Consider the following 115,343-nt stretch of genomic DNA (forward strand, 5'->3'; position numbering starts at 1 on the left):
GCGCCGCGAGGCTCTGGACTGCGAGGAGCACAACCTGCTCAACCCCGAGTCCGAGCAGCGCGTGCCGTACGTCACCGGCCTGCTGAAGGACGTGCCGGGGCCGTTCGTGGGCGTCAGCGACTACATGCGGGCCGTCCCGGACCAGATCGCCCGGTGGGTGCCCGGCGACTGGGCCTCCCTGGGCACCGACGGTTTCGGCCTGTCGGACACCCGCTCGGCGCTGCGCCGCCACTTCCACGTGGACGCCGCGTCGATCACCCTGACGGTCCTGACCGAGCTGGCCAAGCGCGGCGAGGTCAAGCAGGAGGTCCTGCGCGACGCCATCTCGCGCTACCACCTGAAGAACGGCGTCACCGAGGTCGTCGCGCAGGCGACGCCGGAGAGCAACGAGACGCAGTCCATGGGGGTCTGATCCCCGGACGTCGTCACGGGCCCCGCGTACGCGTGCGCGGGGCCGTCGCCGTTCCGAGGGCCCTGGACGCGTCCTGGATGGGCCGCCAAGTCAGTCACAAGCCATGAACAAGCCGACTGTCCCACGATGGCCGGCGTGAACGGATACATCAGGAAAAGTCTCACGCTGGTCGCCGCCGCCGCGTCGATCGCGCTGAGCACCGTCGCGGTCGCCGGGCCCGTCCTGGCCGACGGCGAGAACGACGTCCCCGCGGGCACCCGGCTCGCCGCCAGGGCGCACCCCGCGGTCCAGCTGACGAGCCTCACCTACAGCGGCCAGGTGGTCGTCCCCACGCCCGAGATCAAGCAGGCGGCGTTGCAGGCCCTCGCCCGTCAGGCCGCCTCCGCCGCGCTCTCCGGCAAGATCGCCCAGGACGAGCGCAGCATCGCCAAGTACATCTTCCAGAAGATGGCCGCCGACCCCAACGCCTACCTGCGGGCGGTCGGGCCGAACCGGTCGGTGGACGCCGAGGTCGGCGGGATGTGCACCGGCTGGTGGGTCACCCCCGACGGCTACATGGTGACCGGCGCGCACTGCGTCGAGACCGGCGACGAGGAACTCGGCGCCCTGTTCGCCCAGCAGGCGCTGCGCAAGTTCAACAAGGAGGACGCCGCGGTGGTCCTCCAGCAACTGGGCGACTACCAGACCGACGAGGAGATCGTGAAGCTGGCGACGCAGCTCTTCGTCACCTTCAACAGCACCCACCTGAAGATCCAGGGGCTGGAGAAAAGCCTCGCGGTGCTGCAGAGCCTGCCGGGCGGCGGCGTGGACAAGACGGCCAAGCCCGTCCCCGCCGAACTCGTGTCGGTCGGCGAGAGCTACCCGGGCAAGGACTTCGCCCTGCTCAAGGTCAACGGCCAGCAGAACCTGCCCACGGTGCCCCTCGGCGACGACGGCGACGTGCAGACCGGCGACACGCTCTACATCAGCGGTTTCCCCGGGCTGGTGACCAACACCGCGTTCTTCAGCCTGGAGTCCAAGCTCGACCCCGCGCTGACCGAGGGCCCGTACAACGCCAAGCGCACCGCGCAGACCGGCGTGCCGTACATCCAGACGCAGGCCCCGGCCTACCACGGCAACTCCGGCGGGCCGGTCTTCAGCCGCCAGGGCAAGGTGGTCGGCATGCTGATCGCCGGGTCGGTCACCGACGGCGGCGAGAACACCGAGAGCCAGACGTTCGTGCTGCCCGTCAGCGTCATCAAGGAGAAGCTGAACGAGAAGAACGTCAAGCCGGCCCGGGCGCTGACCTCCACGCGGTACGACGAGGCGCTGGACGACTACTTCAAGCACTACTACTCGCAGGCGCTGCCGAAGTTCCGCGAGGTGCAGGCGCTGTTCCCCAACCACCCGTACGTCGCCAAGTACATCAGCGACACCCAGCAGGCCATCTCGTCCGGCAAGGACGAGACCCCGTCCTCGACGCTGCCGTGGGTGCTGGCCGGGGGCGGCGCGGTCGTGGGGCTCGGCGTGGTCATGGTGCTGGTCATCGCGCTGGGCCGCAGGCGGCGCCGATCGGCGTCCGCGCCGGCGTTCCCGGGGCCGCAGGGGTACGGACCCGCGCCGCAGTGGCAGCCGGCCGCCCGTCCGTACGGCCTGCCGCCGGGGGCGCATCCGGGCGCGAGGCCGGTGGCCGGTCCGGGGCCCCGGCCCTACGCGCCGCAGGCGCCGGTCCCGGCCGGACGTCCCGACGGGTACGGCGGGGACGACCGGCACGTCGCCGACCTGGAACGCGAGATCGCCGAGCTGCGCCGGCGCCTGGGCAACCGGCCCGAGGGCCCGTGACGGCGGGCTCAGCCGAGCGCCTGGTCGCGGGCGATCAGGTCGGGGATGTCCGGGGCGTACTCGTCGAGCTGCCGCCGGGCCGTCGCCGGCTCGCCGGTCAGCGCGGCCGTGCGGACGCGGTCCAGGCGGAACACCCGCACGTCCTCCCGCAGGCGGCACCACGCGACGAGGTACCAGAACCCGCCGCGCCCGCCGAGGAAGACGCCCGGCTCGACGTCGCGTTCGGTGAGCGCGCCGGAGCGGTCCTCGTAGGTGATGTGGAGCACGCGGCGGTGCCGGAGCGCCTCGTCGATCACACGGGCGACACCCGGCCGCGCCTCGGCGTCGCGGGGGTCCGAAACGTGACCGGGAGGGTCCGGAGGGTGGCCCGGGGGGTCGGGTGCGTGGCTGTGCGGGGCGGAAGCGTGGCCGCGGGGGTCTGAAGTGTGCTCGTCGCCGGGGGACGGCGTGGCGGCGACGAGCTTGCGTAACGCGCTGCGGGCGGCGGCGGCGAACGGCCGGTCGCTCGCCCGGCTGAGCGCCACCGCGACGGCGATCGCCTCGTCGGCGGTGAGGTCGAGCGGAGGGGGCGACGCGGCCTTGCCGAGGGCGAAACCGCCGCGCCTGCCCGGCTGGGCATGGATGGGCACCCCCGCCCGCTGGAGGACCGCGACGTCGCGCTCGATGGTGCGGGAGCTCACCCGGAGGCGCTCGCCCAGCTCGCGTGCGGACCGGGACCGGGGGGAGATCGCGCGCAGCTCTTCGACGAGCGCGTAGAGCCGATCGGTTCGGTTCACATCCCGAACGTACGCCCGCCCACCGACATTCGAGCGGCCCGCGAACCCGCGCCCCGTCCAGCTCGCGAACCCGCGCCCCGTCCGGCCATCGGACGCACGCCCCGTCCGGCTCGCGAACCGGCGTCCATCCGGCCCGCGAAGCGCGGTCTACCCGGCGGTCCAGGCCAGGAGATCGGACAGGGGCCAGGTGTCGACCACGCGGTCCGCCTCGACGCCGCACCGCACGGCGCGCTCGCACCCGTAGTGCTGCCATTCGAGCTGGCCGGGGGCGTGCGCGTCGGAGTCGATGGAGAACAGGCACCCCATCTCGTACGCGGGCCGCAGCAGGCGCTTGGGCGGGTCGAGCCGGTCGGGGCGGGAGTTGATCTCGACGGCCACGCCGAACCGGCGGCACGCCTCGAAGACGATCTCGGGGTCGAAGTCGGACTCGGGTCTGAGGCCGCCGCGCCTGCCGCCGCCGCGCACGATGCGCCCGGTGCAGTGGCCGAGGACGTCGACGCGCGGGTCGGCGATGGCCGTGACCATGCGGCGGGTCATGTCGTCGCGGTTCATGCGGAGCTGGGAGTGGACGCTGGCGACGACCACGTCCAGCCGCTCCAGCAGCTCGGGCTCCTGGTCGAGCGAGCCGTCGGGCAGGATGTCCACCTCGATGCCGGTGAGGACGCGGAACGGCGCGAGCTCGTCGTTCAGCGCGGCGATGACGTCGAGCTGCTCGCGCAGCCGGTCGGGCGACAGGCCGCCCGCGACGGTGAGGCGCGGCGAGTGGTCGGTCATGGCGAGGTACTCGTGGCCGAGGTCGCGGGCGGCCAGGGCCATCTCCCTGATCGGCGACCCGCCGTCGGACCAGTCGGAGTGGCTGTGCAGATCACCCTTGAGCGCGGAGCGCAGGGCGGCTGTGGCCTCGTCCAGGTCGAGGCCCGCGGTGTCCTCGAGGCGGCGCAGGTAGGTGGGGGTCTTGCCGTCCAGCGCCTCGGTGACGACCAGGGAGGTGACCTTGCCGATGCCCTTGAGCTCGGAGAGGCCGCCCGAGCGGGCCAGCCGTTCGAGCTCGCCGTGGGGCAGGTCGGCGATGGTGGAGGCCGCGCCGCGGAAGGCGCGCACGCGGTAGGTGGGCTCTCCGGCGCGCTCCAGCAGGAAGGCGATGCGTTTCAGGGCTTCGACCGGTTCCACAGGGCGAATCTACTCCGGCCGCGCGGCCCCTCCTCGCCGTCCGTCTCGCGCGAGCGCCGGAACTTATGTTCTGCTTATACGAATTTCTCCGGATAGGAACCTCATTTACGGGAAGCCCGTTGAACGGTCCAAACGGTACGCTGATCTGACTTTTCGAGAGATGGACATCGATGGCGAACCCTGAGCCAGGCCCCCCGCGACCTTCGCACTACTTGGCACCAGCGGGACCCTCGGCGGGGAAGCCGGCGGGCGAGGCCAAGAAGAAGCTGTCGAGCAGCGCCATCGCCCTCGGCACGATGGGCGTACTGTCCACGCTGTTCGTCGGTTTCTGCGCGGCCCAGGACGCCTACGCCCCGCGCGTGGCCGCGGACTGCGTGGACCTCCACGGCAGGCAGCCGGACGGCTCCTATCTGAGCGTCAACGATCGCTACTGCGATGACGACGGCGGCGGCTCGGGCTCCGGCGGGTACCACGGATCCCACGGCGCCTACGGCTGGTACTACGGCGGAACCCGGCTGGCCGGCCGGGTTCGCGGCGGCACGACCATACGGCCGTCCAACGCCCACATCAGCACCCGCGGCGGGAACGTCATCCAGCGCGGCGGTTTCGGCGGCCGCATGTTCGGCGGGGGCTGAGCGGCGATCACGACCTCATCGGGAAGGCGATCCGAATCATGACCAATCCCGCACGGCGATTATCGTCGCACGTGGTGACAGTGGGGACTCTGACGATCCTCTCCAGCCTGGTGATGACCTCCTGCGCCCCCTCCCCCGGCCCATCCAACGCCTACTACGGCGTGAACGGCCAGAACTCCGGCGGGAACAACTGGCAGCCGGACATAGATGACGACTACGTGGAGGAGCCGGACGCGGTGACCGCCGACTGCGTGAGCCGCGCCAGTGAGGACGACGGCTCCTACAAGGTCGTCAGCGCGTCCCACTGCCCGCCCAGGGCCGGAGGCGGCGGGCACGGGCGCTCCGCCTACTTCTGGTACTACGGAGGCCGCCGTCGCAGCGGCCGGGTCTCGCGGGGGACGACCGTCATGCCCAAGGACACCGAGATCGTCACGAGAAGCGGGCGGTCCATCACGCGCGGCGGCCTGGGCGGCCGCGACCACGGAGGGAGCTGAGGTGCGGCGCGAGACGTCCGCGCGGCGGGACGGCTGGGAAGAGATCATCGAGTCGCAGGGGCTCGCCTACCATCGCACCGCGCACCCCGAGCACCTCACCCGCCCGTACTGGGACGAAGGCGTGCACTACAGCTTCACCATGGACGAGGTGCTCGACCTGGAGAGCCAGGTCGAGGAGCTGCACGGCATGTGCCTGGAGGCGGTCGAGCACGTCATCACGCGCGGGCGCTACCACGACTTCGCGATCCCCGGATGGGCCGCGCCCGAGGTGGAGGCCTCGTGGCGGCGCCGCGACCCGCACGTGTACGGACGCTTCGACCTGCGCTACGACGGCACCGGGCCGGCCAAGCTGCTCGAGTACAACGCCGACACCCCGACGAGCCTCGTCGAGACCGCGCTCATCCAGTGGTTCTGGCTCAAGGACACGCACCCGGGCGACGACCAGTGGAACTCCGTCCACGAGCGCCTGATCGAGCGGTGGAAGGGACTGCCGCTGCAGAGCGGCCCCGCGCACTTCGCCTGGACCAACATGGACGAGACCGGCGAAGAGGTGATGACGCTCGGCTACCTGCAGGAGACCGCCGAACAGGCGGGCCTCACGACGGTGGCCGTCGCCATGGAGGACATCGGCTGGGACGCCGCCGGCCTGCGCTTCGTCGACATGGAAGGGCGGGTCATCCGGACGCTGTGCAAGCTGTACCCGTGGGAGTGGGCGGTCGCCGACCCGTTCGGGCCGCAGGCGGTGCGCGGTCAGGTCTCGATGACCTGGATCGAGCCGCTGTGGAAGATGCTGCTGTCCAACAAGGCGCTGCTCGCCGTGCTGTGGGAGATGTACCCGGGCCACCCGAACCTGCTGCCCGCCTACCTCGACGGGCCGCGCGGCCTCACGTCCCACATCGAGAAGCCGCTCCTCGGCCGGGAGGGGGCGAGCATGCGCGTCGTCACGCCCGAAGGCGTCGAGAAGACGGACGGCGAGTACGGCGCCGAGGGCTACGTCTACCAGGAGTTCCAGGCGCTGCCCGACTTCGACGGCTGGCGGCCGGTGCTCGGCGCGTGGGTCGTCGGGGACGAGGCGGCCGGGCTCGGCATCCGGGAGACCTCCGGCCTGATCACCGATGACTCCTCCTCGTTCGTCCCCCACCGCATCGCCCTCTGACCTTCCGGCTCGACCCCCTCCCCCGGCCCGCCACGGCCGGCGCCCCCCGACCTCGTACAGGAGAGACCTATGACCATCGCGCTCGCCGGCCCCCTCGCGGAGGCGCTCGGGCACGGGGCCCTCGCCATCCTCGCCTACGCCGTCCTCGGCGTCCTGCTGCTCATCACGGGCTTCTACGTCATCGACATGGTGACCCCGGGCCGGCTCAGCAAGGTGATCAAGGATGACCGCAACCCGAACGCCGCGCTGCTCGCCGCGTCCGGGCTCGGGGCCCTCGGGCTCATCGTCGCGGCGTCGATCTGGTCCTCGGGCGGCGCACTTCGAGAAGGGCTGCTCGCGACCCTGGTGTTCGGCCTCGTCGGGATCGCCGTCCAGACGCTCGGCATGATCTTCTTCGACCGGGTCGTCGGCATCTCGGTGCGCGAACTTGTGCGCGAGCCGTCGCTGCAGCCCGGGGCGATCCTGCTCGCGGTGACGCACTTCGCCATCGGGCTCATCACGGCGGTCGCGGTGATATAGCGCACAGACGCACCCGCATGGGGCTACCGCACTCGCGCTCACCTGGCACTCTAGGGATGTGAACGACCGGGTACGCGAGGACACCGCACGACGGCTCGAACGCGCGATGGGCAGTCTCGGCACGGCGGCCATGGCCCGGATGGACGATCGTCTGCCCTGGTACCGCGCCCTGTCGGCCGAGGACCGCTCCTGGGTCGGGCTCGTGGCCCAGGCGGGCATCGCCGCCTTCGTCGAGTGGTTCCAGCACGCCGACGAGGGCAGGACCACCCCCAGCATCGAGATCTTCGGCACCGCGCCGCGCGAGCTGAAACGCTCGGTGTCGCTCCAGCAGACCGTCGACCTCGTGCGCGTCGTCGTGGAGGTCGTGGAGGCCGAGGTCACCGACCTCGCCGCGCCCGGCGGCGAGGAGCTGCTGCGCAACGCGATGCTGCGCTACACCCGCGACGTCGCGTTCGCCGCGGCGCAGGTCTACGCGCGCGAGGCCGAGGTGCGCGGCGCGTGGGACGCCCGGCTGGAGGCCCTCATCGTGGACGCGCTGGTCCGCGGCGAGGTGGACGACGGGCTGCACTCCTGGGCGGCCGCGCTCGGCTGGACGTCCTCGCCGGTCGTCGTGCTCGCCGGGTACGCGCCCGACGCCGACCCGCAGTCCGTCATCGACGGCATGCGCGACAAGGGGCGGCGCCTCGGGCAGGACCTGCTGGCGGGCGTGCAGGGCGACCGGCTGATCGTCATCGTCGGCGGCGCCGACAGCATCAAGGACGCCGCGCGGCACGTCGTCCCCCGGTTCGGGGCGGGCCCCATCGTGATCGGCCCGGAGGTCCCCGACCTGCACACGGCGGCGCGCTCGGCCCGCGCGGCCACGGCGGGCCTGCGCGCGGCGGCCGGCTGGCCCGACGCGCCGCGCCCGGTGCTCGCCGAGGACCTGCTGGCCGAGCGGGCGATCGACGGCGACGAGGACGCGCGGGCCCAGCTGATCGAGAACGTGTACAAGCCCCTGGAGGGCACCCCTCTGCTCGACACACTGGCGACCTACCTGGAGCAGGGGACATCTTTGGAAGCCACGGCCCGTCTGTTGTTCGTCCACCCGAACACCGTGCGTTACCGTTTGAAAAAGATCACGGAACTGACGGGCTACCAGCCGACCGAAGGACGGTCCGCCTTCACCCTCCAGGTCGGGTTGATCCTCGGCCGGTTGTCGCGAACCGTTGTGACTTGACCAGGTTGTGTAACCGGCCGGAAACCTCGGGTGGAGGTTTCCTACAAAGGCCCCCCGACAAAGTTCGTACGGATCATTAGCAGTGTGGTGAACTCCTACAGGGCATGGTGGATTTTGTGCTCGTCATCGTCGCTCCCGGCCAAGGTGCCCAGTCTCCCGGATTCCTCTCGGCGTGGCTCGAGATCCCCGGTGTGAAAGATCGTCTGTCGGCGTGGTCCGAGGTCGCGCAGCTCGATCTGGTCTCCTACGGCACCACGGCTGACGCCGACGAGATCCGCGACACCTCCGTCGCCCAGCCACTCTTGGTAGCCGCCGGCCTCGTCGCCGCGGAAGCCCTGCTGGGCCCCGACGTCCCGGCAGGCGTCGTCGCGGGGCACAGCGTGGGCGAGTTCACCGCCGCCGCCCTCGCCGGGGTCCTCACCCCGGAACAGGCCCTGGCCCTCGTCCGCGAGCGTGGCCAGGCCATGGCCAAGGCCGCGTCGGTCACCCGCACGGGCATGACGGCCCTGCTCGGCGGCGACGAGGCCGAGGTCCTCGCCGCGATCGAGCGCCACGGCCTGACACCCGCCAACATCAACGGCGCGGGCCAGATCGTCGCCGCGGGCACGATCGAGCAGCTCGACGCCCTGGCCGCCGACCCTCCGGCGCGCGCCCGGCCCCTGTCGGTCGCCGGCGCCTTCCACACCCATCACATGGCTCCGGCCGTCGAGCACCTCCGCGCCGAGGCCGCCGCGATCACCCCGGGCGACCCGCGCGTGACCCTGCTGTCCAACTCCGACGGCGCGGCCGTGACGAGCGGCGCCGAGTTCGTCGGCAGGCTCGTGGACCAGGTCGGCCGCCCGGTCCGCTGGGACCGCTGCATGGCCACCATGCAGGACCTCGGCGTGACGGCCATGATCGAGCTGCTCCCGGGCGGCACCCTCACCGGCCTTGCCAAGCGGGCGCTTCGCGGCATCGAGACCGTTGCCCTCAAGACCCCGGACGACCTTGAGGCCGCCCGCGCTCTGATCAGCAAGGAGACCGCTCAGTGAGGATCATGCGGGGCGCCCCGGGCGCCAAGGTGCTGGCGTTCGGCGGCTACCAGCCGCCCGGGGTCGTCACCAACGACGATCTCGCCAAGACGATCGATACCAGCGACGCCTGGATCCAGAGCCGCGTGGGCATCAAGGAGCGCCGCATCGCCGGTCCGGAGGAGTCCGAGATCGACATCGCCATCCAGGCGGGCGGGAAGGCGCTGGCGGCCAGCGGGCTGTCGGCCGGCGACATCGACCTGGTCGTCGTCGCCACCTGCACGCTGGAGGCGCAGATCCCCAACGCCGCCGCGCGCGTCGCGCACCGGCTCGGCATCCAGGCCCCCGGCGCGTTCGACGTGAACGCCGCCTGCGCCGGTTTCTGCTACGCCCTGTCGGCCGCGGCCGACGCCGTCCGCGCCGGGTCGGCGACGCACGTGCTGGTCATCGGCACCGAGAAGCTGTCGCAGTGGGTCGACTGGACCGACCGGGCCACCTGCGTGATCTTCGCCGACGGCGCGGGCGCCGCCGTGGTCGGCCCGTCGGAGACGCCGGGCATCGGCCCGGTGGTCTGGGGCAGCGCGGGCGACAAGTCCGACGTGATCGCCATCAGGAACCGCGAGTCCTTCCTGTCTCAGGAGGGCCAGACGGTCTTCCGCTGGGCGACCACCGCGCTGCACCCGGTCGCCAAGGAGGCCCTGGACCGCGCGGGCGTCGCCCCCTCCGAGCTGGCCGCCTTCGTCCCCCACCAGGCCAACCTGCGCATCATCGAGGCCATCGCCCGCAAGCTCGGCGCCGACCAGGCCCTGATCGCCAAGGACATCGTGCTGGCCGGCAACACCTCCGCGGCGTCCATCCCGCTCGCACTGAGCCGCATGACCGAGCGCGGCGAGCTCCGCTCCGGCGACCTCGCCCTGCTGCTCGGCTTCGGCGCCGGCCTGACCTACGCCGGCCAAGTGGTCGAGATCCCCTGAACCTGTACGGAGGCCCGCACGGCTCACCGTACACACCCAATGAAATCCCGAAAATTCAAGGAGAAATCGCGACATGGCAGCCACCGAGCAGGAGATCCTCGCGGGCCTCGGCAAGATCATCAACGAGATCACCGGCATCCCGGAGTCGGAGGTCACCCTGGAGAAGAGCTTCGTCGACGACCTCGACATCGACTCGCTGTCCATGGTCGAGATCGCCGTCGCCGCCCAGGACGAGTTCGGCGTCGAGATCCCCGACGACCAGCTCAAGCACCTGAAGAACGTCAAGGATGTCGTCAACTTCATCCAGAACTGACCGGCTCAGGCGTCCAGCCGCTGGACGTCTGACCACCCCCCACGCCTCGCGTGGGCCATGCTTCGCGACAATCACAGGGAGCGCATCGTGAGCACAGACCGGGTACGCGTCGTTGTCACCGGGCTCGGCGTGACAACGCCCCTCGGTGGAGACGTCGACTCGACCTGGTCGGCGCTCCTCGCCGGGAAGTCGGGTATCCGCCCCCTCACCGAGGAGTGGGTGGACTCCGTTCCGGTGAAGTTCGCCGCCAGGGTCGCCGTCGAGCCCACCGAGGTACTACCGAGGCCCGAATCCCGGCGCCTCGACCGCGCCGAGCAGTTCGCCCTGATCGCCGCGCGCCAGGCGTGGCAGGACGCCGGCACGCCGAAGGTCGCGCCCGACCGCCTCGGCGTGGTCGTCGGTAGCGGCATCGGCGGCATCACCACCATCCTGGACGCCTACGACCTGTTCAAGGAGAAGGGCTGGCAGCGGCTGTCGCCCTTCACCGTCCCCATGCTGATGCCGAACGGCTCGGCCGGCTGGATCGGCATCGAGATCGGCGCGACGGCCGGCGTCCACGCCACCGTCAGCGCCTGTGCCACCGGCGCCGAGTCCATCGGCTACGCCATGGAGATGATCAGGTCCGGGCGGGCGGACGTCGTGGTGGCCGGCGGCACCGAGGCCGCCATCCACCCGCTGAACGTCGCCTCGTTCGCGGCGATGCGGGCGATGTCCACGCGCAACGACGACCCGCAGCGGGCCTCCCGCCCCTGGGACCGGGACCGCGACGGGTTCGTGCTCGGGGAGGGCGCGGGCATCATCGTCCTGGAGTCCGAGGAGCACGCCCTGGCCCGCGGCGCCCGCATCTACGCGCGGGCCGCCGGCGTCGGCTACTCCGCCGACGCCCACCACATCGCCCAGCCGGAGCCGACCGGCGCGGGCATCAGAAGCGCGGCCCGGCGGGTCCTGGAGGACTCCGGGCTGACGGGCCAGGACATCCGGCACGTCAACGCGCACGCCACCTCGACACCCGCGGGGGACGTCGTGGAGACGGTGGCGATCCAGGAGATCATCGGCGACCACCCGATCGTCACGGCCACGAAGTCGATGACCGGCCACCTTCTCGGCGGCGCCGGCGGCATCGAGTCCGTCTTCACGATCAAGGCCCTGTACGACCGGATCGTCCCACCCACGGTGAACCTGGACAACCTCGACGACGGCGTTGAGGTGGACATCGTCCGCGGTGAGCCGCGCAAGCTCCCAGACGGCCAGATCGCCGCGATCAACAACTCGTTCGGCTTCGGCGGCCACAACGTCGCCGTCGCCTTCGCAAGCGTCTGATTTGGAGCGACAGTGACTGTGCTCGACAACGGGGTTGTGAGCGAAACCTCCGAGGAGGCCGCCCCAGACCCCCGAGATCCGCTGATACGTCTGTCGGCCCTGTTCGACGAGGGCTCGATCCACCTGATCACCCCCGAAGACCGCAGCGGCGCCCTCGCCGCCATGGGACGCATCGAGGGTGTGCCGGTGGTGGGCTTCGCCAGCGACGCCCGCTTCCAGGGCGGCGCGATGGGCAGCGAGGGCTGCGAGCACATCGTGCACGCCTACGACGTCGCGGTCCGCGAGCGCGTGCCGATCGTCGGCCTCTGGCACTCCGGAGGCGCCCGCCTCGCCGAGGGCGTCGAGTCCCTGCACGCCGTCGGGCGGGTCTTCGCGGCGATGACCCGGGCCTCGGGCGTCGTGCCGCAGATCTCGGTGGTCCTCGGCCCGGCCGCCGGCGGCGCCGCGTACGGGCCGGCGCTGACCGACCTCGTGATCCTCTCCGACCAGGGCCGCATCTTCGTCACCGGCCCCGACGTCGTCCGCAGCGTCACCGGCGAGAAGATCGACATGGCGGGGCTCGGCGGCCCCGAGCCGCACAGCAAGCGCAGCGGCGTCGTCCACATCGTCACCAAGACAGACACCGAGGCGGTCGCGCAGGCCCGCCGGCTGTCCGTGCTGCTCGGCCACCAGGGGCGCCTCCGTCTCGACTCGGTCGAGGACATCGACTTCTCCGGACTGCTGCCCGAGGAGGTCCGCCGGGCGTACTCCGTGCACCCGCTGGTCAACGGCCTGCTGGACGAGCCCGGGGTCGAGCTGCACCCCAAGTGGGCGCCCAACATCGTCACCACGCTCGGCCGTCTCGGCGGCCGCACGGTCGGCATCATCGCCAACAACCCCATGCGGCTCGCCGGCTGCCTCGACTCGACGTCCGCCGAGAAGGCCGCCCGGTTCGTCCGCATGTGCGACTCCTTCGGGGTGCCACTGGTCGTCCTGGTGGACGTCCCCGGCTACCTTCCCGGCGTCGGGCAGGAACACGACGGCGTGGTCCGCCGCGGCGCCAAACTGCTGCACGCCTTCGCCGAGGCGTCGGTGCCGCGCGTGACGCTGGTGACCCGCAAGTCGTACGGCGGCGCGTACATCGCGATGAACTCCCGCGCGCTCGGCGCCACCAGGGTCTTCGCCTGGCCGACCGCCGAGATCGCCGTCATGGGGTCCCTGGCCGCCGTCCGGGTGCTCAAGCGCCGCGAGATCGCCGCCGCGCCCGAGGAGGAGCGCTCCGCCCTGGAGGCGCGCCTCGCCGAGGAGCACGAGAAGGTCGCCGGGGGGCTCGACCGGGCGATCCAGCTCGGCGTGGTGGACGAGGTCATCAAGCCCGAGGAGACCCGCACCGCCATCGCCAAGGTACTCGCCCAGGCAACCCCGGCCCGCGGCGCCCACGGCAACATCCCGCTGTAACCAGCGCTCCCGACGCCCCGCTCCCAGCCCACTGGGACGCGGGGCGTTTTCGTCGTTTCACTCTCACAGTCCGCCGTCTCGCACCGGGAGCCAACGGCGTTTCTGCGCGTCTGCCTTCTGGATTGACAGCCGATCGCATTTGTCCGTACAGTGTCCGTACACCCATCGCAGATGGTAGCGCAATGCTCCCACGACCATGCGTAGCGCCGAGCAAGCGGCCGCTACGGACACCAGGTCATGGTCCGGCTTCGGCGCAAGGCCGGAGTCTGCGCAGGAGGGACACCACGGCAATGACAGGGCATCTCACCAGCAGCACTGCGGAAGAGAATCCGGACGCGAAGACTCACAAGATCTCGAGGAAGACGGCTAAGAAGGCCACACCGGCAGTTCAGCCCAAGCACATGAATCCAGCGAAATCTCGGCTGGAGGTACGGATCACCCCGCAGGACAAGGACCTGATCGAGCAGGCCGCATTCGTCTCACGGGAGACCACTACGACGTTCGTTCTTCAAGCCGCCCGATCTGCAGCTCAAGAGGTCCTACGCCGGGAGCAGGTAACCGTCGTCCCGCCGGATTTCTACGACGACATCCTCGCGTCGCTTGATGCTGAGCCGATGCGTAACACGGCGCTGACTGAGGCGGCACGGAAGAACAGCGACATCATGAATCGGTAGGTAATCGTGTACGTCGCGCAGCCGCTCAGCCAGGACCACAACCTGGGAGACTTCGATTGCGGAAAGGAAGATCTCAGCGACTGGCTGAAGAAGTACGCCTCACACGCCGAAGCGATGAGGACCGCTCGGACCTTTGTCTGGACGCGGCAAGACGAGGCACACGTACTGGCCTACTACTCCATCGCTGGGCATGCGATCGAAAAGGCACAGGTACCACCTAAGATCGGGCGGGGCGGTCCCGAACAGATACCCGCGGTGATCCTGGCGCGACTGGCGCTCGACCGGCAATTGCAGGGGCAAGGCTTGGGCAGCAGGCTGCTCATCGATGCTCTGAACCGCATGGTGCGAGCCTCAAAGGAGGTGGCGTTCCGGTTGGTCGTCGTGGATGCCATCGATGAAGAGGCTGCGCTGTTCTACGAGAAGTACGGATTCCGGCGAATACCGGGTGACATGAGGTTGGTCCGGAAGCTCAGCGACATCGAGCGCGACTTGTCCGATCTGTAGCCGGCCGGCTGTTCAACCTACTGACAAGGAGCCGTCCGCCCTTGGCCGACGGGAATGAGCGGCTCCGTTACGTCCTGGGCGCCCCTCCTCACCAGACACCCCTTCGTCATGTCGTCTGACGAGCGAAGTGCCGGCATCACGCGGCCGAGCGTGAGACCACCGGAAAACTCCTCGAGCACACAGTCCGAGCGACAGCGAGGCCCAATTCCTGGCGACTTCAGGGGCCTACGGCTTCGAAGTCGGCGTGGCCGTTGTGGGGCGCGCGGGCGTACTCGTGGATCAGTTGACATCCTCCCCCTCTTGAAAGAGGGGGATTTCAACCCTTGTGGGTTGAGGTTCACGGGCACTCGACCGCTTGCGCGGTGTCACCCCTCCGGCACGGGCGCGATGCCCGGGACTCGCGTCCTGTCCTGCCGCGACGTTGATTGCTGCGTTGATGTCGGCGTTGCAGGTGAACCCGCAGGATACGCAGCAGAACTCGGCTTGGCTCTTGCGCGAGTTCTTCTCGATCCATCCGCAGGCGCTGCACCGCAGACTCGTATACGGGGCGGGGACGTCTTCGACCCTGCCGGGCGCCTTGTGCCCGGTGCGCTGCCGCAGCAGCCCCCAACCCTGGGCGAGGATCACCCGGTTCAGCCCGGCTTTGGCGGCGACGTTGCGGCCGGGCCGCTCGGCCGTTCCCCTGGCCGAGCGGGTCATGTTCGTGATGTTCAGTCTCTCGAACCGGATCACCTCAAAGCCGCGGGCGAGCATGGTGCTGGTCTTCTCGCACCAGTCTTTGCGCCGGTCGGCCTCCGCCGCCTTCAGCCGGGCCACCTTGGCATACTCGGACCTCTTGCGGTCGCTGCCCTTAGGGGAGCGTGCCGCGCGCCGCTGATGCTTGCGGATCTTCGCGTGTTCCTTCACGGTGAGCTGCGGGCAGTTCAGGGTGCGGCCGTCCGACAGCGCGGCCGTGATGGTGACGCCCCGGTCCACACCCACGCTCCGGCCGTTGCCGGGCGCGTCGATGGGCTCGGGCCGGATGGCGAACGCCAGGTGCCACTGACCGTTGCGGAAGGTCACCCGGAACGTCTTGGCGTCCGGCAGGGCGGGGCGGGTGAGACGGAACCGTACCCACCCGCAGCCGGGTACCTTCACCCGTGCCCACCGCCGGTTGAGCTTGTGCACGACCACGTTGCGGGACATGACCTGCTTGCCTTTGGCGTTCAGCACGGGCGTGCCGTCAGGGTCGAACACGGGCACCCGGTCGGCGCCGATGACCCGGAACCCCTCATGCCGGTGCTTTTTCCGCCACGTCGGATGCCCGAACCCGGAGGCGTGGAACCGGGCTTTGGCCTCTGCGAAGTCCTTGAGCGCCTGCTGCTGGATGTTGGCGTTCCCGGCGCGCAGCCACTCACTGGCCGCGCGGGCCTGGGTGAGTTGGCGGCACTGCTCGGCGAACCCCGGCGCGGGTTTCCTGCCGGGTTTCCAGTGAGCGTGCTGCTCGACGGCGAGGTTCCACACGTACCGGGCGTGCGCGCAGTGCAGCAGCATCTGCTGCTCCTGCTGCGGCGTGGGGTACATCCGGAACCTCGACACGGGACCACTGTAGTCCGAGAATGGTCCTATGGGTCATGTGAATCTGAGACTTCCCGACGATTTGCACGAGCAGGCCAGGGCCGCAGCCGCAGCCGACGACCGCTCCCTGAACTCCTGGCTGGTCGCTGTCATACGACGCGCCGTCGCCCCGGGCCAGACGCCGGATCGCCGTGACGGCGATCCGGCTTCCACTGACCCACTTCGCGGGGGCGCGCATTCCTCCAGGCCTGAATGAAGGCCAGGGCGCCCTGCGGTTTCTTGGTGGAGCATCACCAGGCGTAGGGACACGTACTCACCCCAGCGGGCGTTGTAGGCCGTCACGTCCATTGACTCGGCCTCGCGCTCGACGCGGCGCGCGTGCCGACCTCGGCCTGCCAAGCGTCGAACGCCTTGCGGCCCGGAACGGTCCAAGCGGGACGTGCCTGACGCGCGTCAGCGACGTGGGGGCCCGTGACGCCGGGGCGAGGGTCAGACGGCGGCGTGGAGCCAGCGGACCGGGGCACCGTCGCCCGCGTAGCGGAAGGGTTCGAGTTCCTCGTCCCACTGCTTGCCCAGCAGTTTGTCGAGCTCGTCCTCCAGCGCGGCGCGGCCCTGGGCCGACATGAGCATGACGTTGCGCAGCCGATCCTCGGGGATCATGATGTCGCCCGAGACGCCGACGACGGCCGTGAAGGCGCCGAGCGTGGGCGTGTAGGCGTTCCGGGAGCCGTCCACCCCCGGCGAGGCGTCCTCGGTGATCTCGAAGCGGATGCGCTGCCAGCCCATGAGGGACGACGTGATCGCCGCGGCCGTGCCGGGACGGCCCTCCCACTCGGCCTGGGTGCGCACCGTGCCGGGCTGGGCCGGCTGAGGGGTCCACGATAGGTCGACGGGTATGCCAAGGACACCCGCGACCGCCCATTCGATATGCGGGCACAGCGCGGGCTGAGCCGAGTGGACGTACAGCACGCCACGAGCAGACACCGGACCTCCCGTTTCGTACGAGGTGCGCCTTCCCCAACGTCCTCATACTGGGATGATCACAAGTGACTGAGGGAGAGACTACCGTCCGTCGTGGCGGGGCACCAGAGCCGGGTCATACCTAATCACGCTTGCCAACTCTCCGCATAGGGAAAGATACACTCGGTGATTACCTGTCCCTTCGAGGAGTCACCGATGAACGTGCAGGCAGTGGAGCACACGCCGGGGCGAACTGCCCTGATTCGTCCGGGCATGCTCCTCAGCCGTTCCCCGGTCGCCGCCACCCGGTGGACGCAGGCCGTCGAGAACATCGAGGGCCTCTACCTGCTCCGGCTCGCGCCCGGGGCGGACCCGTGCGAGATCGCCGCCACGCTCGCCGCCCAGGGGCACGAGGTCTCCCCCAACCACGTGGTGACCGGCCAGCCCCTGTTCTTCGGCGGCCCCACCGGCGCGCCTCGCCCGGCGCCCGCCCCCGCGTACGACACGGCGGCGCCGTCCCGGGTGACGGTCGGCCTGCTCGACACCGGCCTGGTCCGGCACCCGTGGTTCGAGGGGCAGCCGTGGTTCACCGGCCGGCCGGAGGAAGTGCTCGACGCCGACGGCGACGGGCGTCTCGACCAGCAGGCGGGGCACGGCACGTTCATCGCGGGCCTGCTGCTGCGCCAGGCTCCCGGGGTGCGACTGCGGGTGGCCCGGGTGCTGGACAGCGAGGGCGTCGGCGACGAGGCGGGCGTGCTGCGCGCGCTCGGCCGCCTGCGCGACGTCCGCCTCGATGTCCTGCTGCTGTCGTTCGGATGCTTCACCTACGACGACCGGCCGTCGCCTCTGTTGGAGCGCGCGCTGGCCGGGTTTCCCGACACCGTGATCGTCGCCTGCGCGGGGAACACGGCGTCCTCGCGGCCGTTCTGGCCCGCCGCGCTGCCCCGCGTGATCGCCGTCGGAGCCCTCAATTCCACGGAAACCGGGCGCGCCCGGTTCTCGGCGTTCGGGCCGTGGGTGGACGCGTGCGCCCGTGGTGAGGACTTGACCAGCAGTTTTGTGGACTTTCACCCGTTCAGGAACTACGCGAGCTGGAACGGCACGTCCTTCGCGGCCGCCCTCGTCGCCGGGGCGATCGCCGCCGCCGCGCGGCGCATGTCCCCCGCGGAGGCCGCCGACCACGTGCTCGACGCGCGGCAGGGCACGCGTTTTCCCGATCTCGGGGTCTTCGTGCCCACGGTTCGCTAAGGTTCTCACCAAGAGTATTCAAGCAACTACACAGGGTCGCGATATGCCTTACGACCTCGATCTTCTCGACGAGACCGCGTGGCGCGGACTGGTCGACCGCTTCGGGTTCCGCATGTGGGCGGTCGCCCGCGCCTGCGGTCTCGACGCGACCGACGCTGCCGACGCCGTGCAAGCGGCCTGGCTGCGGCTCGTCGAAAAGCTGGACACGATCCGCGACCCCGAGGCCGTCGGCGCCTGGCTGGTGACCACGACCCGCCACGAAGCCGGGCGGATCCGCCGTAAGCGGGCGGGTCATCACCTGACCGGGCTGGTCCCCGACCTCCCGTCCACCGAGGGCGACCCCGTCGCGCGCATGCTCAGCGAGGAGGACGGGCGGCGGCTCTGGGCGGCGATCGACACGCTGCACGAGCCCTGCCGCACGCTGCTGCGCCTGATCGTCACCCTCCCCGAGGTCACCTACGCCCAGCTCGCGCGGCGCATGCAGATGCCCATCGGCAGCATCGGCCCGACGCGCATGCGCTGCCTCAGACGCGTCCGCTCCCTCATGGGCGAGGAGGCCCGATGACCCGACACGAACCCCATCCGGCGAGTGCCGATGATCCGTCACCCGCCGAGATCGACCTTTTCGCCACTCTGGCCGCCAGGGACCAGCCTCGGGTGACTCCGGCCATCGGCGGCCTCCGCATGGCCTCGGGTGGCGACGAGGGGCGGCTTTCGGCCGGTGCCGCCAGAGATGGGCACGTTCCGGCCGTGGGCGACGGTGAGCGCCTCCTGCCACGTCCGGCCGATGACGAATACCTGCTGGCCGCCCTCAGAATCGCGGCGGGGGTGGACCCGGTCCCCGAGCGGGTCGGCACCGACGCGCGCGCCGTGTTCGCGCTGCGCCTGCCCGGAGTCGTCCTGGCCGGCCCCCTGGAGCCCCAGCCGGGTCTCGTGGCGGACGCGCGGCCCCTGGCGGGCGTCCGCTCCGACGGCTGCCCGGCCGACGACGAGCCGCGCCTGCTGCGTTTCGGCGCCGACGGGCTGACGATCGACATGGAGGTCACGGTCCGCGATTCACACCTCGACCTCGCCGGCCAGGTGCACCCCGCCCCCGTCCGGGGCGCCCGCGTCGAGATCAGGACGCCGCACATCAGCAAGATCCGTTTCCCCACCGAGAACGGCCTGTTCGCCACGACGGGCCTCCCCCACGGCTGGCTGAGCGTCGTCTACCACCGGCCGGGCGACCGCCCCGTGGCGACCCGCTGGCACTGCGTCCGCCAGTGACCGGCGATCCGCACCCCGCCGCCTCCGGCAACCCCCCGGCGTCCCGCACCCCCGCCATGCCCGAGTCCTGGACGCCCACCACCCCGCGCCCTCCCGAAGACAGAGAGCCGCAAACCGGACGCCTTGTGGTGGCGGCCGAGGAGGCGGTGTCGCTGTCGGGCGCAGACCCCGGGCGGGCACGGGAGCGTGCGAGCGCCGTGCTGGTCGAGGCGGAGGCGCGGGGGCACGCCGAGGCTGCATCCGTCGCGCATCGCGCGCTGGCGCTCACCGCCCGGGAGTTCGGCGACCTCGAGCTCGCGGCCGAGCACCTGCGCCTGGCCGTCGCCGCGGCACGCGACCTGCCCGAGCGCGCCGCGCAGGCCCGCCTGTCCCTGGTGACCGTCCGCGCCGACCTCGGCGACCCCGAGGGCGGGCTCCGCGTGGCCGACCTGGCCGAACGCCACCTCACCGGCCTCGACCGCCACCGGCTGGGCGTCCAGCGCGCGGTCGCGCTCGTCCGTCTCGGACGGACGGCCGAGGCGGTGGCCCGCTGCGACCGCGCCATCGAAGGGCTCACCGGATCCGGGGACGCCCGCTTCCTGGCCGGGGCCCTGGTGAACCGGGGAATCGCCCACGCCTACCTGGAACACTACGACGAGGCCTCCCGCGACCTGTCGGCATGCCTCGTGATCGCCCGGGACGCGGGGCTGGACCACCTCGCCGTCCTCGCCCAGGCCAACATCCCGTTCGTCGCGGCCAGGCGAGGAGACATCCCGGCCGCCTACGCCGGGTACCAGGCCGCCGAGCGGGAGCTGACCGGCTACCCGGAGCGGCTCGCCGTGATGCGGGCCGACTTCGCCGAGGCCCTGCTGGCCGCCCACCTGCCCGGCGAGGCCCGCGCTCAGCTCGCCCGGGCTGTGCCCGAGCTGGCGATGGCCGGAGCCCGGGGCGCGCTCGCCGAATCCCGGCTGCTCCTCGCCGAACTGGAACTACTCGTGGGCGACCCTCATCAGGCGAAGGCGGGCGCGGAGCTCGCGGCCCGGGAGTTCACCTCGCAGGGACGCGACGCCTGGCTGCCCTTGGCGGAGGAGGTCGTCCTGCGTGCCCGTCTCGCGGAACGTTCCGCCGGGCGACGCCCGACGGGCGAGCGTCCCGGCCAGGTGACGGACGGCCGGCAGGTAACGGGCGAACCCATCGGAAACCCGCTGAACGACCGGGCCGGCGACCGGCGGCTGCTGGACGAGCTGCGCGAGCTGGGGGGACGCCTGGCCTGGGCGGGCTGGACGGGTCAGGCGGCCGCGCTACGGCTCACCGCCGCCGAGCTGGCCCTGACGCTGGGAGACCGCGCCCGTGCCGAGGCCGAGCTTCGGCACGTCATCGCCACCGATCCGGCAGGGCGGACGCACCGCCTCGTCCGCCATCACGCGACCGCCCTGGAACGCGACCTTCATGGCGACCGTCCCGCGGCCATCGCGGCGCTCCGGGCCGGGCTCGCGGAGGTGACGTCCGGCGGCGAGCGCCTCACCGACCCCGGGGTACGCGCGCACGCCGCCCGGGCCGGTGAGCGGCTCGCGGAGTTCGGCCTGTCGCTCGCCCTGGCCGACGGACGCCCCGAAGTGATCCTCGGCTGGGCCGAACACTGCCGCGCCCTCACCCGGAAACCCGCATCGGACGCGAGACCGGAAGACGCCGCGCTGACCGAGACGCTGCGCGAGGCGCTGGAGGGCGCGGCGCTGGTCGAGTTCGTGCGGCACGGTGACCGGCTGGCCGCGGTCGTCGTGACAGCCGATCGCCATGCGCTGCGCGAGCTGGGCTCGTACGCGGCGGCGGCCGAGGCCACCGTTCGCGTCCGGTACGGCCTGCGGCGGGCCGGGCTCCGGGACACTCACGCCCTCAACGAGGTCGCGGCCGAGGCGGAACGCCTGGGCGCGCACCTGCTCGGGCCTCTGGCCGGAGACATCGGGGACAGGCCGCTGGTCATCGTGCCGACCGGCGCGCTGCACACCCTGCCGTGGCCGGTGCTCCCGGCCTGCCATGGCCGGCCGCTGTGCGTGGCCTCCAGCGCCATCGCCTGGCTGACGACGGCCACCCGGCGACCGGGTTCCCGCGGAGCCGAGACCTCACCGCTTCCCGTCCCGGCCGCCGCCTTCGCAGATCCGTCTCAACCCGCGCCCCACGTGACCGCGCCTGAACACCACATGTCCGAGAGCCCGGGGGCGAGGGTCGTCGCCGTGGCGGGGCCGGAACTCCGGTACGCCGACGCGGAGGCGGCGATGGTCGTCCGCGCCCATGCGGCCGGAGCACGTCCGCCCTCAGGCGGCGGGAACGAGTCCGTGCGGGTCAGGGCTGTGCGCGGGGATGTGCTCGGCGCGCTCGAGTACGCGGACGTGCTGCATGTCGCGGCTCACGGCACGTTCCGCGTCCGCAGCCCCCTGCTGTCCAGCATCACCCTGGAGGACGGGCCGCTCATGGCGTACGACCTGCTCCGGCACGAACGGACGCCCCCGCTGGTGATCTTGTCCGCCTGTGACACCGGGATGGCGCACGCGCCGGTCGACGGTGCGCCGCTCGGCCTCGCCGGCGCGTTCCTGGACCAGGGGACCGCCTGCGTGGTCGCCGGTCTCGTGCCCGTCCGGGACGACGAGGCGCTGACGCTCATGACGGCGTTCCACGCGCTGCTGACCTCCGGCCACACCCCCGCCGAGGCACTCGCGACCGCGAGCCGCAAGACGGGCGTCGACGGGTTCGCCTGCTTCGGCTCACTGGGGCATCCGATCTGACACGCGGCTCACCAGGCGCTTCCGGCGAATCGGGCGTCCTACCCCTTGGCGACCGGGCGGGAGGAGTCGGTGATCCAGTTGGACCACGAGCCGACGTAGAGGGCGGCGTGGATGCCCGCGAGTTCCAGGGCCAGGACCTCGTGGGCGGCGGTCACGCCGGAGCCGCAGTACGCGCCCACCGGCACCTCGGGAACCGCCCCGAGCGAGATGAAACGCTCCCTGAGGAACTCGGCGGGGTGGAACCGGCCCGAGGACGGGTCGACGTTCTCGCCGGTGGGCGCGCTGACCGCGCCCGGAATGTGCCCAGCGACCGGGTCGACCGCCTCGACCTCGCCCCGGTAGCGCTCGCCCGCCCGCGCGTCGAGCAGCACGCCTTCCTCGGCGAGAGCCCCCGCACCGGTGGCGTCCAAGATCGGCATGCCGCCGGGCCGGGCCGTGAAGTCGCCGGGCGCGGGCGTGGGCACGTCGGTGGTCACCGGGAAGCCCTCCGCCACCCACCGGCGGTACCCGCCGTCGAGCACGCGGACGTCGGGGTGCCCGTAGTAGCGCAGCACCCACCAGGCGCGGGCCGCGGCGGTGGAGTCGGCGTCGTCGTACACGACCACCGGGACCGAATCCGACACGCCGAGCCGCCGCATCGCGGCCTGGAAGGCTTCGGCGCCGGGCAGCGGGTGCCGGCCGCCGGCCCCAGGCGGCGCGGCGAGATCCTGATCGAGATCGCAGAACACGGCGCCGGGAATGTGCCCCTCCCGGTACGACTCGATGCCGGGCGGGCCGGCGAGCCGCCACCTGACGTCGAGGATGATCCCCTCACCGAGGCCCTCAGGACCGATCAGCGGGCTCGTGGGTGCCTCCGCGTTCCCAGCCATGCGCAACCCCCTATGGTTTCGCGGGCCTCCCGCGGCCGTACCGGCCACGGCGCTCCGCGGACGACTCTCGATGGACGCCCATCAGTCTCGCACTCGGGCGAGAGGCCGGGAGGGCCGGAGCGGCCGTGGCGACCGGCCCGCCCCGGCACGCGGCTTCGCGGAGGAACGCTCCGGCACGCGGCTTCGCAGAAGAGCGCTGTGCCGGCGCGGTGCTCCGGGACCGCGCCGGCACGGACGGCTCAGCCCGCGGTGCGGGCGGTGGCCTCGGACAGGGCCTTGGCGAAGGCCAGAACGTTGCTCACGGCCTCGGGGCCGTCGGCGGCGTCGCTCACCCGCAGGGACAGGTCGTCGGCGGTGATGGCGCCGGTGTAACCGTGGTCGGCTTCGCAGTTCTCGTCTCCGCAGGTGGCGGGTTCCAGGTCGACGTGGGAGATGGCCCCCCAGCCGATCGTGAGCGTGACCTCGCTGGGAGGAACTCCCGGCACGTACGACGCGGGGTCCGGCACCACGCGGGTGACCGCCACGGACTGGACACGGCTGAGGCGCACGGCCTCGGTGGTGGTGGAGGCGTGCGAGGTGGGCATGCCGTCGGCGGGCGGGTGCTCGTCGGTGTGGCACACCAGGAGCCGGGTAGGTGAGAGGATCACCACGGTGACGTGACGGCGGACTTCCATCGCCGGGTCGAACGTGGCCTCGTGGTGGACGACGAACGCCGTCACCTGCTCTTTGCCCAGTGCGGACTCCGCCGCGTCGGCCACGAGATCGGGGTAGTAGCCGCTGCGTTCGATGGCCTCGCGCAGACCAGCGGCCGAGACTCGGGTTTCCCTCATGGGTCCATCCTGCCCTGTCTCGGCGTGGTGTTTCACCTCACAGGCGTCCGCCCTGAGGGCAACCGGGGAAGAGGGGCCATCGACGGCGCAACGCTTATTTCCGGAAATATCCCCCAGCCTCACGTGGCACTCACGCGCTCATACGCCCCGGACCGTCCCGTCGGCCTCTTGGTGCGGGGGCCGGGTCAGCGCAGGCGGCGCGGGCCCCTGTCCGGGCGGGGGCCGACCGCGTCGCGGATGACGGCGCGGGCGCCGAGGACGCTCACGCCGCCCTCGCCGACCAGGACCGGGTCGAGATCCAGCCGCGCCAGCTCGGGCAGCTCGTCCGCCAGGCGACCCACGCGGACCAGCAGGTCCTCCAGCGCCCCGACCGCGACCGGCGGGTACCCGTACCCCCCGAACAGCAGCGGCGCGGCCCGTAGCGACCGCACGAGCCCGGCGGCGTCCTCGGCGGTGAGGGGCGCCATCCGGAACGCATCGTCGCCGAGGAGCCGCGCGGTGATCTCTCCGAGCCCGAACGACACCACGGCCCCGAAGTGCGGGTCGTCCACCACCCGCACCATCGTCCGCACGGCGGGCTGGGGCGCCATCCGCTGGACCGACAGCGTCACCCGCGGCCCCAGCCGGGCCGTCAGGTCGTCGTACGCGCGCCGCACCCCGCCCGGATCCGACAGGCCGAGCCACACCGTCCCCGCGCGGTGGACCACCTCGGGGTCGGCCGAGCGGACGACGACCGGCCAGCCGAGCCGCTCGGCCGCCGCGACCGCCTCCTCGGCGGAGTGGACGGGCTCCGCGGGCCAGACCTCCAGCCCGTACTCGGCGAGCAGGCCCGTGGCGTCGATCTCCCCGGGCCCGCCGCCCGCGAGGACGTCCTCCACCAGCGCCCTGGCGCCCTCGGTGTCGACGTCGTCCAGGGACGGGGTGGCGCCCTGGGGCCGGTCGCGCCAGGCCGCGTACCGGACCACGTGGGCCAGCGCCCGTACGGCCTCCTCGGCGGCGGGATAGGAAGGGATGGACCCCTTGCCCGGATCGCCGCCCTCGCCCGGGACGCGCAGCTCGTCCGGCATGCCCATGCGGCCCTCGAAAGTGGCCAGCACCGGCTTCCCCGTCTCACCGGCCACCCGGACCAGCTCGGCGGCGACCTCGGCCGCGTTGCCCGGGACGGGCGGCATGTAGATCGCGACGACGGCGTCCACCCTGTCGTCCATGGCGGCCAGCGCCTCGCGGTACTCCCCCGCTCCGGCCCCCGCCCCGAGGTTGGCGGGCGGGCACGGCTCCAGGCCCGCCGCCACGCAGGCGTCCACCGCCAGCAGCGCCAGCGCGTCGGAGTTGCTCACCACGCCCACCCTCGGCCCCGCGGGCAGCGGCTGGTAGGCGAGGAGCTGGGCCACGTCGAACAACTGCGCCAGGTCGTCCACGCGGATCACCCCCGCCTGCTCGAACAGGGCGCTGATCGCGACGTCCGGCAGGCGCAGGACGGGCGCGGAGTGCCCCACGGGGACCCCGCGCGTGGTCCCGCCGCTCTTGACCACCACGACGGGCTTCTTCCGCGCCGTGCGCCGGGCGAGACGGGCGAACTTGCGCGGGTTGCCCAGCGACTCCAGGTAGAGCAGGACCACGTCGGTGGCCTCGTCCTCCTGCCAGTACTGCAGCAGGTCGTTGCCGGACACGTCCGCCCGGTTCCCCGCCGACACGAAGGTCGAGATGCCCATGCCGCGCTGGGCCACCCGCTGGAGCAGCGCGGTACCGAGCGCGCCCGACTGGCTGAAGAACCCCACCCGGCCCCTGCCCGGCAGACGGGCCGCCAGAGTGGCGTTGAGGCGCACCCGCGGGTCGGTGTTGGCGATGCCGAGGCAGTTGGGGCCCACCACGCGAAGCCCGTACGAGCGGGCGATGCGCACCAACCGGTCCTGGCGGGTGCGCCCTTCCGCGCCCGTCTCCCCGAAACCGGACGAGACGACGACCAGGCCCTTGACGCCCTTCCGCGCGCATTCCTCGACCACGTCCAGGACGGCGTCCGCGGGAACGGCGACCACGGCGAGATCCACGTCCCCGTCGATCGCCGAGACGCTCTTGTACGCGCGGACGCCCGCCACCGCCCGTACCTCGCGGTGGACGGGGTACACGGGACCGTTGAAGTCGGCGGCCAGCAGGTTGCGCAGAACGGTCTGCCCGACGCCGCCCGCCTCGCGGCCCGCGCCCACCACCACGACCGACGTGGGGCTCAGCAGCCGCTCGATCGACCGGGCCTCGGCGCGGTGCTCGCGGGCCATCGTGACCTCGCGCGAGGTCTCCGTCGCCGCCAGGTCCAAGGTCATGCGCACGACGCCGTCCTCGAACTGGCTCTGGGCGGTGTACCCGGCCTGGCGGAAGAACGCCGTCATGCGCGCGTTGTTCGGCAGCACGTCGGCCACGAAGTGCTTGATGCCGCGCTCCCTGGCCGCCGCGCGCAGGTGCTCCATCAGCACCGACGCCACTCCCCTGCCCTGGTGGGCGTCCTCGACCAGGAACGCCACCTCGGCGCTGTCGGTGTCGCCGGCGTCGTCGGTGTCGTCGGTGTCGTTCATGCGGTCGAACCGGACGACGGCCACCATCTCCGTGCCGAGCGTCGCGATCAGCGCGACCCGGTCGACGTAGTCGACGGTGGTGAACCAGGTCACCTCGCGGTCCGAGAGCCGCGGGTGGGGGCCGAAGAAACGGAAGTAGATCGACTGGTCGGAGAGCCGGGAGTAGAACGCGCGGAGGATGCCCGCGTCCTGCGGGCGGATCGGCCGCAGATGCGCCGTGCCCCCGTCCGCCAGGACGACGTCGGCCTCCCAGTGGGCGGGGTAAGGAGGTTCCACAGACCTGAGCGTAAGGGCGCTCGTGTCTGGTTTGTTGGGCAACGCTTGTGCATCGACTATGTCCGGGTGTCCGCTGTATGCCCCACGCCCCCGCTTGAAGCTGTTAGGTTTTCTGTCAGCAGCCTCCTGTAGTGCCAACAAGGTGGTGACATCATGACGCGGGTTGTCGTGGTGGGCGATCTGATGACCGATGCGGTCGCACGTGCCCGCTACCCTCTCGCCAGGGCGAGCGACACTCCTGCCGTCGTCACCATGCACGGTGGCGGCTCTGGGGCCAACGTCGCATCCTGGCTGGCCGTCGAGGGCGCGGAGGTGGCCTTCGTCGGCCGCAGAGGCGCCGACATCACCGGCCGCAACCGCGACATGGAGCTCATGGGCTACGGCGTGGACGCCCGGCTCGTCATGGATCCCGAGCGCCCCACCGGCACCTGCGTCGTGCTGGTCACGCACAAGGGCGAGCGCACGCTGCTGTCCGACCCCGGCGCCAACGCCGCCCTGTCTCCCGAGGACCTTCCGCGCGACCTGTTCCATCAGGGCGGCCACCTCCACATCTCCGGGTACACGCTGCTGAACGAGGGCTCGCGCGAGGCCGGCCTCGCCGCGCTCGACCACGCGCGCCGGGCGGGCATGTCGATCTCCGTGGACTGCGCATCCGCCGCGCCGCTGGAGCGCACCGGCGCCGAGCCGTTCCTGGAGTGGACCCACAGCGCCAAGCTGTTGTTCGCCAACGAGGCCCAGGCCAAGGTGCTCACCGGCCGTGACGACCCCGCCTCCGCCGCCAAGGTGCTCACGGCATGGTTCCCCCAGGTCGTGATCAAGCTCGGGGCCGAAGGCTCGCTGTGGTACACCAACAACCGCGCCGAGCCCGTCCGGGCGCCCGCCGAGCACATCGAGCGCGTGGTCGACGGCACCGGTGCCGGGGACGCGTTCGCCGCGGGCTTCCTCCAGCCGTGGCTCGAGGGCAAGCAGCCCGCCGACGCCCTCGCCGCCGGCAACGCCCTCGCCGCCCGCGCCATAGCCAACCTCGGCGCCCGCCCCCGCCTCTAACTCCCTCCCCCGCTGCCACCTCCGGTTCGGACGGCGCGGTTCAGCAGGGCCATGAGCTGCCGCAGTTCGCTGTCGGTCAGCACCGCCAGCGGGGTCTTCTCCAGCGCCGTCCGGACCAGCTCGTCGCGGACCCGGCGGCCCTTGGCGGTCAGGACCAGGACGCGGGAGCGGCGGTCGGCCGGGTCCACGGCGCGCTCCACCAGGCCCCGGTCGGCGAGCTGGTTGGTGATGAAGGTCAGGTTCGGGGCGTTGCAGTACAAGCGCTCGGTCATCACCTTCATCGAGGGTGGCGGCTCGGCCGGGTCGATGGCCCACAGCGCCTGGAACGTCGCCGATGTCAGTTGGTGCCCGGCCAGCGCCTGCACGATCAGGGCGTTGGTCCGCATCCAGATGTCGTGGGTCGCGGCGACCACCGCGATGAGCTCGGGCGTGGCCATGCCGCCATTCTATCGACGTTTCAAGTATCGAAGGATCATGCTACGTTGATGCTTCGAGATTCGAAACAATGGTGGACAGCTGGTCGGTGGACCTCAGCTTGTGACGGCCAGGGCGAGGGGGAGCACGGCAGGGGCGCCGGAGCGGCGGAGGAGGGCCGTGGCCATGGTCATGGTCCAGCCGGTGTCGATGCGGTCGTCGACCAGCAGGACCGGACCGGCGGACAGCCGGGCCCGCGCCGCCGGTAAGAGGCCCCGGGCGTCGGACGGGTCATCGTCCGCGACCGCCAGGGTGTGTTCGAGGGCGCGGACGCGCTGGGCGCTGTTGTGCTGGCGGCCGGGCGGGCCGGCGGTGTAGGTGAGAGAGCCCAGGTAGTCGAGCCTGCCGACGGCGGCCAGCCGTTCGCCCAGGCTGGTGATCAAGATCGGGCGGGCGACCGAGGGAAGGGTGACCACCGACACCGGGCGTCGCGCCCACGCCCAGGCGGACAGCACCTTGACCACGGCGTCGAAGACCTCGCCGGGCACGGGCCCGTCGGGGGCGCCCTCCGCCAGCAGCCGTCTCAGCATGGTGCCCCAGCCGATGTCGGTGAGCCGCCCGAGCGCACGCCCGGGCTCTGCGGCGATCTCGGGGCGGACGCGCCCGGACAGGCCGAGCTCCTTCAGCCCGACGGGCCACTGCCGCCGGGGCTCGACGTCCACCCCGGGACGTTGAAGCCGCTCGCGCGCCCGGCCCACGGCCTCGGCAGGGATGTCCGCCGAGGGGTGCGCCCCCGTGCAGTTGTCGCAGCGCCCGCAGGGCCGGGCCGTCTCGTCGTCGAGATGGCGCCGCAGGAACTCCTCGCGGCACCGGTCGGTGGCGATGTAGTCGAGCATGGCGCGCTGCTCGGCGGCGCGCTCGGCCGCGACCCGGGCGTACCTGCCCTCGTCGTACCGCCACGGGCGGCCGGTGGAGCGCCAGCCGCCCTTGACCCGCTCGACCGCGCCGTCGACGTCGAGGACCTTGAGCATCGTCTCCAGCCGGGCACGGCCGAGGTCGACGCGCGTCTCCAGCGCGGCCGTGGACATCGTGCCCTCTTCGGCCAGGACGCGGAGCGTCGTCCACACCACGGACTCGGGGGGAAACGCCAGCGACGCGAAGTACGCCCAGATGTCGCGGTCTTCGGGGCCGGGAAGCAGGATGACCTCGGCACGCTCGACGCCGCGGCCCGCCCGGCCGATCTGCTGGTAGTACGCCACCGGAGACGCGGGGGCGCCGAGGTGGATCACGAAGCCGAGATCGGGCTTGTCGAAGCCCATGCCCAGCGCGGAGGTCGCGACCAGCGCCTTCAGCCGGTTGTCGAGCAGGGCCTGCTCGGCGGCGAGGCGGTCGGCCTGCTCGGTCTGGCCCGAATAGGCGGCCACCTCGTGGCCCTGGTCGCGCAGGTACGCCGCGACCTCCTGCGCGGCGGCGACGGTGAGCGTGTAGACGATGCCGGAGCCGGGCAGGTCGCGCAGCGCCTCGGCGAGCCAGGCCAGCCTGCGCTCGGCGGTCGGATGGCGGACGACGGCGAGACGCAGGCTGTCGCGTTCGAGCGGCCCCCGCAACACGAGCGTGTCACCGAAACCGCTCCGCGGGACGTCGCCGCCGGACGCCGATGGCCGGTCGCCGCCCGACGTCCCCGGATCGCCGCCCGGTCTCCCCGCTCGGTCGGCGTCCGGCGACTGCCCGAGCCCCGCCGCGGGAGAGGGGACGTGGCCGAGTTGCTCGGCGATGTCGTGGGTGACGCGGGCGTTGGCCGTCGCCGTGGTGGCGAGGACGGGCACGCCGGGCGGCAGGCCGGCGAGCAGGCTGCGCAGCCTGCGGTAGTCAGGCCGGAAGTCGTGGCCCCAGTCGGAGATGCAGTGGGCCTCGTCGACGACCACCAGCCCGGCGCTCGCCGCCAGCTTGGGCAGGACCAGGTCGCGGAAGTCGGGGTTGTTGAGTCGCTCCGGGCTGACCAGCAGGACGTCGACCTCGCCGCGCTCGACCTCGGCGTGGATGAGATGCCACTCGTCCGCATTGGCGGAGTTGATCGTGGCGGCGTGCACCCCGGCACGGGCCGCGGCGGCGATCTGGTTGCGCATCAGCGCGAGCAGCGGCGAGACGATGACCGTGGGGCCCGCGCCCCGCGCCCGCAGGAGGGCGGTGGCGATGAAGTACACCGCCGACTTGCCCCAGCCGGTGCGCTGCACGACCAGGGCGCGCCGCCGCTCGACGACCAGCGCCCGGATGGCCGACCACTGGTCGTCGCGCAGCCGGGCCCCGTCACCGGCGAGGGACCGCAGCCGCTGTTCCGCCTCGGCCCGCAGGCCGCTCTCGTCACGCATGGCTCCTTGGTATCAGGTCCGGGCGACGGTTCGCGGACGCCGGCGCCCGGCTGTGGATAACTTCCGCCCGTCCACAGCCGGGCCGCCCCGCCAGGACAGGCGCCACAGCGGGCGCGCGTGACCGTAAGGGCGTAAAAGGTCTTCGAGTCGCGGAGCACCTTGAACCTTCGGCACAATGTTCGATATGGCCCGACGCACCACCACACCCCCGCTGGAAGACGACTTCGAGGAGCGCATCGTCGACATCGACGTGTCGACCGAGATGCGCACGAGCTTCCTTGAGTACGCCTATTCGGTGATCTACCAGCGCGCGCTCCCCGACGCGCGCGACGGTCTGAAGCCGGTCCAGCGCCGCATCCTGTACTCGATGAGCGAGATGGGCCTGCGGCCCGACCGCGGGCATGTGAAGTCCTCGCGCGTCGTCGGTGACGTGATGGGCAAGCTCCACCCGCACGGCGACACCGCGATCTACGACGCGCTGGTGCGCATGGCGCAGCCGTTCTCGATGCGGCTGCCGCTGGTGGACGGCCACGGGAACTTCGGCTCCCCCGACGACCTGCCCGCCGCGATGCGGTACACCGAGGCGCGGCTGGCGCCGACGGCCATGCTGATGGTGCAGTCCATCGACGAGGAGACCGTCGACTTCAAGCCGAACTACGACGGTCAGGAGACCGAGCCGACGGTCCTGCCGAGCGCCTTCCCCAACCTGCTGGTGAACGGCGCCGCGGGCATCGCGGTCGGCATGGCGACCAACATGGCGCCGCACAACCTCGTCGAGGTCATCGCGGCCGCGCGGCACCTGATCAAGAACCCGGACGCCTCGCTGGACGAGCTCATGCGGTTCGTGCCCGGCCCCGACCTCCCCACCGGCGGCTCGATCATCGGCCTCTCGGGCGTGCGGGACGCCTACGAGACCGGGCGCGGCACGTTCCGCATGCGCGCGAGGGCCACGATCGAGCAGGTCACCCCCCGCCGCAAGGGCATCGTGGTCACCGAGCTGCCCTTCAACGTGGGCCCCGAGCGCGTGATCACCAAGATCAAGGAGCTCGTGACCGCCAAGAGGCTGTCCGGCATCTCCGACCTGAAGGACCTCACCGACCGGCACAAGGGCCTGCGCCTGGTCATCGAGGTCAAGAACGGCTTCCACCCCGAGGCCGTGCTGGCCGAGCTGTACCGCCTGACCCCGATGGAGGAGACCTTCGGGATCAACAACGTGGCGCTGGTCGACGGCCAGCCCCGCACGCTCGGCCTGCGCGAGCTGCTCCAGGTCTACGTCGACCACCGCGTCGACGTCGTGCGCCGCCGCTCCGCCTACCGCCGCCGCAAGCGCGAGGAACGGCTCCACCTGGTCGACGGCCTGATCGTCGCGCTGCTCAACATCGACGAGGTCATCGAGGTCATCCGCTCCTCGGAGGACTCCGCCGAAGCGCGCACCCGCCTGATGCAGGTCTTCGAGCTGTCGGAGACCCAGGCCGTCTACATCCTCGACACGCCGCTGCGCCGTCTGACCAAGTACGACAAGCTGGAGCTCGAACGCGAGCGCCAGACGCTGAACGACGAGATCGCCGAGCTCACCGCCATCCTCTCGTCGGAGGACAAACTGCGCCGGGTCGTGTCCGGCGAGCTCGCCGACGTCGCCAAGACCTACGGCACGCCGCGCCGCACGGTCCTGCTGGAGGACGGCGCCGCGGTGACGGCCGGGGCCATCCCGCTGGAGGTCGCCGACGACCCGTGCCTGGTGCTGCTGTCCTCGACGGGCCTGCTCGCCCGCACGGGCGACGCCTCGCCGCTCGGCTCGGGCGACGAGCGCTCGGCGCACGACGTTCTGGTGGCGGTGGTGCGGTCGACGGTGCGGGGCGAGGTCGGCGTGGTGACCTCCGCCGGGCGGGTGATCCGGGTCTCGGTCCTCGATCTGCCCACGCTGCCGCCCACCGCGAACCCGCCGTCCCTGTCGGGCGGCCACCCGGTCAGCGAGTACGTGACGCTGAACGCCGGCGAGGTCGTCGTGGGCCTCGGCTCGCTCGATCCGGAGGGGCTCGGCCTCGCGCTCGGCACCGCCCAGGGCGCCGTCAAACGGGTCGTGCCCGAGTATCCGGTGAACCGCGACGACTTCGAGGTCATCGGCCTGAAACCCGGCGACAGCGTGGTCGGGGCCGTCGAGCTGACCTCCGAAGACCACGACCTGGTGTTCATCTCCTCGGACGCACAGGTCCTGCGCTACCCCGCCTCCTCGGTGCGGCCCCAGGGGCGTCCCGCCGGCGGCATGGCCGGCATCCGGCTGAACGACGGCGCCAAGGTCATCTGGTTCGGCGCGGTCGACCCGGCCGTCGAGTCCCGGGTCGTGACGATCGCCGGCTCGGCCACCGCCCTGCCGGGCACCGAGGTCGGCGGCGGCAAGGTGTCCGACTACGCCGACTTCCCGCCCAAGGGCCGGGCCACCGGAGGCGTCCGCGCGCAGCGCTTCCTCAAGGGCGAAGACCTGCTGGTGCTCGCGTGGGCCGGCCCCGCGCCGGTCAAGGCCGTGACCTCCACGGGCAAACCGATCACGCTGCCGGCCGAGCTCGGACGCCGTGACGGCTCGGGCGTTCACGTGACCTCCGACATCGCCGCGCTCGGCGGGGCGCTCGGCGGCGGCGCGATCGAGGCCGCCGCCCCGCCCGAGGTCCCGGACGAGGAGTAGCGAGGGGCCACGTCCGAGAGGGCCACGTCGCGAGGGGCCTTGCCGAGCGGCGTCACGCCCTCGCGGGCCCGCGCCGATCACGGGACCCCGCGACGCTCAGAGGTCCCCGTCGGCCTGGGATCGCCGAGCGTCAGGGATCCCGGACGATCAAGGGTCGCGGCCGGTCAGAGGCCGCGGCCGGTCCGACGCCACGACGGCGGCCGGGGTCAGCCCCTGGTGGGGACCGAGCCGCCGCGCGCCACGAGCGGGATCGCGGTGAGCAGCTCCCACGGCTCCCCCGAGTCCCAGAAGTCGATGAGCTTGGCGACCGCCTCGCCCGGCTCGAAGTCGCCGACCCCGTACTGGCCGAAGCAGCCGGCGTCCTTCAGCGCGGCGATCAGTGGATCGTCGTCCGGGAGGGACTCGGCATAGGAGGCGGCGTCGAGCAGCGCCAAGGCGCAGCGCGCGTTCCAGCCGCCGTCGGCGCTCTGGACCCGGTCGAGCCGCCACCTGGCCCGGCCGCGTAGATAGCCGGCGAGCGAATCCGTCGTCCCCACCCTGAACCCTCTCCACGATCGTCCACACACAGTAAGGCAATCATCACCAACGGTGACGCCGGATCGCGGGCTCTTTACGAAGCCCATTACGTCCACCCTCCGTGTACTGACGAAAGGGGCGTAAGGGAATATGAACAACATGACGGGAGCCTTCGACGATCTGCTGACCGCTAACGAGGACTTCTCACGGACCTTCGAGTACTCCGGCCTGAGCGGGCGCGCGGCGCGCGGCCTGGCCGTGGTCACGTGCATGGATTCTCGAATCGACCCGCTGAAGTTGCTCGGCCTCAAGCCCGGGGACGCCAAGATCCTGCGCAACGCCGGGGCGCGGGTCACCGACGACGTGCTGCGCACGCTGATCCTCGCGGTCTACCTGCTCAACGTGGACCGCGTCCTCGTGATGCCCCACACCGACTGCCGGATGGCGAAGGCCACCGACGAGGACGTCCACGAGCTGATCAGCCGGGAGTACGGGATCGACACGCGGAGCCTGGAGTTCCACACCGTGGCCAACCAGGACGCGGCCCTGCGCCGCGACCTCGTCCGCATCCGCACCTATCCGTACCTGCCGGACCGGCTGAACATCGGCGGCGCGGTGTACGACGTGCACACCGGCAAGCTCATGCCCGTCGAGCTGTGACGGCGGGCCGCTTACCACGGCCAGGTGAACGGGGGCCCGGACGCGACCGCGTCCGGGGCCCGTCAGGCGTCGATCGCGTCGCGGTCGACCTCCGCCGCGCTGCCGACGATGAACTCGCGGCGCGGGGCGACGTCGCTGCCCATCAGCAGCGCGAAGATCTGCTCGGCCGTCTCGGCGTCCTCGATGCGGACGCGCCGCAGCGTGCGGTGGCGCGGCTCCATCGTGGTCTCGGCGAGCTGGTCGGCGTCCATCTCACCGAGGCCCTTGTAGCGCTGGATCGGGTCCTTCCAGCGCTTGCCTCGGCGCTCGAGGTCGCGCAGGACCTTGAGCAGCTCGGCGTCGGAATAGGTGTAGATGTACTTGTCCTTGCCGCGGCCCGGGTTGGTGACCTCGATGCGGTGCAGCGGCGGGACTGCGGCGAACACGCGCCCCGCCTCGATCATGGGCCGCATGTAGCGGTGGAACAGCGTGAGCAGCAGGCAGCGGATGTGCGCGCCGTCGACGTCGGCGTCGGCCATCAGGATGACCTTGCCGTACCGCGCGGCGTCCAGGTCGAAGCCGCGGCCCGAGCCCGCGCCGATGACCTGGATGATCGCGGCGCACTCGGCGTTCTTCAGCATGTCGGCCACGGAGGCCTTCTGCACGTTGAGGATCTTGCCGCGGATCGGCAGCAGGGCCTGGAACTCCGAGTCGCGCGCCGCGCGGGCCGTGCCGAGCGCCGAGTCGCCCTCGACGATGAACAGCTCGCTGCGGTCGACGTCGTCGCTGCGGCAGTCGACCAGCTTGGCCGGCAGGGCGGAATTCTCCAGGGCGCTCTTGCGGCGCTGGTTGTCACGGTGCTCACGGGCCGCGATGCGGGCCTTGGCCGCCGCGACGATCTTCTCCAGGACGGCGCGGAGCTGCAGCTTGTGGGCCCGCTTGGTGCTCGCGAAGAGCTGCTTGAGCTCGCGCGACACGACGTGGGCGACGATGCGGGTGGCCGCGGAGGTGCCCAGGACCTCCTTGGTCTGGCCCTCGAACTGCGGCTCGGGCACCCGCACGGTGGCCACGGCGGTGAGGCCCTCGAGGATGTCCTCCTTGGTGACCGGGTCGTCGCCGTTCTTGAGCAGGCGCGTCTCGCGCAGCTGCTCGTTGATCGTGCGCACCAGGGCGCGCTCGAAGCCGCTGACGTGGGTGCCGCCCTTGGGGGTGGCGATCACGTTGACGAACGAGCGGACGGTGGTGTCGTAGCCCTTGCCCCAGCGGACCGCGACGTCGACCGTGAGCTCGCGCTCGACCTCGGTGGAGGTCATGTGGCCCTGCTCGTCCAGGACCGGGACGGTCTCGTGGAAGTGACCGAGGCCCTGCAGCCGCATGACGTCGCAGACGGCCTCGTCGCGGGCCAGGAAATCGGTGAACTCCGAGATGCCGCCCTCGAAGCGGAACTCGTCCTCGACGACCTGCTCCAGGCGGCTGTCGCGCACCGCGATCGTCAGGCCGGGGACCAGGAACGCGGTCTGCCGGGCGCGGACGTGCAGCTCGTCCAGCGAGACCTCGGCGTCGGGCAGGAAGATCTGCTTGTCGAGCCACCAGCGGACGCGGGTGCCGGTGACGCGGGCGCGCAGGGCGCCGCCGTCGCGCAGGCCGGACTTCTTCTTGAACTTGGCCGTCGGCCCGTCGCCGTCGAACACGCCGGGCACGCCCCGGCGGAAGCTGATCTCGTGGACCCGCCCGTCGCGGTCGACCTCGACGTCCAGCCGGGCGGACAGGGCGTTGACCACCGAGGCGCCGACGCCGTGCAGGCCGCCGGAGGCGCCGTAGGACCCGCCGCCGAACTTGCCGCCCGCGTGGAGCTTGGTGTAGACGAGCTCGACGCCGGCCAGGCCGCTCTTGGGCTCGATGTCGACCGGGATGCCGCGCCCGTCGTCGCGGACCTCGATGGAGCCGTCGGCGAACAGCTCGACCTCGATGCGCGTGCAGAAGCCGGCCAGGGCCTCGTCGACGGCGTTGTCCACGATCTCCCAGAGGCAGTGCATGAGGCCGCGGCTGTCAGTGGACCCGATGTACATTCCGGGGCGCTTACGGACGGCCTCAAGGCCCTCCAGCACCGACAGGTGACGGGCGGTGTAGCCCGTCTCCGTGCTGACTGCGGTCACTCCCACTCCCACCGAGCATCGAACATGTGTGCGTAGCCTACCGTCTTCTTGATGTTCCTCCGTGCCTAGAGTGCCACCATCAGGCGGTTCCGCGGCAGCCGGAGGTTCATTGCCATCACCTAACGACACATTCTGCTCTCGGCGTATCCCGAAGGCGATTGGGAACGTCCGCATCGGGTTAGATGTTGAGCCAAGTGACTGACGCCAAATCCCCACGTCAGTGGGGTGACCCGAAAGGCGATACGTGACTGGAGCTCTCGCCCCCACCAAGCCGCTTACCGCCGTGGACCGTTGCGACCGGTGCGGCGCCCAGGCGTACATCCGCGCGTCCCTCCCCATGGGCGGGGAGCTGCTGTTCTGCGCCCACCACGGGCGTCGGCACATCTCGGCCCTCCGTGAGAAGGGCGCCGACATCCAGGACGAGTCGGCCCGCCTCAGTGAGACCCCGACCTCGAACACCAACGAGCGGTGAGCACCCGCCCACCACTCTGACCCCCATACGGACAACCTCATACAGCGAACGCGGCGGCCTCGGCGGCGCCTCTGATCGGCCCGCCCGAGCCGCTGCGCGTATCCCCCTGATGTGCGGCGTGAGGGCGCCTCTGAGCCTCACGCGGCCGTGATCCCGGTCACGCCGGGGGCTAGGCTGCCGCCCGTGAGTGCGGCGAGTCCCGATTTCGATCTTCTTGTTCATCAGGCCTGGCCCGCGCCGTATCAGCGCACGATCGGCGGCTGGGTTCTCCGTCACGCCGACGGGGTGACCAAACGGGCCAACTCCGTCCTCCCGCTCGGGGAGCCGGCGGACCTCGACCAGGCGATCCGCGCCGCTGAGCGCTTCTACGCCGAGCGCGGGCTGCCGTGTGTGTTCTCCATGGGGCCCGGCGCGCTTCCGGGCCTGGACGGGCGTCTGGAGGCGCGCGGATACCGCGTGGTCGACCGCACGACGTACATGACCGCCTCCCTGCAGGGCCCTCTGGACGGGCCCTCCGAGAAGGCCGCCCAGGTGGGTCTGTCCGGCGAACCGTCGCCGGAGTGGCTCACCGCCTGGTGGGCGGTGGACGGACGCTACGACGGCGAGGGGCCGGCCTCCGCCACGCGCATCCTGCGCGGCGTGCCCGCCACGTACGCGGAGGTCCGGCAGGACGGCAGGACGCTCGCCGTGGGTCGTTCCGTCCTCCAGGGCGACACGCTGGGGATCTACTGCATGGCCACGCTGCCGGAAGCCCGCCGGAGGGGGCTCGCCGGGGCCGTCCTGCGCGCCCTGACCGCCGACGGCCGCGCGCGCGGAGCCGTCCGCGCGTACCTGGTCGTGATCGCCTCCAACGCGCCGGCCATCGCCCTCTACACCCGGCACGGCTTCACCCCTACCGGCGCGTACCATTACCGCGTCCGCTGAGCCGCCCCGAGGGCCGCGACGCCCCCGTTCCCAGGGGTCCCCCCTGCGTTCCCTGGCCGCCCCCGACCGCGCCGTGATCCACCCCGGCCGCGCCCGGCGCGCCCACGCCGGAGGGCGCAATAAGCTCGGATCTCGTGCTGATCCTGTTGCCGCCGTCCGAGGGGAAGGCCGCCGAAGGGGACGGGCCGAAGCTCGCGCTGGGGCGTCTGAGCTTCCCGGCGCTGACGTCCGCGCGGGAGAAGGCCCTGGACGCGCTGACCGCCCTGGTCCACGGGCCGGAGGACGAGGCGCTGGCGGTGCTGGGGCTGACGCCGGGGCAGGCCGGTGAGCTGCGGCGGAATCAGGTCCTGCGCACCGCGCCCACGCTGACCGCGGGCGATCTCTACACCGGCGTGCTGTACGACAACCTGGCCCTGCCTGCGCTGAGCGCCGCCGCCCGGCGCAGGGCCCAGCGTTCGGTGATCGTGTTCTCGGGGCTGTGGGGGGTGCTGCGCCTCTCCGACCGCGTCCCGCCGTATCGCCTGTCCATGGGCGTGCGGCTGCCGCCCCTGGGCGGGCTGGCGGCCTACTGGCGGCAGCCCCTCACCGAGGCGCTCGCCGAGCAGGCCACGGGCGTGATCATCGACATGCGTTCCTCGACGTACGCGCAGGCGTGGCAGCCGGGCTCGCGGGCCGTGACCGTCCGCGTGCTGCGGGAGGCCGGCGGAGCCCGCACGGTGGTCAGCCACATGGCCAAGGCCACGCGCGGCGCCGTCGCGCGGTCGCTGCTGGAGTCCGGGGAGAACCCCCGCACGCCGAAGCGGCTGGCCGCGCTTCTGGCCGATCTCGGCCATGTCGCCGAGCTCGGCCCGGCCCCCCGTGACGGCAGGCCGTGGACGCTGGACATCGTCGTCCCCGCGTGACGGCGGTTACCCGTTCGTGATCACATTCAGCCGGGAACACGCCTTGTGGTACTCCCTGCCGGGATCGCCCAGATAGGACCACGGCGTGGTGCCGAACCGGCCGTAGGTGCGGGCCAGGTGCCCGCGGGCCGGGCGGCGCAGGTCGGCCAGGTAGAACGCCGCGCCGAACACGTTGTGCGCCTCGACGGCCCTCGGGTGGGGGCTCCCGCGCTCGCCATGCCAGCGCCCGGCCGCCGCGGTGATCTCCCGTTGAACCTCGTAGGACAACCACACGCGCGAGCGCGCCGACCCCTCCCCCGCGCTCGCGTTAAACGGCTTATTACACAGGTTTTACGACCGTGCGGGACGGGGACGCGCGTCGGCCCCCGCCGCGGGACGGCGGGGGCCTGGAACGCCCGTCAGTCGAGGTAGTCGCGCAGGACCTGCGAGCGCGATGGGTGGCGCAGCTTGGACATGGTCTTGGACTCGATCTGGCGGATGCGCTCGCGCGTCACGCCGTAGACCTTGCCGATCTCGTCCAGGGTCTTGGGCTGGCCGTCGGTGAGGCCGAACCGCATGGACACCACGCCCGCCTCGCGCTCCGACAGCGTGTCGAGAACGGAGTGGAGCTGCTCCTGCAGGAGCGTGAAGCTGACCGCGTCGGCGGGGACGATCGCCTCGGAGTCCTCGATGAGGTCGCCGAACTCGCTGTCGCCCTCCTCCCCGAGGGGGGTGTGCAGGGAGATCGGCTCCCGGCCGTACTTCTGGACCTCGACGACCTTCTCCGGGGTCATGTCGAGCTCGCGCGCGAGCTCCTCAGGGGTCGGCTCGCGGCCGAGGTCCTGGAGCATCTGGCGCTGCACGCGGGCCAGCTTGTTGATCACTTCGACCATGTGGACCGGGATGCGGATCGTCCGCGCCTGGTCGGCCATGGCGCGGGTGATCGCCTGGCGGATCCACCAGGTGGCGTAGGTCGAGAACTTGTAGCCCTTGGTGTAGTCGAACTTCTCGACCGCGCGGATCAGGCCCAGGTTGCCCTCCTGGATCAGGTCCAGGAAGAGCATGCCGCGGCCGGTGTAGCGCTTGGCCAGCGAGACCACGAGGCGGAGGTTGGCCTCCAGCAGGTGGTTCTTGGCGCGGCGGCCGTCCTCGGCGATCCACTCCAGCTCGGCGCGGACGTCGACGGGAAGACGCTCGCCATCGTTGGCGAGCTGCTCCTCGGCGAACAGGCCGGCCTCGATGCGCTTGGCCAGCTCGACCTCCTGCTCGGCGTTGAGCAGGGGGACCTTGCCGATCTGCTTCAGGTAGTCCTTCACCGGGTCGGCGGTGGCGCCGGCGGCGGCGACCTGCGCCACGGGGGCGTCGTCGTCGTCATCCGAGAGGATCAGGACCTCGTCGTCGCTCTGGACCTCGGCGCCCGGCTTCGGCTCCTCTTCGGCCTCGGCCTCGGTCTCGGCTTCCGCCTCGATCTCGGGCTCGACCTCGGCATCGGCGTCGGCATCGGCCTCCGCCTCGACATCGAGGTCGAAGTCCTCGAGCTCGATGTCGCCCTCGATGTCGAGGTCCTCGTCGTCTTCGGAAGAGGCCTTGGGCTTGGTTTCGATCTTGGGCGTGGGCGACGCGGGCACGGCGACCTCCGGCTTGGCCTTCTTGGCGAGGGCGGCAGGGGTGGCGACCTTGGCGGGAGCGTCAGGGGCGGGCGCGGCCTTCTTCACCGGCGCGGCCTTCCTGGCCACGGGCTTCTTGGCGGCCGGCTTCTCGACCGGCGCGGCTGCCTCGTCCCCGGCACCGCTCACCACGGCCGTGACGGTATCGGGCTGCTCCTTGGCCGCCGCGGTGGTGGCGGTCTTTGTCTTCTTGACGGGGGCGGCTGTGCGACGCTTGGCCGGGCCACGCGACCTCTTGGGCGCAGCCGAGTCCGCAGCGGTCACCACGACGGTCACACCCTCTTTGCTGAGGTTCCGGAGGAACACAGCGGCGTGCGACATCGGGATGTCCGCCTCCTCGAAGGCCTTGCGGACATCCTCAGACTCGAGGAAACCCTGCGAGCGCCCACGCTCGATGAGCCGCTGAATGACGGGCTCGTTCAGCTCAGACGGCTTCGAGCGAGTCGAACTTGCAGGCGACACGAACACCTCTCGAACGAACGCATGGTGAGAATGGACCCAGGTGCCCGCTAGGGGCGCTTGCTTCTTTCGTGGTGGGCCGTGCGAACCGCGACGTACCTGCCCAGCATTGTGGCATGACCCCGCAGTCCATACGGCCGCCTCACAGCGGTTGCCTTCCACCCTAGGCCGACCGGAACAGTAGTGCGTACGGAAGCGGGTCACCGATACCCGAAAGCAACCCTTATGACTGTTTCATTCAGTCACTCTTTGTGGCGGCCGGCACGTGGACGGCGAGCACCGTGACGTCATCGTCCTGCTCATACCCCGCCAGCATCCTGTCCACCAGGAAGTCAAGCAACATATGCGGATTTCCTAGGACTTCGGGGGGGTGCCTCGGCGACGACCGACGAGAGTTCCGCCAGCCCGGCGTCCAGGCCGCGCTTGCGGTTCTCGACCAGGCCGTCGGAGTAGAGCACGGCCGTGTGCCCCGGCGGGACGCAGAACCGGAACTGCTTGCGGACGGCGGGCCAGCCCAGCGGCGTGCCGGGCTCTCCGTCGGACAGGACCGCGGTACCCTGCGGCGACACCAGCAGGGGCGGCGGGTGACCGGCCAGCGCGAGGGTGCCCTCGCCGGTGCCGGGCTCGACGACCATGTAGGCCAGGGTGGTGACCTGCTCTTCTTCCTCGGTCGCGTCGAAAACCCTGTCAAGGCCGGTCAGGACGGCGGCGGGCGGCGGGTTGGTCAGCGCCAGGGCCCGCATGGCGTTGCGGATGCGGCCCATGCCCGCAGCGGCCTTGACGCCCTTGCCCATGACATCGCCGACGACGGCCGCCACCCGGGCGTCCTGCAGGACGAAGGCGTCATACCAGTCGCCGCCGACCTGGACGTGCCTGCTGCCCGAGCGGAACCGCTGGGCCAGCACCAGCCCGGGGATCACCGGCAGGCGGTCGGGCAGGAGGCTGCGCTGCAGCGTCTCGGCCGTGCGGTGCTCGCGCTCGAACAGGGTGGCCCGCTCCACGGCCAGCGCGCACTGGCCCGCCAGGGCCTCCAGGAACACCCCGTCCTCCTGGGAGATCTTGTACGGGCGGGTGAAGGCGAACCGCAGCGCCCCGAGCGCCCGCCCCGCCGCCAGCAGCGGCAGGCCGACCCAGGCGCGCTCGTCGCTGTGGGCGAGGAACCCGGCGATCACGGCCTCGTCGGCGCCGGCCTCGACGAGCTGGGCCTTCAGGCTCTCGGGGGACTCGGCGAACACCGGCCTGCGGCTGTTGACGGCCATGGTCATGATGCTGGTCTGCGAGAGCGGGATCTCCTCGCCGTCGGACGGCACGTCCGGGAGGCCACCGCTGTTGGTCAGTTTGAGGGCGGCGCGGTCGGTGTCGAGCAGGGCCACCGACGACCTGTCGGCGGCCAGCGCGGTGCGGGCGACGTCGATGATCACCTGGACGACCTGCTCGACCGTCAGGGCCTCGGCCAGCATGGCGGTGGCGCCCTGGAGCCGGGCGGTGCGCAGGGCTGCGGCGCCGAGCTGGTCGGTCAGGCGGCCGCGCATCTCTTCGGCCTCGCGCTGCGGGGTGACGTCGCTGTTGGCGCCGACCCACTCGATCACGCGGCCGAGCCGGATGATCGGGACGGCGCGCACCTCGAAGTGGCGGTAACCGCTTGCCCGCGTGCGGACGCGGTAGCTCCACTCGAACATCGTGCGCCCGCGCAGGGCCTCGCGCCACGCCTCGTCGGCGGCCGGGCGGTCATCGGGGTGGACGGCGTCGAGCCAGCCGTAGGCGAGGTATTCCTCCAGGCTCTGGCCGGTGATCGCGCGCCACTCCGGGGCGTCCTCGACGACGGCGCCGTTGGGCAAGGTGATCCACACGAGCTGCTGCTGGGACTGGACCAGCGAGCGGTAGCGCTCCTCGCTGCGGCGCAGTTCCTCCTCGGTGAGCTGGCGCTCGGTGACGTCCACGCCGAACACGGCGACCCCGACGACGGCGCCCTTGTCGCCGTGGACGGGGTAGAACGAGAGGTTCCAGTGGCGCAGCTCGCCGGCGGGAGACATGCCGCGATAGCGCTGGTCGCCGCCCGAGACGGCCCGGTGCTCGTCGACGACTCTGCGCAGGGCGCCGTCGACCAGTGCGGAGAGATCGGCGGAGAGCAGCTCGGAGGCCGTTCGCCCGGCGTGCTCCTCGGCTGCGACGCCGCTCAGGTCGGCGAAGCTCTGGTTGACCCTCAGGAACCTGGTGGACGTGTCGAAGAACGCGAAGGCGAACGGGGCCTCCGCGAGCAGGCCCTCCAGTAGGGCGGGGTCTGAGATGTCCACACCCGACTCCCGGGGACGGGGCACGGAGGTTTCGGCGCTCATGGTCGGCACCTCCGTCGCGTGCCAGGGTCTCCCACGAGGCACATCTCCATAACTGTGATTGGTAGCGCAGAACTGCACTACATCATCGGTGATGGGCACGCGCGGACGGAAGCCCCGGCCGCGATGCGGTCAACGCATCCTGTCAAAAACGCGCCACGGTGCGCAGCGAGATCGGCCCACTTTCTCGGTCCCCGGCACATCGCGCGCCGGGCGATCACCAGCTCGATCAAGCCGCCACCTTCCCGCCGTCCCCGCCGTCGTCGAGCGAACGGTACCGTTTCCGTGCCGGGCGGCACGAGGCTCGCCCGAAGTCCGGACGCGCTGGGCACCAGCTTCCCACGATGAGGGGGTCCATGGTGCCGGATGTGCCGGGTAGCCCTTACGGCGCAAGGGGTTGACACCTGCGTGATACAGGATGGAATGAGTACGCACGCTCCCTCAGAGGCCTGGTCCGGGGGATGGATGCCCCCCGGCTCACCGGAGGATGCGAAACCGCCCATGCCTGCTCTTGCGACGCGCCAGACCGGACCCGCCACCGAGTCGCGACCCGCCGGACCGCGCGAGATCCGGTCCCGGGCGTCCGGGCCGCCGGGGCATGTGAGCGAACGCCTTTCCCACGAGTTCGTGACCATCCCCGCCGAGACGGTGGACCGGTGCGTGGAGGACGTCTGGGCGTGCGCGGCGCACCTCGGCGTGGACGCCACCCCGACCGTCGTGGAGCGCATCGCCCGCGAGCGCCTGCTCGCCGTCGCCGGCTCGGCGCCGCTCATCGCCTCGCGCGGGTAACGCGGGGCAAAGGGCCGCGGGTGACGGGCATCAGTCCCCGAGGTGACACTCCTGGGCCCTGGAGAGCCGTAACCGGGGCCTTCGGGTAACAGCGGGGTCACCACACGGCGTTCCGTGCATCGTTCGGGCCCGGAATGCGAGAAGGTAAGGGGCGTGAGCCGCCGACGACGCCGAGACCCCAGGGGGACCCCGCCGCCGGACGACGTGTTCGCCGAGATGCTCGTGGCGGCGCGCGAACTGCTGGCCGTCCGCAGCCCGCTGGACGCCGAGCTGATGGTGTCCGACATGCTGGGCGCCTGGTGGGGCCGGCGGCTGCGCCGGGGCGACGTCGAGGAGTTCCTCGGCGAGGGCCTCGTCGACTACGCCGCCAAGGCCGGCACGCCCGCCGCGCTCACGCTGCTGGTCGCGGTGGCCTATCTGGGCACCGCCCGGCAGGCCGCCAAGGCCGAGGGCGCCGCGCTGGCGCTGATGGAGTCGGACGTCGCCCGGCCGCGGTGGGCCGAGCGCGTCGGGGCGGTCAAGCCGCAGGGCTGCTACGTCTCCAGGGACGCCTACGGCGACCAGGACACGGTGGTGTGCACGTTCGCCTACCGCGGCGTCCCACGGACGGCTCCGGGCGCCGTGGAGGCCGCGGGCGAGGGCGAGCGGGACGCCGAGGGCTGCGCGGCGCCGCAGTGCCCGGCCGAGGATCCGCACGCCCTGGTGGTGATCGTCGACTACAACATGCGGGGCATGGCCCGGGACGCCTGGGTCTCCTCCCAGGTGGACACGCTGCTGGAGAAGGCCGGCATCGAGGCGGCGGGCAACCCGATGCTGCGCTTCGAGGAGCTGGAGCCCCAGCAGGCGCGGGCGCTCCTGGAGTTCGCGATGAAGGCCACGGCCGAGACCCTGGGCCGCCGCAGGTCGACCAACGTCGTCAGCGACAGCTACAGCGCCTACCACGCCTTCGCCAGGGCCCGCATCAAGGCCCTGCCCCCGGGCCGCAAGCGTCCCGCCCCTCTGCTCAGCGAGGCCCCGTACAGCCGCGACCGGCGGGCGATGCTGGCGGCCGAGTTCCTGGCCTCCGACGCCGCCGAGCACCTGTCGGACCCCTCGGCGGCCTCGCGGTGCGCCGACCACATCATCGACTACGGCTGCGACCAGGACTTCAACCGGCCGCTGCGGGTCAGCCCGACCAAGTGCGAGACGTTCCTGCTGGACTGGCTGCCCCGCAAGGTGCTCCTGGACCCGGCCGAGCAGGACGCCATGCCGCACGTCCTGCTGTCCTGGGTGCGATTCGCGGCCCCGAAGACCGGCCTGCCCGACGAAGGGCTCAGGGCGACGCTGGACGCCGTCTACGAGGCGATGGGGCGCTTCACCGAGGCCTACCGCGACCCGACGACGTTCGGCCTGGACCGCTCCCTCGTGCGCAGACTGCTGCCGGACGGCGATCTGTCCGCGCTGCCGCGGCGCGCGTTCGCCTTCCCGTTCCTGGACGGCACGCGCGGCGATATCGACCTGTCGTCCCTGCACCCGGCCGAGGACGCCGACCGGCGCGTCCTGCTGGAGATCGACCACGCCGCCGAGCGCGACCGGCCGGACTTCGCCGAGCACCTGGCCTGGCACGAGGAGATCGCGACCCGCCTGTGGAACGGCGATCCCGAGCAGCTGTGGGAGGCCGCGCAGCGGCTGCTCGACCTCGGCCACGACCGCCACGACGTGCTGCACGTGCTCATGGAGATCGCCGAGCGCATCGGCGACCACCCGGACGAGCTGGCCGCCGCGCTCGACGACATCGCCGACATCCCCGACGAGCCTCCGCCGACGCCCTGAGGACGAAGCGGATCATCACCGGGGCCGTCGAGGCGCCCGCGCCGGCCCGCCAGGCCTGGAGGGGTTCACCTACCTCCTCACTGTCAGCGCAGGAAGCCGATGTCGGCGTATTTCAGGGTGTAGAAGCCCGGGGCGCCGATGTTGGCCAGCGTGGACTTGACCCCCCAGTTCTGCGGCCGCTGGTAGAGCGGCAGGACGTTGACCTTCTGCCAGATCAGCCGGTCGGCCTCGTTGGCGTCGCCCCGGGCCCGCTCCGGGTTGATGTTGGAAGACGCTCGCCGCATCGCCAGGTCGATCTCAGGCGAGCCGGTCCTGCCGAAGTTGGCGTTCCACTGGACCTTTCCGCCCGGGCCCTTGGTGGCGTCGGCGTAGGTGCCGTAGCTGCTGGAGATCGGGAACGGCGTGCCGATGTAGGAGAACGGCGCGATGTCGAAGTTGCCGGGGATGATGTACTTGGCGAAGAAGTCGTCGCTCGGGACCGACTGGATCGTCACCTTGACGCCGATCTTGCCCAGCATCGCCTGGGTCAGCTCGGCCTCCCCCTTACTGAGCGGCAGCCCGGACGGGATCACGAACCGCACGCCGAGCTCCTTGCCGGACTTCACGCGGGTCGGGCTCGCCCGGTGCCAGCCGGCGGCGTCCAGCATCTTCTCGGCCTTGGCCGGGTCGTACTTGCCGAGCGCGCCGGCGTTGTCCTGGTAGCCCTCCTGGGTGTTCATGTAGAAGTGGTTGTTGAGCAGGGCGCCGTTCCAGCCCAGCCCCTGCAGGTCGGACCGTGTGATCGCCGCCCGGTCGAGGCCGAGGACGATCGCCTGCCGCACGCGCGGGTCGACCAGGGCCGGGCTCTCGCCGTTGAAGGTGAAGTGCCGGAAGTCCGGGCCGGCGGCCTGCCGGATGACCGCTCCCCTGGCGTTCCTGGCCCGGGCGTAGTCGGGGGCGGACGGGCCGACGTCGAACACGTCGAGCTCGCCGTTGGTGAAGGCCCCGACCAGCGCGTCCGTGGCCAGCGACCGGTAAATGATCTTGTCGAGCTTGGCCCTCGCCCCCCACCAGTGGTCGTCGCGGACGACGGTGATCGTCTTGGCGGTCGGGTCGAACCCGCCGAACTTGAACGGCCCGGCGGTCACCGGCACGCGGTTCAGCCAGCCGGTGTTGAACGCGTCGGGCGTGGCGTTGGTGGACCTGGGGTAAAGCGGCCAGAACAGCGACTGCCACTCGCTGAAGGGGTTGTCGAAGGTCACCAGCACCTCGTAATCGTCCCGGCCGCGCTCCACCCTGCCGATGTCCTGGTAGCCGGTGGTCGCCGCGACGTGGAAGTCCAGGCTGCGGCCGCTCAGCGCCTTCCACTGCGCCTGGTAGTCCTGCCAGGTGATCGGCCTGCCGTCCGACCAGCGGGCCTTGGGGTTGAGGCGGTAGGCCACCACCTGGCGCGGGTTGGTGGCGATCACCCGGGCGTCCAGGACGTAGTCGCTGTTCGGCACCGGGGTCGCCTTCTTGTCGGAGCGGAAGGCGGCGGGCATCAGGGCGTCGATGACCTTCTTGACCTCGGCGAGGTTGCCGTCCACGTGGTTGAGGTTCCACTGGGTGGGCGACTCGGTGATGCCCCAGCGCAGCGTGCCGCCGTCACGGACGCGCTCGCGCGGCGCGGGGTTGATGTCGAAGGCCTTGATGACCTTGGGCACGCGGGCGGGGACCGCTTTTCCCGCGTCGCCACCCCCGCACCCCGGAAGGGCGGCCACGAGCAGGGCGAGCGCGACGGGCGCGCCCGCCACCCTGACGCGCCCGCGACGGCCCGCCGGCGAGGGCCGGCCCGCGCGGGGCTTCGGCGGTACTTCCACGTTCTCCTCCAGAGATGGCCGGATCGGTAGGTCTCGCTCGCGCCGCCGGCTAGACGACGCGGAGCTTCTCCGCGTAGTGGCAGGAGGCTCCGTGGTCGCCCTCCATCGGGCGTACGGCGGGCTCCTCCTCGACGCAGCGGACCCGCTGCGCGTCCGTGAGGACCTTGAACTTCGGGCACCGGGTGCGGAACCGGCAGCCGGAAGGGGGGTCTGCGGGGCTCGGGAGGTCGCCGTCGAGCAGGATGCGGCGGCGCTCCCGCTCCTTGTCGGGGTCGGGGATCGGCACGGCCGACAGCAGGGCCTGCGTGTACGGGTGCATCGGCGACCGGTACACCTGGTCGGTCCCGCCGATCTCGGCGATCCTGCCGAGGTACATGACGGCCACGCGGTGGGCGATGTGGCGGACGACGGCGAGGTCGTGGGCCACGAAGAGGTAGGACAGCCCGAGCCGGTCGGCCAGGCCCGCGAGCAGGTTGATCACCCCGGCCTGGATCGACACGTCCAGCGCGGACACCGGCTCGTCCAGGACGATCAGCCGCGGCTCCAGGGCGAGGGCCCGCGCGACGGCGATGCGCTGCCGCTGGCCGCCCGAGAAGTCCTGCGGATAGCGGGCCGCGTGGGAGGGGTCGAGCCCGACGAGCCTGAGCAGGCGGCGCACCCGGGGCCCGGTGTCGGTGTGCCCGTGGGTGACGAGGGGCTCGCCGACGATGTCGTGGACGGTCATGCGGGGGTCGAGCGAGGCGAGCGGATCCTGGAAGACGACCTGCAGGTGACGGCGGACGGCGAAGCGGTCGGGCGGGGTGAGGGCGGCGGTGTCGCGCCCGAACACCACGACCCGGCCGTGCTGGGGCCGGGTGAGCTCCAGGATCTCCATGAGCGCGGTGGTCTTCCCGCAGCCGGACTCCCCCACCAGGCCGAGCGTCTCGCCCTCGCGGATGTCGAAGGAGACGCCGTCGACGGCGTGGACGGTGCCGATGCGGCGCCGGAACACCGCGCCCTTCGTCAGCGGATAGTGCTTGACCAGCCCGTCGACCTCCAGCACCACGTCACTCGCCCGGCGGGGTCGCGGCGCGGGGACGGCGGCCGGGGCGGCGGGGACGGGCCGCGGCTCGCCGATCTCGCCGGCGCGGACGCACGCGGCGCGGTGGCCCGGGGCGACCTCGGCGAGCGGGGGCTCGGCCTCGGCGCACCGGGGGATCGCCATGGGGCACCGCGGCTCGAAGGGACAGCCCGGCGGCAGCGCGGCGGCCGAGGGAGGGCTGCCGTCGATGGGCACCAGAGGGACGTCCCGGCCCGTGTCCAGGCGCGGCACCGAGCCGAGCAGGCCGATGGTGTAGGGCATGCGGGAGCGGTGGTAGACGTCGCGGACGGTTCCGGACTCGACCGCGCGCCCGGCGTACATGACCAGCACGCGGTCGGCGAGCCCGGCGACGACGCCGAGGTCGTGGGTGATCAGGACGATGGCCGCGCCGGTCTCGCGTTGCGCGCTCTTCAGGACCTCGAGGACCTGAGCCTGGATCGTGACGTCCAGGGCGGTGGTCGGCTCATCGCAGATGATCAGATCGGGATCGTTGGCGATGGCCATGGCGATCATCGCGCGCTGGCGCATGCCCCCGGAGAACTCGTGCGGGAAGGCGCGGGCCCGCTGCCGGGGGTTGGGGATGCCGACCAGGTCGAGCAGTTCGACCGCCCGCCCGGCCGCGCGTTCCCTGCTCACCCGCTGGTGGACGCGCACGGCCTCGGCGATCTGGTCGCCCACCCGGTAGACGGGGGTGAGCGCCGAGAGCGGGTCCTGGAAGATCATGGACATCGTGTCGCCCCGGACCGCGGCGAGTTCCCTCTCGGGCGCGCCGATCAGCTCTCTGCCGTGCAACAGGACCGAGCCGCTCACCTTGGCGTGCCGCGGCAGCAGGCCCATGACGGCGAGCGCGGTGACCGACTTGCCGGCCCCGGACTCGCCGACGACGCCGAGCACCTCGCCGGGCTCGACGGTGAAGCCCACCCCGCGCACCACCGGGACGTCGCCGAAGCGCACCTCCAGGTCGCCGACCTCCAGGACAGGGGGCGTCATGCCCGTCCCCCGGCGCCGGGGTCGAGCGCGTCCCGCAGGGAGTCGCCGACGAGGTTGACCGCGAGGATGGTGACGACCAGCCCGCCGGCCGCGAACCAGAACGTCCAGGGCGCGTAGAGCGCCGTCCGGGAGCCGTCGGCGATCAGGCCGCCGAGCGAGACGTCGGGCGGCTGGATGCCGAACCCGAAGTACGAGAGCGTCGTCTCGGTGAGGATGGCCGCGCTGACGTTCAGCGTGGCGTCCACGACCAGCAGCGAGGCGAGGTTGGGGATGACGTGCCGGTAGATGATCTTCGCGGGCGGCACGCCCATGAACCGCGCCGCCGTGACGTACTCGCGCTCCTTGATCGTCTTGGTCAGGCCCCGGACGATCTTCGAGGTGATCATCCACAGGAACAGCGCCAGCATGATGACGAACAGCAGCCACCGCCCGCCCGCCAGCAGCGGTGACATGATCGCGAGGATCAGGAACGCGGGAAGGACCAGCAGCAGGTCGGCCACCCACATGAGCGTGCGGTCGGTCCAGCCCAGGAAGTAGCCGGCGACCGAGCCGACGGCCGCCGCGACGCCGGTGGACACCACGGCCACCAGCAGGCCGACGACCAGCGACTTCTGCGCGCCACGCATGGTGACGGCGAAGACGTCCGAGCCGGTCTGCAGCGTGCCGAACCAGTGGGCGGGCGAGGGCGGCCGCATGAACGCCGAGAAGTCCATGTCGGTGTAGGACCAGGGGTAGGCCAGCGGCCCGGCGAACGCCAGCAGGAACATGAGCGCCAGCAGCGCGAAGCCGAGGCGTCCCTGGCCGGTGGCGAAGAACCGCGCGGCCACGACGCGCGTCCTCGACGGGACGCGGCCCTGCCCGGCGCCGGCCGCGACCTCGGCGAACTCCTCCTCCGGGAGCGTCATCATCTAGGCCACCCTGACCCTCGGGTCGAGGACGGCCTGCAGGACGTCCGAGGCCAGCGAGGCGGTCAGCACGGCGAGCGCGGCGAAGCAGCTGATCGCCGCGACCATGTTGACGTCGTTGGACCGGATGGAGGCGACCAGTTCCTCCCCCATGCCGTGCCAGCCGAAGACCGACTCGGTGATCGTGGTGCCCACCAGCAGCGAGCCGAACGTGAACGCGAAGTAGGTGACCGCGGGGATCAGCGCGGTGCGCAGGGCGTGCTTGACCAGGGCCGTGCGCCGGCGCAGCCCCTTGGCCATCGCGGTGCGGACGAAGTCGGCGTCCATCACGTCGAGCATCATGTTGCGCTGGTAGCGGCTGAAGACGGCGATCTGCCCGACCGCGAGCGAGAGCGTGGGCAGGGCGAGGTGCTTGACGCGGTCGAGCACGCCCGCGCCCAGCCCGCCCTCCAGGCCCGGGGTCTGCTCGCCGCTGACCAGGAAGACCTGGACGCCGAGGCGGTCGTTCAGCCACACGGCGGCGATGATCAGCATGTTGGCCAGCACGACGGTGGGGATGGCGAGCACGACGAACGCGGCGACGGTGGACAGCCGGTCGAACCAGCCGTACTGCCGCACGGCGGCGAGCGCGCCGATCAGCACGCCCGCCACCCCGCCGATCACCAGCCCGAGCAGGATCAGCCGCGCGGTGACCCCGAGGCGGCGCCGCAGCTCGGCGTTCACGCGCTCGCCGTTCCACGTCCTGCCGAGGTCGCCGCGCGCGATGTCCCCGGCCCACCTGAGGTAGCGCCGGATCAGCGGGGTGTGGTCGTTGAGGTTGTACAACGACAACTGGGCGTCGACCACCGCGGCCGGCGGGCGCGGGCTGCGCCCCTCGTAATTGGAGCGCGGGTCCAGGGCGAGGGCCGCCAGGACGTAGGCCAGGCTCGTGGCGACGGCGATCAGCACCCCGTAGTTGACCAACCGGCGGAGCAGGAAACCTGCCATCGCCCCCCTTCCGCCGATCTCCGTGTCTGTCCGGATCCGCAACCGTCAGGGCCGGTGTCACGACCCCGCGTGCCCATCCTGCTACATCGCGTAACCACATGGTGACAAGAATGTCGTCAGCCGGGCCGGGTGTCGGCCCGGGCCGCCTCAGAGGCGGCCTCGGGGACCTCGGGAAGGGGCTCCGGGAGGAGCGGCGGTTCTAGCGGTCGGCCAGCTCGTCCACGGCGGTGCGCACGTCGGCGCTGGTGATCGTGGTCAGTTCCTCCGCGCTGGCGGTCCCTCCGCGGCCGGCCAGGCGGACGTCGCGCCCGAGCGCCGCCCGCTCGAACAGCGACCGCGCGAAGCGGCCGTTGCCCAGCTCGTCGATCAGGCCCTCGGCGCAGACCCACGCGAACACGTCGGCGACGTCGCGCTCGGCGGAGGCGTCGAAGCGGTCTCCCGCGCCCTCGGCGAGCAGGCCCGCGATCTCGGTCAGCTCGGCGGGGCTGTAGGACGGGAACGTCACGCGCTGGTTGAACCGGCTCGCCAGGCCGGGGTTGGTGGCGAGGAAGCGCTCCATCTCGGAGGCGTACCCGGCGAGGATGATGACCAGCCGGTCGCGGTCGTCCTCGGCGCGCTTGAGCAGGGTCTGCACGGCCTCGGCGCCGAAGGCGTCCCCGCCCTGGTAGCCGCTGTTGACCAGGCTGTAGGCCTCGTCCACGAACAGCACGCCGCCGAGCGCGCGGTCGACCAGCTCGTTGGTCTTGATGGCGGTCGCGCCGAGATGCTGGCCGACCAGGTCGGCGCGGGACGCCTCCACCACGTCGGGCCGCGAGAGCAGGCCGAGCGCGGCGAAGACCCGGCCGATCACCCGGGCCACGGTGGTCTTCCCCGTGCCCGGAGGCCCGACGAAGACGAAGTGCCGCATCTGCGGCGGCGCGGGCAGGCCCTGCTCCTGGCGCATCCGCGCGACGCGGAGCTGGGCCGCGATGGCGCGGACCTGCCGTTTCACCGGCTCCAGCCCGGCCATGCGGTCGAGGTCGCCGAGGGCCTCCTCCAGGCTCGGGGTGGCCTGGTAGCCGCGGAACCGCGCGGTGATCTCGTTGAACGCCTTGGTCAGGTCGGCTGTGGTGGTGGTGACGAGGTCCTCACGACTCGGCGCGCCGCCCGCGCCGACCACGCGGACGTCCCTGGCCTGGGCCGCCGCCTCGATCAGGCTGCGCGCGAACCGGGCGTTGCCGAGCTCGTCGATGAGCCCGCGCCGGTGGACGTCCTCGAACAGGCCGAGCAGCACGCCCGGGGCGTCCGGCGACAGCCGCTCGCCGCGGCGGACGCTCAGGAGCTGGACGATGCGCAGCAGCTCGGGCGGTGAGTAGGTGGGGAACTTGATGCGGGTCGAGAAGCGGGACGACAGGCCGGGGTTGGAGGACAGGAAACCCGCCATCTCCTTCTCGTAGCCGGCCAGGATGATGACGAGCCGGTCGCGGTCGTCCTCGGCGCGCTTGAGCAGGGTCTGCACGGCCTCGGCGCCGAAGCGGTCCGGCTGGCCGTCCCCGGAGTTGATCAGGCTGTACGCCTCGTCCACGAACAGCACGCCGCCGAGGGCCTGGTCGATCAGCTGGTTGGTCTTGATGGCCGTCGCGCCGAGGAACTCGCCGACCAGGTCCGCGCGCTGGGCCTCCACGACGTACGGGGTCTCCAGCAGGCCGAAGGCGTAGAAGATCTTGGCGACGGTGCGGGCGACGGAGGTCTTGCCGGTGCCGGGCGGGCCCACGAAGACGAAATGGCGCATCGGCGGCTCGGTAGAGTACCCCGCCTCGGCGCGCAGCCGGGACGCCTCGATGGACGCGGCGATCGAGCGCACCTGCTCTTTGACCGGCTCCAGGCCGATCATGCTCTCCAGCTCGCCGAGGGCCTCCTCGACGGAGATGGGCGGAGGCGCGGCGGCCTCGGACGCGGAGGCCCGCTCGGGGGCGCCGTCGCGCGCGCGCTGCCTGACCTGCGCCGGGGCCTGCGTCTGCGCGGCTGCGGCACGGCGGCGCACCTGGCCGGCCTGCACCAGCCGGTACACCAGCACGGCCCCCGCCACGCCGTAGGCCGCCCACAGCGCGATCTGCGGCGAGAAGGTGGCGACGGCGAAGGTCACCATGGCGGCGGCGCCGAGGGCTGCGAGGGTGGTCACCCAGGGCGTGACCCACCGGATCAGGTGGGCGGCCACGCCCGCCAGCACGCCGAGCAGGATGAACAGCGTGGGCAGCGCGGAGTTCGGCTGCACGTAGCCGCCCATCACGACCATCACACACGACCACGCCACCACGACCAGGACGGTCGCGGCGGCGCGGGGAAAGCGCAGGGTCAGTTCCGCGTACCCCAGGAGTAAGAGAACGGTCACGAACGCCGGGAACGGCCAGCCGAGAAGGACCGTCAGGACGGCGGCGCCGATGAGAACGGCAGCGAAGATCGTCCGTCTCGTCCCACGGGAGAGCTGGAAATAACGTATTCGGACGCGCTCGAACGCGTCACGGGCCGCGGCGCGCCCCGCCGGCCGGGCCCTGTCGGAGTCCCGCATTTTGCCTCCCCGGTCGCCTCCCGGTTATACCGCACCGGGGCCCTCGGCGCGCGTCCCCGGCCTTGTGCCCTTCACCGCGCGCCGCGCGTCCATGCGCGCGGGCGGGGGCGGACCGGGTGGCGGGTGGGGCGGTCAGGAGCGACGGGGCGCGGCGCGGGCCTCGTGGCGGCCGGGGTACTCGCCGACCAGGACGTGTTTGGGGGTCACGCGCAGCACGTCCTCCGCGGGGTCGGCGAGAGCGATGCCGCGCACCTCGGCCCAGAACCTCCGTTCGACGGGGTCGGCGACGAAGACGGCCACCCGCGGGTCGCGCTCCGCGGCGGCCCAGGCGTCCTCGGCGGCGATCAGGCGCAGGTCGCCGGACGCGCTGACCGAGGTCACGGCGCCGACGGCGAGCGTGCGGGGGCCCGCGGCGTCGGCGTAGGACAGCACGACCGTGCGGGAGTAGGTGAACGCGCGCCGTACTTCGGGGCTGAGGCCGACCGACGGGCTGACCTCGCCCGGCAGGCGGGGGCCGCAGCCCTCGCAGGGGATCAGCGAGGCCCGCCACGGCCCTGCCGAGCCCCGCCACCAGGCCCGCGCGGAGCGCGCCGCGAAGGCGAGGATCACGACGAGCAGGGCGATCGCGACAGCCCACCACGCCCACTCGCCGGTCACCGGGCGCAGGCCGAGGGCCGCCGCGCCCCCCGCGACCGCCGGCGCGGCCGAGGCCGGCAGCAGGAACGCCAGGGCGGTCGCCAGTGACCAGTCCGCGCCGAGGATCGCGCGCAGCCGCGACCGCAGCCCGCCCCGCCTCCACACGTACAGCATCGCGGCGGGGACGAGCACCCCCGCCAGCGCGGCCCGCGGTTCGCCGAGCGCGGGCGGAACCACGGCGAGGGCGGCCACGAGGAACCACAGGCGGGCGGCGACGATCCACAGGGTGACGCCGGTGTCGCGCAGGCCGACCCGCTCGGGAGGGACGGCCGTGAACTCGGCGAGCGCCCGTACGGGTCTGCCCCGCCAGGCTTCGGCGAAACCGCGGAACAGCAGCACGGCGACGCCGTTGAACAGGACCAGGCCGAAGAGCCCGGCCCAGAACGCGCCGAGGACGTCGTTCCAGCGCGCCAGGGGCGAGGCCGCGGAGACGAGCGGGACGGCCGCGTCGGCGAGCGACCAGGCCGGCAGGGTGGCCAGCGCGGCGACGTGGGCGGCCGTCGCCAGTAGTGTGACCGACACGGCCACCGCCAGCCACAGGTCGCGGGCGAGCATGCCCGGCACGTACCGCCACACCGTGATCTTCCTGGCCTGCCGCACGGTGACGGCCGCGGCGAGGACGAGCGCCACGGCGCCGGCGAGGCGTGCCTCCGTCCGCAGGCCGTACCAGAAGGACAGGACCGCCACGGCGGCGAGGCCGAGCACGAGCAGGGCGCGGACCTGGCGCGCCCACAGTTCCAGGGCGCGGCGGGCGCGGGCGGTCTCGCGCGGGTCGACCTCCCAGGTCGGGTCGTGGTGGTCGCGGGGACGGTCCCAGCGCAGGAAGGTGAGGCCGAGGTTGATCCGCGCGCCGGGATGGTCGTCGTCGCGCCGCAGCGCGGCGCGGTAGGCGGCGGCGGCCTGCTCGTGGTCGCCGCGGACCAGGGCGAGGTCGCCGATGAGAACGTGCGGGTCGGGTTGCTCGGGCGCGAAGCGAACGGCCTTCTGGGCCTGGGCCCACGCGTCCCTCCACCGGCCGGGGAGCCGGCGCAGGGCCGAGCCGAGCCTTAGCCGCGCGGCCCAGGAGCCGGGTGCGAGCCGGACGGCGTCCTGAGCCGCGACGACCGCCTCGGAGTCGCGGCCGAGGCGTTCTAGGGCGAGACTCATCAGCCGATGTCCCCATTCGCCGTCGGGATCACGTTCGACCGCCTCGCCGGCGGCCTCCAGTGCTCCCTCCGGCTGGTCGCGTGCCAGCCTTGCCACGGCCACCACGCACCATGCCCGGGGATCGGAGCGGTCTCGCGGGGATGGCACCGGAGAGGGATCGGACTCACTGGTGTTCCCCACGTCAGTCATGGTCTGTTGCGGATCACCGCTTGCCTAGATGCCGGACATATACCTATAGCTCTCTAGAGAGGTCTGGATCGCCCCAGGTTGATCAGGGTTCCCACAAGCCCCTGGAGACCGGGCGTCCGGCCGCGCCCGCTCCCCCGTCCGGACCGGCGCACCAAGATCATCGGGCGGATCCGTTGCGGCAACCCGCTGAACGATCATCGGGGGTGCACCGCCGCGCACGTCGCCCGGGAGGTCGGCGGAACGGCGCGCGCGTCGCGTTCGTCTCCGCCCTGCACTCGACCGTGACGGTGAGCATCGGGCTCCTGGGCGTCACCGCGCTCACGGCCGCGACGCTGGTGTCCCGCCGGCCGTCTCCGCCGGCCCGCGAGCGCGTCTCCAAGTGACCCGCCGCCCCTCTTGCGCGCCTGTGTGCACCTCGGTGGGTGGGACGAAGGGCTCCTCCAGACATAACAGGCGGGATACGGGGCAAGTGGCTGTGCAACACGGACAGACCCCTACAGAATGGCTACCGTGAGACGAGCCCTCCAGGATCTCGCTTCGCTGGCCGCCCGGCTGGGCGTCGGCGGGATCTTCTTCGCCAACGGCTGGCACAAGCTCGAGTTCGGGCTGACCGCGACAGGCGATCAGTTCGCGAAGATGGGCGCTCCCGGACCCGGCGTCTGGGCCGCCGGCACCATGCTCATCGAACTCCTCGGCGGGGCGCTGCTGGTCGGGGGCCTCGCCGTCCCGGCCTGCGGGCTCGTCCTGTTCGCCGAGGCGCTGGCGGTGTTCGTGCTCGTCAGCGGGGACACCGGCCTCCCCCTGACCGGCGGGGACATCAGCCTGATCGTCGCGCTCGGAGCGGCCTCGGTGCTGCTGGCGGTCGTCGGCGCGGGGCGGCTGTCCATCGACCACCTCGTCGTCATCCGGCGGCGCGAGGCCAAGGCCACCGACGAGAAGGCCGCCGACGCGGAGGCGGACGACGTCATCTCCTCCTGGCGCGAGCCGGCCCGTCCCGCCCCGGCCGACGCCCGCCCGGCGGACGCTCCCTCTGCCGACACGGACACCAAGACCCCCGGGACACCGGCGGGCCCCGTGACGTTCCCCAAGGTCAAGAACCAGCCGGGCGACAGTCCCGGCCCGGCCGGCACGGGCCCAGGAAACGCGACCGGCCCAGGAAGCCCGACCGGACTAGGAAACCCGACCGGACCGGCAGCCACGGCGGACCCGGCGACCCGTGAAGGCTCGGCGACCCGTGCCGCCGCCTCCGCCGCCGCCACCTCCGCCGAGGCCGAGGTCACCGCGCCGCGGAAGCCCCCCAGGACCAGACGCCCGTCCAAGTCCGCCGACGCCCCGCGCGACGCGGCGGCCGAGCCCCCGGCGAACGCCCCGTCCACGCCCACGACCCGAGGCGACCGCCTCGTCGCCGGAGACCGCAAATCCGGCCCCTCCGACACCGAATAGCACCTTCGCCCGGCGAGCCGCCGTACAGAGGCGCCGATTTCGCCACACCACACCCCACCGCCGCGGCGCCTTTCGAGAAGCACCGTACCGAGCGCGAGAAAGCCGGAACCGCGGTGACGCGTCAGAGACGCTCACACCGCGTTATGGTGCTTCGCCACCTTGCGCAGGGGCGAGAGCAGGAGCGGGCGGGACCGGCGATCGTCAACGGGCGGACGCGTCGGAGACGGCCGCGCTGGTTACGGTGTTTCGGTGGTTCGGGGAGGGGTCAGGTCGGTTTCGAGGACGCCCGCCAGCGCCGCCACCGCGAGCGCGACGCTCGCCTGGTCGCCCAGGCCCCGCGCGGCGGCGAGCGCCCGCGCGTACCGCGCCTCCGCCTCCGTGGCGTCGCCCTCCGCCTCGGCGACCCGTCCCAGGCAGATGAGCACCCGCACGCGCGTGCCCTCGGCGCTGACCCACTCCGAGGTGCACTCGGTGAGCGCGAGCTCGCCGAACCGCCGCGCGGCGGCGAGGTCGCCTTCGAGCCGGGCCAGCTCGCCGAGCCCCAGGTGGGCGGAGGCCCGCGTCGGACGCGCGCCCGTGCCGGCGGCGATGCCCGCGACCCGCTCGTACGTCGCGCGCGCCTCGTCGCGGCGGCCCAGGAAGGCCAGGATTCCGGCGCGGCGGCACAGGAGGTCGGCGGTCTCCTCCGCCCCCTGGAGCCGGTGGGCCAGCTCCAGGGCCTCGTCGACCAGCGCCAGCGCGCGGGCGTGTTCCCCGAGGCGCTCCGCGGCGTCAGCCAGCGCGTCGATCGCCTGCAACGCCCCCCAGCGGTCCCCGACGGCCCGGTAGCCCTGCAGGCTCACGGTGAACAGCCGCGCGGCCTCGCGGGGACGGGCCGCGAAGAGCTCGATGTACCCCATGCCGAGCCTGCGCAGGGCCCACAGCCACGGCTCGGCGAGGGGGTCGGGTTCCCACTCGATGTGCTCGACGTCGCCCGGTCCGATCGCCACGCCCCACAGCACCATCGTGAACGCCTGCCGCGGCAGCCATTCCCCGCTCGCGATGACCGCGTCGACGCGGGCGCGGTGGGCGCGCAGCTCGGCGCCGTGGAACCCCTCCCAGCCGGCCATGAAGACGCACGCGATGTACTCGTCCTCCAGATCCTCGGGAGGGTCGACGCCGACGACCCGCAGGAGTTCCATGGCGGGCGGCGCGCTCTCGCTGCCGAGGCCGCGCAGCCACCAGTAGAACGACAGGTCTGCCATCAGCCGCAGGGCGACGTCCGGCGCGGCGTGGACGGCCCAGCCCAGCGCGGCGTGGAGGTTGCCGTGTTCGGCGTCCAGGCGGGCCAGCCATGCGAGCTGCTCGTGGCGGCGCAGGTGCGGCTCGGCGGTCCGCGCCAGCTCCTGGAAATACGCGGCGTGGGCGGCGCGCAGGCTTTCGCGCTCGCCCGCCTCGGCCAGCCGCTCGGCGCAGAACTCCCTGATCGTCTCCAGCAGGCGGTAGCGGCCCGCGGACACCTCGACGAAGGACTTGTCCACCAGGCCGGCCAGCAGCTCGTCGCAGTGGTCGCGGGGCAGCCCGCAGACCTCGGACGCGGCCGCCGGCGCGACCCCGCCGCGGAACACCGTGAGGCGCCGGGCCAGCACCTGTTCTTCCCGCTCCAGCAGGTCCCAGCTCCACTCGACCACGGCGCGCAGGGTCTGGTGGCGGGGGGCCGCCGTGCGGTCGCCGCGTGACAGGAGCCGGAAGCGGTCGTGCGGGACGTCGCCGCCGTCCTGCCCCGCCGCGGCGCCCAGGCGGGCGGCGATCTCCCGCACGGGGAGCGTGCGCAGTCGCGCGGCGGCCAGCTCGATCGCCAGCGGCAGCCCGTCCAGCGCCGCGCACACGCGCGCGACCGCGTCGACGTTCCCGGCGTCCACCTCGAAGCCCGGCGAGACGGCCTCGGCGCGGTCGGCGAACAGGCGGACGGCCGGGCAGGCGAGGGCCTCGGCCACGGACGGGTCCTTCGGCGGCAGGCCGAGCGGCGGGAGGGGAACAGCATCTCGCCGGTGATGCCGAGCGCCTCGCGGCTGGTCGCCAGCACCCGCAGCCGGGGGCACTCGGCCAGCAGGCCGCGGACCAGGACCGCCACGGCTCCGACGACGTGCTCGCAGTTGTCCAGGATCAGCAGGAGCGGCCGGTCGGCCAGCGCCTCAGCGAGGCGTCCGGCGGCGCCGGAGGATCCGTGGGCCAGGGCCGACCGCCCCGCGCCGCGCAGGCCCAGCGCGCCCAGCACGGCCTCCGGCACCTGCGCCGCCTCGGCCACCCCCGCGAGGTCGGCGAAGCACACCTCGCCCGCCTCCCGTGTGCCGGCCTCGGACGCGAGCCGGGTCTTGCCCGCGCCGCCCGGGCCGGTCAGCGTCACCAGGCGGGCGGAGGCCAGCAGCTTGGCGAGCCGTCGCAGCTCGTCCTCACGTCCCACGAAGCTGGTCAGCGGCGCGGGGACGGCCCGGCCGCCGCGTCTCGCGGGCGCGGGGCGGGGGGTGAGCGCGGGGTCGCCGCGGAGGATCGCCAGGTGGGCGGCCGCCAGCTCGGCGGAGGGGTCGGCGCCGAGTTCGTCGGCGAGCACGCGCCGGCCGTCCTCGTAGGCCGCGAGCGCCTCGGCCTGCCGCCCGGCGCCGTACAGGGCGCGCATCAGCTGGGCGCGTGAGCGCTCGCGCAGCGGATGGGCGGCGACCTGCTCGGTCAGCTCGGCGACGAGGCCGTCGTGGTGTCCGAGGGCGAGGTCGGCCTCGACGCGGTCTTCCAGGGCCGAGACGCGCAGTTCCTCCAGGCGGGCCGCCCGCGCCCGGCCGAACGGCACGTCGGCGAGCGCCCGCCCGCGCCACAGGGCCAGTCCCTCTCCCAGCAGGCCGGACGCGCGGGCGTGGTCGCCGGTGAGCAACGCCCGGCGCCCCTCGCCGGCCAGCCGCTGGAAGCGGTGGGCGTCCACCGCCTCGGGGTCGACCACGAGCCGGTATCCGGCCAGGTGCGGCTCGACCCGGGGGCCGCCGGGGCCGAGCCCGCGGCGCAGGCGCGAGACCTGCGACTGGAGGGCGTTGGCCGCGTCGCCCGGCGGGTTCTCGCCGTACAGGCCGTCGATCAGGTGCCGTGTGCCGACCACCTGGCCGGCCTCGGCGAGCAGCAGGGCAAGCAGCACCCGTACTCCGGGGCCGCCCACGGCGACCGGGCGGCCATCGGGAAGCCACGCCTGGGTGGAGCCGAGGATGCCGAACCGCACGCCCTGATTCTTCCTCACGCCATCATCTGCCGCGCGGACCACGGGATCGGGCCGGACGGGCCAGAGAGGCGGTGGACAGGGCTACGGGCACCGCGCGAAACCGGCCCGGCGGGTGACCTGACCTCACCCGCCGGACCGGCATCCCTAACAATGTCCGCAACACCACCCATAAGGCAAGCGGGATGACCATAATTTCGCCGGACTGGAACCTGGACGGCGGGGTGCAGACCATCACGGAACGGGCACAGCCCCGGCCCAGGGTCACCCCAGGGCCGGCACCGTGCCCGCGCGGGCCCGGCGTGCGGTCCGCGTGAGGTGGGCGCGCGGTGGGCGCGCGGTCAACCGGTCGCCGCGCCGACCCGGTCCACCAGCTCCGAGACACCCCGCTTCCGCGCGCAGTGGGCGCAGCAGTACCAGTGGCCGTTGGCCTCCACACCGTGGCCGACGACGCGGACGCCGCAGTTCTCACAGGTCGGAGCCATGCCCTGGATGGCGCACTCGAAGCAGTCGTAGGTGTGGACACCGCCCTTGACGTGGACCTCGAAGCTCATGTCATAGTCGTTGCCGCATACTTCACACTTTGCCATGATCCTCACCTCTTACTCGTCTCTAGCGAGTTACCCGCGAACACCCACAAAGGACTCCCCGGCGGTGAACTCCGTACGCATAATTGGTGATCTAGGGACCCGATTTTGAAGGAGATCCCGGCATGCCGGAGGCTCTGCCCCTGCAATCGGACGATCCATCTGACTTAGGTCAATATCACCTCGTCGGGCGTCTGCGGACAGGGCGGCACGGCGTCGTCTACCTGGCACGTGGACCACAGGACGAACATGTCGCGGTCACCCTGCTCCACAGCGGGCTCACCGATCCCGCGGCCTTCCTCGACAAGATCGAGCATCAGCGGCGGATGTCCGCGTTCTACACGGCCCAGGTGATCGAGAGCGGCCTGGCCGAAGACCGGCCGTACATCGTCAGCGAGTACATCGACGGTCCCAGCCTCCAAAAGGCCGTCGAGGACGGCGGGCCATTGCGAGGCGCCGCGCTGCACAGGCTCGCCATCAGCACCATGACCGCGCTGGTCGCCCTCCACCAGGCCGGCATCGCGCACCGCGAGTTCGACCCGGGCAACGTGCTGGTGGGCCCGGACGGGCCGCGCGTGATCGACGCCGGGCTCGCCGAGGCGCTGAGCGTGGACTTCGACGGCACCACCCGCTCGATCGGAGGCGCGGCCCATCTCACCCCCGAGCACCTGGACGGCGCGCCGATCGGCCCGCCCACCGACATGTTCGCCTGGGGCGCCACGATGCTCTTCGCCGCCTCCGGCCGGGCTCCGTTCGACGCGGGGTCCATGTCCGCGACGATCAACCTCGTCCTGCGTGGCGAGCCGGATCTCGCCGTACTCGACGACGACCTCCTCCCCCTGGTCGCCGAGTGCCTGTCCAAGGACCCCGCGCGCCGCCCCACCGCCGCGGACGCGCTGCTGCGACTGGTCGGCCACTCGCGGATTCTCGCGACGCTGGACCCTCGCGCGGCGCCCGTCCCCGCCGCTCAACCCGCGCCGCCGCCCGTCCCCGCGGATCTGCGCTCCGCGCCGCCGCCCGATCCCGCCTCGCGCGTCGCCCTCCCGCCTCCCCCGGGCGCCCGCCTCCGCCCCCTGCCCATGGTCGCGGCCGCGCTCGCCATCGCGCTCCTGTCCGGCGGCACGGTGTACGCCGTGACCGGGCGCGACTCCCCCGCACCGGCCGCCGGCCCAGCCCCGACCCCCGTCCCCTCGTTCTCCGCCTCCGTCATCGAGGCCACCCCCACGCATCCACCGCCCGCCACCAAGGAGGTGAAGGTCCCCGGCACCGATCTCGTGCTGCACGAGAACCCCGCCGACCCGCTCCGCGTCGGCGCCTTCATGATCTACGACCCCGAGTCCGGCACGCCGAGGCTGGAGACCCTCGTCCGCGACCGGGGCACCGGCACCTTCCGCGTGATCGGCAAGGACGCCCAGTTCGGCGATCCCAGCCTCTCCCCCGACGGCACGTGGGTCGCGATCAACCCGTGGATGAAGTACACCGGATCCACCCACGACTACGTCACCTTCATCAACCGCAAGACCGGCGAGAGGTTCTCGGTCGACACCCTCGACCAGCCCCTGCGCGGGCTCTCCGGCGTCTGGAGCGAGGACAGCACGCGCCTGCTGCTCACCGTCTACGAGTTCGACCTCACGAAGAAGGAGCAGTACCCGAGCGGATACGTCATCGTCGACGTCAACACGCGCAAGGCGACGGTCGTCAAGACCGACGAGCGCGACGGGTACGGCAACTTCCTGTGGACCATCGACGGCCGGTACGTCGCGAACGCCTACTCCAAGGACGGCAAGCCCAGGTTCGGCCTGCGCCTGCGCGACCTGCGGGGCAACGTCGTGCGCACGATGCCGTGGGTGGGGCTCGCACCCGGCCCGGGCGCCTTCTCCCCCTCCGGGGCGTCCTTCTACACCTACTGCCCGCAGGACACGGCCAAGGTGAGCGCCTACTGCGTGTGGAACCTCGCCACCGGCAACCGCACGGCCACCGTCCCGTCCGTCAAAGGCGACGACAGCGCGGTGATGGGCTGGTGGGACGAGCACCACCTGATCGTCTACAGCGACCGCAAGGACCGGCGCACGTACGAGGTGATCGACTTCCACGGCGAGGTCCGGCGCACGCTCGCCGAGTTGCCGAAGAAGGACACCGAGACGCTCGTCCTGCTCAAGACGGACACGACGGCCCCGTGACGCGGATCGACTCCCTGCGCGCCGGCGACCCGCCGCGCATCGGCGGATACGAGCTCGCCGGGCGCATCGGCGAGGGCGGCCAGGGATCGGTGTTCCTGGCGACGGCGCCCTCGGGAGACCAGGTGGCGATCAAGCTGCTCGGCAGCGCCCTGACGGGAGGGGACGACGACCCGGGGCCGGGTTTCGCGCGCGAGAGCGAGATCCTGCGGCGCGTGGCGCCGTTCTGCACGGCGCAGGTCATCGAGAGCGGCCTGCTGGAGGACCGACCGTACATCGTCAGCGAGTACATCGACGGACCGACGCTGCAGCAGGTCGTGGAGGGCGAGGGTCCGCTGGAAGGCGCGCGGCTGCGCCGCCTCGCGGTGGGCACGCTGACGGCGCTCACCGCGATCCACCGCGCGGGAGTCGTGCACCGGGACTTCAAGCCGAGCAACGTGCTGCTCGGCAGGGACGGCCCGCGCGTCATCGACTTCGGGATCGCGCGGGCGCTCGACGCGGTCGCGACCGGGTCCGGCGTGGTGGGCACGCCGCCGTACATGGCCCCCGAGCAGCTGGAGGGAGCCCAGGTCGAACCACCCGCCGACCTGTTCGCCTGGGGCTCGACGATGGTGTTCGCCGCGACCGGCAGGCCGCCCTTCGGGATGGACTCGCTGCCGGCGATCGTCAACCGGATCCTGCACCGTGACCCCGACCTCGGCCTGCTACGGGGCGACCTGCGCGATCTGGTCGCCGAGTGCCTGTCCAAGGACGCCGCGCGCCGTCCCACGGCGGGAGAGGCGCTGATGCGGCTGCTCGGCGCCCGGGACCGCCCGGTGGGGTTCCTGCTGTCCGCCGGCTCGGCCGCGGCCTCGGGCTCGCCGGCCCCGCCCCACATCCCGGACTCCGGCGACGCCCCGGCCCTCTCGCCCGGCGCGTCCAGGCCCCCGCCGGGCGCCGGCGCTCGGAGCCGGGCGCGTAGGCGGGCGGCGATCCTCGGGGCGGGCGTCACGGTGGCCCTGGCCTCCGGCGCGCTCGTCCACGCGCTCACCCGCGACGGCGCCCCCGCGCGGCCCGAGGCGACCGGGCCGGCCCGGCCCCTGCCCGAGGTCACGTCCGTCCCGCCTCCGGCGACCACCGAGCTGCGGCTCCCCGGGCTCGGCACGACGCTGCACGAGAACCCCGGCGACACGGCGCGGATGGTCTCGTTCATGTACGACAGCAAGGGTGGGTCGAACCACTACGCGCGCGTCCGCGGCACCAACCGCTTCGAGGCGGTCGCGCCCTGGCAGGAACCCCTGCCCTCCCCGGACGGCACATGGCTCGCGCTGCTGCCCTGGCTGAAGGAGTCGACGCCGCAGCCCTACGACTTCGTCCGGCTGGTCCACGTGCCGAGCGGCCGCGAGTACATCGTGCGGCTGACCGACAAACCGCTGCAGAACTTCAACCCGGCGTGGTCCCCCGACGGCACGCGGCTGCTGCTCACCACCTTCGACCTCTCGTCGGGGTCGCGGACTCCGGTCGGCTTCGCGATCGTGGACGCCGCCGCGGCGAAGGCCACTCTGGTGAGGGCCGACACGAGCGGCGCCCCCGCCGCAGCGCCCTTCGCCTGGAGTCCCGGGGAGCCGGCGGTCGCCCTGCCCTTCGGCGCGGGGCCGCGCGCGGGGCTACGGTTCTTCGACCTGAACGGCAGGACGCTGCGCACCGCCGACGGCGTAGGCGAGGCCGCCGCCTCGGAGAGCCCGTTCGCGCCGGCGGGCAAGCGGTTCGCCACCGGGTGCCCCGGCGCCTTCGCGTCGGTGTGCGTCTGGGACACCGCGACCGGACGCGCCCTCGCGCGATTCCGCGTGCCCGCCCAGAGCGCGTTCATCGGCTGGTACAACGACGCCCACGTCCTGCTCACCGACAAGAGCGCGGACCCCCACAAGGTCGTCGTCATGGACATGAAGGGCGAGGTGCTGCGCGTGCTCGCCGAGATCCCGCGCGAGGAGCCCGGGGAGAACCGGGGCACGTTCCTGTTCCACTACATGCGGTGGTCCTGAGGACGGCGCAGGACGCGCGGGCCGCCGGCCTTCAGGACCCGGACGAAGGCCCCCCACGCGTCGCGGCTGACAACCAGCGCCGGGCGGTGCGGGTTCTTGGAGTCGCGCACGGCGACCGTGCCGGGCAGGCCGACGGCCACCTCGACGCACTCGCCGCCGTCGCTGCCCGACCGGCTGGACTTGCGCCACCGCGCGCCGCTCAGGTCCACTTCTGCCTCACCACTTCTTCGATCATCGAGATGGACAGGTGCTGGGGGTAGGCGTCGGCGCGGATGGCGTCGAAGCCGTTGACCAGGTCGGCGATCAGGCTTCTGTCGGACACGGTGCGCCCGGAAGGCTGCGACTCGACCCGCACGACGTAGGGGTTGCCGCGCATCTCGGCGATGGCGTAGGCGCCGTTCAGCCCCGACAGGGCCTCGGCGCCGTAGGGGACGATCTGGATGGTGACCTTCGGGTGGCGCGTCATCGCCAGCAGATGTTCGAGCTGCCCGCGCATGACGGCGGGGCCGCCGACGGGGCGGTGGAGCACCCCCTCGTCGATCAACGCCGTGACCACCGGCGCGTCGTCGCGCGACAGGACGACCTGACGGCGCATGCGGGCGGCCAGGCGCTGCTCGACCTCGTCCTCCAGGACCCCGGGCAGGCGCGCCAGCACCCGCCGCGCGTACGCCTCGGTCTGCACCATGCCGGGGACGAGCATCGGCGCCCAGAACCGCAGCGCCGTAGCGCGCTGTTCTTCGACGGCCCAGTCGCGGAAGTGGGCGGGGACGGGGGGCGGGGGCGGCCAGACCTCGGCGTACAGGCGCGTGACCACTCCGTCCAGGCCGAAGACCTCGTCGCACAGCTCGGCGAAGCGCTCGGAGGGGCGGAACTTGGAGGTCTCGACCATCGCGACGGCGCTGGTGGAGAAGCCGATCTTCCTGGCGAGCTGTTTCTGCGTCAGCCTGGCCGCGAGCCGATGCCGGCGCAGTTCGTAGGCGAAACGAGCGCGCGGCGACTCCGCCGGGTCGATGTCGATCATTCTGGTCATGAGGCTCCCTAGACACCCGGCCAGACGACTCATCGATGCCAGAACGACGCCCAGGTCATTCTGCGGTCACCCTGTAGTCAACAGAACACCAAGAGTAATGGTACGGCTCGGGGCGCGGGGAGGGAAATCACGATGATCGGACGCACCACCGTGAGCCGTTAATAGGAAGACGTCAAGCTCTCCGATGAATAGTCTGCTCAAGGACCGGTCACGGAAGGAGGCGACGATGACGAGCAGCAAGATCACCTGGCCGCGCACGAGCCGACGCGCGAACACCCCTGCGCTCCTCGACCTGCGCTCTCCCTCGGGTCGCCCTCTGCCATACTGACGGCGTCCACGATCTTTACAATGGTCTTACGATCACATCTGTAGACAACTCGGTAACGAACGCATCACGGTGGGGGGTCCGATGAGAAGGCTGGCGGCGGTACCCGCGTACGTACCACGGCACAAGGTGCGCGACATCCGCTCCGCGCACCGCCGGAAGCCGTCCCCCGATCCCAAGGTCGTCGACCTTCAGGCGTACACCGGCCGCAACGTGATCCGCTTCCCGCGCACCGGCGGCTCGACGCCCGCCGCGTGACCGTCTAGGCGACGCCCGAGCCCCGGCCGGGGGTACGCCTGGTGCTTCGCGATGGCGGCCATCGTCGCCGGGCTCGCCGCGGTCTTCGGCTTCCTCAACCGGAGGCCGGGCCGCGCCTGACCGGCCCCCACCGGCGAGCGGACGGGGTCAGGCTCAGGCGAGCGCCGCCGCCCGGCCGAGCGCGTCGGAGGTGAACTCCGCCGGGTACGGCGAGCGGGCGAGCGCTTCCTCCGCCGGGATCTCGCCCTTGGTCACGGCCAGGCACAGGGCCGCGACCTCGGCGAGCTCGTCGCGCTGGCGTGCGACGAACGCCGCGTCCACCGGCTCGCCGTGCCCCGGGACGACCGTGCGCGCGCCCGTGGCGAGGATGCGGTCCACGGCGGCGGGCCACCTCCCGGGGAAGGAGTCGTCGAAGGACGGAGGGGCGCCCTGCTCCACCAGGTCCCCGGCGAACACCACGCCGCTGTCGGGAACGTGCGCGATCAGGTCGTGGCCCGTGTGCCCAGGCCCCGGGTGCGCGAGCCGGACGACGCGGCCGCCGAGGTCGATCTCGGCGGCGTCCTCGACGGTCCGGTCCGGCAGGACGAGCCGCGCCGCCTCGATGCGCGCGGCGGCGTCCTCCATGCCCCGCTCTCGGTAGTACCGCGCCCACTGCGACCGCTGGGCCTCGCCGTGCTCGACCAGGTCGGCCCGGCAGCCGGGGTGCGCCCACACCGGGCAGTCGCCGAACGCGGCCGTGCCGAAGGCGTGGTCGAAGTGCGCGTGCGTCAGCACGACGGACCACGGAAGGCCGGTCAGCTCGCGCACGGCCGCCGCGAACCCGGCGCCCTGCGCCTCGTCGGCGCCGGTGTCGACCACCAGGCACGCGCGCTCGCCCGCCACCAGGCCGAGCGACAGGTCCAGCGCGTCGTGGCGGCGCACCCACACACGGTCCGCGACCTCGGCCCAGCGGCCCACCCACCCACCTCCCCGCCCGGCGACCGCCTCAGTCTAGTGGCGGCCGGGTCCGTCATTCCGGGCTGGCGACGTCGGGGGGCCCCTGGCGGTCTCGTGGATCCCCGGCCGGCCGAGGCCCGCGGAACGGCGAAGGGCGGACGTCCCCGGTACGGGCCCGGGCGTCCGCCCTTGGAGGGCGCGCCAGCGGGCCGTCAGCCGCCGACGGTGGATGAACCGTGCTGCACCCTCGCATAGGCCGCATACGGTCACACCGGCCCCTGCCGTCCCCGCGACGTGCGGGTGGGGCACCGGCGAGCGCCGGTGCCCCACCGGGAATGGGTCTGTGCGGCGTCAGCTGCAGCCGCTGGTGCTGCCGCAGCCCTCGCAGACGTAGCAGCTGCCCGCGGGGCGCATCTTGATGCCGCAGGTCAGGCACAGGGGGGCGTCCGCCGTGTGGCCCTGGTGGCTCTCCAGGGCGTGGGCGGTGCCATTCTGGCGCGACGACGGGGCGTGCGTCTCAGGCGCGGGCAGGACGGCGGGCCGCGCTTCGAGCTTCTCCTCGATCGGGGCCGACTGGGCGAGGGCCGCCGTGTCGATGACCTCCTGCGGGGCGCCCGGATCCTCGCCGCGCTGCTGCGCCGCGCGCTCGGCCGCCGAGAAGACCCCGAGCGCCGCACGCTCGGCGTACGGGAGGTGGTCGAGGGCCAGACGGCGGAAGATGTAGTCCACCACCGAGGCGGCCATGCGGACGTCCGGGTCGTCGGTGATGCCGGCCGGCTCGAACCGCATGTTGACGAACTTGCTGACGAAGGTCTCCAGCGGGACGCCGTGCTGCAGGCCCACGGAGATGGCCACCGAGAAGGCGTCCATGACGCCGGCCAGCGTCGACCCCTGCTTGGACATCTTCAGGAAGACCTCGCCGAGGCCGTCGTCGGGGTACGACGACGCCGTCATGTAGCCCTTGGCACCGCCCACCGTGAAGCGGGTGGTCGTGCTCGGGCGCTGGTTCGGCAGCCGCCGGCGCTTCGGCCGGGGCACCTCGACGATCTGGAGGATCGGCTCGGCGGCCTTCGCCTCGGTCTTCTCGTCGGTCTTCTTGGCGATCGACAGCGGCTGGCCGACCTTGCAGTTGTCGCGGTAGACCGCCAGCGCCTTCAGGCCGAGCTTCCAGCCTTCGAGGTAGACCTGCTCGATGTCCTCGACGGTGGCCGACTCGGGCAGGTTGACCGTATTGTGGTTCATGATCCCGTTCGCCACGAATGCATGCGTCTCCGGGACAGAAAGGTCGTAAACCTCGACCTCCCCAGCATCCACCACCTGAGTCACCGGCGAGAAGTGCAGGTCAACGTCAAGAACCTGCCGCAACCAGCTCGGCAGTTCCACACCTGGCAGGGTGGAGATCCGCTCGAGAGTGTCCCTGGTGACCTGCTTGGTGCGCGGGTCCAGCAGGAAGCCGAACTCGCTGCGCCAGCTTCGCACGCCATTCCTGCCCGGCTTGCCTAGAGGGATCATCTCGTGGAGTTCCCGACCGGTGATACCAGGGATGACGTCAGCAGTTCCCTGCCTGAATTCCATCCGGAGGTAGTCCGCGGCCCGCTCCGCCTTGTCCGGCTCCAGGAAGTGCACGAGACTGACCAGCAGCTGTCCCTGCCGACCAGCGGCATAGACCTCGTCGTAGTCCTTCCCGTTGACGCTGTTGTGCTTCGTGACCCGCCCGTGCACGACACCCAGGTTGGTGAGGACGGCCTGAAGATCGTCCAAAAGTTCAGGGCTGTCGAGGCAGATCCCCCACTTGGCAGCTGTAGCAGTCGTGACATAGGCGTCCAGCCAGAGCCCCTGAAGGAAGGCGTGGACCATCGGCCACGGCGAGCGCAGAACCGGGTCAGGAATGCGCTTGTCGGAGGCATTGCTCCCGCAGCCGAGCGCCTGCATGAATTCGACGATCGTCTTTGAGGCGACCACGACTCCAGGGCACTTGCCAGGGGCACGCGTGATGCGTGCCTCGACTCCGAAGACGCTCATCCATGCGTCTTTGATCCGGTGCAGCACTTCGTCGACGGAGTTGGTGAGGACAATCGTCCAGTTGCTCCTGGAGATATGCCCCTCGGAGGCGTAGGCACCGAGAAGGAAGGCGAGATCTTCAGTCATCTCCTCGGGAAGTGTGACGGCCTTCTGGTTGCCGTATGCGGCGGAAACCCTGACGTGACGAAGACTGGCGGGCACAGCCGACCACATCATCGCGCCGTACTGTACGGCCACCTGGTCGCCCTCGGCGATCTCACCCAGAGTCTTCCAGACAAGCCCTCCCTTCTGTGCGGTCAGCAGACGGTGTGGGAACGTGCCCGTGATCGCGTGCCCTGACCGCAGACGGACACGACGCACCGGGCGAACGCCGCCGTAGTAGAAGGCGTCAGTCTTCCGGTAGCCGTCCAGCGAGGCGATCTCCAGCCGCTCTGCACGGAATGTGTCCTCGGCTTCCCCCTCGTAGAGGCTGCCGATCCTGACCAGACCCTCAGAAGAGGCGACAAGCGTCTCACCTGTGACGCACTTGGAAATGGCCCCCGACAGGAACGGCTGGGTGGCCGCCATCATGCGGACGTGGCCCATCGGGGCGATCGCCCGCTCGCCCATGGCGCAGTCGAAGACCTCGTAGTGCTCGTGCTTGAGACCAGGCGCGTCCATGACGTGGCCGTACTCGGCGATGTAGTGGACAATGGCCTCGACCTGCTCGGACTGGTAGCCGAGCTGCTTGAGCGCGCGCGGGATCGTCTGGTTGACGATCTGCATCGACCCGCCGCCGACCAGCTTCTTGAACTTCACCAGCGCCAAATCGGGCTCAATGCCCGTAGTGTCACAATCCATCATCAAACCGATGGTTCCAGTCGGCGCGAGCAATGAGGCTTGTGCGTTTCTATATCCGTTTTTGTCCCCGAGGCGGAGGCACTCCTGCCACTGCCGGGTCGCCTCGGCGAGGATCGGCTTGTCGAGCGCGTCCGTGCCACGCAGAGCGTCGTTGGCGGCGGCGTGCTTGCGCATGACCCGCTTGTGCGGCTCGGCGTTGCGCTTGTACCCGTCGTACGGGCCGACGATGGCGGCCAGTTCGGCGCTGCGGCGGTAGGACACGCCCGTCATCAGGCTGGTGATCGCGGCCGCCGCGGCGCGGCCGCCGTCGGAGTCGTAGGCGTGGCCGGTGGCCATCAGCAGCGCGCCGAGGTTGGCGTAGCCGATGCCGAGCTGGCGGTACGCGCGCGTGGTCTCGGCGATCTTCTGGGTCGGGAAGTCGGCGAAGGTGATCGAGATGTCCATCGCCGTGATGATCAGCTCGGTCAGCTTGACGAAGCCGTCGACGTCGAAGCTGTCGTCGTCGCGCAGGAACTTGAGCAGGTTGATGCTCGCGAGGTTGCAGGAGGAGTTGTCCAGGTGGACGTACTCCGAGCAGGGGTTGGAGGCGGTGATACGGCCGGTCTCCGGGCAGGTGTGCCAGTCGTTGATGGTGTCGTCGTACTGGATGCCCGGGTCCGCGCACTCCCAGGCCGCCTGGGCCATCTTGCGGAACAGCGTCTTGGCGTCGACCTGCTCAATGACCTCGCCGCTCAGCCGGGCGCGCAGGCCGAAGCCCTCTCCCACCTCGACGGCGCGCATGAACTCGTCCGACACCCGCACCGAGTTGTTGGCGTTCTGGTACTGGACGGAGACGATGTCCTTGCCGCCGAGGTCCATGTCGAAGCCGGCGTCGCGCAGCGCGCGGACCTTGTCCTCCTCGCGCGCCTTGGTCTCGATGAACTCCTCGATGTCGGGGTGGTCGACGTCGAGGACGACCATCTTGGCGGCCCGGCGGGTCGCCCCGCCCGACTTGATGGTGCCGGCGGAGGCGTCGGCGCCACGCATGAACGACACGGGCCCGCTGGCGGTGCCGCCACTCGACAGCAGTTCCTTGCTGGAGCGGATGCGCGATAGGTTGACCCCGGACCCGGACCCGCCCTTGAAGATCACACCCTCTTCCTTGTACCACTCGAGGATGGACTCCATCTGGTCGTCCACGGCGAGGATGAAACAGGCTGAAACCTGCTGGGGTGAGGCGGTGCCCACGTTGAACCAGACCGGGGAGTTGAAGCTGAAGATCTGGTGGATCAGCGCGTGCTTCAGCTCGTGGTCGAAGATCTCGGCGTCCTCCTCGGACGCGAAGTAGCCGTTCTCGCGCCCGGTGCGCGTGTAGACGCCCACCACGCGGTCGACGAGCTGCCTCAGGCTCGCCTCGCGCTGCGGGGTGCCGACCGCGCCGCGGAAGTACTTGGTGGTGACGATGTTGGCGGCGTTGACCGACCAGAAGTCGGGGAACTCGACGCCCCGCTGCTCGAAGTTGATCGAACCGTCCCGCCAGTTGGTCATGACGACGTCGCGGCGCTCCCAGCGCACCTGGTCGTACGGGTGCACGCCGGGCGTGGTGTGGATGCGCTTGATCTTCAGGCCCTTGGGGGCCCGCTTGCCCCCGCGCCCCACTGAGCCACTCACCGTCTCCGTCATGATCTACCCCTTCCGGGACCCCGTGGAGCCCTAATGTTCGGAACACATCCGCGCGCCGGTCGCATCCCCTGGCACCCGGGTCTCGGCGGATTTCCCGGCCTTCCCCGCGCCTTCGACCCGCCTGGTGTGTTGGTCGTCTCTGAAGTGTTCAGTCTTGTCCGGCGCCCCGGGAGGCGCGGAGCTGCTCGATCTCTTCCTCGAAATCGGCGAGGGTCTCGAAGCCCCGGTAGACGGAGGCGAACCGCAGGTAGGCCACTTCGTCCAGCTCACGCAGCGGGCCGAGGATCGCCAGCCCGACCTGGTGGGAGGCGATCTCGGCCGAGCCCGTGGCCCGGATGCTCTCTTCGACGCGCTGGCCGAGCTGGGCCAGCGAGTCCTCGCTGACGGGGCGCCCCTGGCAGGCGCGGCGGACGCCGGCGATCACCTTGTCCCGTGAGAACGCCTCGGTCACGCCGCTGCGTTTGCTCACCATCAGCAACACCGTCTCCTGGGTGGTGAACCTGCGCCCGCATTCGGGACACGTGCGGCGCCGCCGGATCGCCGCGCCGTCCTCGGTCGACCGGCTGTCGATCACCCGGGTATCCGGGTGGCGACAGAAAGGACAATGCACGTGTCGCCTCTCTTTTCTCGCGTTTCCCACTAGTTACCCGGTCGACGGCCCCGCGAATGGGGAGGTCCGAGGGTCGAGCTCGGGGAAAGTCCGCCCCAGGTTTCCGTATTCGCCCCACGCTCGCGAGCCCTTTCCGGATTAACCGGAATAGGCTCGCGCACGCACTGCGGATGCCCGCAGTACGCCGACGGAAACACAACCTATGGGTGACCGACAACGGTGTAAGTACTAGATGTTGTGGTCCAACCGTAGGAGTGACGCACCCATGAACGCAAGTTGGCGAGCCGCCCGACCGGAAACCGGCCGCCGATCAGGGCGAACGGCCGCGCCCCGGCGTGTCGCGCCCCAGCCCAGAGTCGGCGGCCGGACGCGGGCCTCCGGACGGATCTCGCGCGCGAGATCGCTCACCTGATCGACTTTCCGGCCTCGCGGGCATAAGATCACGAAAGTCGAACACGATATCGATCGAACTCCCGTACGATGTCGTGCGTCGGCCGGCCACAGAGTTCGTAATCTCTCGAACAGTTGTTTGATGACGATCTTCAACGGCGATATTGTCGCTGTGTGCGACGTCGGGAATACGGACGGGGAGCCGGCCGGGCGGGCATGGCGTGACGTGGCGGAGCGTCCCACGGGCGCCCGGCGATGAGGAGTTGAACATGAGCGAGCAGGAAGAGACGGGCACGGTCGTCACCGACCTTGCGGTGCGCAGGCGTGACTCCCTGGGCCTCACCCCGCGGCAACGCAAGATCCTTGAAGTGATCCGCGATTCCGTGCAGCAGCGCGGCTATCCCCCGTCGATGCGCGAGATCGGCGAGGCGGTCCAGCTCACCAGCACGTCGAGCGTTTCCCACCAGCTCACCGCGTTGCAGCGCAAGGGCTATCTTCGCCGCGACCCGCACCGGCCGCGGGCGCTGGAGGTCCGTCTGCCGGGCGAGCCCGCGCTGTGGGTCGACCCGGTCGGCCCGGGCGAGGAGGAGCCGCTGGTGAACCGCCCGACGGCCGCGTTCGTGCCGCTGGTGGGCCGCATCGCCGCCGGTGGCCCGATCCTGGCCGAGGAGCGCGTCGAGGACGTCTACGCGCTGCCCAGGCAGCTCGTGGGCGAGGGCACGCTGTTCCTGCTCCAGGTCGCCGGCGACTCGATGATCGACGCCGCCATCGCCGACGGCGACTGGGTGGTCGTGCGCCAGCAGCCGGTGGCCGACAACGGCGACATCGTCGCCGCCATGATCGACGGCGAGGCCACCGTCAAGACGTTCAAGCGCAAGGACGGCCACATCTGGCTGGTGCCCCACAACCCGAACTACGACCCGATCCCGGGCGACGAGGCCACCGTGCTCGGCAAGGTAACGGCGGTCCTCCGCAAGCTCTGACCCTGCCTTCCGGCACGCTCCGCACCAGGGCCTTCGAGGAGCCGGCCACCGCATGCCGCCGTGTCCCGCTCCCGGCGACCCGCGCGCTCCCCGGCCGCCGCGTCACGAACCCGCCTGAGCGTCACCCAGAGGTGACCGCTCAGGCGGGTTCAGCTCGTTTCGCGCCAGGAAGCCGTGGCGGCTCAGACCGTCCCGTCCCAGGACCGTCCGATAGCCCGGACGGTTCGCCGATGACGTCCGATCCGCTCAGGGGACGATGTTGACCAGCTTGGGCGCCCGCACGATGACCTTGCGGGGGTCACCGGACAGGTAGGCCCGCACCTTCTCCGACCCCAGGGCCAGCGCCTCCAGCTCGTCCGCCGAGATCGACGGCGAGACCTCCAGCCGGTCCCTCACCTTGCCCGCGACCTGCACGACGCACGTGACCGACTCCTGCACCAGCAGCGCCGGGTCGGCCGCCGGCCACCCGCCGTGCGCCACCGTGGGGCCGTGCCCGAGGCGCTCCCAGCCTCCCTCGGCGCAGTACGGCGCGACCAGCGACAGCATGACCGCCAGGGCCTCGGCGGCCTCGCGCACGGCCGGATCGGCGGCGCCGGGACCGGAGTCGATGGCCTTGCGCGCGGCGGAGGTCAGCTCCATCATGCGGGCCACGGCGACGTTGAAGCGGTGGGACTCGATCAGGCGGGTGACCTCGTCGATCGTCCTGTGCGTGACCTTGCGCAGCTCCAGGTCGCCGGTGACGGCGTCCACGCCGGGCGCGGAGGCGGCGCCCGCCTCGGCCATGACGCGGAAGGCCCGGGCCAGGAACTTCTGCGAGGCGGCCGCCGACAGGTCGGCCCAGTCGATGTCGTCCTCGGGCGGGCCGGCGAACACCATGGTCAGGCGGACGGCGTCCACGCCGAAGCTGTCGATCTGCTCGCCCAGGTCGACGCCGTTGCCCAGGGACTTGGACATCGCCTTGCCCTGGTTGATCACCTGGCCCTGGTTCAGCAGGCGCAGGAACGGCTCGGTGAAGTCGACCATGCCCATGTCGTGCAGGACCTTGGTGAAGAACCGCGAGTACAGCAGGTGCAGCACGGCGTGCTCGACGCCGCCGACGTACTGGTCGATCGGCCCCCAGCGCCGCACCCGCTCGACGTCGAACGGGCCGTCCTCGAAGCGGGGCGAGCAGTACCGCAGGAAGTACCACGAGGAGTCGACGAAGGTGTCCATCGTGTCGGTGTCGCGCTGGGCGGGGCCCGCGCACTTCGGGCACTCGACGTTGACCCAGTCGGTGGCGCCGGCCAGCGGGGAGACGCCCTTCGGGGCCAGCGCCTCGCCGCGCAGGTCGGGCAGCGTGACCGGCAGCTGGTCGTCCGGGACGGGGACCTCGCCGCAGTCGGGGCAGTGGATGATCGGGATCGGGGTGCCCCAGAACCGCTGGCGCGACAGCAGCCAGTCGCGCAGGCGGTAGTTGACGGCCGCGTCGCCGGTCTCGCGCTCGCGCAGGATCTCGGTGATGCGGGCGATGGCCTCGACCTTGGACAGGCCGTCCAGCGGGCCGGAGTTGACCAGCGTGCCCTCGCCGGGGGTCGCGACGCCGGTCTCGCCCGGGTCGGCCAGTCCGGTATGGACGACGACCTGCACGGGCAGCTCGAACTTCAGCGCGAAGTCCAGGTCGCGCTGGTCGTGAGCGGGGACGGCCATGATCGCGCCGTGGCCGTAGTCGGACAGGACATAGTCGGCCGCCCAGACCGGGATGCGCTCGCCGTTGACCGGGTTGACGGCGTACGTCCCCAGGAAGACGCCGGTCTTCTCCTTGTCGGTGGCCAGGCGCTCGATGTCGCTCAGCTTGGCGACCTCGGCGCGGTAGGCCTCCAGCGCCGGCAGCTGCTCGGGCGCGCAGACCTCTTCGGCCAGCGGCGCGTCGGCGGCGACGACGAAGAACGTCGCGCCGTACAGCGTGTCGGGGCGGGTGGTGTAGACGGTGACGGGCTCGTCGCGGCCCTCGACGCGGAACCGGACGTCGGCGCCCTCAGAGCGGCCGATCCAGTTGCGCTGCATGGTCAGCACGCGCTCCGGCCAGCCGCCCTCCAGCTGGGCCATGTCGTCCAGCAGGCGGTCGGCGTAGTCGGTGATGCGGAAGTACCACTGGGTCAGCTCGCGGCGCACGACCTCGGTGCCGCAGCGCTCGCAGCGCCCGGCGACGACCTGCTCGTTGGCCAGAACGGTCTGGTCCTTGGGGCACCAGTTGACCAGGCCGCCCTTGCGGTAGGCCAGGCCGCGCTCGTAGAAGCGGTTGAACAGCCACTGGTTCCAGCGGTAGTACTCGGGGTCGCTGGTGTGCAGGCGGCGGGACCAGTCGAAGGAGATGCCGTACCGCCGGAACGAGGTGGCCTGGGTCTCGATGTTGGCGTACGTCCACTCGGCGGGGTGGGCGTTGCGCTTGATCGCGGCGTTCTCGGCGGGCAGGCCGAAGGAGTCCCAGCCGATGGGGTGCAGGACGTTGTAGCCGCGCTGGATCCAGTAGCGGGCGACGACGTCGGCCAGGGCGAAGACCTCGCCGTGGCCCATGTGCAGGTCGCCCGAGGGGTAGGGGAACATGTCGAGCAGGTATTTGCGGGAACGCTCGTCGGCGGCGTCCTCACCTGCCCGGTAGGGGTCCAGTTCCTCCCACCGCGACTGCCACTTCGCCTGCAGCGCCTGCGGATCGTACTGCTCGTCACTCACGGCCCATGTCCCTCGGTTGACTCGGCGTGGATGGCTCGACCAATAAAAAACCCCCCGTGTCCACGAGGGGCAGCCGCGGCGACCGGTCTCAGCTCGGCCGACGCGGCCCGCCAAGAAGCAAGGTCCCGCCACGCATAGCTCAAGGGTAGCGCAGCCGACAATCTGTCTTCCTACCGTTTGTGCGGCACCCCCGCCGACTCAGGGGGAACCCCGCAGGAAACAGTCACACAGCGACCCAACGATGATAGATCCGTTGTGACCTCATATGTCCCTTTAGTTTACCCTTTTCGCCGTGGTGAACTCGTTCGAGCGGGAGCGCGGCCCGCAATTCCCCCAAGAGGGCCTGCCGATGCAGGATCCGCCGACCGATCCGACCGGGCTCCGGCTGCCGGAGGCTTTCTCGCATTCTCCTGCGAAGACCCCCGCTTCACATGAGATCATGCCCAGCACCCCCAATCCGGGCATGATGTCGGGAGGTTCGCCAGCAATGGCTCCTGAGCAGACCAGCCGGCCTACGCACCCCCCGGCGTGGCCTGAGAACCCTCCCGCGTGGCCCGACATGCCACCACCCCCGCCGCCGCCCTCCCCTTCGGTCTTCGACCCCCGGCCCACGGGGCCACAGGCGTACGAGTCCCGCCCGACCGGCCCTCAGACCTACGAGCCCCGGCCCACCGGCGCTCAGGGATACGAGGCCCGCCCGACCGGTCCCCAGACCTACGAGGCCCTGTCCACGGGGCCCCAGGGGTACGAGCCGCCCGGCGGATCCCGGCCGCAGGCCGCGTCCTACGTACCGGCCGGCACCGAGACCACCATGCGCGTCTCGGACCTGCAGGCGGCTCCGGGCCGGCCGAACGACGGCCCGCAGGGTCCCGCGCACCCGGCCCCCGCGCACCCGACCCTCTGGCAGCAGGCCCCCGGACACAAGCCCGCGCCCGCCTGGCCCCCTCAGGGACAGCAGCCTCAAGGGCACCAGCCTCAGGGGCAGCACCCGGAAGCACAGCAGCCTCAGGGGCACCAGCAGGGGCAGCACCAGCGTCCCCCGGCTCCCCCGCAGGCGCCCATCGACCCGTACAAGCCGTTCGTCACCGCCGGGCAGATCAGCGGCCCGAAGACCCCGCCGCCCGAGCGCCAGCAGGAGCTGTGGAACACGGTCTTCGGCGAGAACTACGACGCCATGGAAGAGGACTCCGACGACGGCGAGGGCGGCAGGCGCGTGTGGCTGCTCGCGCTGGTCGCCTCCGTGGTGGTCGCCCTGGTCCTGGCCCTGGTGTGGGCGTTCCTCGCCGGCCCGCTCAGCTCGGCCTCCGGCGACGCCGGCGCCGCGGCGAACCCCTCGGGGGACGCGGGCCGGAGCACGGCGAAGGCGTCGCCCTCGCGGACGCAGGCGAGCACCAAGCCGCAGTCCATCCGCAGGCTTCCGAAGTACCCGGGCGAGGCGTCCCCCCGAGCGGGCGTCCTCACCGATGCGGAGTCGGCCATCACCATGGCCAGGCTCGGCGGCCCGTGGCGGCTGGACTCGCGCACCGAGCACGTCCGCTCGACCTACGGCTTCGCGACGCGCCAGTACGTCGCCGCCGGGACCGACGAGTCGGGCGCCCCAGCGTTCGCGCAGGTCATGACCGGTCCGCTGGCGAAGGGGCTGGCGGCCAAGTACTCGGCGGACGACCCCTCCGACCTGACCCCGGTGATCAGCGCGGTCGCCTTCTCGGCGCGCAACAAGTTCTTCCCCGAGGGCAACAAGGTGGTGAAGACGGCCGAGCAGCGCGTGTCCGCCGGTGGCCGTCCGGCGCGCCTGGTGGCCTACGAGGTGCTCGCGGGCGGCGCCAAGACGACGCTGGTGGTGGCCGCGGTGAGCACCGGCGCCGACCTGCCGGTGATCGTCTACATGTCCGTGCCGGACAGCAAGAAGGAGCTGCTGCCCGACGTCAACACGATCTTCTCGTCGATCCGCCCGGTGGCCGCCTCCTGAGTGAGGCCCGCGCGGGCGGTCAGCTCAGGCGGTAGCTCATGTGCTTGATGCCGTTGATGAAGTTGGAGAGAAGGTAGTCCGGCTCGCCCGTGGCGCGGATGCCGGGCGCGCGGGTGAACAGCTCGCGGAACATGACCGTGACCTCGCGCCGCGCCAGGTGGGCGCCGAGGCAGTAGTGCGGGCCGGGGCCGCCGAACCCGACGTGGGGGTTCGGGCTGCGGGTGATGTCGAAGACTTCCGGGTCGTCGAACACCGCCTCGTCGCGGTTGGCCGAGTTGTAGAACAGCAGGACCTTGTCGCCCTTGACGTAGTGCTGCCCGTTCATCTCGTGGTCGCGGGTCACCGTGCGCCGGAACTGGATCACCGGGGTGGCGTAGCGGATGACCTCCTCGACGGCCCCGGGCAGGTGGGCGTCCAGGTCGCCGAGCAGCAGGTCGCGCTGGTCGGGGTTGTCGGTGAAGAGCTTGAGGCCGTGAGCGATGGCGTTGCGCGTGGTCTCGCTGCCCGCGACGACGAGCAGGATGAAGAACGAGCCGAGCTCCTGGGCGGTCAGGTGCTCCTCGCCGTTGACGAGCATGCTGGTGAGGTCGCCGGTCGGGCGGGCCCGCCGCTCGCGGCCGAGGCCCCGGGCCAGGCTGTTGAGCGCGTGCCCGGAGCGCAGCAGGCGGGCGATTCCCCGGGCGACGTTCAGGCGGCTCATGTCGGGCCGGATCCCGGTGTACTCGACGTCGGCGTTGCCGAGGATGACGTTGGTATGCTGTAACACCATGTCCTGATATTTCGGCGGAATGCCCATCATGTCGCAGATGACCTGGACGGGCAGCCGCGCGGCCACCTGCGGGACGAAGTCTCCCGCGCCCTCGGAGATCGCCTGGTCGACGATCTCGCGCGCCGCCCTGGCGACGTCCTCCTCCATCTTCTGGAGGATCCTCGGGGTGAACGCGCGCGAGACGATCCTGCGCAGGCGCGCGTGCCGCGGGTCGTCCATGTTGATCATCGAGCCGAAGTAGACCGCGAGCCACCTCGGCATGTCGGGGATGCTGTTGGACGTCGGCTCGCTGCTGAAGACGCCCGCGTTGCGGCTGGCCTCGGTCACGTCGGCGTGCCGCACGAGCGCGTAGTAGCCCTTGCCGCCACCGATGAACGGGATGCGCTGCTCGGACATGAAGGCCGGCCTGTCCAGCTCGCGCAGGCGGCGGAAGGCGTCCGCGCGCTCCCGTCGCGGCAGCCCCCAGAAGGGCATGTCGGACAGGTCGATCTCCACCGCGCCAAGCGTCATCTGCGCACCTCCGGGTCCATGCTTCGGCGATCGTCCCCGCGCGTCAAGAGGACCGGATCAGATCGGCCGCCTTTTCGGCGATCATGACGGTCGGGGCCTGCGTGTGCCCCCGGTTGAGCGACGGCATGACCGAGACGTCGGCCACGCGCAGCCCTGGCACCCCGATCACCCGGAGCGTGGGGTCGACCACCGCGTCGTCGTCGATGCCCATCTTGCAGGTTCCCGCCGGGTGGTACAGCGTCTCGGCCGCCTCGCGCGCGTACCGGGCCAGCTCCTCGTCGGTCGTCTCCCCTCCGTACGGCCTCATCGGCCTGCCCGCGTACGGCCGCAGGGCCGCGGTCTCGAGCAGCGCCCGCGCCCGCTTCAGCCCGGCGACCAGGCGCCGGACGTCGGCCTCCGCGGTGAGGTAGCACGGGTCCACGACCACGCCGCCGCCCTCGGCGAGGATGACCCGTCCGCGGCTCTCCGGCTGCAGCAGGATGGCGCCGATGGTCAGGCCGTGCCCGGACGGCGGGGTGAGCCCGTGATCCACGAACGGCACGGGCGCGAAGATCAGCTCGATGTCGGGGGCGGGCTCCTCCGGCGAGGTCCTGAGGAAGGCGACTGCCTCGCCCACGTTGGAGGACAGCGGCCCGCGCCGCCCGAACAGGTAGCGCGCGAGGTTGCCGGGCGTCTCGGCCGTGGCGAGGGTCACCGGCACCGGGCACTCCACGACCACGCCGGCGGCGAGGTGGTCCATCAGGTTGCGTCCCACCCCGGGCAGCTCGTGCCGAGGCTCCACACCGGCCGCCCGCAGCTCGTCGGGGTCGCCGATGCCCGAGCGCATCAGCAGCCTCGGCGATCCGACCGCGCCCGCCGTGACGATCACCTCCCGGCCGGCGGTCACGCGCCTGCCCTCGCCGTACTCGACCCCGGTCGCGCAGCCGGTGCCGTCCAGCAGGACCCGGCGGGCCTCGGCGGCGGTCAGCACGGTCAGGTTGGGGCGGGACATGGCGGGCCTGAGGTAGGCGTCGGCGGCGCTCCACCTCCGGCCGCGGTCCTGGAGGACGGGGGTCTGGGAGAAACCCTCGTTGGAGGGGCCGTTCAGCTCCTCCAGCCGGGCCATCCCGGCCTCCTCGCAGGCGCGCAGGAACGCCAGGGTCGTCTCGTTGGGGTCGCGCAGCTCGGAGACCAGCAGCGGCCCCCCGGTGCCGTACACCTCGCCGCGGTTGGAGCCGACGCGCCGCTCCGAGCGCCTGAAGTACGGCAGGACCTCATCGTAGGACCAGCCCGGCAGGTTCCAGCCGTCGTAGTCGGCCCGGTGTCCGCGCACCCACATCTGCGCGTTGATGGACGACGACCCGCCGAGCGTCCTGCCCTGCGGCCAGTACAGCTCGCGGCCGGACATCTCCGCCTGCTTGGCGGTGGTGTAGTTCCAGTCGTGGCGGGTCTTGAAGAGCTTGGAGAACGCGGCAGGCACCCGGATCTCCATCCGCCGATCGGCCCCGCCGGCCTCCAGCAGGGCCACCCGCACCGCGGGGTCGGCCGAGAGCCGGTTGGCGAGCACGCAGCCCGCCACGCCCGCGCCGACGATGACGTAGTCGTAGTCCATTGGTGTCTCCGGGGTGTACGGCGGCCTTTCCCGTACTTACGCCGTTCGCCGCCCCGCGTCCACGCCTGTTACCGATAAGTAGCGTTACTGACGCCGTGCCGCGCGGGGGACGGCGGGGACACCGGTGAGCGGCCGGTCTTCCGGTGACCGGCCGCCCGTGACCGTCAGGGCCAGGTGAGAGCCGGCCGCAGCGGGACGCCCGCCTCGCCGTGCTCGCCCAGCTTGACGCCGAGCACCTGGTGGAGCTGCACCTTGTTGCGCTCGAAGCCGACGATGCTCCCCGCCATGTACAGCCGCCAGACGCGGGCCGTGCCGGGGCCGACCTCGGCGACCGCCTCGTCCCAGTGGTCGTCGAGGTTCTCGCACCACTTCTCGAGGGTCTTGGCGTAGTGCTCGCGCAGGTTCTCCTCGTGCCGGATCTCGAACCCGAGGTCCTCCATCTGGCGGATGAGGTGGCCCACCGACTCCAGCTCGCCGTCGGGGAAGACGTAGCGGTTGATGAAACCGCCCTTGTTGATCGTCCGCTCCGTGCCGGTGGGCCGCGTGATGCAGTGGTTGAGCATCCGGCCGCCGGGCTTGAGCTTGCCGTAGAGGAAGCCGAAGTAGCCCGGGAGCTGGTCCTTGCCGATGTGCTCGGTGAGCCCGATCGAGCTGACCGCGTCGAAGCCGGTCTCGGGCACGTCGCGGTAGTCCAGGTGGCGGACCTCGGCGAGCTCCGACAGCCCGGCCTCGGCGATGGCCTTCTGCGCCCACTCGGCCTGCTGGCGCGAGAGCGTGACCCCGAGGCCCTTGACGCCGTAGTGCTTGGCCGCGTGCATCACCATGCCGCCCCAGCCGCAGCCGACGTCCAGCAGGCGCATGCCCGGCTTGAGGTCGAGCTTCTTGGCGACCAGGTCGAACTTCGCGTACTGCGCCTCTTCGAGCGAGGAGTCCTGCTCGGGGAACACCGCGCAGGTGTAGGCCATGGACGGGCCGAGCACCCACTCGTAGAACGTGTTCGAGACGTCGTAGTGGTGGTGGATCGCCTCGGCGTCGCGCTGCTTGGCGTGACGGCTGCCGAGCCTGGCGAGCGCGCTGCGGCGCACCTCCTGCGGCGGCGGGGGGACCCGCATCAGCAGCGGCTTCAGGCCGAGCGAGCGCGCGACGGAGAGCTTCTCCTTCGCCGACATGTCGTTCAGCGTGATGCGCGCCATGCCCGACAGCAGGGCGTACATGTCCCCCTGCACGTCGATGTGCCCGGCGATGTACGCCCGTGCGAGCCCCATCTCGCCGGGCGACTGGGCGAGGTAGGCCACCGCGATGGGCGACTTCACCTCGATGCGCACGATGGCGTCCGACCGCCCGGCCTTGCTGCCGTCGTACGCGGCGAACGCGACGTTCGCCTCAGGCCCGACGATCTTCTCGAAGATCTGGGCGAGTGTCATCGAACCAACCTCCTCAACGCCCCCGGACGCACTTGTCATAGAGGTCGAGCAGCCGTCCCTCCGGGTCGTAGGCCCGTTTGACCGGCCAGTAGGCGTCGCCGTTGTAGAGACGCCAGAACTCATCACGGGGGTAGAAAGATGTCGAATACAGGGACTTGTGGCCGCCGAGCTCGTGGACCGAGTTCTCGATGAGCCGGTTGTGGTAGCCGTCGAACTGCCCGCGCGGCAGGGCCACCATTCCCCAGAATCCGAAGTTCAGGTAGAGCCTTCCCGGCTCCAGGGGGTAGATCGGCCACTCGCGGGTGGCCTTGAGCGGGCACATCCACACAGGGGTCATGCCCACCTTGTCCTGGAAGAATTCCAGGAAATCGGCGCCGCGCTCGACCGGCACCTCGACGTCCTGGATGACCGACTCGTGCATGGGGTTGTCCCGCCACCGGTCGATGCGCGCGGTCACGCCGTACTTCTGGTTCAGGCCGACGAGCTTGCGGTAGACGTCCGAGCGCAGCCAGCGGCGCGGCATCAGCGAGCGGACGAGCGGCTGCTGCACGCCGAACGCGCGCGAGCACCAGAACCAGTCGGTGTCCCAGCGCCAGAGGTAGTCGCGGACGGTCAGCCAGTCGCGGGTGCGGGTGCGGATCGACTGGTAGTAGATGCGCATCCCGGTGTAGTCCGAGGCGTACGGCGCGCGGTCGGCGAACTGCCCGATCGTGATGTACATCTCGCCGGGCTCGAAGTACGTGCCGTCGATGAAGTCGACCGCCTCGCCGTCGTACTGCCCGCTGTCGCAGATCTCCTGCATGGCGAGCATGCACTTGTCGGCGTCGGAGAACGGGATGTGCGTGAGCCGCACGTACGGCTTGACGGGCAGCAGCTTGATGCGCAGGCGCAGGGCGTAGCCGAGCGTGCCGTAGCTGTTGGGGAACGACCGGAAGAGGTCCGCGTGCTCGTTGTCCTCCCGGGCGACCACGACGCGGCCGTCGCCGGTGAGGATCTCCATTTCCTCGACCGACTCGTGCGGCAGGCCGTGGCGGAAGCTGGAGGACTCGATGCCGAGTCCCGTCACCGCCCCGCCGAGGGTGATCGTCTTGAGCTGCGGGACGACGTAGGGCATCAGCCCGGACGGCAGCGTGGCGTCCACCAGGCGCTCGTAGGTCGTCATACCCTGGACCTCGGCGGTCCTGGTCTCGGGGTCGACCTGGATGACCTGGTCCAGGTCGCGCGCCGAGAGCTTCGCCGCCGTCCTGCCCGAATCCCGGAAACGGAACAGATTGGTGGTCGGCTTGGAGAGCCTCGGGGAGGCGCCCTCCGGGAGGGCGGTGAAAGACTCCCTGATCTGCTCCACGGCCCTGCGGTGGGCCGTCATCTGGGCGGTCGTCTTTACCGTGTCATCTGGCATGCCACCACCCCCTGGAAGTTAAGTGTCGGAGATCGTCGCTAGCACGCTATCTCCTGAGATGACCAGCGACCAGAGTAGACACGTTAAACACGCGCAAACTCAGGGGCCCCCTGTAAAGCCCGGCGGGACAAGGGTTAGCGTCGTCTTTCCAGGTGGACACCGTCCCGCTCCGGGCCGAGTCCACCAAGCGTTTGCTTGCCTTCGCGAGGGCGTCCGGGCGCCGTACCCCTAGGAGAAGATCATGAGCCGCGACGGAGCCCGCGAGGACCCGGGCACGGAGGCCTCGCAGGACGGCGGGGGCAGGCGCACCGGCCCGCTGGCCGGGATCCGCGTGCTGGAGCTCGCCGGGCTCGCCCCCGGGCCCTTCGCGGGCATGATGCTGGCCGACCACGGCGCCGAGGTCCTCAGGATCGACCGCGTCTCCGCCGTCACCGCCGCCGGCGAACGCCCCCGCCCCGACGCGATGGACCGCGGAAAACGGACGATCGGCCTGGACCTGAAGTCCGCCGAGGGCGTCGCCGCGTTCAAGCGCCTCGCCGCCGGCGCCGACGTCGTGATCGAGGTGTTCCGCCCCGGCGTCGCCGAACGGCTCGGCATCGGACCGGACGACCTGCGCGCCGTCAACGAGCGGCTCGTCTACGGCCGCATGACCGGCTGGGGCCAGGACGGCCCGCTGGCGCGCACCGCCGGGCACGACATCGACTACGTCGCCATCGCGGGCGTCCTGTCCATGCTCGGCAGGGCCGGGGACAAACCGACCCCGCCGATCAACATCATCGGCGACTTCGCGGGCGGCGGCCTGATGCTGGCCTACGGCGTCCTGCTCGCCCTGTTCGAGCGTGAGCGCACCGGCCGCGGGACGGTGATCGACGCGGCGATGGTGGACGGCGCGGCCCTGCTGTTCGCGATGTTCGCCCACAGCGCCCAGGCCGGGCTCTGGGGCCCGCGCGGCACCAACCTGCTCGACACCGGCGCCCCCATGTACGACACCTACGCGACCGCGGACGGCGGGTACGTCGCGGTCGGCGCGCTGGAACCGGCCTTCTACGAGGAACTGCTGGCCAGGACCGGCCTCACGGACCTGCCGAGCCGCGACGACCGCGCCAACTGGCCGGAGATCCGCCGGCGGCTCACGGCCGCGTTCGCCTCGAAGACCCGCGCCGAATGGGAGCGGATCTTCGAGGGCTCCGACGCGTGCGTCTCCCCCGTCCTGGACATCGGCGAGGCCGTCCGGCACCCGCACAACGCGGCCCGCGGCACGTACGTCGAGGTGGGCGGCGTCGTCCAGCCCGCGCCCGCGCCCCGCCTGCTCGACGGCGGGCGAGAAGGCGGGCACGGCGGCCTCGCTCCGGCCACCCGGTTGCACGACCTGTCCGCCTGGGGCATCGCCGAGGAGGACGCCAAGGCGCTGCGCGAGGCGGGCGTCCTGGCCTGACCGGCGCGGCCCCGCCCGGTTCCCGCTACGCCTGGACGTGGTCCCTGCCCTGCTGACCCGCCGGGGCGGGCAGGACGGCCAGGTACAGGTCGACCCCCGCCGCGTGGTGGACCTCCAGGTCGGTCGAGAACGCCCGCGCCGGGACGCCGCCGGACTCGGTGTGCCTCCAGACCTGCTGCCAGGCGTCGATCAGCGCCTGCGGCATCGGCCCGTGCGCCTCCACCGTCAACGACTGCACGCCGGGGACCCGGACCGCGACCATCCCCTCCGGCAGCCCCGCCGCCGTGCGGATCGCCACCCCCACGATCTGCGTGAAGGCGCCCTGGTGATCGCTCTCATAGTCGGTCAGCACCGCGTACAGCTTGTCGTCCACGCGCCCCGGCACGTGCGCGAAAGCCCCCGGCGCTCCCGCCCGCTGCCACAGGCCCGGCAGCAGCGCCCGCGATGGATCGGCCTCCGCCGCGTTGCTGGTGCGCACGGCGTAACCGACGACAAGTACCTCCGGTCGTTCAACGATGAACATCGAGCCTCCAATTTCCAGGGGCACCCCGCCCCCTGCCCTCGCCCGATCGCGCCGAGCCGATCGGGCGGTCAATGTATCCATAGCGGAACATCGTCGTCTCGATCATCGCGCACAGAGGCATCGGGCGCGGCCCACAGCACGTGTACAGAACGACATATCGCGCAAATGAGCTGGGAAATCCCATTGTTTACCATGTATCGCATAGGCTGATCCAACGTGCGATTCCTCAACGATCAGGCACCGATCTACGACCTGACCTACAGCGACGTTTTCATGGTCCCCTCGCGGTCGGCGGTCGGTAGCCGGCTCGCCGTGGACCTGTCCACCGGAGACGGCACCGGCACCACCATCCCGATCGTGGTCGCCAACATGACCGCTGTCGCCGGACGCCGCATGGCCGAGACCATCGCCCGGCGCGGCGGCATCACCGTCCTGCCCCAGGACATCCCCATCGACGTCGTCGCCGAGGTGATCGACTGGGTGAAGAAGCGCGACCTCGTGCACGACACCCCGATCACGCTCACCGCCCACGAGACCGTGGGCGAGGCCCTGAACCTGCTGCCCAAGCGCGCGCACGGCGCGGTCATCGTCGTCGACTGGGAGAACCGGCCCATCGGCGTCGTCACCGAGGCCGACTGCCACGGAGTCGACATGTTCACCCAGCTCTCGCAGGTGATGTCCGGCTCGCCGCTCACCATCCCCGCCGGCACCGACCCGCGCGCCGCGTTCGAGCTCCTGCATGAGGGACGCCACCGGCTCGCCCCCGTGGTCGACGGCGACGGCCGCCTCGTCGGCGTCCTCACCCGCACCGGCGCCCTGCGCGCCACCCTGTACGAGCCCGCCGTGGACGCCGAGGGACGCCTGCGCATCGCCGCCGCCGTCGGCATCAACGGCGAAGTCGCCGCCAAGGCCAAGGAACTGCTCGACGCGGGCGTCGACTGCCTCGTCGTCGACACCGCCCACGGCCACCAGGAGAAGATGCTCGCCGCCCTCGCCGCCGTACGCGCCCTCGCCCCGGACGTCCCCGTCGCCGCGGGCAACGTCGTCACCGCGGCCGGGGTGCGCGACCTCGCCGCGGCCGGCGCCGACATCGTCAAGGTCGGCGTCGGGCCGGGCGCCATGTGCACCACCCGCATGATGACCGGCGTCGGCAGGCCGCAGTTCTCCGCCGTCCTCGAATGCTCCGCCGAGGCCCGCAGGCTCGGCAGGCACGTGTGGGCCGACGGAGGCGTGCGCCACCCGCGCGACGTCGCCCTCGCCCTCGCCGCCGGGGCGTCCAACGTGATGATCGGCTCATGGTTCGCCGGTACCTACGAATCGCCCGGCGACGCCCGCACCGACGCCAACGGCCGCCGGTACAAGGAGAACTTCGGCATGGCCTCCGCACGTGCCGTCCGGCTGCGCACCGCCGACGACACCCCGTTCGAACGGGCGCGCAAGGCGCTGTTCGAGGAGGGCATCTCGACCTCGCGGATGTACCTGGACCCGCTGCGGCCGGGCGTCGAAGACCAGATCGACGCGATCGTCGCCGGGCTGCGCTCGTCCCTGACCTACGCGGGCGCCACCAACCTGGAGGAGTTCCACGAGCGGGCGGTGGTCGGCATCCAGAGCTCCTCGGGCTACTCCGAAGGCATGCCTCTCCACCAGAGCTGGTAACTCCTCCCCTCCAGCCAGAAACGTGCCGAATGTGGCTGAAATGGGGTCGCCCGCGGCCCGTGGCCGACGATCACATAATGAGCCCTCGCCGCCCGTCCGCCCCCGTGACCCCGTAGAGTCATCCGGTCGGCCGGAGAGCCGGCCGACACCCGGTCCGAGCGCGCCCAGTGAGACTTCAAGGGCAGCGCACACTAATCAAGGAGAACACGTGGCACTCGAGAAGCCCGAGATCGACTTTCCGGAGGGCGACGCGCCGGCGGACCTCGAGATCGTAGACATCACCGTGGGCGACGGCGAGGAGGCCAAGCCCGGACACATGGTGAACGTGCACTATGTCGGCGTGGCGTTCTCCACGGGCGAGGAGTTCGACGCGTCCTGGAACCGTGGCGACTCGTTCCAGTTCCCGCTCGGGGCCGGACGCGTCATCGCCGGGTGGGACCAGGGTGTCGCCGGGATGCGCGTGGGCGGTCGCCGCCGGCTGACGATCCCGCCGCACCTGGGCTACGGCAACCGTGGCGCGGGCAACGCCATCAAGCCGGGCGAGACGTTGATCTTCGTGGTCGACCTGCTCGGCGTGAGCTGACGGCCCGCTCGCCGCACAGGTGACCGTGGTGGCCCGGTGGCCGCCCGGCCTCCCGCCCGACATGGGCGTGACCTCGACGACCACCTCCCACCACAGGTCACCCCCGGCGAGAATCCCTGCCCTCGCGATCAGGCGCACGGCGAACCCGCACCGGCTTCCCCGACGAAGCCGCACATGGGCCTGCCAGGAGACGTTCGCCGAGCGCCGCCCCATTCGATCGACCGGCATTGAGGACCGACACGCCAGTCCCGAGGCGTGTGAGAGCGGCCGCGTGCTTGTTCTTGACGGTTTAGGGGCCCTGTATGAGCGATATGGGCACCTGCGACGCCATCCGTCGCCCTGAACTGGCACGATGAGGACTGTGCTGCTCATCGACCTCGCGCGCACCTCGTCCGCCGTCGCGGCGGATCCGGCACGCCTCGCCAAGATCCGACACCTCGCCGAATTGCTCGGCAGGGTCGAACCGGCCGAGGCCGAGATCGCCGTGGCCTACCTCTCCGGCGAGCTCCCCCAGCGCCAGATAGGCGTCGGTTGGCGCAGCCTGCAGGATCTTCCCGAGCCGCGCCAGATCGCCAGCGCGTCCCTGACCGACGTCGACGACCTGCTCAGCCAGATCAAGGCACAGACCGGGCCGGGGTCCCAGGCCGCCAGGAAGGACCTGCTGGATCGGCTGTTCCGCTCGGCCACCACCCAGGAACAGTCCTTCCTGCTGCGCCTGCTGGGCGGCGAGATGCGCCAGGGCGCGCTCAACGGCGTGATGATCGAAGCGGTGGCCAAGGCCGCGGGAACGCCGTCGGCCGAGGTCCGGCGCGCGCTCACGCTGCGCGGCTGGCTCCCCGCGGTCGGCGCCGCCGCGCTCACGGGCGGCGTCGAAGCCCTGAGGGCATTCCATCTGGAGGTCGGCCGCCCGGTCTCACCGATGCTGGCGCAGAGCGCGCCGAACGTGGCCGCCGCCCTGGCGAAGCTCGGAGGAGGCCCGGCCGCGCTGGAATGGAAGCTCGACGGCGTGCGCGTGCAGGCCCACCGCTCCGGCAGCGAGGTGAAGGTGTTCACCCGCACCCTGGACGACATCACCGCGCAGGTCCCCGAGCTGGTCGAGGCCGTGCTCACGCTCCCGGTCGGCGACATCGTCCTGGACGGCGAGGTGATCGCCCTGCGTCCCGACGGCCGCCCCGAGCCGTTCCAGGTGACGGCGAGCCGGGTGGCCAGCAAGTCCGACACCGAGCGGCTGCGCGACACCACCCCACTGAGCGTGTTCTTCTTCGACGCGCTGCGCGTGGGCGGAAAGGACCTTCTCGACCTTCCCGACAGCGACCGCCACGAGGCTCTGGCCGGCGCCGTCCCCGCCGAGTTGCTCACACCGCGCCTGGTGACCGCCGATCCCGAGGAGGGCATGAACTTCTTCGCCGAGGTCCTGCGGCAGGGGCACGAGGGCCTCGTGGTGAAGTCGCCCTCTACCCCCTACGCGGCCGGTCGCCGTGGCGCGGGGTGGATCAAGGTCAAGCCCCGCCACACCCTCGACCTCGTCGTGCTGGCCGCCGAATGGGGGCACGGCCGGCGGCAGGGCAAGTTGTCCAACCTGCACCTCGGCGCACGCGATCCCGAGACGGGCGGTTTCGTCATGCTCGGCAAGACGTTCAAGGGGCTGACCGACGAGCTCCTCGCCTGGCAGACCGAGCGGTTCCTGGATCTGGCCGAGGGGCCGAGCGACGAGTGGGTGGTTCGGCTGCGCCCCGAGATGGTGGTCGAGGTCGCCTTCGACGGCGTACAGCGCTCGCCGCGCTACCCCGGCGGCATGGCTCTGCGGTTCGCCCGCGTCCTGCGCTACCGCCCCGACAAACGCCCCACCGACGCCGACACCGTCGACTCAGTCCGCCAACTCCTCCTCTAACTCCCCACCCCGCCCACCTGGCTTGAAGCCCGCGCCCGCCGACCCGTGCGGGCCAGGGATCGCCCGTGGCCCTGGTCCGCGTGAGTGGGCGGGGGTAGGGGCGGGGGCACAGCTGGCCGAGGCGCGGTGGCACGGGCGGCCAGGAGGCGGGGGGTGGGTTACTTGATGAGGCGGAAGGTGAGCGGGTAGGCGAAGCGGCCGTCGCCCAGGGCGGCGGCGCCTCCGACCAGGCCCAGGACGAACGCCACGATCCACATGATCGGGACCAGCACGATGCCGATGACCGTGAGCGGCAGCAGGATCGTGGCACCGAGCACTGTCAGGTGGAAGTTGAGCGACTCGATCGCGTGCCGCCTGATGTACGGCGAGTGCCGCCCCCCGGTGAGCAGGAGGATCAGCGGGCCGACGAAGGAGAGCCCGCAGATCGGAAGAATATGGGCGGCGGCGGCGCCGAGCCGCTCGCGGCCCGTCGGCATGGCGGCGTACCCGTGCCCCGGCCACGACGACGGCTGTCCAGGCCAGGCCGACGGCATGGGCGGGGGCGGCGCGGGCCGTCCCGCGTTCAGGTCCCGGACGATCGGCGCGAGGTCGGCGTGGACGCGCGCCGTCATCGCCAGGTGCAGGCGCTCGTCGAGTTCGTCCTTGCTGAGGCGGCCTTCGGCGTAGGCCGTGGTCACCTGTTCGACCACCGTGTCGCGGTCGTGGTCGGTCACCCGGAGCTGCGGGTGACTCGCGTCGTGAGGCTGGGACATCGGCCGCCAACCTCCGGGAGCGGGTGTCGCTGGTGGTGTCACTGCCCCTGCCATGAGAGCCCCGTGTCTTCCGTCGGATCGGGTGGTCTTTCTCATCTTTGGGGCCGCGCGAACGCGCGTCCATCCGGAACATCCCCGACCCGACCCCGATGTGGCCCGGAGCCCCCCATTGGAGGCCCGCTCCAGGTATACAAGGGATATGAGATGGCGTGATCGCTATGGAATTCGTCGGCTCCGGGGCCGCAAGATCGCAAAGTTCGACCGTGAGGCCAATGACGCCGACATCGAGGCGCTCATCGCTTTCGCGAAGTCCCGGCGAGGGGTGGAGTTCTACGTCGAGCCGGAAACGTTCGCGACCGACACGACCGCGGTCGCCGTGGCGCATGACGGCGAATGGACCCGGCGCAGAGTGGGTTCTCCCGCGGTCATCATCAAGGTGGCGAGAAACCTCGCCCTTCCGGTCTACGACGTTAACCTCACGGGCTATCCCGGCAGAATGAGGGCTTACAACGAGCGTCGCAGGAATAGCACCGCGCAGGACTGACGGGCCCCTTTCCCGAGCACGCCCTCTGAGCGCAAGCCCTCCTTGAGCCCTCTGATACGTCTTCACGTGCCCTCTCGCGGTGCCCTCGCACCGGTTCCCCCGCGCGGCCTCCACCCGATCCCCTGTCAGCACGTGCACCCCCTGCCCTTCACCGCTCGTGGTGGTGCTCCGGCACCGCCCATGGCGCGCTCGTTGATCGCCGGCACAGGCGGCCGGTCCGGCGCCGCCCCGGACGGGGAGCCCTCGGAGCGGAGTTCTTCGTCGAGCAGGCACAGCATCGGACGCAGCCAGTCCATGTGGGGCGGCCCCATGCTCGCGTCGAGTTCCTCCGGGCTCGGCATGCGGTCACGCAGGACCTCGGGGCCGACGAGCTGCCGCAGGCCCTGCGCGAGCAGCCCGGCCATCGAGTAGGACGGATCGGCCGCGAGGGCGCGCTCGACCGCGATGCCCGCCAGCGCGCAGTCGCCGCGCCGCCAGGCGGCGGCTCCCAGCAGGGACGCGACCGGCGCCACGAAGCGCGTTCCCAGCCTGCGGGTGAGGTCGGCCCAGAGGGCGACGTGGACGTCCTGCGTCGCGTCGCCCATCAACGTCCACGCCTCGTCGCGCACCCGGATGATCGCGAGGTCGAAGCCGAGCCGCGCGGCCTCCAGGTCGTCCGGCGGCCCGTGGCCGGGAAACCCGTCGAGGCACCGGCGCACGCGTTCGAGCGCCTCGCCGACGAACGCGCGCGGCATCTGCGCGGGATCGCGGGTGCCGAGCAGCCGGGACCGTATGCCGGCGGCGGCCGACCGGGTCGCCTCGGACATCGCCGCGCGGGCGGCTCCCAGGACGGGCGCGACCGCGCGCTCCAGGCTCTCGCGGCCGGGCAGCGCGACCAGCCCGCCCATGGTGGCCTGCGCCGCGACCGGCCCGGCCACCGGGTCGTACGCCCTGCCCTCGGGCGGGCAGCACGCCACCTGCGTGCAGACGTACGACCAGTAGCGGCGCTCGTGCGCGCGGAGGGCCTCGATGACCTCGATGCCGGCGCCGGCGAGCAGCCGCAGCGCCTCGTCCATGGCGGGGGTGACAAGAGCGCCCTCGCCGAACCCGGCCAGGATCGTGTGGGTGACCTGTTCACGGCGGAGCAGCGGCACGAGCCGGTCGAGCGTGCCGGGCGCCGCCGGGAGGTCCCACCGGGTGGTGAGACGCAGCTTGCCCCGGACGCCCCGGCCGGCGAAGGCGATGACGACGAGGCTGTCGGCGGGATGGAAGCCGAGCAGGTAGGGAACGGCGCCCAGGATGTCGTCGGGAGTGGTGAGGAGGATCGGTGTCGGCGTCATGGCGGACACTTTCACGTGCGGGCGTCCGCGCCATCGAGCCGAGCCGCGTTCTGTGGACAACCGGCTGAACGACGTTCGGAACGGCGACCGACGGCGGGCCGCACGAACGGGGACGAATCACCAGGGGGGGAGATGGGCCCATGCTGATGCGGATCCACGCCACCGATCTGCCCGGCCGCGACTGCCCTGGTGGCGGCGGCTTTCCGGGCTACGGCAACGTGCACGTCGGCGTGCAGGGCCGCGTCCGCCGGGAGGAGATCCTGGGCCTTCATCCCGGCGACGCGCCGGAGGCCCTGTGGACACTCGAGTGCGAGGCGCGGCACATACCGGCCGGGGTCGACATACGGGGCCCGTATGTCCATGGCCGTCCCGGAGGCCGGTTCGTCTACCTCGCCTGGGGCACGGTGGACGGGAGCGGCGGCTTCGCGATGTTCAGGCGCGCCAAGCTGATGTTCGACGGCATCGCCCCCGAGATCGCCGAGGCCGCCCTGCGTTCCGGCGCCCTGCACGCGCGGCTCGGGCTCAGCGACGCCAAGGGCCACCCCCTGTGCGCCGCCGTGCGCCCTCCGTCCGTCACGTGGTCCGCGGGCTGAGCCGGAAAGGGCTCAGGCGTGCGCCCGCCCCTCCACCGGCAGTTGCGGGGCGAGGCGTTCCCTGACCATGATCGTGGCCCCGGCGACGGCGGCGGGCATGGCGACGACCGCGCCGAGCGGCACCAGGAAGACGAGGAACAGCAGCACGCCGAATCCGAGCGCCGGAGCCTTGTCGGCGCGCAGCACGGCGAAGCGCTGCCTGCGCGCGAGCCCCCGGCGCTCCATGGCGAGGGCGGTCAGCTCGACGGTGAGGAAGAATCCCGACACGGCGGCGCCCAGCACCGGCACCACCGTCTGCCCGATCACCGGCACGAAGCCCAGGAAGAACAGCGGGATCGTGAACATCAGCACGTACCCGAGGGTGACCACGCTGTCGCGCAGCGACCGCAGTACCGACCGCCACAGCGGCAGCTCCGCGACCACCTCGACCCCGCCGAGGTCCTCCTCCACCCGCTCGGACAGCTTCTCGTAGAACGGGTCGCCGATGGCCAGCGTGGCGGCCGTGAACGTGACGACCGACAGGACGAGCCCGAGCGCGAACACGACGAGGCCGAGCAGCACGCGCAGGGTCTCGCGCAGCCCGGTGTTCCACCCGTCGGCGAACGGCGTGGCCCAGGCGGCGAGGTCCCCCGCGTAGGTGCCGAGCAGAACGAGGGCGACGATATAGAGGACCAGCGCGAGGAGCGCCGGGATGAGCCCGAAGAGCCACTGGCCGGGGTTGCGGGCGACCCAGCCGAGACCTTGGAAGACGTATTTGACGCCGTCGGCGAAGCCGCCTACGCCGCTGCGGATGGGCCGGCCCATGCTGTTCATGCCCGGCAGGCTAACGCCTTCCGCCCGGTTCGTCGCATGATCAGGAGAGAGATCCCTGTTTCCACAGGGCCGTCACCGTGACCCCGAGCTCGGCGAGCAGGCGGCGGACCAGCGGCAACGAGATGCCGAGCACGTTCCCGTGGTCGCCGGCGATGCCCTCGACGAACCAGCCGCCGGGTCCGTCCAGCGTGAAGGCGCCCGCCACGCGCAGCGGCTCGCCGCTCGCGACGTAGGCGGCGATCTCCTCGTCGGTCGGCGTGCCGAAGCGCACCACCGTCGAGCCCACCTCGGACGCCTGGGCGCCGCGCGCGACGTCGATCACGCAGTGGCCGGTGAGGAGCGTGCCCGTGCGGCCGCGCATCGAGCGCCAGCGCGCGACGGCGTCCTCGGGAGAGGCCGGCTTGCCGTAGGCGCGACCGTCGAGCTCCAGGACCGAGTCGCAGCCGATGACCAGCCCGTCCGTGAGACGCTCCGCGACTGCGGACGCCTTGGCGCGGGCAAGGGCGAGGCACAGCGCGGCGGGAGAGTCGTACGAGGCGGACATCGCCTCCTCGTCGACGTTGCTGACGATCACTTTGGGATCGAGGCCGGCGCTGCGCAGCAGCGCGAGCCGCGCGGGGGACGCGGAGGCGAGGACGATCTCGGTCATGTCTTCCGAGCCTAGGGCACCCCGGCGGCGGTGCGCGCCGCCGGAGTGGCCGGTCAGAGGATGCGCAGGCTGGACACGACGGTGTTGATGTCCGCCCACCGCTTCTTCTGCGCGTCGGGGATCGAGACGAACACCAGCGCGGGCTTGGAACCGGGCACGTCGACCAGCGCGACGGCGGCGGTGGAGACGTGCTTCTTCCCGCCCACCTTGTACTCCACCCGGTAGCCGAGCAGCCAGCCGTCCCGCTTGCCCGCCTTGATCGGCTGGGACGCCGTCCACGAGACCGTGGACCCGGCGGGGTGGTAGTTGAGGGTCCACCGGGCGGCCAGGAACGCGGTGTCCTTGAGCGTGTCCTGGACCGCGATCGGCACCGGGCAGGAGGCCAGCAGTGCCCGGTGCCCGGCGCCCTTCACGTGTGCAAGCGTCCGGCGCGTGGCGAACGGGGCCGACTTGGCCAGCTTCCACCCCTTGGTGAAGCGGGCGAAGGTGATGCCGGAGCGCTTGTCCTTCACGCGTCCCTTCACGGGCGCGCCGCGTCCGGGGAAGTTGGCGAGCTTGCGGTTGGAGGGCAGCGCGGGCAGGCGGGGGTCGGCCTTGGCTGCGGCGAGGGGGCTCATGCCGGGGGTGGCCGTGGGCACGGGCGTGGCGCCGTCTCCGGTGACCGACGCCGCTCCCGAGGCCGACGCCGAAACGGACGGCGACACAGACGGCGCCGGGGACGGCCCGGCCGAGGACGAGGCGGAAACGGACGCGGAAGCGGATACCGGCACAGGTGCCGACACCGACGCCGACACGGACGTCGATACGGAGGGCTGGGCCGGGGCCACGGCGCCCGTGACCCCCGCCGAGGCGGAGAGGGACGGCGCCGCCGAGGGGATCGGCGTCCCCGGGGACGAGGACAGCACGGACGGCACGGACGACGCCCCGGTCGCGGTACCCGGGTCGGCCGGTGCGGCCGCGGTCGGCGTCCCCTTTCCGAAGGTCCCGGTCACGAACAGCACGACGGCCGCGACGGCGACCACGATCGCGGCGACTCCCGCCGCGATGGTGCGGTAGATGACGCGCATCGGCAGATCGCCGAGCCGCGAGAGCACGGACCGCTTGGCGGGCGGGGCCTTGGAGGCCGCCGGTGCCGGAGAGTCCTCGATCGTGATCTTCGGGATGGGCGCGGTTTCCGCGTCCGCCGTCACGTACGTTGGGACGGCCTTGCCGTAGCTCCCACCTAGCCCATTTGGCACGATCGGAGCGTACGGCATATACAGACCGCTCGTTCGACGTCCCGATCACACTTCGGGAACGAGTGCCCATTCGCGAGGGCTTTGCATGCCCTCTGACCTTCGCTTTCACCCTCCGGTCAATGACGGCGGGTGACCACCGCGACTACGCCGAGGGGCTGCGCAGCGGACCCCATCCGGCCGGGCGGTGCCCCCCGGCGCGCAGCCACGGCGCGTCGGCGACGACCGTACGCGAGCCCGGCTCGATCTCGGTGTAACCCGCGTCGCGGACGACGGGCAGCCCGCTGCCGGCCAGTGCCGACCAGCGCCGCGGCCCCGCCGTGCGCACGGCGACCGGCAGGCCGTCCGCGCGCCACGCCTCGCGGGCGGGCTCGTCGGTGCCCCACCAGGCGAGCTGGACCGCGTGCCCGGCCTGGGCCATGGCCTTGCCCGCCGACATCTCCAGGGAGGGGTTCATCCACAGCACCGCCGCGCCGGGCTCGGGAGGGTTCGGGGGCGCGGTGTCGGTCAGGTCTGTGCCCGAGACCTGGAGCCGCGACAGGTCCTTCGGCCAGCCGTCCAGCGGGACGGGCGGGTGCACGCGGACCTCGGCCGTGCGCACGGTGACGGTGATGCCGGGCAGGTCCAGCACCCGGCGCCACTCGCCGCCCCTGGCCCGGCGGACGACCTTCCTGATGCCGATGGTCTCCCAGGCGCTCACCGACTCCGCCCACTCGCCGCTCAGGGCCCGCTCGTCGTTGAGCAGGGTGAGCACGGCCAGCGCGGCGGCCTCCAGGGCGTCGGTGCGCTCCGGCGGGGCGGCGCGCTCGATTCTCACGACGAGGGGGAGGACTCTCTGGTCCGGCGCGTTCACGCCATCAAGGATCTCAGGTCCCGCGCGGCGCCGTCCGGCCCGTCCGCCCCTAGGACGCCGCTGGGACGCGGGCGCCCGTCACGCTCTCCCGGCGTCGACGGTGGCCGGACGAGCGGGCGTCCGTTCCCGCGGCGGCGAGGTGGCGGCGCCGCGCCCGACCAGCACCGACATGATCGCCGCGAAGGCGCAGAGGATCCCGGCGCCGTACCAGGCGGCGTCGTAGTGCCCGAGGTGGTCGCGGGTCACCCCGGCGGCGATGGCCGCGACGGCGGCGCCGACCTGGTGGGAGGCGAACACCCAGCCGAACGCCACCGCACCGTCCGGCCCGTAGATCTTGCGGCACAGCGCGACGGTCGGCGGCACGGTGGCCACCCAGTCCAGCCCGTAGAAGATGATGAAGATCAGCATGCTGGGCTGCGTCGTGGCCGCGAACAGGGAGGGCAGGATCAGCAGGGACGCGCCGCGCAGCGCGTAGTAGGCGCCGAGCAGGATCCGCGGGTCGACCCGGTCGCTCAGCCAGCCCGAGAACACCGTCCCGGCGATGTCGAAGATCCCGATGAGGGCGAGCAGGCCCGCGGCGGTGGTCTCCTGCATGCCGTGGTCGTGGGCGGCGGGGATGAAGTGGGTGCCGACCAGGCCGTTGGTGCTGGCGCCGCAGATGGCGAAGCCGCCCGCGAGGTACCAGAACGACCGGGTGCGCGCCGAGGACCTGAGCACCGTCAGCGCCCGCAGCGCCGCGCCCCCGCCCGGAGCGTCGACGCGCACGGCGCCCGGCTCGGCGCCGAGCGCGATCAGCCCGACGTCCTCGGGGCGGTCGCGCAGCAGGAACCACACCAGCGGGACGACGGCCAGCGCCGCCCCCGACACGATGAGCGCGGCCGTGCGCCAGCCCGGCCCCTCGGCGAGCCAGGCGAGCACCGGCAGGAAGACGAGCTGCCCGGTGGCCCCTGCGGCGGTGAGCACGCCGGTGACCACGCCCCGGTGCCGGACGAACCACCGGTCGGTGACCGTGGCGACGAAGACGAGTGCCATGGAACCGGTGCCGAGGCCGACGAGCACGCCCCAGCAGGCGACGAGCTGCCAGCTCGCGGTCATGAACACCGTCAGGCCGCTGCCGAGGGCGACGAGCGCGAGCGCCGACGCCACGACGCGGCGCATGCCGAGCCGGTCCATCAAGGCGGCCGCGAAGGGCGCGGTCAGCCCGTACAGGGTGAGGTTGACCGAGACGGCGAGCGAGATCGTCCCGCGTGTCCAGCCGAACTCGTCTTCAAGCGGGGTGATGAGCACCCCGGGCGTCGCGCGGAATCCGGCGGCGCCCACGATCGCGACGAAGGCGACTCCCGCCACGAGCCAGGCCCGGTGGAGGCGTCTCCGCTTCGCGTCCATCGTCAACGTCATGTGGACAATCCTGGTTTTCCGCCCGCGGCCAGACGAGTGGCTTGAAAGCCAATATGTGCAAGAATCCGGCCATGGCTCACCGCATCGTGGTCGTCGCGCTCGACGACTTCGCCACCCTGGACCTCGGCATCCCGGGCCAGGTCTTCCGCGTCGCCGAACAGGACGGCCGGAAACTGTACGAGGTGGTCACCTGCACCCCGGGTGGACGCCCCGTCCGCGGCCCGGCCGGCTTCAACGTGGTCCCCGACCACGATCTGTCGGTCCTCGACACGGCGGACACGGTCCTGGTGCCCGGCATCCACAGCGGTCCGCCGTTCAGCGACGGCACGATCGACCCCGAGCTGGGCGAGGCGCTGCGCCGGGCCGCCACGAAGTCACGGATGATGTCGATCTGCACGGGCGCGTTCGTGCTGGCCGCGGCAGGCCTGCTGGACGGCCGGCCCGCCACGACCCACTGGAGGAACACCGCCCAGTTCCGGACGCTGTTCCCGAAGGTCCGGCTCGACCAGGAGGTGCTGTTCGTCGACGACGGCGACGTGCTGACCTCGGCGGGCGTCGCGGCCGGCATCGACCTGTGCCTGCACGTCATCCGCCGCGACCACGGGAGCGAGGTCGCCAACCGGACGGCCAGGCGCTGCGTGACGCCACCCTGGCGCGAGGGAGGCCAGGCCCAGTTCATCGAGCGCCCGCTGCCCGACCCGGGCGGGACGACCACGGCGCCGACCCGGGGGTGGATGCTGGAACGCCTCGCCGAGCCGCTCGGCCTCGCGGCGCAGGCCGCGCACGCCCGCATGAGCGTGCGCACCTACACGCGCCGGTTCCGGGAGGAGACGGGCCTCAGCCCGGCGCGGTGGCTGACCTTGCAGCGCGTGGACCGCGCGCGCCGCCTGCTGGAGACCACGACCCTGCCGGTGGACCAGGTGGCCGCCCAGGCGGGCTTCGGCACCGCGGTCTCGCTGCGCCAGCACCTGCACGCCACTGTCGGCGTCTCCCCGCTGGCCTACCGCCACACCTTCAAGAGCTGACAACGTCCCAGGCCCGGGAAACGCGGAAGGCGGCGAGCACGCCCGCCGCCTTCCGAACCGCTTGTGGAGCTATGGGGATTCGAACCCCAGACCTCCTCCATGCCATGGAGGCGCGCTACCAGCTGCGCCATAGCCCCTTGATCGCGCTTCGGGCGATATGACCGCCCGGCGCCTCGCCAGTGTATCGGACAACGGCGGGCGGGCCGAACCCGTTAGGGGGCACGGAGGCCGAGCGACTCCGGCCGCGGCGGGCGATCGCGCACGCGGAGCCGTTCGACTACGACCAGTGGTCGTTTTTCCCGTTATGAACAACGCCACCAGCAGTACGCCCTGTGGGACGCGCTGGACACCGACGGCGACCAGAAGCTCGGCATGCGCGAGTACCTGCACCTGTGGTCGGCCTAGGACGTGGGGACGGCGGAGGCGCGGGAGGCGTTCATCCTGCTCGACACCGACGGCGACGGCCATCTCGGCAAGGACGAGTTCGCGCAGGCGATGTACGGCTACTACTTCAGCGAGGACCCCGCGAAGGCGGCGATCCCGGTCCTCGGGCGGTCGTCGTGACAGGGGGACGGCGCCCGCCGCAGGCGCCGTCCCGTCCCGGCCGCGTCTCGCTCACCGCAGTGAGCCCGCCGTGCGGATCAGCTCCGCCAGCTCGGTCACCATCGGGTCCTCCGTCACCGCCGCGAGCCGCGAGGCGTGCCCGGCGAGCGTGCCGAGGTCCTCGTCGAACAGGCCGCCGTCCACGCGCCTGAGCCGGTCGGCGAACGCCGCCACGACCGCGTCGACCTGAAGCCTCGGCGACGGCCCCTCCCACAACGACCCGGCCAGCTCCGCGACGTCCACCGCGCGGCTCACCTCGGCGGGCTGGCGGGTGTCGGGGTCCTGCCAGCGCACCGTCGCCACGGCGATCTGGCCCGAGGTCCCGGGGCGCAGCCGCACCTCGTACAGCGCGGTGACGGCGTGCCCGGGGCCGACCTCGCCGCCGTCCTTGGAGTCGTCGCGGAAGTCGTCCTGGGCCAGCGTCCGGTTCTCGTACCCCAGCAGCCGGTAGGACACGACGGTGGCAGGGTTGAACGCGACCTGCGCCTTGGCGTCGCGCGCCCGCAGCTCCAGCGCGGACGGCAGCCGGTCGACGAACACCTTGCGCGCGTCCTCGCGCGAGCTGACGTAGACCGCGGCGCCGTCCCCGTTGTCGGCGAGCTGCTCCATCAGGGCGTCGCCGTACTCGCGGCCGACGCCGACGCACAGCAGGGTGACCTGGCGCCCGGCGTACTCCTCGACCCGGGCCAGGATGCCCTTCCAGCTCGTGTCGCCCTGGTTGGCCAGCCCGTCGGAGAGCAGGATGACGCGGTTGGTGGCCACCGAGCGGAACGCGTGGGCCGCCTCCTGATAGCCGGTGACGAGCCCGGACTCCAGGTTGGTGGAGCCTTCGGGCTCGAGCGTGTCGATGGCCTCGTGCAGCCTGCCGCGCTCGGCGACGGAGGTCATCGGGATGCGCAGCCGCGCCTCGTCGCTGAAGGACACGATCGACACCGCGTCGCTCGGGCCAAGCTGGTCGACGAGCGTGTGCAGGGCGTCGCGGACCAGATCGAGGCGGCCGGGGTCGGCCATCGAGCCGGACACGTCCACGACGAAGGTGAGGTTGGCGGGCCGCCTGGACGCCGCCTCGGCGGTCCGGGTCTGCAGCCCGACCCTGAGCAGCGCCGCGTCACCCGTGCCCTTGGCCCCGTCGATGTGGACGGCGAACCCGTCGCCGGGCGGCTCGGTGTAGCCCTGGCGGAAGGCGTTGACGAACTCCTCCGGCCGCACCTGGCCGGGGTCGGGCAGGTGTCCCTCCTTGAGCGCGGCGCGCGCGTAGTCGTACGACGCGGTGTCGACGTCCAGGGCGAAGGTGGACAGCTCGCCGGCGGGCCGCTCGGCCGGGCGGGTGGCCGAGGCGCTCGTCTCGGGCACGGCCGGGGCCGTGCCGGTCGGGGCGCGCGTCTCCGAGGGCCGGGGTAACGAGGTCCGCGCCGGCTGTGAGGCCTCTGTGGGCGCACTGGCCTGATCGCCTCCCCCGCCGCACGCGGACACGAGAACGGCGAGGACCACCAGGGCGAAGATGAGGAAACGTGACTTCATGACAGCCTCCCTCGGTTATCACCCGTACGACGGCCGCCCGGCGACGCCGCGTCGGAGCCGTCATTCAAGCGAGGGCGAACCGTTCCCGGGCCGTGACCCCCGACCCCCCGGCGACACAGGACTTTCCGGACGTACCACCAGCAAAGCCCCGGGCCCACTGGACAAGTCCAGGTTTCCCTACAAGATTGATGGGTTATCTGCCCGGTCCGACTCCGAAGGCGGTCACGTGCTCACCAAACCCGATCCCACGTTCTATCCCTCCGCCCGGGAGGCCATGCGGGCCCCACGCGAGGGGCTGGCGTACGTCGCGCTCCTCGACACCAAAGGGCAGGGCGGGCCCGACGGGCTCGCGACGATCGACCTGGACCCGGAGTCGCCGGGGTACGGCACCGTCGTCGGCGTCCACGACATGCCCGTGCCCGGGGACGAACTCCACCACTTCGGATGGAACGTGTGCAGCGCGGCCCTGTGCCCGTACGCCCCGCACCCGCACGTCGAGCGGCGCTATCTCGTCGTCCCCGGTCTGCGCTCCTCACGTGTCTACATCTTCGACGTCAAGGACGACCCCGCCCGTCCCAAGCTGGTCAAGACGATCGAACCCGAGACGATCTTCGAGCGCACCGGCTACAGCCGCCCCCACACCGTGCACTGTGGCACCGACGCGATCTACGTCAGCGCGCTCGGCGACGTGAACGGCGACGCGCCCGGCGGGGTCTTCATGCTCGACCACGACACCTTCGAACCTCTCGGGCAGTGGGAGGCCGACCGGGGGCCGCAGCGCCTCCACTACGACTTCTGGTGGCATCTCGGGCACGACACGATGATCAGTAGCGAGTGGGGCACGCCCAACATGATCGAGGCGGGCCCCGACCTCGGCCTGCTGACCGGCCGGAAGTACGGCCACAAGCTCCACGTCTGGGACCTGCGCAAACGCACCCACCTGCAGGAGATCGACCTCGGCGACCAGCACCAGATGGCGCTGGAGCTGCGTCCCGCCCACGACCCGACCAAGACCTACGGCTTCGTCAACACCGTGATCAGCGTCGAGGACCTGTCGGCGAACATCTTCACCTGGTACCTCGAGGGCGGCGCCTGGAAGGCGAAGAAGACCATCACGATCCCCGCCGAGCCCGCCGACCCGGCGCTGCTCCCCGAGCCGCTCAAGCAGTTCGGCGCCGTGCCCCCGCTGGTCAGCGACATCTCCCTCACGCTGGACGACCGCATCCTGCTCGTCTCGGCCTGGGGCACCGGCGAGTTGCTCGCCTTCGACGTGTCCGACCCGCTCGCCCCGCGGCGGACCGGCTCGGTGCGCGTCGGCGGCATCGCCCGGCGCGACGCCCACCCCGGCACGCCGGGCACGGCCAGGAACGGCGGGCCGCAGATGGTCGAGGTGAGCCGGGACGGCAGGCGCGCGTACTTCACCAACTCGCTCTACCGCACCTGGGACGAGGCGTTCTACCCCGACGGCATCGCGGGGTGGATGGCCAAGGCGGACATCGCCGAGGACGGCTCGCTCTCCCTGGACCCGGGCTTCCTCGTCGACTTCGCCGAGGACGGCCGCCGGCCCCACCAGGTCAGGCTGCAGGGCGGCGACTCCTCCTCCGACTCCTTCTGCTACCCCTGACCGGCGCATGGATCTCACGCAGGTGATGGTCCTGGCCGGGTTCGGCGCCTTTCACGGCCTGAACCCGGCCATGGGCTGGCTGTTCGCGGTGGCGCTCGGCCTCCAGGAGCGCTCGCGCCGCGCCGTGCTGAGGGCGCTGCCGCCCATCGTGCTCGGGCACGCGGGCTCGGTGCTGGTCACGCTGGCGCTGGTCGCCGCCGTACGGACCGCCGCGCCGCCGAAGCCGGTCTCCTACGCCGTGGCCGCGCTGGTGTGCGGGTTCGGCGTGTGGAAGCTGCTGCGCCGGCGCCATCCCCGCTGGGTCGGCATGCGCGTGACCGGATGGCAGCTCGCGGGGTGGTCCTTCCTGATGGCGTCCGCGCACGGCGCGGGGCTGATGCTGCTGCCGGTCACGCTGACGGGCCACGAGCAGGCCGCGCTCGCGCTGAGCCGGCAGACCCTGGCCTTCGCGGCCGTGCACACCCTGGCGACGCTGGCGGTCACGGCCACGCTCGCCGTGGTGGTGTACGAGAAGCTGGGCGTCTCGGTGCTGCGCCGCGCGTGGTTCAACCTCGACCTGGCCTGGGCGGTGGCGCTGATCGGCGCCGGCGTCTTCGCCGCCCTGACCTGACCGCCCCTGACCTGTCACGATGACCTCGCCGCCCTGCTCGGCCCGGGGCGACGGGCTCAGCCCTCCAGCGAGGCGACGAACCGGGACATGCCCGCGAGCCAGCGGTCGGTGTCGGCGTACTTGCGGCGGACGTACTCGGCGACCTCCGGGTGGGGCAGGATGTAGAAGCGCTCGGCGTCCAGGCCGTCGATCACCGCCTGGGCCACCTGCGCGGGGGTGAGGATCTCGCCGGAGGCGACCGCCCCGCGGTGAACGAGGGTGTCCTCCGCGCCCTCCCCGAGCAGGCCGGTGCGCACGCCCTGCGGGGCGAGCACGCTCACGCCGATGCCCTTGGCCCGGTAGTGGATCGCCACCCACTCGGCGAAGGCGATCGCGGCCGACTTCGTCACGGCGTACGGCGCGTCGCCGGGGCAGCTGATCAGCCCGGCGGCCGAACAGGTGTTGAGCAGGTAGCCGCCGCCCCGCTCGGCCATCCCCGGTACCACGGCCCGCGCGGCGTACACGTGGGCGAGGAGGTTGACGTCGATGGTCCTGGTCCAGTCCAGGTCGCCGGCGTCGAGGCCGTGGCCGGTGATGACGCCCGCGTTGGAGCAGAACAGGCCGACGGGCCCGAACGCCTCCTCGGCCGCGCGGACCAGCGCCTGTACCTCCGCCTCGACGGAGACGTCGGCGCGCACGGCGAGCGCGCGGTCGCCGATCTCGCCCGCCACGGCGGCGGTGCCCGCCTCGTCCAGGTCGACGACGACCAGCCCGGCGGCGCCCTCCTCGGCGAACCGCAGGGCCATGGCCCGGCCGATGCCCCCGGCGGCGCCGGTCACGACGACGACCCGGTCTCGTACCCGCATACGCGTTCTCCGTCTCGAACCGACCAGTCGGTATCCTCGGACGGTAGGCGTCCGCGGCTTCACCCGTCAAACATGCCGGGTGCGGGTCAGAACGTGTTCCTGCGGCAGTTCAGGAAGAGCTGCATCTCGAACGGGTCGGTGTCGGTGGCCGGCACGTACGCCAGGTCCATCTCCTCGCGGACGGAGAAGCCCGCCTCCTGGACGACGGCCCGCAGCGCGGCCCGGCCGTAGCCGGTCATGCGCATCGAGGTGCCGAGGACGCGGACCGGCGCGTCGTCCATGTCCATCTCGACCATGCCGAGGCCGAGCCAGCCTCCCGGCACGAGGAGCTCGTGCAGCCGCAGCAGGGACGCCATGATCTCCTCGCGGCGGAGCAGGGACAGCGAGAAGTACGCGGCCACCGCGTCGAACCGGCCGAGCGTCTCGTCCACTTCCATGACGTCCAGCAGGTGGAGCTCGGCATCCGGAACGTTCTTGGCGGCGATCGAGAGCATGACGGGCGAGATGTCGATGCCGGTGACCTCGCAGCCGGCCTCGATGAACTGCCGCGCCGTCGGAACGCCCGTGCCGCAGCCGACGTCGAGCACCCGCGCGCCCGGCCGGAGCTTGCGCAGGATCCACTCCGCCGACGCGATCTGACCGCCCTTGTAGGGAAACGCCTCGTCGTACCGATCACCGATCCGGTCGAACGCCTCGGCCTGCGCCGCCCGATGCGCCGGACGCGAGCGTCCCAGAGTCATTTCGTCCACCCAACGCCGAATGAATATCTGACTCCCCATTAAATAGGGGGATACCACTTGGAAAGTCAAGGCAGGTCAGGATTGCGAGTTAACAGTATAGGTGGAGATATAGCGATCTTGCACTATTCATCCAGAATTGTCCGCTTTTCAGGGTGGCCGCTACCCACCAAACGGGACAAGCGGTACAACTCAGGGCAACGTCGACCCTCGTCGGCGACCCCCCGATTTCCCCGCGCTTGACCACCTGATAACCTGCCGTCAAAAGCTGTTTGAACACGTTCAACCGGAGGTGGCATGGTCCCCCTGGTCAATGTGGTCATCATCGCGGGAATGCTGGTCGTGGTGCCCGCCGGGCTCCAGCTCATCGGCGCCCCGCGCGCGGTCCGCGCCGTCTGGCTGGCGGGGGCCGTGCCGGGCGCCGTCTCGCTCTGGCTCCCCCGCGGGACGGTCGCGGTCACGCTCGCCGTCCTGTACGCCCTGGCCACGGCCGCGCCCGCCCTCCACGCGGCCGCACGGCTCGCCCGGCGCCGGTCCCTCGCCCCGCGCGAGGTGGCCGTCCTGACCGCTCTCGTGACTCCGGCCGTCGCGGGCGTGTCCCTGGTCTGGGAGCGGGCGGGCCTCCCGCTGCTCGGGTTCAAGCCCGCCATCCTGGCCCTGACCGTGGCCCACTTCCACTACGCCGGGTTCGCCGCCGCCCTGGTGGCCGGCCTGGTGTGCCGGGCCACCGGCGACGGGGTCGCCGCCAGGGCCGCCGCGCTCGCCGTCCCGGGCGGCACCCTGCTTGTCCTGGCCGGTTACTTCGCCGGCGACTGGGCAGAGTTGGCGGGAGCGGTCGTGCTGACGGCGGGCATGTGGCTCGTCGGCCTGCTGACCTGGACGGACGTCCGGCGCCGGGCCCCCGACCCGCTGACCCGGGCTCTGCTCACCGTCTCCGCCGCGGTGCTCGCCGCGACGATGACGCTCGCGCTGAGCTGGGCCCTGGGCGAGGCCACCGGCCTCCCCCACCCGTCGGTGGAGTGGATGGCCGCCACCCACGGAGTGTGCAACGCCGCCGGGTTCGCCCTCTGCGGGCTGGCCGCCTGGCGCAGGCTGCGGCCCCGGCCGCTGTGACAAGAGCCGCTGTGACGAGAGCCGCTGTGACCAGACCCGCTACGAGACCCGCTACGAGACGAGGAGCGTCATGGACCCCGAGCGCTACCTGAACGCGGAACCCAACTACCCCGAGGTCGGGGCGACCCGCACGGGCGACCTGCCGCCGGGATACCACCACGTGCGGCACCACCACGCCCTGGGCGACGGCGCCGGGTTCACCCGCGCCGCCGACGCCCTGCTGACCTGGCGCATGCACGCCGCGCTCGGCCTGTCCCCCCGGGCCACCGCGCCGCGGGCCGCGCCGGGCGTGGTGGTCGTGAACCACCTCGGCGTCGGCCCGATCGGCCTGCGCGCCCCCTGCCGGGTGATCTGGGCCATCGACGAGGACCGCCGCGCCGGCTTCGGCTACGGCACGCTGCCCGGCCACCCGGAGAAGGGCGAGGAGGCGTTCCTGCTCGAAGTGGGCGACGACGGGGCGCTGACGCTGACGGTCACCGCCTTCGTCAGGCCCGGCCGCTGGTACACCCGCCTCGGGTGGCCGCTGACCGTCCTCGCCGTGGAGTTCTTCTGCGGGCGCTACGCCGCCGTCCTGCGCCGCTACGCCCGCTCGTCGCCGCGCGCGAAGAAGATGGAGGCGTAGTCGCTGACGGGGCGGTAGCCGAGGGCCTGGTAGATGGCGTTCGACGTCGGGTTGGCCAGGTCGGTGAACAGCAGCACCAACTGCCCCCCAGCCTCCTGCGCCGCGCGGGTGGCGGCGTGGGTGACCGCCGAGCCGTACCCGCGCCCGCGCAGCCCGGGCGGGGTGTACACCGGCCCGATGCGCGACATGCCGCTGATCGGCCGCGAGAACCCGGCCATCGCGACGGGCCGCCCGCCGTCCTCCCACAGCATGATCTCGCCCTGGCCGACGCGGTGTCTCATCTGCGGCAGCGGGTCGTCGCCGGAGCTGTGCGGCTCGGCCTCGGCGACGAAGGCGCGCATCCAGGCGGCGACCGGCTCGACGTCGGCCTCGCCCGCCGGGCGTGGGGCGCCGGTGGACGACGCCGGGCTCAGCGATTCGAGCCGGTACAGACGCTGCCGCTCGCGGGCGACCTCCGTCAGGCCGCTCAGCTCGGCGAACGCCTCGCTCTGCGCGCGGGGCCCGGACACGGCCGAGATCTCGCGCCCGCGCACGGCGTCGGCCAGCGCCGGAACCGAGTCGAGGGGGATGTCGGCGAGCAGCAGCGGGTAGGGCGGGGTGTGCAGGACGGCCCCGCGCACCTCGCCGCCGGCGGTCAGCCAGCCGAGCGTGGCGCCGTCGGTCCACAGCCCGGCGCGCATGCGGCCGAGGACGGTCAAAGGGACGGTGTTGCGCGCGGGATCGCCGCGCAGCCACTGCTCGACGCGCTCGGGAAGGCCGTCGACGTGCCCGGTGAAGCTCCACAGCATGCGGGACAGTGTGCCAAGATCCGCCCACGCGGGCGAACGGATTTCACGCGGGCGCTAGAACTCGTCGGCCCCGGTGACCTGGGTGATCGTGAAGACGTGCCGGGAGGCCGCGCAGATCGTCTCCAGGGCGTGGATCGGCGTGCCGGCGGTGTCGAAGCTCATCCGGACGATCTGGACGACCCACTCGCCCGGGGCGAGGTCCAGCGTCCCGGCCTCGTCCCCTGCGGGCGGACGGGCGACCAGTTCCTCCTCGGCGTGGCCGAAGCGGTGGCCGAGCGCCTCGATGCCGATCTGCAGGCTCGGCCGGACGAAGCCGGGCTCGCACAGCGGCGTGCCGCCGAAGACGTCCAGGCGGAAGAAGCTGGTGGCGACGCGCACGGGGACCTCGCCGGCGAGCAGCAGCTTGCGCCGGGCCAGCACGTCCGTGCCCGGCGCGACGCGCAGGGCGGCGGCGACGCGGTCGCCGGCGGGCTCGGGGCCGACGTACAGCATGCGGCGGCTCGCGCGGACGCCCTGCCGCTCGGCCTCGGCCATGAACAGGGACGCGGACGCGCGCACCGCGGGCTCGGTGGGCAGGGAACGGCGGACGAGCACGCGCGGGGCCCCGATCTGCTCCACCTGCCGCCCGTGCCTTCCCTGTAAACGGCGATACCGCCCTGGAGGGGGCGGTATCGGCTTTGTTCGCGAGGGTGGAGCTATGGGGATTCGAACCCCAGACCTCCTCCATGCCATGGAGGCGCGCTACCAGCTGCGCCATAGCCCCTTGCGATGCGCCTTTAGTCTATCGGAACCTGACCACCGCATGGGCCCGGACAAAGCCCGGCCTCCTCGCCGGGATGGCCTGCATCGGCCACGCCGCGAAAGAGCGCTTCCCGAACCGAGGGGGAGGTCGAGAATAGGGTGTCATGGACGGTAACCGGGGGTGCGCATAGTGTCACGTCAAACGCCGCATTTCACGCCGGATTCGGCGTCGCTGCAGGTCTCACCGGCCGGCACGCGGCTGACGCACGAGTTCGGGCAGGTCGGCGACATCCGCATGCACTGGGTCACCGCCGGGGAGGGCGAGCCGGTGGTGCTGCTGCACGGCTGGCCGCAGACCTGGTACGAGTGGCGGCACCTGATCCCCGTGCTGGCGGGCACCTATCGGGTCATCGCCCCGGACCTGCGCGGCTGGGGCGAGACCGAGCGGCCCGCGGGCGGGTTCGACGTCCCCACCGCCGCCGCGGACATCGGCGCGCTGCTGGACCTGCTCGGCGCCGGCCCCGCGTACGTCGTCGGGCACGACTGGGGGGCGCCGGTCGGCTACCACCTCGCCGCGTCCGGCCGTGACCGGGTGCGCGCCTTCGTGGCGCTGGAGGCGAGCATTCCCGGCGCCGGGGGCGAGAGCATGCTGAACTTCTCGCGCGCCTGGAACCCGCTGTGGTTCTTCCCGTTCCTGGCCACGCCGGGGCTGCCCGAGCGGCTCATCGGCGGGCGGGCGGAGGTGTTCTTCACCTGGATCCTGGAGCAGATGGCCCGGTCGACGCCGGGCGCGCTGACCGCCGAGGACATCGCGGTCTACGTCAGGGCCTACGGGGACGACGACGCCGTACGGGCGAGCTGCGCCTACTACGTCAACACGTGGGCGAGCGCCGAGCGGATCCGCGAGGCCGCGCGGACCCCGCTCACCATCCCGGTGCTGGCGGTCTCCGGCGAGCGATCCCTCGGCCGGAACATGACCGACTTCGTCCGGCGGCTCGCGCCGGATGCCGAGGGGGTCGTCCTGCCCGGGTGCGGCCACCTGATCCCCGAGGAGCGTCCCCGGGAGCTCGCCGAGCTGGTCACCGCGTTCCTGGCCAAGGCCGCCGGGTGAGCGGTCACGCCCGCCCACCCGGATCCGCCCATGACCGAGTGCTCGATGGTGCTCATCAGGCTCCCTCCCCAGCTGTGGCCTTGCTGTGGCTACGGAGACCTGCCCTGCCCCTCATCGCCGCGCCTAATCGGACCTTCGCCTCCGGAGGAGCCAGAAAAGGCCCACAAGCGGCAGTACCAGCGGGATGAATCCGTATCCGCTGCCGTAACCCGACCAAACGGTGGCGCGTGGGAAGGCGGCCGAGTCCGCCAGGCTCAGCGTGCCGACGACGAGCACCCCGGCCAGCTCGATCGCGCACGCCGCCAGCGCCGTCCGCCGGGCGCCGCGGGCGAGGGCGACCGTGAGCAGGATGTACACGGCGGCGGCGAACGCCGACAGCCCGTACGCCAGCGGGGCCTCGCCGAAGCGGGTGGCGATCTGCACGGCCGCGCGCGCCCCGGCGGCGAGCGCGAAGACGGCGTACACGGCGACCAGCAGGCGTCCCGGCCCGGTGTTGACGGGCGCGCCGGTCACGGGGTGGTCCCCTGCCAGATCTGCAGCAGCCGCCCGACCATGACCGGGATGGCGAAGCAGGCGACGGCGGCCACCGCCGGGCCCCAGCGGGTGCGCTCTCCGAGCGCCCAGAACGCCGCGACCGGCGGGATGACGATGGTGCCCGCCAGGTAGCCGATGAACGTCGCCGTCTCGGGCGGGCTCTGGCCGCCGATCACCTTGGCGACGCCGATGCCCGCCTGCGCGAGCAGCCCGAGCTCCAGCAGGGCGAGCCCGGCGAGCAGCACGACCCCCATCGCCCGGTTCCTGATGGCGACGATCACGCACGCCAGCGCCAGCAGCAGCGAGCCGATGATCAGCGCGGTGGCCAGGCCGCCGATCATGGAGCGGCCGGGAGGGTCGAGGCCGCGGGCGCGGGGATCTTCGGGAGCATGGCAGGTAGGTTATCGGCCGCCCGCCCCGGTCTCCCGCGCGAGGAGCCCCCTCCTCGACGCGTCGCCGGGAGGGGGCCGCCCGGGACTAGGAGCAGGACACCAGCACGATCGACACCACCGTGCACCGCACCGTGGCGGAGTCGTTGGCGCTCACCGGGTCCGCCGGGGCGGACGCCGTGCGGGTGGCGGTGAAGGTGTAGGGCACGCCGATGGTGAGCAGCCCCACGGGAACGGAGAACGTCTTGGTCACCGAGGCGCCCGGAGCCACCTCCCCCGTCGTGCAGGTGACGGCGCCCGAGCCGGTGGCGCAGTCGCCGGACGAGGCGCCGAAGCCGGGAGGCAGCGGCGTCGTGACGGTCGCGCCGCGCACCGCGCCCGGCCCGTTGCCGGTGACACGCAGCCTGAACTCGATCTTCGGGACGAGCAGCGCCAGCTTGGGAGTCGCGGTGAGGGCCACGGCGGCGTCCGCCTCGGAGACGATCGTGAGCACCGGACCGGGGACGATCTCCGTGGCGTAGTTCGACCCGCGCAGCTCGCCCTGGAGGGTCTGCGCGCCCGGGTCGGCGCCCTGGGCGGTCGCCAGTGTGAACGCGACGGTGGCCGAGGCACCGCCGGACAGGGCGCCGACGGGCGCCTGGAATCCGATCGGCGTGCCGCCGCCGTCCGTGACGGTGGTGCAGGCGCCGGCCGCCCCCGCGCACCCGGTGAGCGTGGTGTACGAGGGGAGCGCCGCGGGCGCGCTGTACACGCGGGCGGTGGCGTTGAGGACGGTGAAGGAGTGGATATTGGTGACCGTCACGGTGACCGTCACCGCGTCGCCCGCGTTGACCTGCGAGGACGATAACGACACCGCCACCTCGGGCGGGTCGGCGGATGCGGGGGCGGCCAGAACCGGGGACATGAGGGTCGCGACGGCCAGCGCCACGACGGCGAGGGAGTGCCGGAGGGATCTCATCGCAGCCTTTCGATCTGTGAGAACGAACCCTCCGACTATGGCCGCTCATATCCCGCATCAGTGTCATATCGCGGTTAATTGGTCACGATTGGTAGTGACCACATGTGGACACCATTCGCCGGTAACGGGGAGCGGCTCCAGTTCATCCGGCGCGGGGCCGCCGCCTGACCACCGCGCCGGCAGCAGCGTGTAGCCGGGGGGACCCTGCCGACTCCGGTGTGACTTGACGCACACCCCCGGTGTGACCCGGGTCACCCGGGCGATCGTTCCAGACTGTATGCTGTAGGCAGTTGACCAAAAACTTCAAGGCGGCCGCGCGGCTCGCGGCCCACACAAAATCCCCACTGGAGTTGAACAAATGCCGCGGTCGGATCTGGCGGGGAAGGCATCCACACCCAGGATCGCGCGTCCCGTACCGCTCCGCGAGAGCGTCTTCGAGGCGCTCCTCGAGCTGATCATCAACGGAAGCCTCCACCCCGGCCAGCACCTCGCCGAGAGCGAGCTGGCCGAGATGCTCGGCGTCTCGCGCCAGCCCATCCGCGAGGCGCTCCAACTGCTCAGCGGCGAAGGCTGGGTGGACCTGCACCCCGGGCACGGCGCCTTCGTGCACGCGCCCACCGCCGAGGAGGCCGACCAGCTCCTCGCCGTCCGTTCCCTCCTGGAGACCGAGGCCGCCACGCTCGCGGCCCGCAACCGCACCGACGAGGGCGTGGCCCAGCTGCGCGCCCTGTGCGCGCGCGGCCTGACCGCCATCGAGGCCGACGAGATCGACAACGCCGTCGCGATCAATTCCGAGCTGCACGCGACCGTCATGGAGCTGTCCGGCAACACCGTGCTCGCCGAACTGGCCGCCCAGGTCTCGCGCAGGGTGCGCTGGTACCACACCCCGGTGGCCCGCCAGCGCGGCCGCGCCTCCTGGGAGGAGCACACCGCCCTGATCGACGCCATCGCCGCCGGCGACGCCGACCGCGCCGGCGAGATCATGAAGGACCACACCGAGCAGACGCGTCGCCTCTACCTGAGCCAGCTCGGCGAGGAGGAGCCGCCGCAGCCCCTGCCGAACAACCGCCGCAGGAAGAGGCGGGCCCCCGCGCCTTTCGGCGGCTGAGGACCGGCCCGGGGCGGGGTTGTGACGTGGAAGTTACTCACCGACCGCTCCGGCGAAACAAACCGGGACGACTTTAAGGGGGAAGGTACACAGCCCCGGGGGTGGGGCACGTATGGCGGCGTGCCGGCCGCCGGGGAGAGGGAGCCTCCCCAGCCGGCAGGCGCGCCGCCGGTCCTTCATCCGAGTGCGGCCGCGAAGACGAGCAGGTCACATACGCGCCCGCAGAGCCCGTGGCCGGCGTCCTCACGCACGTCACCAGCGCCGCGGCGGGCGATCCGGGCCCGGACACGAAACTGCCCCGCCATCAGACGGGGCAGGTTTCGATTTTCTCAACTTACGTGGAGCTATGGGGATTCGAACCCCAGACCTCCTCCATGCCATGGAGGCGCGCTACCAACTGCGCTATAGCCCCTTGTCACCGCTCTGGGTGTTCCCGTCGCGGCGCTCGGAGAGCATATAGCGACACCCGGCCATTCACCTAATCGACACCTCACCCGGGCGCGGACGCCGGCCCCCGCACCGCCAGGAATAGCCGGCACCCGATCGCGCCTTGGCATAGGACATGACCGCCACATACGACCCGCGCGCGCTTCTCGCGGAAAGCAGGCTCGGCGTCCTCGCGACGATCAAGTCGGACGGCCGCCCGCAGCTCTCCCCCGTACTGCCCTTCTACGACCCGGAGGCCGATGTCATCTACGTCTCGATGGCCGAGGGACGAGCCAAGACGGCGAATCTGCGCCGGGATCCACGGGCCACGCTGGAGGTCACCAGCCCCGACGGCGGGGCGTGGGCCACCGCCGAGGGCGTCGCGACGCTCACCGGCCCGGGGACCGACCCCCACGGTCCCGAAGTCGAGGCGCTGGTGGACTACTACCGCCGCGCCGCCGGCGAGCACCCGGACTGGGACGAGTACCGGGCGGCCATGGTGTCCGACCGCAGGGTGCTCATGGCGATGACCGTCGACCACGTGTACGGCCAGAAGATCCGCTGAGCACCACGCCGACGATATCGCCAAGAATTCCGGGTGAGCGCTACGACCGGCCTTTCAATCTCAGCCGGACGATTTGTCCGCCAGGCAACTCGCGGGCTGCTTCCGCCTCGGACTCCAGCCAGCGCCGTATCGAATCGACGTGCCCGCCCTGGAGAGGGAACCGAGCCGTGAAGCGGTCGCCGATGCGGAAGATGGCGTTGACCGTCCCATGGGCGGCGATGCCCGTGATGGGCATGCTCCGCCACTCGGGGTACTGCTCATCCACCAGCGCGCGCACCGTCTCAAGTGACACCGTCAACTGATCGGCATGCATCTTCACGTCGCGATCGTTACGCGTCCACGCCATCCACCGCAATGCGTTTTCGGCTTCCCACCCCTCGCCGCCCTACGCCGCGATCCCGATCGAACGCATCACGCAATGTGTGTACGCGTCACCGATCGGGGCTCGGGTGAGCCTCGACAGCTCGCCCGGGACGTGGACGCCGTCCATGGTCGTGGGCTGACGATCGTGGAGGCGCTGGCTTCGCGGGCTGGGCCCGGCGCGGGGTGTGGCCGCGCCGGGTGGCATCTCGCGAGGTTTCAGGT

General features: G+C 71.8%; 98 protein-coding genes, 3 tRNA genes and 2 pseudogenes (2 of these 103 running past the window's edge). 49 read left to right on the top strand and 54 right to left on the bottom strand.

The features are described from left to right. A protein-coding gene (gene aceE / locus AB0H21_RS03535; protein ID WP_358511005.1) for a pyruvate dehydrogenase (acetyl-transferring), homodimeric type crosses the window boundary here: on the top strand, positions 1–412 show its final stretch. It extends 2,345 nt beyond the left edge of the window; 412 of the gene's 2,757 nt are visible here — the last part of the coding sequence; its start codon lies beyond the left edge, outside the window; its stop codon occupies positions 410–412. 135 nt (positions 413–547) lie between these two features. Next, positions 548–2,233, top strand: coding sequence for a trypsin-like peptidase domain-containing protein (locus AB0H21_RS03540; RefSeq protein WP_358511009.1), 1,686 nt, complete (start codon positions 548–550; stop codon positions 2,231–2,233). An 8-nt stretch (positions 2,234–2,241) separates the two neighbouring features. On the opposite strand, the gene AB0H21_RS03545 is transcribed toward AB0H21_RS03540, so the two are convergent. Further along, a complete protein-coding gene (locus AB0H21_RS03545) occupies positions 2,242–3,009 on the bottom strand; it encodes a WYL domain-containing protein (protein WP_358511012.1) in 768 nt (255 codons plus the stop codon). Positions 3,010–3,156: 147 nt separating this feature from the next. Beyond that, on the bottom strand, positions 3,157–4,179 hold the full coding sequence (locus AB0H21_RS03550; RefSeq protein WP_358511015.1) for a PHP domain-containing protein: 1,023 nt from the start codon (positions 4,177–4,179) through the stop codon (positions 3,157–3,159). 212 nt (positions 4,180–4,391) lie between these two features. On the opposite strand from AB0H21_RS03550, the gene AB0H21_RS03555 reads away from it, so the two are divergent. The 12 genes from AB0H21_RS03555 to AB0H21_RS03610 all read left to right on the top strand — a co-directional run bounded on the left by AB0H21_RS03555 (position 4,392) and on the right by AB0H21_RS03610 (position 14,431). Beyond that, positions 4,392–4,814, top strand: coding sequence for a hypothetical protein (locus AB0H21_RS03555; protein WP_358511018.1), 423 nt, complete (start codon positions 4,392–4,394; stop codon positions 4,812–4,814). 74 nt (positions 4,815–4,888) lie between these two features. Continuing rightward, on the top strand, positions 4,889–5,308 hold the full coding sequence (locus AB0H21_RS03560; RefSeq protein WP_358511021.1) for a hypothetical protein: 420 nt from the start codon (positions 4,889–4,891) through the stop codon (positions 5,306–5,308). Position 5,309: 1 nt separating this feature from the next. Next, complete coding sequence (locus AB0H21_RS03565; protein WP_358511023.1) at positions 5,310–6,464, top strand: glutathionylspermidine synthase family protein; 1,155 nt, start codon at positions 5,310–5,312, stop codon at positions 6,462–6,464. A gap of 69 nt (positions 6,465–6,533) precedes the next feature. After that, on the top strand, positions 6,534–6,983 hold the full coding sequence (locus tag AB0H21_RS03570) for a DUF350 domain-containing protein (RefSeq protein ID WP_358511026.1): 450 nt from the start codon (positions 6,534–6,536) through the stop codon (positions 6,981–6,983). A 106-nt stretch (positions 6,984–7,089) separates the two neighbouring features. After that, entirely contained in the window at positions 7,090–8,199 is a 1,110-nt protein-coding gene (locus tag AB0H21_RS03575) for a helix-turn-helix domain-containing protein (protein ID WP_358511377.1), read from the top strand. 116 nt (positions 8,200–8,315) lie between these two features. Continuing rightward, positions 8,316–9,230: an ACP S-malonyltransferase gene (locus AB0H21_RS03580; protein ID WP_358511380.1), complete on the top strand. Its 915-nt coding sequence runs from the start codon at positions 8,316–8,318 to the stop codon at positions 9,228–9,230. Positions 9,231–9,235: 5 nt separating this feature from the next. Further along, entirely contained in the window at positions 9,236–10,183 is a 948-nt protein-coding gene (locus AB0H21_RS03585) for a beta-ketoacyl-ACP synthase III (RefSeq protein ID WP_358511383.1), read from the top strand. A gap of 73 nt (positions 10,184–10,256) precedes the next feature. After that, positions 10,257–10,496, top strand: coding sequence for an acyl carrier protein (locus AB0H21_RS03590; RefSeq protein WP_184616608.1), 240 nt, complete (start codon positions 10,257–10,259; stop codon positions 10,494–10,496). Positions 10,497–10,553: 57 nt separating this feature from the next. Continuing rightward, on the top strand, positions 10,554–11,816 hold the full coding sequence (fabF, locus tag AB0H21_RS03595; protein ID WP_358511030.1) for a beta-ketoacyl-ACP synthase II: 1,263 nt from the start codon (positions 10,554–10,556) through the stop codon (positions 11,814–11,816). Between the two features lie 36 nt (positions 11,817–11,852). Beyond that, the gene (locus tag AB0H21_RS03600) at positions 11,853–13,253 is read left to right on the top strand and encodes a carboxyl transferase domain-containing protein (protein WP_358511033.1); all 1,401 of its coding nucleotides are present in this window, start codon (positions 11,853–11,855) and stop codon (positions 13,251–13,253) included. Between the two features lie 290 nt (positions 13,254–13,543). Beyond that, on the top strand, positions 13,544–13,927 hold the full coding sequence (locus AB0H21_RS03605) for a DUF1778 domain-containing protein (protein WP_358511036.1): 384 nt from the start codon (positions 13,544–13,546) through the stop codon (positions 13,925–13,927). Positions 13,928–13,933: 6 nt separating this feature from the next. Continuing rightward, positions 13,934–14,431 (top strand): GNAT family N-acetyltransferase, encoded by a 498-nt coding sequence (locus AB0H21_RS03610; RefSeq protein WP_358511039.1) that lies wholly within the window; start codon positions 13,934–13,936, stop codon positions 14,429–14,431. A gap of 279 nt (positions 14,432–14,710) precedes the next feature. Here AB0H21_RS03610 and AB0H21_RS03615 read toward each other — a convergent pair whose 3' ends face one another. After that, a complete protein-coding gene (locus AB0H21_RS03615) occupies positions 14,711–16,009 on the bottom strand; it encodes a transposase (RefSeq protein WP_358511042.1) in 1,299 nt (432 codons plus the stop codon). 28 nt (positions 16,010–16,037) lie between these two features. Between AB0H21_RS03615 and AB0H21_RS03620 the strand changes: the two genes are divergently transcribed. Continuing rightward, positions 16,038–16,244: a toxin-antitoxin system HicB family antitoxin gene (locus AB0H21_RS03620; protein ID WP_358511045.1), complete on the top strand. Its 207-nt coding sequence runs from the start codon at positions 16,038–16,040 to the stop codon at positions 16,242–16,244. A 233-nt stretch (positions 16,245–16,477) separates the two neighbouring features. Here AB0H21_RS03620 and AB0H21_RS03625 read toward each other — a convergent pair whose 3' ends face one another. Beyond that, on the bottom strand, positions 16,478–16,972 hold the full coding sequence (locus AB0H21_RS03625; protein WP_358511048.1) for a DUF3145 domain-containing protein: 495 nt from the start codon (positions 16,970–16,972) through the stop codon (positions 16,478–16,480). A 192-nt stretch (positions 16,973–17,164) separates the two neighbouring features. On the opposite strand from AB0H21_RS03625, the gene AB0H21_RS03630 reads away from it, so the two are divergent. The 4 genes from AB0H21_RS03630 to AB0H21_RS03645 are packed head-to-tail and all read left to right on the top strand — an operon-like array spanning position 17,165 to position 22,221. Then, a complete protein-coding gene (locus AB0H21_RS03630) occupies positions 17,165–18,196 on the top strand; it encodes a S8/S53 family peptidase (protein ID WP_358511051.1) in 1,032 nt (343 codons plus the stop codon). Positions 18,197–18,239: 43 nt separating this feature from the next. Then, on the top strand, positions 18,240–18,761 hold the full coding sequence (locus AB0H21_RS03635; protein ID WP_358511054.1) for a sigma-70 family RNA polymerase sigma factor: 522 nt from the start codon (positions 18,240–18,242) through the stop codon (positions 18,759–18,761). Further along, positions 18,758–19,462, top strand: coding sequence for a hypothetical protein (locus AB0H21_RS03640; protein WP_358511056.1), 705 nt, complete (start codon positions 18,758–18,760; stop codon positions 19,460–19,462). The genes AB0H21_RS03635 and AB0H21_RS03640 overlap by 4 nt, the downstream gene beginning before the upstream one ends. Beyond that, positions 19,459–22,221 carry a CHAT domain-containing protein gene (locus AB0H21_RS03645; protein ID WP_358511059.1) on the top strand — a complete coding sequence of 921 codons (2,763 nt, stop codon included), beginning with the start codon at positions 19,459–19,461 and terminating at the stop codon, positions 22,219–22,221. The genes AB0H21_RS03640 and AB0H21_RS03645 overlap by 4 nt, the downstream gene beginning before the upstream one ends. A 38-nt stretch (positions 22,222–22,259) precedes the next feature. Here the strand turns inward: AB0H21_RS03645 and AB0H21_RS03650 are convergent, their stop codons facing one another. The 3 genes from AB0H21_RS03650 to AB0H21_RS03660 all read right to left on the bottom strand — a co-directional run bounded on the left by AB0H21_RS03650 (position 22,260) and on the right by AB0H21_RS03660 (position 26,763). Next, on the bottom strand, positions 22,260–23,090 hold the full coding sequence (locus AB0H21_RS03650) for a sulfurtransferase (RefSeq protein WP_358511062.1): 831 nt from the start codon (positions 23,088–23,090) through the stop codon (positions 22,260–22,262). A 239-nt stretch (positions 23,091–23,329) separates the two neighbouring features. Next, on the bottom strand, positions 23,330–23,920 hold the full coding sequence (locus tag AB0H21_RS03655; protein ID WP_358511065.1) for a DUF5998 family protein: 591 nt from the start codon (positions 23,918–23,920) through the stop codon (positions 23,330–23,332). Positions 23,921–24,105: 185 nt separating this feature from the next. Beyond that, on the bottom strand, positions 24,106–26,763 hold the full coding sequence (locus AB0H21_RS03660) for a GNAT family N-acetyltransferase (RefSeq protein ID WP_358511067.1): 2,658 nt from the start codon (positions 26,761–26,763) through the stop codon (positions 24,106–24,108). A gap of 153 nt (positions 26,764–26,916) precedes the next feature. Here AB0H21_RS03660 and AB0H21_RS03665 point away from each other — a divergent pair, with 153 nt between their 5' ends. Further along, positions 26,917–27,810 (top strand): sugar kinase, encoded by an 894-nt coding sequence (locus tag AB0H21_RS03665; RefSeq protein WP_358511070.1) that lies wholly within the window; start codon positions 26,917–26,919, stop codon positions 27,808–27,810. Here AB0H21_RS03665 and AB0H21_RS03670 read toward each other — a convergent pair. Beyond that, positions 27,807–28,247: a MarR family winged helix-turn-helix transcriptional regulator gene (locus AB0H21_RS03670; RefSeq protein WP_358511073.1), complete on the bottom strand. Its 441-nt coding sequence runs from the start codon at positions 28,245–28,247 to the stop codon at positions 27,807–27,809. The two genes, AB0H21_RS03665 and AB0H21_RS03670, sit on opposite strands and share 4 nt — an antisense overlap. 93 nt (positions 28,248–28,340) lie before the next feature. After that, positions 28,341–30,593, bottom strand: a complete 2,253-nt coding sequence (locus AB0H21_RS03675) for a DEAD/DEAH box helicase (protein ID WP_358511076.1) — start codon at positions 30,591–30,593, stop codon at positions 28,341–28,343. A gap of 184 nt (positions 30,594–30,777) precedes the next feature. Between AB0H21_RS03675 and AB0H21_RS03680 the strand changes: the two genes are divergently transcribed. Continuing rightward, entirely contained in the window at positions 30,778–33,273 is a 2,496-nt protein-coding gene (locus AB0H21_RS03680) for a DNA topoisomerase IV subunit A (RefSeq protein ID WP_358511077.1), read from the top strand. Positions 33,274–33,479: 206 nt separating this feature from the next. Here the strand turns inward: AB0H21_RS03680 and AB0H21_RS03685 are convergent, their stop codons facing one another. Then, positions 33,480–33,809, bottom strand: coding sequence for a hypothetical protein (locus AB0H21_RS03685; RefSeq protein WP_358511080.1), 330 nt, complete (start codon positions 33,807–33,809; stop codon positions 33,480–33,482). Positions 33,810–33,939: 130 nt separating this feature from the next. Between AB0H21_RS03685 and AB0H21_RS03690 the strand changes: the two genes are divergently transcribed. Further along, positions 33,940–34,449: a carbonic anhydrase gene (locus AB0H21_RS03690; protein WP_358511083.1), complete on the top strand. Its 510-nt coding sequence runs from the start codon at positions 33,940–33,942 to the stop codon at positions 34,447–34,449. A 62-nt stretch (positions 34,450–34,511) separates the two neighbouring features. Here AB0H21_RS03690 and AB0H21_RS03695 read toward each other — a convergent pair whose 3' ends face one another. Continuing rightward, positions 34,512–36,584, bottom strand: coding sequence for a DNA topoisomerase IV subunit B (locus AB0H21_RS03695; protein ID WP_358511086.1), 2,073 nt, complete (start codon positions 36,582–36,584; stop codon positions 34,512–34,514). A gap of 244 nt (positions 36,585–36,828) precedes the next feature. On the opposite strand from AB0H21_RS03695, the gene AB0H21_RS03700 reads away from it, so the two are divergent. From AB0H21_RS03700 to yaaA, 3 genes are all read left to right on the top strand, one after another. Then, complete coding sequence (locus AB0H21_RS03700; protein WP_358511089.1) at positions 36,829–37,056, top strand: hypothetical protein; 228 nt, start codon at positions 36,829–36,831, stop codon at positions 37,054–37,056. A 183-nt stretch (positions 37,057–37,239) separates the two neighbouring features. Further along, positions 37,240–37,980, top strand: a complete 741-nt coding sequence (locus AB0H21_RS03705; RefSeq protein WP_358511092.1) for a GNAT family N-acetyltransferase — start codon at positions 37,240–37,242, stop codon at positions 37,978–37,980. A 134-nt stretch (positions 37,981–38,114) separates the two neighbouring features. Beyond that, entirely contained in the window at positions 38,115–38,882 is a 768-nt protein-coding gene (yaaA, locus tag AB0H21_RS03710) for a peroxide stress protein YaaA (protein WP_358511095.1), read from the top strand. A 6-nt stretch (positions 38,883–38,888) separates the two neighbouring features. On the opposite strand, the gene AB0H21_RS03715 is transcribed toward yaaA, so the two are convergent. From AB0H21_RS03715 to AB0H21_RS03725, 3 genes and pseudogenes are all read right to left on the bottom strand, one after another. Next, entirely contained in the window at positions 38,889–39,149 is a 261-nt protein-coding gene (locus tag AB0H21_RS03715; RefSeq protein WP_358511098.1) for a hypothetical protein, read from the bottom strand. A gap of 131 nt (positions 39,150–39,280) precedes the next feature. After that, positions 39,281–40,990, bottom strand: a complete 1,710-nt coding sequence (locus AB0H21_RS03720; protein WP_358511100.1) for an RNA polymerase sigma factor — start codon at positions 40,988–40,990, stop codon at positions 39,281–39,283. A 235-nt stretch (positions 40,991–41,225) separates the two neighbouring features. After that, positions 41,226–43,323, bottom strand: a pseudogene (locus tag AB0H21_RS03725) (SpoIIE family protein phosphatase). A gap of 498 nt (positions 43,324–43,821) precedes the next feature. Between AB0H21_RS03725 and AB0H21_RS03730 the strand changes: the two are divergent. Together AB0H21_RS03730 and AB0H21_RS03735 are read left to right on the top strand one after the other, a co-directional pair. Next, positions 43,822–44,109, top strand: a complete 288-nt coding sequence (locus tag AB0H21_RS03730) for a hypothetical protein (RefSeq protein ID WP_358511103.1) — start codon at positions 43,822–43,824, stop codon at positions 44,107–44,109. A 216-nt stretch (positions 44,110–44,325) separates the two neighbouring features. After that, the gene (locus tag AB0H21_RS03735) at positions 44,326–45,921 is read left to right on the top strand and encodes a hypothetical protein (protein ID WP_358511386.1); all 1,596 of its coding nucleotides are present in this window, start codon (positions 44,326–44,328) and stop codon (positions 45,919–45,921) included. A gap of 83 nt (positions 45,922–46,004) precedes the next feature. On the opposite strand, the gene AB0H21_RS03740 is transcribed toward AB0H21_RS03735, so the two are convergent. The 6 genes from AB0H21_RS03740 to AB0H21_RS03765 form a co-directional block, all read right to left on the bottom strand. Continuing rightward, positions 46,005–47,759 carry an ABC transporter family substrate-binding protein gene (locus AB0H21_RS03740; RefSeq protein ID WP_358511106.1) on the bottom strand — a complete coding sequence of 585 codons (1,755 nt, stop codon included), beginning with the start codon at positions 47,757–47,759 and terminating at the stop codon, positions 46,005–46,007. Between the two features lie 49 nt (positions 47,760–47,808). Beyond that, the gene (locus AB0H21_RS03745; protein ID WP_358511109.1) at positions 47,809–49,830 is read right to left on the bottom strand and encodes an ABC transporter ATP-binding protein; all 2,022 of its coding nucleotides are present in this window, start codon (positions 49,828–49,830) and stop codon (positions 47,809–47,811) included. Beyond that, entirely contained in the window at positions 49,827–50,735 is a 909-nt protein-coding gene (locus AB0H21_RS03750; RefSeq protein ID WP_358511388.1) for an ABC transporter permease, read from the bottom strand. Before AB0H21_RS03750 ends, AB0H21_RS03745 begins: the two co-directional genes overlap by 4 nt. 3 nt (positions 50,736–50,738) lie before the next feature. Continuing rightward, the gene (locus AB0H21_RS03755; protein WP_358511112.1) at positions 50,739–51,722 is read right to left on the bottom strand and encodes an ABC transporter permease; all 984 of its coding nucleotides are present in this window, start codon (positions 51,720–51,722) and stop codon (positions 50,739–50,741) included. 199 nt (positions 51,723–51,921) lie between these two features. Next, a complete protein-coding gene (locus tag AB0H21_RS03760; protein WP_358511115.1) occupies positions 51,922–54,270 on the bottom strand; it encodes an AAA family ATPase in 2,349 nt (782 codons plus the stop codon). Between the two features lie 132 nt (positions 54,271–54,402). Further along, complete coding sequence (locus AB0H21_RS03765; RefSeq protein ID WP_358511118.1) at positions 54,403–56,208, bottom strand: hypothetical protein; 1,806 nt, start codon at positions 56,206–56,208, stop codon at positions 54,403–54,405. 603 nt (positions 56,209–56,811) lie between these two features. On the opposite strand from AB0H21_RS03765, the gene AB0H21_RS03770 reads away from it, so the two are divergent. Further along, positions 56,812–57,744 (top strand): DoxX family protein, encoded by a 933-nt coding sequence (locus AB0H21_RS03770; RefSeq protein WP_358511121.1) that lies wholly within the window; start codon positions 56,812–56,814, stop codon positions 57,742–57,744. Positions 57,745–57,980: 236 nt separating this feature from the next. Here AB0H21_RS03770 and AB0H21_RS03775 read toward each other — a convergent pair whose 3' ends face one another. Then, positions 57,981–59,720: a hypothetical protein gene (locus AB0H21_RS03775; RefSeq protein ID WP_358511400.1), complete on the bottom strand. Its 1,740-nt coding sequence runs from the start codon at positions 59,718–59,720 to the stop codon at positions 57,981–57,983. A 149-nt stretch (positions 59,721–59,869) separates the two neighbouring features. Between AB0H21_RS03775 and AB0H21_RS03780 the strand changes: the two genes are divergently transcribed. After that, positions 59,870–60,415, top strand: coding sequence for a hypothetical protein (locus AB0H21_RS03780; protein WP_358511403.1), 546 nt, complete (start codon positions 59,870–59,872; stop codon positions 60,413–60,415). Here AB0H21_RS03780 and AB0H21_RS03785 read toward each other — a convergent pair. Both AB0H21_RS03785 and AB0H21_RS03790 read right to left on the bottom strand, forming a co-directional pair. Continuing rightward, a pseudogene (locus AB0H21_RS03785) lies at positions 60,329–61,027 on the bottom strand (AfsR/SARP family transcriptional regulator); the annotation flags it as partial. The gene AB0H21_RS03780 and the pseudogene AB0H21_RS03785 sit on opposite strands and share 87 nt — an antisense overlap. A gap of 296 nt (positions 61,028–61,323) precedes the next feature. After that, positions 61,324–61,572 carry a hypothetical protein gene (locus AB0H21_RS03790; protein WP_358511124.1) on the bottom strand — a complete coding sequence of 83 codons (249 nt, stop codon included), beginning with the start codon at positions 61,570–61,572 and terminating at the stop codon, positions 61,324–61,326. A 122-nt stretch (positions 61,573–61,694) separates the two neighbouring features. Between AB0H21_RS03790 and AB0H21_RS03795 the strand changes: the two genes are divergently transcribed. Beyond that, positions 61,695–63,749, top strand: coding sequence for a serine/threonine-protein kinase (locus tag AB0H21_RS03795; RefSeq protein WP_358511127.1), 2,055 nt, complete (start codon positions 61,695–61,697; stop codon positions 63,747–63,749). Beyond that, positions 63,746–65,767: a protein kinase gene (locus tag AB0H21_RS03800; protein ID WP_358511130.1), complete on the top strand. Its 2,022-nt coding sequence runs from the start codon at positions 63,746–63,748 to the stop codon at positions 65,765–65,767. Before AB0H21_RS03795 ends, AB0H21_RS03800 begins: the two co-directional genes overlap by 4 nt. On the opposite strand, the gene AB0H21_RS03805 is transcribed toward AB0H21_RS03800, so the two are convergent. Next, positions 65,749–65,976 (bottom strand): DUF397 domain-containing protein, encoded by a 228-nt coding sequence (locus tag AB0H21_RS03805; protein ID WP_358511133.1) that lies wholly within the window; start codon positions 65,974–65,976, stop codon positions 65,749–65,751. The genes AB0H21_RS03800 and AB0H21_RS03805 overlap by 19 nt on opposite strands. Then, entirely contained in the window at positions 65,967–66,797 is an 831-nt protein-coding gene (locus AB0H21_RS03810) for a helix-turn-helix transcriptional regulator (RefSeq protein WP_358511136.1), read from the bottom strand. The genes AB0H21_RS03805 and AB0H21_RS03810 overlap by 10 nt, the downstream gene beginning before the upstream one ends. A gap of 409 nt (positions 66,798–67,206) precedes the next feature. Between AB0H21_RS03810 and AB0H21_RS03815 the strand changes: the two genes are divergently transcribed. Next, positions 67,207–67,380, top strand: coding sequence for a hypothetical protein (locus AB0H21_RS03815; protein WP_358511139.1), 174 nt, complete (start codon positions 67,207–67,209; stop codon positions 67,378–67,380). Positions 67,381–67,533: 153 nt separating this feature from the next. On the opposite strand, the gene AB0H21_RS03820 is transcribed toward AB0H21_RS03815, so the two are convergent. The 3 genes from AB0H21_RS03820 to nrdR form a co-directional block, all read right to left on the bottom strand. Further along, on the bottom strand, positions 67,534–68,337 hold the full coding sequence (locus AB0H21_RS03820; RefSeq protein WP_358511142.1) for an MBL fold metallo-hydrolase: 804 nt from the start codon (positions 68,335–68,337) through the stop codon (positions 67,534–67,536). A gap of 330 nt (positions 68,338–68,667) precedes the next feature. Continuing rightward, entirely contained in the window at positions 68,668–72,840 is a 4,173-nt protein-coding gene (locus tag AB0H21_RS03825; protein ID WP_358511145.1) for a vitamin B12-dependent ribonucleotide reductase, read from the bottom strand. A gap of 148 nt (positions 72,841–72,988) precedes the next feature. After that, the gene (gene nrdR / locus AB0H21_RS03830) at positions 72,989–73,450 is read right to left on the bottom strand and encodes a transcriptional regulator NrdR (RefSeq protein ID WP_358511148.1); all 462 of its coding nucleotides are present in this window, start codon (positions 73,448–73,450) and stop codon (positions 72,989–72,991) included. 659 nt (positions 73,451–74,109) lie between these two features. Between nrdR and lexA the strand changes: the two genes are divergently transcribed. After that, positions 74,110–74,823: a transcriptional repressor LexA gene (gene lexA, locus AB0H21_RS03835; protein ID WP_358511151.1), complete on the top strand. Its 714-nt coding sequence runs from the start codon at positions 74,110–74,112 to the stop codon at positions 74,821–74,823. Positions 74,824–75,069: 246 nt separating this feature from the next. On the opposite strand, the gene leuS is transcribed toward lexA, so the two are convergent. After that, on the bottom strand, positions 75,070–77,532 hold the full coding sequence (leuS, locus tag AB0H21_RS03840; protein WP_358511154.1) for a leucine--tRNA ligase: 2,463 nt from the start codon (positions 77,530–77,532) through the stop codon (positions 75,070–75,072). Positions 77,533–78,091: 559 nt separating this feature from the next. Here leuS and AB0H21_RS03845 point away from each other — a divergent pair. Next, complete coding sequence (locus AB0H21_RS03845; RefSeq protein ID WP_358511157.1) at positions 78,092–79,501, top strand: hypothetical protein; 1,410 nt, start codon at positions 78,092–78,094, stop codon at positions 79,499–79,501. A 19-nt stretch (positions 79,502–79,520) separates the two neighbouring features. Here the strand turns inward: AB0H21_RS03845 and AB0H21_RS03850 are convergent, their stop codons facing one another. From AB0H21_RS03850 to AB0H21_RS03865, 4 genes are all read right to left on the bottom strand, one after another. Beyond that, positions 79,521–80,780, bottom strand: a complete 1,260-nt coding sequence (locus tag AB0H21_RS03850) for a cytochrome P450 (RefSeq protein ID WP_358511160.1) — start codon at positions 80,778–80,780, stop codon at positions 79,521–79,523. 43 nt (positions 80,781–80,823) lie between these two features. Continuing rightward, on the bottom strand, positions 80,824–82,371 hold the full coding sequence (locus tag AB0H21_RS03855; protein WP_358511163.1) for a GMC family oxidoreductase N-terminal domain-containing protein: 1,548 nt from the start codon (positions 82,369–82,371) through the stop codon (positions 80,824–80,826). 164 nt (positions 82,372–82,535) lie between these two features. Then, the gene (locus AB0H21_RS03860; RefSeq protein ID WP_358511165.1) at positions 82,536–83,795 is read right to left on the bottom strand and encodes a cyclopropane-fatty-acyl-phospholipid synthase family protein; all 1,260 of its coding nucleotides are present in this window, start codon (positions 83,793–83,795) and stop codon (positions 82,536–82,538) included. Between the two features lie 13 nt (positions 83,796–83,808). Further along, on the bottom strand, positions 83,809–85,194 hold the full coding sequence (locus AB0H21_RS03865; protein WP_358511168.1) for an FAD-binding oxidoreductase: 1,386 nt from the start codon (positions 85,192–85,194) through the stop codon (positions 83,809–83,811). Positions 85,195–85,435: 241 nt separating this feature from the next. Between AB0H21_RS03865 and AB0H21_RS03870 the strand changes: the two genes are divergently transcribed. Next, positions 85,436–86,629 (top strand): CaiB/BaiF CoA-transferase family protein, encoded by a 1,194-nt coding sequence (locus tag AB0H21_RS03870; RefSeq protein WP_358511171.1) that lies wholly within the window; start codon positions 85,436–85,438, stop codon positions 86,627–86,629. Positions 86,630–86,654: 25 nt separating this feature from the next. On the opposite strand, the gene AB0H21_RS03875 is transcribed toward AB0H21_RS03870, so the two are convergent. Next, positions 86,655–87,152: a GyrI-like domain-containing protein gene (locus tag AB0H21_RS03875; protein ID WP_358511173.1), complete on the bottom strand. Its 498-nt coding sequence runs from the start codon at positions 87,150–87,152 to the stop codon at positions 86,655–86,657. Between the two features lie 216 nt (positions 87,153–87,368). On the opposite strand from AB0H21_RS03875, the gene AB0H21_RS03880 reads away from it, so the two are divergent. The 3 genes from AB0H21_RS03880 (at position 87,369) to AB0H21_RS03890 (ending at position 91,282) form a co-directional block, all read left to right on the top strand. Beyond that, positions 87,369–88,808, top strand: coding sequence for a GuaB1 family IMP dehydrogenase-related protein (locus tag AB0H21_RS03880; protein WP_358511176.1), 1,440 nt, complete (start codon positions 87,369–87,371; stop codon positions 88,806–88,808). A gap of 208 nt (positions 88,809–89,016) precedes the next feature. After that, a complete protein-coding gene (locus AB0H21_RS03885) occupies positions 89,017–89,391 on the top strand; it encodes an FKBP-type peptidyl-prolyl cis-trans isomerase (RefSeq protein ID WP_114032652.1) in 375 nt (124 codons plus the stop codon). Between the two features lie 352 nt (positions 89,392–89,743). Further along, positions 89,744–91,282 carry an ATP-dependent DNA ligase gene (locus tag AB0H21_RS03890; protein WP_358511179.1) on the top strand — a complete coding sequence of 513 codons (1,539 nt, stop codon included), beginning with the start codon at positions 89,744–89,746 and terminating at the stop codon, positions 91,280–91,282. A 158-nt stretch (positions 91,283–91,440) separates the two neighbouring features. Here the strand turns inward: AB0H21_RS03890 and AB0H21_RS03895 are convergent, their stop codons facing one another. Next, positions 91,441–92,034: a DUF1707 and DUF4870 domain-containing protein gene (locus AB0H21_RS03895; protein ID WP_358511182.1), complete on the bottom strand. Its 594-nt coding sequence runs from the start codon at positions 92,032–92,034 to the stop codon at positions 91,441–91,443. Between the two features lie 199 nt (positions 92,035–92,233). On the opposite strand from AB0H21_RS03895, the gene AB0H21_RS03900 reads away from it, so the two are divergent. After that, positions 92,234–92,578: a hypothetical protein gene (locus AB0H21_RS03900; protein ID WP_114032648.1), complete on the top strand. Its 345-nt coding sequence runs from the start codon at positions 92,234–92,236 to the stop codon at positions 92,576–92,578. 125 nt (positions 92,579–92,703) lie between these two features. Here AB0H21_RS03900 and AB0H21_RS03905 read toward each other — a convergent pair whose 3' ends face one another. Continuing rightward, a complete protein-coding gene (locus AB0H21_RS03905) occupies positions 92,704–93,897 on the bottom strand; it encodes a DUF4192 domain-containing protein (protein ID WP_358511185.1) in 1,194 nt (397 codons plus the stop codon). A 140-nt stretch (positions 93,898–94,037) separates the two neighbouring features. On the opposite strand from AB0H21_RS03905, the gene AB0H21_RS03910 reads away from it, so the two are divergent. Next, entirely contained in the window at positions 94,038–94,490 is a 453-nt protein-coding gene (locus tag AB0H21_RS03910; RefSeq protein ID WP_358511188.1) for a DUF5990 family protein, read from the top strand. A gap of 12 nt (positions 94,491–94,502) precedes the next feature. Here the strand turns inward: AB0H21_RS03910 and AB0H21_RS03915 are convergent, their stop codons facing one another. From AB0H21_RS03915 to AB0H21_RS03935, 5 genes are all read right to left on the bottom strand, one after another. Beyond that, positions 94,503–95,303 (bottom strand): EI24 domain-containing protein, encoded by an 801-nt coding sequence (locus tag AB0H21_RS03915; protein ID WP_358511191.1) that lies wholly within the window; start codon positions 95,301–95,303, stop codon positions 94,503–94,505. Between the two features lie 40 nt (positions 95,304–95,343). Further along, positions 95,344–95,952 carry a nucleoside triphosphate pyrophosphatase gene (locus tag AB0H21_RS03920; RefSeq protein WP_358511194.1) on the bottom strand — a complete coding sequence of 203 codons (609 nt, stop codon included), beginning with the start codon at positions 95,950–95,952 and terminating at the stop codon, positions 95,344–95,346. A 53-nt stretch (positions 95,953–96,005) separates the two neighbouring features. Beyond that, positions 96,006–97,190 carry a hypothetical protein gene (locus AB0H21_RS03925; RefSeq protein WP_358511197.1) on the bottom strand — a complete coding sequence of 395 codons (1,185 nt, stop codon included), beginning with the start codon at positions 97,188–97,190 and terminating at the stop codon, positions 96,006–96,008. A gap of 142 nt (positions 97,191–97,332) precedes the next feature. Next, positions 97,333–98,040 carry a peptidyl-tRNA hydrolase gene (locus AB0H21_RS03930; RefSeq protein ID WP_358511200.1) on the bottom strand — a complete coding sequence of 236 codons (708 nt, stop codon included), beginning with the start codon at positions 98,038–98,040 and terminating at the stop codon, positions 97,333–97,335. 78 nt (positions 98,041–98,118) lie between these two features. After that, positions 98,119–99,438 carry an MFS transporter gene (locus AB0H21_RS03935; protein WP_358511202.1) on the bottom strand — a complete coding sequence of 440 codons (1,320 nt, stop codon included), beginning with the start codon at positions 99,436–99,438 and terminating at the stop codon, positions 98,119–98,121. A gap of 71 nt (positions 99,439–99,509) precedes the next feature. On the opposite strand from AB0H21_RS03935, the gene AB0H21_RS03940 reads away from it, so the two are divergent. Further along, positions 99,510–100,463 (top strand): helix-turn-helix domain-containing protein, encoded by a 954-nt coding sequence (locus tag AB0H21_RS03940; protein ID WP_358511205.1) that lies wholly within the window; start codon positions 99,510–99,512, stop codon positions 100,461–100,463. 64 nt (positions 100,464–100,527) lie between these two features. Here the strand turns inward: AB0H21_RS03940 and AB0H21_RS03945 are convergent. Further along, a tRNA-Ala gene (locus tag AB0H21_RS03945) sits at positions 100,528–100,600 on the bottom strand. Between the two features lie 271 nt (positions 100,601–100,871). Between AB0H21_RS03945 and AB0H21_RS03950 the strand changes: the two genes are divergently transcribed. After that, complete coding sequence (locus tag AB0H21_RS03950; protein ID WP_358511208.1) at positions 100,872–101,027, top strand: hypothetical protein; 156 nt, start codon at positions 100,872–100,874, stop codon at positions 101,025–101,027. A gap of 51 nt (positions 101,028–101,078) precedes the next feature. On the opposite strand, the gene AB0H21_RS03955 is transcribed toward AB0H21_RS03950, so the two are convergent. Beyond that, positions 101,079–102,587: a von Willebrand factor type A domain-containing protein gene (locus AB0H21_RS03955; protein WP_358511210.1), complete on the bottom strand. Its 1,509-nt coding sequence runs from the start codon at positions 102,585–102,587 to the stop codon at positions 101,079–101,081. A 226-nt stretch (positions 102,588–102,813) separates the two neighbouring features. On the opposite strand from AB0H21_RS03955, the gene AB0H21_RS03960 reads away from it, so the two are divergent. Then, positions 102,814–104,211 carry a selenium-binding protein SBP56-related protein gene (locus tag AB0H21_RS03960; RefSeq protein ID WP_358511212.1) on the top strand — a complete coding sequence of 466 codons (1,398 nt, stop codon included), beginning with the start codon at positions 102,814–102,816 and terminating at the stop codon, positions 104,209–104,211. 7 nt (positions 104,212–104,218) lie between these two features. Further along, complete coding sequence (locus tag AB0H21_RS03965) at positions 104,219–104,821, top strand: hypothetical protein (RefSeq protein ID WP_358511215.1); 603 nt, start codon at positions 104,219–104,221, stop codon at positions 104,819–104,821. Between the two features lie 56 nt (positions 104,822–104,877). On the opposite strand, the gene AB0H21_RS03970 is transcribed toward AB0H21_RS03965, so the two are convergent. Together AB0H21_RS03970 and AB0H21_RS03975 are read right to left on the bottom strand one after the other, a co-directional pair. Then, complete coding sequence (locus tag AB0H21_RS03970) at positions 104,878–105,666, bottom strand: SDR family oxidoreductase (RefSeq protein ID WP_358511218.1); 789 nt, start codon at positions 105,664–105,666, stop codon at positions 104,878–104,880. A gap of 86 nt (positions 105,667–105,752) precedes the next feature. Then, positions 105,753–106,406, bottom strand: coding sequence for a methyltransferase domain-containing protein (locus AB0H21_RS03975; protein ID WP_358511221.1), 654 nt, complete (start codon positions 106,404–106,406; stop codon positions 105,753–105,755). Positions 106,407–106,700: 294 nt separating this feature from the next. On the opposite strand from AB0H21_RS03975, the gene AB0H21_RS03980 reads away from it, so the two are divergent. Together AB0H21_RS03980 and AB0H21_RS03985 are read left to right on the top strand one after the other, a co-directional pair. Then, the gene (locus AB0H21_RS03980; protein ID WP_358511223.1) at positions 106,701–107,516 is read left to right on the top strand and encodes a YndJ family protein; all 816 of its coding nucleotides are present in this window, start codon (positions 106,701–106,703) and stop codon (positions 107,514–107,516) included. A gap of 70 nt (positions 107,517–107,586) precedes the next feature. Next, positions 107,587–108,138 carry a DUF1990 domain-containing protein gene (locus tag AB0H21_RS03985; RefSeq protein WP_358511226.1) on the top strand — a complete coding sequence of 184 codons (552 nt, stop codon included), beginning with the start codon at positions 107,587–107,589 and terminating at the stop codon, positions 108,136–108,138. Here the strand turns inward: AB0H21_RS03985 and AB0H21_RS03990 are convergent. From AB0H21_RS03990 to AB0H21_RS04000, 3 genes are all read right to left on the bottom strand, one after another. Next, complete coding sequence (locus AB0H21_RS03990) at positions 108,096–108,926, bottom strand: GNAT family N-acetyltransferase (RefSeq protein ID WP_358511229.1); 831 nt, start codon at positions 108,924–108,926, stop codon at positions 108,096–108,098. The genes AB0H21_RS03985 and AB0H21_RS03990 overlap by 43 nt on opposite strands. A 54-nt stretch (positions 108,927–108,980) precedes the next feature. Next, on the bottom strand, positions 108,981–109,544 hold the full coding sequence (locus AB0H21_RS03995; RefSeq protein ID WP_358511232.1) for a UTRA domain-containing protein: 564 nt from the start codon (positions 109,542–109,544) through the stop codon (positions 108,981–108,983). 72 nt (positions 109,545–109,616) lie between these two features. Next, positions 109,617–109,689 (bottom strand) — tRNA-Ala (locus AB0H21_RS04000). 168 nt (positions 109,690–109,857) lie between these two features. Between AB0H21_RS04000 and AB0H21_RS04005 the strand changes: the two genes are divergently transcribed. Continuing rightward, a complete protein-coding gene (locus AB0H21_RS04005; RefSeq protein WP_358511235.1) occupies positions 109,858–110,778 on the top strand; it encodes an alpha/beta fold hydrolase in 921 nt (306 codons plus the stop codon). A gap of 123 nt (positions 110,779–110,901) precedes the next feature. Here the strand turns inward: AB0H21_RS04005 and AB0H21_RS04010 are convergent, their stop codons facing one another. From AB0H21_RS04010 to AB0H21_RS04020, 3 genes are all read right to left on the bottom strand, one after another. Next, positions 110,902–111,291 (bottom strand): hypothetical protein, encoded by a 390-nt coding sequence (locus tag AB0H21_RS04010; RefSeq protein ID WP_358511238.1) that lies wholly within the window; start codon positions 111,289–111,291, stop codon positions 110,902–110,904. Further along, on the bottom strand, positions 111,288–111,653 hold the full coding sequence (locus AB0H21_RS04015) for a hypothetical protein (RefSeq protein WP_358511241.1): 366 nt from the start codon (positions 111,651–111,653) through the stop codon (positions 111,288–111,290). The genes AB0H21_RS04010 and AB0H21_RS04015 overlap by 4 nt, the downstream gene beginning before the upstream one ends. 136 nt (positions 111,654–111,789) lie before the next feature. Then, positions 111,790–112,659, bottom strand: a complete 870-nt coding sequence (locus tag AB0H21_RS04020) for a hypothetical protein (RefSeq protein ID WP_358511244.1) — start codon at positions 112,657–112,659, stop codon at positions 111,790–111,792. 358 nt (positions 112,660–113,017) lie between these two features. On the opposite strand from AB0H21_RS04020, the gene AB0H21_RS04025 reads away from it, so the two are divergent. Then, positions 113,018–113,767: a GntR family transcriptional regulator gene (locus AB0H21_RS04025; RefSeq protein ID WP_358511247.1), complete on the top strand. Its 750-nt coding sequence runs from the start codon at positions 113,018–113,020 to the stop codon at positions 113,765–113,767. A gap of 339 nt (positions 113,768–114,106) precedes the next feature. On the opposite strand, the gene AB0H21_RS04030 is transcribed toward AB0H21_RS04025, so the two are convergent. Beyond that, a tRNA-Ala gene (locus AB0H21_RS04030) sits at positions 114,107–114,179 on the bottom strand. A gap of 150 nt (positions 114,180–114,329) precedes the next feature. Here AB0H21_RS04030 and AB0H21_RS04035 point away from each other — a divergent pair. Beyond that, complete coding sequence (locus tag AB0H21_RS04035; RefSeq protein ID WP_358511250.1) at positions 114,330–114,758, top strand: PPOX class F420-dependent oxidoreductase; 429 nt, start codon at positions 114,330–114,332, stop codon at positions 114,756–114,758. A 40-nt stretch (positions 114,759–114,798) separates the two neighbouring features. Here the strand turns inward: AB0H21_RS04035 and AB0H21_RS04040 are convergent, their stop codons facing one another. Then, the gene (locus AB0H21_RS04040) at positions 114,799–115,077 is read right to left on the bottom strand and encodes a hypothetical protein (RefSeq protein ID WP_358511253.1); all 279 of its coding nucleotides are present in this window, start codon (positions 115,075–115,077) and stop codon (positions 114,799–114,801) included. 260 nt (positions 115,078–115,337) lie between these two features. Beyond that, positions 115,338–115,343 carry the end of a histidine phosphatase family protein gene (locus AB0H21_RS04045; RefSeq protein ID WP_358511256.1) on the bottom strand. The gene runs 651 nt beyond the window's last position, so only the last 6 of its 657 coding nucleotides appear in the window; its start codon lies off the right edge, out of view; its stop codon occupies positions 115,338–115,340.

Origin of the sequence: Sphaerisporangium sp. NPDC051011 (assembly GCF_040653595.1) — a bacterium.
In the GTDB taxonomy this organism is placed as follows: Bacteria; Actinomycetota; Actinomycetes; order Streptosporangiales; family Streptosporangiaceae; genus Sphaerisporangium.

Excerpts from the sequence above, each read along its gene's own strand:
- AB0H21_RS03570 (WP_358511026.1), top strand. The coding sequence starts at position 6,534 with ATGACCATCGCGCTCGCCGGCCCCCTCGCGGAGGCGCTCGGGCACGGG.
- AB0H21_RS03575 (WP_358511377.1), top strand. The coding sequence starts at position 7,090 with ATGGGCAGTCTCGGCACGGCGGCCATGGCCCGGATGGACGATCGTCTG.
- AB0H21_RS03585 (WP_358511383.1), top strand. The coding sequence starts at position 9,236 with ATGCGGGGCGCCCCGGGCGCCAAGGTGCTGGCGTTCGGCGGCTACCAG.
- AB0H21_RS03590 (WP_184616608.1), top strand. The coding sequence starts at position 10,257 with ATGGCAGCCACCGAGCAGGAGATCCTCGCGGGCCTCGGCAAGATCATC.
- fabF (WP_358511030.1), top strand. The coding sequence starts at position 10,554 with ATGCTTCGCGACAATCACAGGGAGCGCATCGTGAGCACAGACCGGGTA.
- AB0H21_RS03605 (WP_358511036.1), top strand. The coding sequence starts at position 13,544 with ATGACAGGGCATCTCACCAGCAGCACTGCGGAAGAGAATCCGGACGCG.
- AB0H21_RS03620 (WP_358511045.1), top strand. The coding sequence starts at position 16,038 with ATGGGTCATGTGAATCTGAGACTTCCCGACGATTTGCACGAGCAGGCC.
- AB0H21_RS03630 (WP_358511051.1), top strand. The coding sequence starts at position 17,165 with ATGAACGTGCAGGCAGTGGAGCACACGCCGGGGCGAACTGCCCTGATT.
- AB0H21_RS03635 (WP_358511054.1), top strand. The coding sequence starts at position 18,240 with ATGCCTTACGACCTCGATCTTCTCGACGAGACCGCGTGGCGCGGACTG.
- AB0H21_RS03640 (WP_358511056.1), top strand. The coding sequence starts at position 18,758 with ATGACCCGACACGAACCCCATCCGGCGAGTGCCGATGATCCGTCACCC.
- AB0H21_RS03650 (WP_358511062.1), bottom strand. The coding sequence starts at position 23,090 with ATGGCTGGGAACGCGGAGGCACCCACGAGCCCGCTGATCGGTCCTGAG.
- AB0H21_RS03655 (WP_358511065.1), bottom strand. The coding sequence starts at position 23,920 with ATGAGGGAAACCCGAGTCTCGGCCGCTGGTCTGCGCGAGGCCATCGAA.
- AB0H21_RS03665 (WP_358511070.1), top strand. The coding sequence starts at position 26,917 with ATGACGCGGGTTGTCGTGGTGGGCGATCTGATGACCGATGCGGTCGCA.
- AB0H21_RS03670 (WP_358511073.1), bottom strand. The coding sequence starts at position 28,247 with ATGGCCACGCCCGAGCTCATCGCGGTGGTCGCCGCGACCCACGACATC.
- AB0H21_RS03675 (WP_358511076.1), bottom strand. The coding sequence starts at position 30,593 with ATGCGTGACGAGAGCGGCCTGCGGGCCGAGGCGGAACAGCGGCTGCGG.
- AB0H21_RS03680 (WP_358511077.1), top strand. The coding sequence starts at position 30,778 with ATGGCCCGACGCACCACCACACCCCCGCTGGAAGACGACTTCGAGGAG.
- AB0H21_RS03690 (WP_358511083.1), top strand. The coding sequence starts at position 33,940 with ATGAACAACATGACGGGAGCCTTCGACGATCTGCTGACCGCTAACGAG.
- AB0H21_RS03730 (WP_358511103.1), top strand. The coding sequence starts at position 43,822 with ATGCCTGCTCTTGCGACGCGCCAGACCGGACCCGCCACCGAGTCGCGA.
- AB0H21_RS03735 (WP_358511386.1), top strand. The coding sequence starts at position 44,326 with ATGCTCGTGGCGGCGCGCGAACTGCTGGCCGTCCGCAGCCCGCTGGAC.
- AB0H21_RS03745 (WP_358511109.1), bottom strand. The coding sequence starts at position 49,830 with ATGACGCCCCCTGTCCTGGAGGTCGGCGACCTGGAGGTGCGCTTCGGC.
- AB0H21_RS03750 (WP_358511388.1), bottom strand. The coding sequence starts at position 50,735 with ATGACGCTCCCGGAGGAGGAGTTCGCCGAGGTCGCGGCCGGCGCCGGG.
- AB0H21_RS03755 (WP_358511112.1), bottom strand. The coding sequence starts at position 51,722 with ATGGCAGGTTTCCTGCTCCGCCGGTTGGTCAACTACGGGGTGCTGATC.
- AB0H21_RS03760 (WP_358511115.1), bottom strand. The coding sequence starts at position 54,270 with ATGCGGGACTCCGACAGGGCCCGGCCGGCGGGGCGCGCCGCGGCCCGT.
- AB0H21_RS03790 (WP_358511124.1), bottom strand. The coding sequence starts at position 61,572 with ATGGCAAAGTGTGAAGTATGCGGCAACGACTATGACATGAGCTTCGAG.
- AB0H21_RS03795 (WP_358511127.1), top strand. The coding sequence starts at position 61,695 with ATGCCGGAGGCTCTGCCCCTGCAATCGGACGATCCATCTGACTTAGGT.
- AB0H21_RS03810 (WP_358511136.1), bottom strand. The coding sequence starts at position 66,797 with ATGACCAGAATGATCGACATCGACCCGGCGGAGTCGCCGCGCGCTCGT.
- AB0H21_RS03815 (WP_358511139.1), top strand. The coding sequence starts at position 67,207 with ATGAGAAGGCTGGCGGCGGTACCCGCGTACGTACCACGGCACAAGGTG.
- AB0H21_RS03825 (WP_358511145.1), bottom strand. The coding sequence starts at position 72,840 with ATGACGGAGACGGTGAGTGGCTCAGTGGGGCGCGGGGGCAAGCGGGCC.
- lexA (WP_358511151.1), top strand. The coding sequence starts at position 74,110 with ATGAGCGAGCAGGAAGAGACGGGCACGGTCGTCACCGACCTTGCGGTG.
- AB0H21_RS03845 (WP_358511157.1), top strand. The coding sequence starts at position 78,092 with ATGCCACCACCCCCGCCGCCGCCCTCCCCTTCGGTCTTCGACCCCCGG.
- AB0H21_RS03850 (WP_358511160.1), bottom strand. The coding sequence starts at position 80,780 with ATGACGCTTGGCGCGGTGGAGATCGACCTGTCCGACATGCCCTTCTGG.
- AB0H21_RS03855 (WP_358511163.1), bottom strand. The coding sequence starts at position 82,371 with ATGGACTACGACTACGTCATCGTCGGCGCGGGCGTGGCGGGCTGCGTG.
- AB0H21_RS03860 (WP_358511165.1), bottom strand. The coding sequence starts at position 83,795 with ATGACACTCGCCCAGATCTTCGAGAAGATCGTCGGGCCTGAGGCGAAC.
- AB0H21_RS03865 (WP_358511168.1), bottom strand. The coding sequence starts at position 85,194 with ATGCCAGATGACACGGTAAAGACGACCGCCCAGATGACGGCCCACCGC.
- AB0H21_RS03870 (WP_358511171.1), top strand. The coding sequence starts at position 85,436 with ATGAGCCGCGACGGAGCCCGCGAGGACCCGGGCACGGAGGCCTCGCAG.
- AB0H21_RS03875 (WP_358511173.1), bottom strand. The coding sequence starts at position 87,152 with ATGTTCATCGTTGAACGACCGGAGGTACTTGTCGTCGGTTACGCCGTG.
- AB0H21_RS03890 (WP_358511179.1), top strand. The coding sequence starts at position 89,744 with ATGAGGACTGTGCTGCTCATCGACCTCGCGCGCACCTCGTCCGCCGTC.
- AB0H21_RS03895 (WP_358511182.1), bottom strand. The coding sequence starts at position 92,034 with ATGTCCCAGCCTCACGACGCGAGTCACCCGCAGCTCCGGGTGACCGAC.
- AB0H21_RS03900 (WP_114032648.1), top strand. The coding sequence starts at position 92,234 with ATGAGATGGCGTGATCGCTATGGAATTCGTCGGCTCCGGGGCCGCAAG.
- AB0H21_RS03905 (WP_358511185.1), bottom strand. The coding sequence starts at position 93,897 with ATGACGCCGACACCGATCCTCCTCACCACTCCCGACGACATCCTGGGC.
- AB0H21_RS03910 (WP_358511188.1), top strand. The coding sequence starts at position 94,038 with ATGCTGATGCGGATCCACGCCACCGATCTGCCCGGCCGCGACTGCCCT.
- AB0H21_RS03915 (WP_358511191.1), bottom strand. The coding sequence starts at position 95,303 with ATGAACAGCATGGGCCGGCCCATCCGCAGCGGCGTAGGCGGCTTCGCC.
- AB0H21_RS03920 (WP_358511194.1), bottom strand. The coding sequence starts at position 95,952 with ATGACCGAGATCGTCCTCGCCTCCGCGTCCCCCGCGCGGCTCGCGCTG.
- AB0H21_RS03935 (WP_358511202.1), bottom strand. The coding sequence starts at position 99,438 with ATGACGTTGACGATGGACGCGAAGCGGAGACGCCTCCACCGGGCCTGG.
- AB0H21_RS03940 (WP_358511205.1), top strand. The coding sequence starts at position 99,510 with ATGGCTCACCGCATCGTGGTCGTCGCGCTCGACGACTTCGCCACCCTG.
- AB0H21_RS03955 (WP_358511210.1), bottom strand. The coding sequence starts at position 102,587 with ATGAAGTCACGTTTCCTCATCTTCGCCCTGGTGGTCCTCGCCGTTCTC.
- AB0H21_RS03965 (WP_358511215.1), top strand. The coding sequence starts at position 104,219 with ATGGATCTCACGCAGGTGATGGTCCTGGCCGGGTTCGGCGCCTTTCAC.
- AB0H21_RS03970 (WP_358511218.1), bottom strand. The coding sequence starts at position 105,666 with ATGCGGGTACGAGACCGGGTCGTCGTCGTGACCGGCGCCGCCGGGGGC.
- AB0H21_RS03975 (WP_358511221.1), bottom strand. The coding sequence starts at position 106,406 with ATGACTCTGGGACGCTCGCGTCCGGCGCATCGGGCGGCGCAGGCCGAG.
- AB0H21_RS03980 (WP_358511223.1), top strand. The coding sequence starts at position 106,701 with ATGGTCCCCCTGGTCAATGTGGTCATCATCGCGGGAATGCTGGTCGTG.
- AB0H21_RS03985 (WP_358511226.1), top strand. The coding sequence starts at position 107,587 with ATGGACCCCGAGCGCTACCTGAACGCGGAACCCAACTACCCCGAGGTC.
- AB0H21_RS03990 (WP_358511229.1), bottom strand. The coding sequence starts at position 108,926 with ATGCTGTGGAGCTTCACCGGGCACGTCGACGGCCTTCCCGAGCGCGTC.
- AB0H21_RS04015 (WP_358511241.1), bottom strand. The coding sequence starts at position 111,653 with ATGATCGGCGGCCTGGCCACCGCGCTGATCATCGGCTCGCTGCTGCTG.
- AB0H21_RS04020 (WP_358511244.1), bottom strand. The coding sequence starts at position 112,659 with ATGAGATCCCTCCGGCACTCCCTCGCCGTCGTGGCGCTGGCCGTCGCG.
- AB0H21_RS04025 (WP_358511247.1), top strand. The coding sequence starts at position 113,018 with ATGCCGCGGTCGGATCTGGCGGGGAAGGCATCCACACCCAGGATCGCG.
- AB0H21_RS04035 (WP_358511250.1), top strand. The coding sequence starts at position 114,330 with ATGACCGCCACATACGACCCGCGCGCGCTTCTCGCGGAAAGCAGGCTC.